The organism is Paludisphaera rhizosphaerae (assembly GCF_011065895.1).
GTDB lineage: Bacteria > Planctomycetota > Planctomycetia > Isosphaerales > Isosphaeraceae > Paludisphaera > Paludisphaera rhizosphaerae.
Genome location: NZ_JAALCR010000012.1, coordinates 115344 through 229732, shown reverse-complemented (window position 1 = coordinate 229732; position 114389 = coordinate 115344). Strand labels below are relative to the sequence as shown.

The following is a 114389-nucleotide window of genomic DNA, read 5'->3' as shown; positions in this document are numbered from 1 at the left end:
TCGCTGAGAGTTTGCCAGAGGAAGCGGAGATAGCTTACTCCGCGACGCTGCGGAGCGAACTGACCGATCGGGTCGGCCGATTCCGTAGGGGCCGACGGCGGCCGGGAGCCAGTCCCCATGCGTCTCCGGCGGGGGAAGATTGGCCCAGGTTGATGAGACGCCTGGCGACCCGATCAGATTTCGACGTTGTGGGGTACTTTCCCCTATAGAGGGGCCGAGTGCTCTTTGACATGGCGGATGACGGATGCGGAGCGCCGGACGGACGTGCGACGTGCGTGAAAGTGAGCGGACGAACCCAATCGATGTGCGGTGGTTTTCGGATGCAACGTGCTTTTCAGATTCATGTTGCGTTCGATGGGTTCGGCCGCTTCGATCGCAGAACGGAGCCAATCCAGACCGGCTCGGTGCGGGGCGATCTCGCCGCTCGTCCGGGTTGACAGCATCGGGCCGATCCCGGATCATCCCGCCGCCTCGCGCGCGGGGGAACACCGGGGAAGGAGCCCAGGGGATGAGGACGGGGATCGACGGCGATCGGCGCGGGCGTTTCTGGCTAGCGGTGGCGGGGCTTGCGCTGCTGGCGGTTGGGCCGGGGCTGGGGTGGTCTCGGCTGTCGTACCATGAGGCCTTCGTGGCGCAGGGGGGGAGCGAGATCCTCGCGTCCGGGTCGTGGTCGAACCCCACCATCGCCGGGCGGCCCTGGCTGGAAAAACCGCCCCTGCCATTCTGGGCGGCGGCGGCGATGGGAAGGCTGATGGGGGAGGTCTCGCCGATCGCAGCGCGGATCCCCTCGGCCCTGGCCGCGATCGCCCTGGCGCTGGGGGTGGCGTTCGCCGCCCGGAAACGCTTCGGCGACCGCGTCGGCCTGCTCGCCGGCGCGGTGCAGGCCACGACGGTCTGGGCCGTGATGCGGGGGAGGCTCGCCGAGGCGGACATCCTGCTCGCCGCGATGTTCGCCTGGACGATGGCCGCCTTCGACAGGGTCCGCGACGACGACGAGCCCAACTCGCGAGGCTGGCGCTGGGCCTTCTTCCTGCTGCTGGGGTTGATGTCGCTGGTCAAGGGGATCGGCTTCGGCGCGGCGATGGCGGGGGCGGCGTCAGTCGCGACCTTGCTCTGGGACGGTCGGCTCGGCGGTTGGCGACGGTTCGTCCACCCGGCGGGCTGGCTGGTCGCGACCTTGTTGACGTTCGCCTGGCCGCTGCTGATGCTCCGCCAGCACGGCGAGGGGGCGGCGTCGCTCTGGTTCATGCACGTCGCCGACCGCCTCGGCCCGCAGGTCGGCCACGGGTTCTTCGCGGGGGAGAAGCCCGGCGAGTACCTTGTCAGTCTGCTGGCCCAGGGGATGCCGTGGGTGCCGCTGGCGATCCTGGGCGGTTGGCTGTCGATCCGGCGTCGCGAGGCCGGCGACAAGCTCCTCTGGGCGTGGTCGGCCGTGCCGCTGGCGATGGTCTCGCTCCCCGGCGGCCGCAACGGGCACTACGCCATCTACGCCATAATCGCCTGGTCGACCTGGGCGGCGATAGCCCTCGACCTCCTGGGCGATCGTCTCGTCGCGATCGGACGCCCCGTCGCTCGGGTTCGTCGGCTGGCCGTGGCGACGTTCGTCCTGCTGGCGGCGGGCTTCGGCGTGGGCTTCGGCCTGATCGCCCCCAGGTTCGAGCACCGGAGCGCCGAGCCGACCTTCTACGAAGAGGTCGGCCGCCTGGTCCCCGCCGACGAACCCATCGTCCTGCTCTACGACGACTGGGACCGCGAGCCCTACCCCACCCCCTTCGGCCCGATCCCCCACGACCTGGGCGTCCGCCTCTACTACATGGGCCGGCGGGCCTCCTGGACGATCAACGAGGCCCCCCCTTCCCTGCCGCCGACCCCTTCCGTCGCGGTCCTCGCCCGCGACCGCGACCGAGCCGCCCTGGAGCAGTCCGGCGCCGTGGAGGTCCTCGCGAAGGGCCCCGAAGCACGCTGGGACCGCGCGTTCACCCTCTTCCGAGTCCGGCCGGATGGGGCCAGGCTGGCACGTCGAATCGACGAATAATATCGTAATGGCCTAACATCAAGAATTGCTGGGATTTGGCGAGAACGAATGGATTCGGACGGCGCCTCGCACGGGTGCGACCATGCCGCCGAGCCCAGCCTGTCGGCGTGTCGCGACCCATTCCCGAGGCGGCCGGACGCGCTCGACCCGCTGTGCGATCGACATGCGTACAAGGGTTCGCTGGCTTATATTTTTCGGTCATTAGGTTCGTTTCGGAAGGCTGCTTTTTTTCTTGACAATCGGCCTCCCGCTGCCGAGCATGGCTCCGCCTGTTCCCATGCAAAAATGGCCGCGGCGACTCGGCTTCGCCGAAGGCCCTCACGGCAATGCAGAGGCCGTCGGATCTGCTCCTCGCCCCTTCACGGCGGCCGGGTCGCGTTGAACGTCATCTCCGCCTGCGTTCCCCTTCCTCACCGGGATTCGCCGCGTCGTCTTCGAATCGTCGCGGTCGACAAGCGAGGGCTTCCGACCAATGATGAAGAGATGCTCGATCGTTCGTTCGTATTATGCGTGCGCAGCGGCCGTCCTGGCTGCGTGCGGACTTGCGGGTTGTGGAGGAGAGGCCGGCGACGGCCTGCCGCGCGAGGCGGTTTCCGGCGGCGTGACGGTGGATGGGAAGCCGCTCAAGTCGGGGATCGCCCTCTTCCTGCCGGTCGACCCCAACAATCCGACCCAGGGGAACTTCACGGTCATTGACGGCAAGTACAACATCGCGAAGGAACAGGGCCTGATTCCAGGCAAGTACTCAGTGAAAATATCCTCATCAGTGGGCGAGGAGAAAAAAGAGAGCGAGTCCCTGAACGGGGGGGCGCCGGGCATGCCCCCGTCGATCCCGAAGGACGCGATCCCGCCGATGTACAACTCCGACACGAAGCTGGCCGCCGAGGTGAAGGCCGGGATCCCGAACGACTTTCAGTTCGCCCTGTCGACCGCCAAGCCCACGAAGTAACCCACAGGCTCGCGCCCGGCCGAACCCGGCCCCGCGCCGATCGTCTCATGAGGTGCTCGCCGCGTCGGCGGGGCCTCCTTGATCCGCTCCACGTCGCTTCCCCCCCTCTGGTCGACGTCCCCCCGCCGTGGGTTCCGTCGACGTCTTTCGAACTCCTGAGCATCACTTATTGAGCTATTAGAGGAGCTTCATATGACGAAAATCCGACGAGGCGGTTTCACGCTGATCGAGCTGCTGGTGGTGATCGCCATCATCGCCGTCCTGATCGCCCTTTTGCTTCCGGCCGTGCAGTCCGCCCGCGAGGCCGCTCGCCGCGCCCAGTGCGTCAACAACCTGAAGCAGATCGGGCTGTCGATGCACAACTACGAGAGTACCAACGGTTGCCTCCCCTCGGGCCGGAAGAGCTGCTGTTGGGGGACCTGGCTCCTGTTCACCCTGCCGGGGGTTGAGCAGCAGGCGCTCTTCAACGCCTGGAATTTCGGCGGCGACTACGCATGGTACAACACCGCCCTCGACGCCCCGTTCCGCTACGCGGGCGTGGCCAACGTCACGGTCTCCGCGACGCGCGTCCCCGCCTACATGTGCCCGAGCGACGGCGGCGGGACGAGCCTGACTGGGATCGGCACGACCGTCAACGGCGCCCGCTTCGATGTGACCTCGCAGAACTACGTCTGCAACTTCGGCAACCTGAACTCGCAGCAGACCGCGTCCTACAACAACGTCACCTTCGGCGGCGCGCCGTTCTCGGAGCTGGACGCCAAGCTGCTGAACACCTCGCTAGGGATGTCCGGGCAGGTGGTCGTTCCCTTCAGCGCCTTCAACGACGGTCTGAGCAATACAATGCTCATTTCCGAATGCGTGGTCGGGACCAAGGGGGCCGGGCTGGGCCAGTACGCCGCCTCGTACGATCTCCGAGGCTTCTCCTGGTGGGGCAGCGCCTGCAACTACACGGCCTGGTCGGGGCCCAACTCGGCCGATCCGGACGTCACGGAGAGCGGCGGCTATTGCATCTATCCGTTCCAGCAGAACCCGCCCTGCACGGCCCCCACAACAACCGTGCCGCTGTACAACATCGCCCGCAGCCGGCACTCCGGCGGCGTGAACACACTGTTCGGCGACGGCTCGGTCCACTTCCTCAAGAACTCGATCAACCTGCTGACCTACCGCGCCCTCTCCACCACCAAGGGGGGCGAGATCATCAGCTCCGACGCTTACTGATCCGACGATACGCCCTCGTCAATGGACGTCGACCGACCGCCTCGCTCCCGCCGTTCTGAGCGACGGGAGCGAGGCGGTGCCTTTGGGTGAGAACGGGGACTCGCTCCGCAGCATCGCGGATGCGCCTGTCTCCGTTTCCTCTGGAGCGGTCTGGGCGTCCCCGGAGCATGGGGACAGGCGCCCCGCCGCCGAATTCGATCCGATGCGCCGAACCCCGCGCGTTGGGCGTCACTTCCCATTCTCCTCCGCCGGAGCCCGCTCTCGCTTGGGGCAGGTTTCGGGTCTCCTCCCTCCGGTCCAGGGCTCGTGCCTTGCGCATCGCCTCCGACTGCCCCCGGCAGCCGTGCGAGGCTTTCAACTCGATCAGGAACCCGAGCCCGGTTTGCCGTCCGTCCGGCCGTTGCTGCGCCTCAATTCTCGACTGGCCTGCGGCGGCGGGCGGATGGCCGTCCGTGGACAATGTTTGTCCACCCGTGAAGTATTGCGCCCGTGAATCGACGGCGAAAACCGCACAAAACGGCCTGGTATGTTAATTGCTATTCACGGTCGCCTGGCAATCGCCGGGCTCAGTGATGAGTGATTTCCAAACGGCGCCTCTCCGATCAATCTCATCCCGGTTGCCGCATCGATACGGGAGTTGCGATCAAGTTGCGTCTATCCGACGGTACCACGCCGAAGCGTCGCGTCGTCCTTGACGCCCGGTCGGTCCACGCCGTTCTCCTCGCCGGCCTCGTCGGCTGCGGGGGATCTGGCCAGGCGACCGTCTATCCCGTCGCGGGGACGCTTACGGTCAACGGCCAGCCGGCGGCGAACGCGATGATCGCCTTTCACCCGCTTGACCGCGCAGGCTCGCCGGCGGTTCTCTCCGTCGCGAGCACCGGTCCCGACGGAGCGTACCGACTGACGACCTACACGGCCGGCGACGGCGCCCCCGCCGGCGAGTACGCCGTCACCATCGTCTGGCCGGACGACTCAAAGCCGTGGGACGAGTGCGAGGAGGACCTTGTGACGCACGACCGATTCCAGGGCCGTTACGCCGATCCAACCAGGTCCCCCTGGCGCGTCATCGTCCGTCCCGGCGCGAACGAGGCGCCGCTCCGAGCGGCCCCTCCGGACGAGAGTCGGCCCTTGCCGTGAAGCGGGCGATGACCGACGAGCCTGATGCGCCTAATCACGACCGACCGCATTTCGCCTTCATCCCTTACCGCCGAGAGGTGCTTGCAATGACGAGGTCTCTTCGACGATCCCGGTCTGGCTTCACGCTGATCGAGTTATTGGTGGTTATCGCCATTATTGCGGTGCTCATCGCCCTGTTGCTGCCGGCCGTCCAGTCGGCGCGCGAGGCCGGCCGACGCATGCAGTGCGTCAACAACATGAAGCAGATGGGTATCGCCGTCCATTCGTTCCACGACATCCAGCAGACGCTGCCGAACATGAGCTATTGCGGCGGCGGCTGCGAGGACACCAACCCGGGCATGCAGAACATCTTCTACCGCTTCCGCCATTATCCGGTGGCCTTCGAACTGCTGCCGTACATCGAGCAGAACAACCTCTATAACTCGTTCAACATCAACCTCGTCGCCACTTCCACCGTCCCCGCAGCTGCCAACGGCCTGGCCAACGTCTCACTGGCCAGGGCTCCCTTGTCGGTCTTCCTGTGCCCTTCCATGCCGCCGCCGCTCAACCCGGTGTTCGCCGATTACGCGAGCTACGGGTGGAACCGCGGCAACTGCATCGTCCACGCTCCCGCCCAGGCGGGCGACATCAATAAACCGGGGCAGGCGTACGGGTTCACGCCCTCCGACGGGGTGTTCATCTCGAAGATGGACGCCGGCCTGGATTACAACACCGGCGTGACGCTGGCGGCCCGGCACACCGCTGACCCAACCTGGTGGCAGCCCGAGAGCTCGTACAGGATCAACTTCCAGAGCATCACCGACGGGCTGTCCAACACGATCGCTGCCGGCGAGATGCACAACATCCTCAAGGGCTATACCACGACGACGGTGAACAGCGTGTCCATCGGCACCACGGCGGTGGCGTCGGGCGGACCGATCGCCTGGGGATCCAGCGGCGGCGACTACTACAGCGAGGGCCGCACCACCGTGCCGATGAACACGCTGACCGGCCCCTATTACGCCCGGACCATCACCGACCCGGCCGCCCTGACCGACATCCTCTACAAGAGCCCGATCTATTCGTTCCGCAGCCAGCACCCCGGCGGGTGCAACTTCCTGCTCTGCGACGGCAGCGTCCGGTTCATCAAGCAGAGCGTCAACATGGCCACGTACAAGGCGCTCGGCAGCCGCAACGGCGGCGAGGTGATCAGCTCCGATGCCTACTAATCGCCTTGTTCTGGTCGTCTTCATCTCGGCGGCGGTGGTCGGATGCGCCGGGGAGGGCATCTCGGCCCCTCGGACCGTGCCGACGTCCGGCACGGTGATGTTCAAGGGCAAGCCGGTCGCAGGGGTGAAGGTGACGCTCCACCCGAAATTCAACATGACGTTCACCCCGAACGGAATGACCGGCCAGGACGGCCGGTTCGTCCTGAGCACCGCGGCACCCATGGACGGCGCTCCGCCGGGCGAATATTCGGTCACGTTCGAACTCTTGAAGACGGGAGCCGATAAGCGGGGGCTGGACACCGAGTTCGACGTCTGGAAGGGAAAGCACGCCAACCCGGACACCGGCCCCAAAGCGACCGTCGGTTCCTCGGAAACCACGCTCGAACCGTTCCTCCTCGATTGAATCGCCGGGTCGCATGGCCGCGACTCCATCCGGAAAACGACCACGGATGAACACGGATGAACGCAGATCGAGAGGAGATCCTCATGGATGTTCGCCCTCTTTCTTCTCTTCCTGGCTCCCATCCGTGTTCATCCGCGTCCATCCGTGGCCTGTCTCGGCCTTTCCTATTCAGCGGACGCCCACGTGTCGCGTCACGCTTTTCGCGACCATGGATCGGTGCCCATCGATCGAGAGGCCGTCGCCCATCGCAAGAGGTGGGCACGGCCCTCGATTCGTGGTTATCCTCAGGGAGGAGAGTCGGTCGACGGTTATAAGAGGGGACGCCGGGTCGTGGCCCATTTCTTCGAGAATCTCTTCTCTGGAATCTTCATTCTGTCTGTGGTCGCGCTCGTCCTCAAGGCGACCGAGTTCCAGGAGAACGCCAACAAGCAACGGGTCCATGAATGGGCTCGCCGGAACGGGTGCACCGTCGTCAGGATTGGGCATATCCTGCCCTGGCATCCGTTTCCGCGGCACTGGTTCTTCGACTTCGACAGATACTGCCGACGATATCGCGTGACCGTCGTCGACGCGGATGGCCGCGAGCGTCTCGCCTGGGTGCGAACGTGTTATCCCGTCGAAGCCTACTGGGACCTGAGCGAGCGGGAACCGTCCAGGGGCGAGACATCGAAGACGCCCATCGATCGGGATTTCCTGAGCTGACCAACGCTCAGAACGGCGGTCTTGAAGTCGGCCGCGCGGCCCCGTCGGCGTTGGAGCCGCCCCCAACCTCCGACGCCCCGGGGCCCGTCGAGGAGCCGACGGGCCTGCTCACCAAGCTTTTGGGCGTCGATCTCGGGGGCCTCGTCGATCGCCTTGCCGAGCCCGCCCGCCCGCCGCGAGCCCGTCGAGCCTCGGGGGCGACTCCGACCACGGAGCGGGGCGAGGAAGGACAAGCCTCCCCGAGCGATCGAAGCGCCCGGCCGCGGGGGACGACCTGGGTGATTTCGGCTCATGGATCACGGCCTGGTGCGACGGTGGTCCGACACGGCGTATCGTTCGAGCAACGTCCGCGACGGGCGGATTCTCGTCCTCCACCCCAGGCCGCCCCGGCCGTCGCGCGGTCTCGTCGGCCCGGCGGTGTTGTCCGAGGCCCGATCTGCGTTAGACTCACAGAGGGCGCGGCCGAGTTTCGACAGGCGTCGCCAGGCCTCTTCAAACAGCAAGGCGGACCGATGGGTGACGATCCGGGACCCTCGGGGAAGATCCAGGAGAGTTGGGAGTTCCGACGCGATCACTATCGTGTCTACGACGAGAACGGCTTCCTCTCGTCGTTCGCCCTGGCTCCGCCCTCGAACGCCACGCTCCTCGGAGTACTCGCCGACCTGTGCGAGCATTTCCAAGGGACGCTCGGCACGGGTTATGAGTCCAAGGACATGGTGGTCCTCCTCGGCCCCCGCATCGTCGCCGTTGTTCGAGGAGGCGTCGACGGCCGGCCCGAGGTCACGACCTTCGGCGACTGAGCCGGCATCCAAGGCCGCACGCCGGAGTCGTTTGGGTTAACGCCGGCTTTCGGCGAGCTTGCGGACGGCTCGGAGGGCTTCGAGGGTCGCCTTGCCGCTGCCGTCGTCGATCTTGCGGGCGGCGGCGATCTGGTCGTTCCAGCGTCTGAGGTCGGTGGTGTCGATCTTGCGGACGCTGGCGTCCTTGGCCCATTCCAGGCCGATGATCCGGCCCAGCTCGGTGAGTTCGCCGGCGACGGCCTGACGGGCTTCGGGGGCCTTCACGGGGCTGAGGGTCGCCTCGCCGAACCGGCTCCAGCCGGCCGACATGAAGTTCCCCTTGTAGAAGGTGTGGACCCAACTCCGGTAATCGTCCCAGGTCTGGGCTTTCTGGTTCGAGCCGTCCGACCGATAGGCGGCGAACAACTCGGCGTCGTCGGGCGCGGCGAGGGGCGAGCCTCCCGCGACGGCGTTGGTCGCGGCCAGGCTCACGGAGATCAGCGTCGCCAGGGTGGTCCAGGTGGCAGCTCGTCGCGTGGTGGTCATCGTCCTCTCCCCTCGGAGCTTGTGTCGTTCGGCGTCAGGTTGAGCATCCGTGGGTCGTTATCTCCCTAAACACCGGGAGCGGACGAAATTCAGACCTCCTTGCGAAAGAGCACCGGAAGAAGGCTAGCCGCGGACTGATCCGGCCACGCTTGCATGGTCGCGCCGTCTGCGGGCCTGCGACCATCCTACGTCAATTCGTGGCCACACAAGCCTATCATGCGACCCAGGTCGATGCACATCCGGATGTCGACTTCCGCGCGTGAAACAACATAGGGGCGATCGAATTGGCCCCCCCGCGGGCGCCTGCTCCCGCCAGGCGAGAAGAGGATGACGCCTTCGGGTGTCCCATGCGCGTCATACCTAACGGGGCTGGGCCGGCCTCCCTTTCAGAAAAATTGTAATGATCCCGCGTCCGGTCGCGTCCCCGATGGTGATAACCCTCCGAGCGAGCCGGACGTCGGCTCGGATGGGAACGAGACGAGACGACGAAGAGGGGGGATTCGCCATGTTGTGGTTCTACTGCCTGATGGCCGGCCTGGGGATGGCTCACAACGACGCGTCGGAAGCGACCGACTGGATGAAGCCCGCGAGCTTCAAGGGGAACTTCTGGGGGCCGGCCGCGACCCGGGCCCGCGAAACCGGCGAACTGCCGCCGTTGCCGACGAACCCGAAGCTGACTCAGTGGGCGGCCTGGGGCAAGACGGTCCTGAAGGACGGCGACGTGGTCTTCCGCCTCGGCGACGCCAAGGCTCTCGGCGGCGTCTTCCCGCTCAGCCGGTTCATCGCCGCGGCCACCGACAGCCGGTTCTCGCACACGGGGATCGTCGCGATTGAGAACGGGATTCCCGTGGTCTACGACGCTTCCTCCGACGGCGTCCAGCGCCAGCCGTTCGAGGTCTGGATGCTCGACTGCATCGGCTCCTTCGGCGTCAAGCGGCCCCGGGCGGAGGTTCAGAAGAGCATCCCGGCGGTCCTGGACTTCTGCCGGGCGAAGTTCGAGCAGCAGACCCCCTTCGACTTCGAGTTCAACCCGGACGACGCCGCCTTCTACTGCGTCGAGTTGACCGAGAAGGCGTTCCGCTCTCAGGGCCTGAAGCTCTCCGAGCCCGTCAAGATCGGCGACTGGGACCGCCTGGAGAAGTACCCGATGACGGCCCTCTCCACCCCGATGGTCACCAGGAGCTTCCTGGAACGGCCGATCACCATGGAACAGCCGGTCTTCGTCCCCGGCAACGACCGCCAGGGCGTCTGGTCCTCCCCCCTGCTCCAGACCATCTTCGACGGCGAGGCCGCCAAGCTCACCGAAGCCGCCCCCGCCAACGACCTGCACCTCATCGGCCACGCCCTGCTAACCTTCCGAGCCAAGGTCAACGAAGCCGCCATGAAGTTCGGCCCCTACGGCAAGACCTCCGAGAAGCCCTGACCCCAGCCCAGCCCGATCCACCCCCCGACCCCTCCCAACCCGGCCTCTTCCGACATCCCCCCGTCGGAGGAGGTCGGGTTGTTTTGTGGGCTGGTGAGATGGCTTGGCGACTTCCAGGACGCCAATGACTTCTCCCGCCAGAGTTACCCTTTGCCCGCACGTTTTCTGAACCACCTGTGTCCTCTCATGGTACGGTTGGCCAGAAAAGAACGGCTGGGGCGATTGCTGGGTGTGTCATTAGGTGGTACTATTCGGGTGTAGAGCGTGTTGTTAGAGCGTTGGGCCACATGATCCGGTTACGGGTGGGTCGATGTATACGGAAGCCCACATGGCCGCGATTCGCCAGTATCGTCTCAAGATCGATAGTATGCCGACGATTATCGAAATGCCGCATTTTAAGGTGCGGTTCAATCGATTTGGCCTTACTCTTGCCGACATTCATGTCCTGGAACTCGAAATCATCGCCGTCCCTCAGTTGGGGAAAGTCGTCCCCAAAACCAACGGCCTTCGGAAGCGTCGTTTTGTGCCTCCGGGAACTGGTCACGGCAAGAGCGGCGCTTACCGGGTCTTCTATCTCAGCATGACTGATCTTGGGTTCGTGTTTCTCTGGACGATTATCGATAAGCACGAGCAGGACAATCTCAGCGAGGCTGATCGCAACTATTTCGCCGATCAAGTGGCGAGGGTCAGGGCGGCCCTGAAGCAGGAGAAGTTCAGACGATGAACAAGTACGACGGGTTGACGCCCCTCGGGGCCGAGATGGCCGCCGACATGGACGCCTTCCTGGAGGCGCTCGAGGCCGGCGAGCCGATCGGGAGGAAGTTCACGGTGCGTACCCTGAAGCTCGAGCTTGAGCCTCGGGAATACGCGCCGGAAGATGTGAAGGCGGTGCGCCGCAAGCTCGGCGCGAGTCAACCCCTTCTCGCGAAGTTCCTCGGCGTCAGCGTCAAGACGCTCCGGGCCTGGGAACAGGGCTTGCACCCCGTCCCAGCGATTGCGGCTCGTTTTCTCGACGAAATCCAGGCCGCTCCCGAAATCTGGACGCGTCGGATCGAGGCGGCGGCCAAGTAAACCGGCTCGCGGGAGACCGCTTGAAGATCAAGAGTAACCGCTCAGTGAACGACGGAGTTGGCGATGGATCCGTTTGAGTATCTGCGCGATCCGCGGTCCGCTGGACTCCCCGATTCAGCCGAGGCCGTCGAGCCGTCGTCGCGGTTGCTGCTCCGGTACGCGGTCGTCGGTGCCATCTTGTTGATCCCGCCCTACGTCCTGCTGTTCGTCCTGGGCAGGCATCCCGATCCCGACCGCAGCGATCCCTGGGGATGGTGCGCGGGAGCCGTGTTCTCGGGAATTGCGACCGGCGTGCTCGTCGGCGCGTTCCTTGGCGCTGCGGCCAACTTTCTGAGGTTTGTGCTCCGGAGCATTCTCCACGGCGATTGATCCGTCGCCAGCACATCAGACTGTGCTTTGTAGGGGCCGCTGTGCGGGCCGATTTGGAGTGGTGGGAATTGCGATGGCGAAGGACCGCCGGGCGTACGAAATGAAGAAGGCCCGCACAGCGGACCCTACCGGACTGAAGCTTGAGCCTCGGGAATACGCGCCGGAGGATGTGAAGGCTATGCGTCGCAAGGCGAGAACCCCATGATCTGGGAAAAATGGCCTTTGCGCTGGCAGAGGGCCATATCCGCGTGCGAGTCTCTCGGCGGGAACAGCATGCGGCTGCGAATCGGTCCGCCCGTGACGCCGTGGGACGTGGAAGACGCCGAGCGTGAGTTGGGGCGGTCGATTCCGCAGGATTTCAAGGACGTCCTGCTCGGCTTTTCAGGCGATGTCGAGTTCTTCTGGTTCCTGCCGCAAGGTCGGAAGCCGCCAGCCTCTCTATCTGGGGTCTTCTCCGGAGTGTGCGAATGGGCGCTCGCGGATCTGGTGCGGATCAACCGGGAAGTTGCCTGGCTCGCCGAGAATTGCTTCACCGATTACGAGCATGAACGACGGTCATGGGCGAACAAGTTCGCGTTCCAATCCATCGCCAACGGTGATTTTCTGGCGATCGACATCACCGAATCCGGCTCCCAACCTGTAGTCTATCTCAGCCATGAACTTGGCTGGGGCCATGGCTACAGACTGGGCCCGAGTTTTGGCGAGTTCATCGAGAACTGGACGCGTCTTGGATGCCCATGCGACGATATTTTCCCCGTCTTTGTGCCTGAGCCGTCGGGCTATCTTGAACCAGGCTCCGCACGAGCCAGAGAATGGTGCGAGTGGTTTGGCCTTCCCGACCCGACCACGGTCTGACTCGTGTCCTGGAGTCGGACGGATGGATCATCACGAGTCGGTCGAGGGCTCTGGAGGTCCGACAAACGGCCTTGTCCGCGTAGCGGCTGGATGAGGAAGGGGCGGTGCTTTGAGAATTTAGCATCGGATGCGATTCCGACGCCGGTCGTCCCCCTCATCTGACCGCTGCGCGGTCTGTCTTCCCCCGCGAGGGGGGAAGACCGTTGCGGACCGATTCCACGCTCAATCGCGCACGCGTTTGGCGGTGAAGACGACGGATCGTTCGTCGCCCACCTTGAGGCCCTTGCCGGCGTCCCAGATGAGGGTTTCGCCGGGGAGGACGACCTTGGCGAAGTCGGTGGATTCCACCTTGGCGTCGGTGATTGGGAAGGGGAGAAGGTAGGCGAAGATTCGCCAGCCGTCGTACTTCTCCGCCGTGCGCTTGTTCCCCTCGCCGACGAAGTTCACCTTCACCTTGTAGGACATGCGGACGAGGTCGCCGTCTTCACGGACGTCGAGGGTTTCGGTCAGGGCGGGGTCGCGGGTCTTCTCGACGCGGGCTTCCAACGCGGGGTCGCCGTAGAGGACGAAGATGCCGTCGGTGAACTCGGTCCCCTCGCGGTCGCGGCCGGTGACGACGTTCTCGGTCAGCAGATAATTCGACCATTGGCGGAGGAGGAAGAGCGATTCCGAGAACGTCCAGCGCCCTTCCTGCTTGAGGAACCAATCGGCCATGTTCCAGTTCAGCTCGTACCAGGTGGACTGGACCGCGCCGAGGTACTGCTTCGCCCCGTTCTTCATCCAGGCCAGGGCGTACGAGTCCTGGAAGCCGTTCCGGCCCGAGTTCACGACGCCCGTCAGGCAATTGCCGACCGCCCAGTAGACCTTGGGCCGGGACGCCGAGAGCGGCAGATCCACGCCGGGGGCGGTCATCGTGAGCTGGCCCTGCTTGGCGGTCAGGAAGCCCTGGCCTCGGGGATACATGAGCATCCAGTTGTGATGCCCGCCGTGGCCGGAGCCGATGATCAGGTCGAACCGGTCGCGCGTCAGGAGGTCGTGGACGTACCGGGCGTCGTCGGCGTCGGACTTCGGGCCGCCGTCACGAGGCGAGAAGGCGCCGGTCGGCGACTTCTCGCCGAGCTGGCCCCGATCGCGGGTCCACTCGGTCACGTAGTCCCCCTCGGGCACCCAGTCCAGCCACGGGCCGAGCGTCTTGGTGAACGCCCGGCGGATGGCGATCGGCTCCGCCTGGACCATCTCCAGCGCCTGGTCCTCATCGTACCCGGTGAGGATGCCCCAGATCGCGTCGACGTACGGGTCGTCGTCGAGCTTGCGGCAGAAGGCGTTGGCCGTCAGGGCGAAGGAGGGGAAGTCCTCGGTCGGTCGGCAGACGAAGCAGACGTAGCGCGGGTGATACGCCCCGACCTCCTTGCGGACCTCCTCGGGCGACTCGCCGTAAGCGAAGGTCTTCCCCCGATGCTTCGCCTCCAGGGCCCGGACCACCTTGCCCCACGGGCCGTCCGCGACCTCCTTCTTGACCACGACCGCGTACCGCGCGCCTGGCTCATCGGCCGCCGCCGACGCAATGAGACCAACGCACGCCAACAACCCCGCGATCGACGTCCGAAGCATGGCAAAACCCTCGCGAAGGAATCGATTCGACGCCCGATCTTAGCCGCTCGCCGAGACGGATTCACGCGAGAATCGCCGCCGCGCCGCCGGGGCGGCGTGGCTGACGCACCGCGGTTTTCGGGCCAGGTCGAGCCCTCAGAACTTCTCGCCCACCATCTCCTCGCTCTTCGCCCAGAGGGCTTTCGCGCGTTCGGGGTCGAGGGCGTAAGGGCGGACGCCCTCGCTCATGGCGCTGGTGGGCATGTCGGTGAAGTCCGAGACGTGGCAGTTCTCGCAATAGCGGCCGCCGACCTCGTCGGCGTCGGCGACGAAGCCGGCCCAGACGGAGGTCGCGGCCCCCTGCGGGATGGTCTTGAACCGGAAAGGCGGCCGGCCTTCAGCAGCCAACTGAGCATTGATCTGGTTGATCCGCTCCTCAATCGCCTTGCCGTCGATGTGCCGCGCCAGTTCGGTCTGGATGCCGCCCGGATGGAGCGCAGCGGCCCGCACGCCTCGCGAGCGGCATCGGCGATCGAACTCGACGGCGAACAGGATATTGGCCGTCTTCGACCGGCCGTAGCCCGCCCAGGGCTCATACTCCGTGTGCTCGAAATTCGGGTCGTCCAGGTCCACGTCGGAGAACCGATGCCCCGCCGACGAGACGTTCACCAGTCGGCCGCCCTCGGGGATCAACCCGGCGATCCGGTTGACCAGGACGAAATGCCCCAGGTGGTTCGTGCCGAACTGCATCTCGAAGCCGTCGGCCGTCCTCGACAGGGGCGTCGCCATCACGCCGGCGTTGGCGATCACCACGTCGATCGGCCGGCCGTCGGCCATGAGGGCGTCGGCGCAGGCGCGGACGCTCGCCAGCGAGGCCAGGTCCAGCTCGATCAACTCCAGGCCCCCGCCGTTCGCCGCCTCCGCGGCCACGTGGGCGGTCGCCTGCTTCGCCTTGGCCAGGTCCCGGACCGCGCCGACCACCTGAGCCCCGTGCGCCGCCAACGAACGGGCCGTCTCCACCCCCAGCCCGGCCGAGACGCCCGTCACCAGCACCCGCTTGCCGCTCAGGTCGACGCCCGCGAGAACCTCGTCCGTGGTCGACTCGGCATGGAAAGGTCCAGACATCGTGATCTCCTGGCTGGGCCGCAATCCCCCACCCTCGGCTGACGCTCAGCCGGCGATGGTGTAAGATAAGAGGAGGCGGCCTCCGGAAATATACGGAGGATGCCTCCGGTTATCAAGGAGTCGTCCCGCCATGCCCGCCGACGGTGAACCATCCCCCTCGCGCCGACCGCGCGCCGATGCGGAGCGGAACCGCGTGCGGCTGCTTGCGGATGCGAAGGCCGTCTTCGCCGAGAAGGGGGCGGCGGCGAGCCTGGAGGAGATCGCGCGGAGGGCCGGCGTGGGGATTGGCACGCTCTACCGCCATTTCCCGACCCGCGACGCGCTGATCGCCGCCGTCTACCGGAACGAGATCGAGCAGCTCATCGCGGCGGCGGAGCGGTTGGCCGCCGAGGCGCCGCCGGTCGAGGCGCTCCGGGAGTGGATGCTGCTGTTCGTCGACTACCTCGGGACCAAGCACGGCATGTCCGAGGTTCTCAAGTCGGTCGCCGGCGGACCGTCCGAGATCTACGCCGCGTTCAGCGCCCGGATAACTGAGACCATCGGGACGCTCGTCGAGCGGGCTTCCGGCAAGACCAGCCCAGACCTTGAACCCCTCGACCTCCTGCGAGCCCTGGCGGGCGTGGCCCACGCCGGCTCCGGCCCGGACGGGAAGCGGGCCGCTCAACGTCTCGTGGACATCCTCGTCGCCGGGCTGCTCGCGCAAAACCAGGCCGAGCCCGCCCCGATCAAGCCCCCCGCCCGACGGCGCGGTCGATGACGCGGTATTTCACACCCCTCGATCGCAGGAAGGCGGCGGCCTGCTGGTGGTCGAAGGGGGCTCTCAAGGCGTGATCCGGGACCCAGTAGCCGCCGGGGAACCTCTTGAGCCGGATGAAGAAGCCGTCGGCGAACTCGACGACGCTATGCACAAACGACCAATCGATGCTGGTGTCGACCAGGCGATTGTGGCTGATGAAACGTTCGTGGGTGAACGTGAAGGTGAATTCTTCGCCGATCAGGGGGTACCTTCGGAGCGAGGCGCGGATCAGCCGAGGAACGCCGTACAGTCCCAGCCACAAGACGAACGCCGCCGACGCCGCCAGGACGGGGGCGAGCGAACCCAGGATTCGGTCGTCGGGCGTCGCCGGCCGTTTGAACGTTTCGTAGAGCCCCAACACCAGCAAGAGGTGCCAAAAGCCGAAGAACAGCAGCTCTCGGGATCGCGAACGATGCCACGGCCGGAATGCTGTCAATGACGCCCGCGAGGCCCTCGTGAATTCCTCCCGATCTATGGGGAAGGACGCCACGCCGACGACCGGGTTCGGGCCTGCCTGGGACGGAACGTCGCTCGGCTTGAGTGGCCGCCTGATCGGCGACGAGCGACGCAAGGCGCGGTCGACCACGCGATACCTGGCGATCTTCGACCTCAGGAAGGCCGAAGCGGCCGGGACGTCGAACGGCGGCTCCAGCGCGTGCTTGGGGATCCAGGTGCTCCTCCGATGCGCGGAAATCAGGATGTAGCCGTCGCGAACCTCCACGGCGCTGACGAACACGCTCCAATCGTTGCTCGCGTCCGACTTGTCGCTGTGCGAGACCAACCGCGCCGGCGTGAAGGTGTAATGCAGGTGCAGCCCGGCCGCCGGGGCGTCGCGGAAGACGTTTCGCATCCTTCGGCGGTAGCCGTAGAACCGAACGTAGACGATCCAACCGCCCAGGGCCGTCATCACAAGGCCGAAGGCCAGTATCACCAACTGGGCCAGCCGCCAGCGCTGGTCCGGGCGATCGGCCGACCAGTTGGTGATGAACAACAGCCCCATCAGGATGAGGAAATGCCCATAGGCGATCACGAACGAACGGAAGGCCCAGGTGCCCGCCACCCGATTGATCGCGATCGCCTGGGCGCGAATCGAGGCGGCGAATTCGCCCTCATCGTTCCAGAACCAGGCCGAGCCGACCGCGTCGCCCCGGGCATCGTCGTCCGTCGCAGCCTCGACCATCGTCGCTCCTCGCCGTTTGGTGAGATAGGATTGGACCGTCGCACGGGCCTCCTCGCAAGGGGCGCGTGCTGGTCGGGCTCCGTCGACTCAGGCCTGGCCGTGGAGACGCGGCGATGATGATTCCGACGACATATCGGGCGAAGTTGCCGCGAGGCCTCTCCTTCCCCATCGGGGCCGAGGCCGTCAGCCAGGCGCTCGTCGGGACGCCTCGCTTCGAGGCGCTGTCGCTGACCTTTTGGGACCAGGCCGTCTGGCCCGCCTCAAAGTTCCGCCGACTGCTTGAGGAGAGGTCGCCCTACAAGGTCATGACGGCCGAGTTCCACCCCGCCCGCAAGCCGGGCGTCAGCGCGGCGGAGTATATGATTCAGAGCGGCTGGTACGATGAAAAGTGGGAGTTGTTCGCGTACCCGGTGCTCGCCGAGTTCCGACATCCGGCCAACCGATTACTCCGGGAAACGGGCTTGCCGGCCGTGGCGTCGTGGTTGAAGTCCTCCGATCGCGCCGGCTGGACTGCGACCTGGCGACGGATCGAACTGATCTTCAACCCGGTCGATGAGTCGCTCACGCCTCAGACGAGCCATGGCGTGTGAGCCCGGCCCTCCCGTGAACGACTCATCGGCCCGGGGCCCGCCACGCCCACGTCAGGGGCGGCCTCGATTCGGGCCGCGTGACGGGGGCGAGGGCAAGGCCGACGACTCAGGAACAGCCTTCGCCGGCGCTGGCCATCATGGCGTCCATGCGCTTCTTCATCTCCTCGGGGGAGACGTCCTCGATGTGGGTGGCGACCGACCAGTGGTGGCCGAAGGGGTCCACGAGCTTGCCGTAGCGGTCGCCCCAGAACATGTCGGCGGGGGGCATGACGGCCGTCGCGCCGGCCTCGACGGCCTTGGCGTACGTGGCGTCGACGTCGGGCGTCATCAGGTGGATCACGACGCTCGCCCCGCCCGCGGCCGGCGCGATGCTGCCGTGCTCGGGAAACTCGTCGGCCAGCATCACGAGCGAATCGCCGAACTCCAACTCCGCATGGCCGATCTTCTCGACCCCGTCAGGACCCGGCCAGGGCATCCGCATCCGCTCCACGGCCCCGAACGCCTTCTTGTAGAACTCGATCGCCTCCGCGCCCCCCTTCACCACCAGGTGCGGCGTGATCGTCGGCAACCCGCACTTCTGAGCCTCGGCCATCGCTCCACCTCCCGTCAAGATCCAGGCCCTTCGCACCTGTTCGCACGAACATTAAGTGCGGCGGGCATGAGGATTCAACACAGGTATCGACTGGATGTCAACATCTGTATAGTGATTTGCCGTCGAAATGCTCGTTTTCTCCATGTTCGCATGGGTTTCCCCGGACAGATGTGTGGTGTCTCAGGTCCCTCTCCCACCGGGAGAGGGTGGCCCGAAGGGCCGGGTGAGGGTCGTCGGAGTTTGGTTCGAGCGGGGCTGACGAGGGTCTTCGCCCCTCGCGGGGGAAGACAGATCGCGAAGCGATCAGATGAGGGGGACGACCGCTGTCGCACGCGCGTCCGATCGGTCGATTTGAACGCGGAGCCGATCCCCCCTCATCCGGCCCTTCGGGCCACCTTCCCCCGCGAGGGGGGAAGGCCGTTATGGTCCTGGATTTCGTCTGGCATGCCCTCCGAACTCCCGCGACCCTCACCCGCCGCTTCGCGGCTGCCCTCTCCCGGTGGGAGAGGGGACGGAGTTGCGCGGCCCATCGGCTGTCAGCGCCCCACGGCCGTGTCTCGGCGAGCGACTTCAGGCCGGTCATCGACCAGTTCGGCCCAGGCGGCGACGGGGCGGCCGGAGGGGTCGAGGGCCAGGAGCTTGACGACGAGGGGGCCGGCGTTGGCTTCGGGGTCGAGTCGGATGGGGAGGGAGTCGAGCGAGCCGGCGGCGGGGAGGGCGTCGGCGCCGAAGGCCTCGCTGAGCTTCTCCATGTCGAGCTTCCCCGGGCGTAGGGGGGATCGGCGGGCGTCGGCGGGAGGAGTGAGCGGCTCCCACGAGAGCGCCACCAGCCGCGCAGGGGCGCCGCCGGTCTCCTTCGCCGAGGCCCGGAGGACCAGGTCGCCGTTCGACGCCCGATACGTCCGGGCGGTGAGGGTCAGGCGGGACGACCTGGGGAGCCGGGCGGCGGTGACCTGGAGTTTCGCGTCGGCGGGGCCTTCGACGCGGATCTCGACGGCCTTCGCGCGGCCGGCGTCGATCAGGGCGTAGTGGGGGCTCGTGCCGGCGGCATCCCAGGCGTCGGGCGTGCCGTCGACGGTCGTCCGCGAGGGCCTCGGCCCGGCGGGGAGCCAGGGGCCGGCGGGTCGGCTGTCGAAACCCGAATAGGCGGCGGCCTCGCCCCGGGTGAAGAGGTCGACCGACCACTCGCGGAAGAGGTCCTCGAACCGCCGGCCGGTCGCCGCTTCCAGGTTCGCCGCGCCGTGGAGGTTCGATCCGACGAGCGTCGGCAGCAAGTCAGGGCCGTAGCGGTCGGCGCACCAGCGGAGGAACAGGTACGTGCTCCCTCGGTTGCCGTGGCTGCGGAAGAGGTCGGCCGCGTAATAGTCGTCCACCAGCAGCCGGTAATGCTCCGGCCGCGAGAGGAACGCGCTCACGCGGTAGTCCACGTTCGACCGTCCGAAACCATGCAGGTCCTCGCAAAGGTGGGCGAGCCCCTCGTCGAGCCAGCCCTCCTCGACGGCCTGAGATTCCCCGGCGCGTCGGGACTTGCGCGTGAAGACGACGGCATGCGTGTATTCGTGGGCGACGACCGTGCGGAGGTGCGGCCCCGCGCGGAGGGCGGTGCTCAGGTGCATGACGTCGCAACGGTCGCCGAACGGGGGCGGGTATGAGGGGTCGAGGTCGGTGACTCGGACGTAGCCGTCGACGGCGTGTCGGCCGCCCCCCAGGCGGGTCAGCCACGACGAGAAGAGGACGGCGAACCGGCCGTCGCCGTCAACGTCGGCGGCCACGCCGATGCTCCGCGAGGCGACGGGAAGGACGCTCCTGTCGAAGGTCTCGACGACGTCGGTCAGCGTGGCGTCGTCGACGGCCGTCAGGTCCCCCTCGGCGACGTACACCGCGACGCGTTCGCCGACGGCCCGGAGCACGCCGTGGACCTTCTCATAGTTCGCCGCGACGCCGACGTCTCCCTCGCGGGCCATGATGTGGAAGTCGCGTCGGGAGGCCGGGGCGGCAGGTGGAGGAGCCGGTTCGGGATCGGGGCGAAACGGGGCCAGCGTGGGCCTTCGCTCGATCCCGGGCGCCGCGATCTCGGGGGGCTGGGCGCTTTCGGCGGAGCGAGCCGAGAGCCGCAAAGGAAACGGGCCGGCTTCTCGCGAGAGGGATGAGACGACGACGAGCAGGTCGCCGCCTTCGCCGTCGTTGGGGGCCGAGAACGAGGCGACGCCGTCGTGCACGGCGATGGGCGTGGGCCGCCCGGGCGTCCAGGCGTCGCCGCCGCTTGCGGACGCGGTCAGGCCGGCCGCCCAGAGCGCGACGGCCGAGGCTCGCAAGGTCCGACGTCCGGAATGATACGTCATCCCAACCCCTTCCCCGCCCGGACCTTGCCGACTCACGCCGACGGACCCCCGCCGACCGCGACAGGCTTTCGATCGACCGCGCTTGTTGCGCCGCTTGAATCGATTGCGACGCTCGCGCCGGTTCCTGGGCGGGCCTCCGAGACTTGAGCCTTTTCCGCCCGTCCGGGGACGAATTCCGGCGTTGGAAGAGTGTTTCGGATGTCCGGGTTAAGCTGGCTGCGGCGGTCGTCCGATACACGAGGGAGGTGGGCTTTGTCGCCTCCCCGTTTCGAGCTTCGGCGGAAGCGGAAGAAACCTCCCTTCCCCCCTGGTGGGGGAAGGTGGCCGAAGGCCGGATGAGGAGGACCTCAATCGGCCGACGGTTGGGACCCCCCTCATCCGCCCCTCCAGGGCACCTTCTCCCACCAGGGGAGAAGGGAGGCAGACGCCTCCGGCGGGGTCCGATTGCTAGTCGAACCGTACAGGAAGGGCCTCTCTCATGGTCATGGACACGCGCAAGACTCGCCGTCTCGTTCGCCTCGCGACGGCCTTCGCCGGCCTGGCCTGGGCCTGCACGCTTTCCGGCTGCGCCCGCGACCGCGCTTACACGCCGTACACGAGCGGAACTCCCACCGACCCCGGCCGCCGCGTCGCCTGGCGTCCTCCGTTCGACCGGGAAGACGTCAAGAAGATGTTCGTCGGCGGCTACGCCGGCTCCGACTACAACCGCGACACCCGCCCTACCCCCATGCGCGTCCGGCCGATGGAAGTGGAATGACCCGCGCCTTCGCGATACCATGAGCGGACGTCCTCTCGCATTAGCCTGGCAATAGGCCCCGGCGCGAGTCTCCATCATGGCTGGTCGCCGGGTCCTCATCATCGGCTCGCAGAACGAGGCCCTCGGGAGGCTGAGCTTCCTCCCGCGCGTCGCCGAACGTCTGCACGCCCTGATGACGACCGGCCCGGGAGATTGCGTCGGCGTCGAACTCAAGGACCGCCCCGCAGGGCTGTTGATCGACCCGACCGTCGACGTGATGAAAGACGCGATCAGAGCGGCGGTCCAGCAGACCGCCGCAGCCGGCGATTCACTGGTCGTGGGATACGTCGGGCACGGCGTCTTCTCCAACGGCCGGTTCTATCTGATGCCTCTCAAGTCGGTCGAGCCGAAGCCCGGCGGAGCCGTCGACATTGCGCGGTTCCTCGGCGACTGCCTGCTCGACCACACGGGCGGCCGGGGCGTGACCGTCCTCATCGACGCCTGCCACGCGGGCGAGGGCGTCAAGCAGGCGATGAAAGACTGGGCCGATGGCGTCCAGCAACAGCACGCCTTCGAGTTGTTGACCGCGACCGACGATCGCGTGACGGCCGGCGCTCCGCTCTTCCACACGCTCGTCAAAGTCCTCGAACGCGGAGCCCCCGAGTCCGAGGCCGGCGCTCGCCTCCGCTGCCGCGACGTCTACCGGCGGCTCGACACCGAGCATTACCCGGCGCGACTCGTGGAGTCCGGTGCCGATCTCAATCTCGGCCGCAACAACGCCAAAGACCCCGGCGACGTCTTCTGGAACTGGAAGGGGAGCCCCTCCAGCCCCGTGATCCTCCAGCGGACGCTCTACTTCCAGCCCACCGCCGAACTCCGCCGATTGGTCGCGGCGAGCGAGGCCGACCCGGTGGTTTACCTGAGCGGCGCGGCGGGGACCGGCAAGTCGACGCTGGCCTCAGCCCTGGTCCGCCCCGAACTGACCGAAGGGGCTGTCCCCGAGGGCTTCGTCCAGGCGATCGCTATCATCAACGCCCAGACGACCGAGGTCGACCTCGCCCGCGACCTGGAGAAGCAGCTTCAACGCACCGTTCCCGGCTTCGCGGGGGCCGTCGATGAGTTCCAGCGTTCGGGACCCCGGGAGGATCCGGATTACGTCAGCTTGAAGATCGTCGGGCCGCTCGGCTTCCTTCCTGCAGGATGGTCTGTTCGAATCGTGCTCGACGGCTTCGACCAGCTTTCCGAAATCATGAGGAAGACGGTCTCGGAAGCCCTCGCCGCGCGGCCGCCGGCGCTCCGGTTGATCGTCACGGCGCATCCGGAGACGCCGGGTTTCCCCGACGCCCGCCGCCTGGCGCTGGAGTCGACCCCGGCGGATGATCTGGAAGCGTATCTCAACTCGCGGAGGGTCCCGTCCCCGGCGCGGAAGGCGATCCTTGGGAAGTCGGCCGGCCAATGGCTGGTGACGGAGCTACTCGCCGACGCCGTGCTCGGCGACCCTGATATTGACCTAGCCCGCCTGCACGACACGATCGAAGAGGCCTACGCCAAACGCCTGTCGCAGACCACGGGCGGCTCGGCTGCGGTCTGGCGCCAGCGTTTCGGGCCCGTTCTGTCCCTCCTTGCCGTCGCCGGTCCCGGGCCATTGCTCCCCCTCCCCTTGCTCGTCCATGCTTTGGCGAGTCTGGAAGGACCCTCAGGCAAAGACGACGTTCTGACTGTGCTCGACGTTCTCGGGGGCCTCGTCGTCCGCCGTGACGCCGCCACCCCCGCAGAGCACGCGGGTCTTTTCCACGCCACCCTGGCGGAATACCTCCTCAGCCGATCCGCCGCCGACGCTGGCTTCCACATCGACATCCCCGCCGCCCACCGAGCGATGACCGCGGCCATCAACGCCCTCGCCCCCCGCACGAAGCGGCTCGTCGACGACCCGTTGCACCGCTACGCGTTTCTCCGCGAGCCGCACCACCTCTGGGAAGTCGGGGACGTCGACCAGGCGTACAACAGCCTTTTCCACCGAGAGTCCAACATCCCGCGGGAGAATCTCGGCCGGTGGGAGGAGTGGCTGGCGCGGTTCTCGGAATCTTTGAACAGCGACGACCGACGGGTTCTGATGCTGAGGGGACATATTGCCGGCTGGACGAGGCGGTGCGGGGACGCGCGGGGGGCGTTGGCATTGTTCGAGGCGTTGCTGCTGGACCAGGAGCGGGTGCTGGGCCGCGACCACCCCGACGTCCTGAGAACCCGCAATAACATCGCCTCATTGATGGGGTCGTACGGTAATGCGTGGGGGGCGTTGGCGTCGTTCGCGGCATTGCTGCCGGACCAGGAGCGGATGCTGGGCGGCGACCACCCCGACGTCCTGACGACCCGCAACAACATCGCCGCCTGGACGGGATGGTGCGGGGATGCGTGGGGGGCGTTGACGCTGTTCGCGGCGTTGCTGCCGGACCGGGAGCGGGTGCTGGGCCGCGACCACCCCGATACGCTGACCACGCGCGGCAACGTCGCCGGCTGGACGGGGTCGTGCGGGGACGCGCGGGGGGCGTTGGCATTGTTCGAGGCGTTGCTGCCGGACCAGGAGCGGGTGCTGGGCCGCGACCACCCCGATACGCTGAGGACCCGCAACAACATCGCCGCCTTGACGGGGTCGTGCAGGGACGCGCGGGGGGCGTTGGCGTTGTTCGCGGCGTTGCTGCCGGACCGGGAGCGGATGCTGGGCCGCGACCACCCCGACGTGCTGACGACCCGCAACAACATCGCCTCCTGGACCGGGAGGTGCGGGGACGCGCGGGGGGCGTTGGCGTTGTTCGCGGCGTTGCTGCCGGACCGGGAGCGGGTGCTGGGCCGCGACCACCCCGATACGCTTAACACATTGGGGTTCGTGGGGGTCTACTCAATCCTCACCGGAAGCGAAGCGGATGGATGCCGATGGCTGCGAGAAGGGCTGAACCGATCCCTCGACCGTTTCGGACCGGAGCATCAGCTAGTGCGTACGTTTCAGGATGTCATCCAGCAATACGGCTGTGGTCTGGAGTGAACGCCGTTCATCTCAGCGCTTCGGCCACGGCGCGGGCGATGATTTCGCGGCCAAGGTAGGTCTCGGAGCGGTGGGCGTTGCCGGCTTCTTGGTAATGCGAGCAGGTCAGGCGGGAGGCTGCGGGGACGTCCCGGCCGAAGAGAGGGGTCAGGTCGGGTTCGGCGGCGACGACGTCTTCGAGGTTCGCGTGGTTCAGCCAGCTCTGGACGAGAGGCGGGAACGATGGGGATGGGTCAAGACGCTCGGTGACAATTGTGCGGAGGCCCAGGGGGGAGCCGATCGTCGTCAGCAGGGGGAGCGGGGCCGGCAGGCGGTGGGCGCATTCGTAGGCGACGACGGAGCCCAACGAGTGGCCGATCAGGATGGTCGTGTCGTCGTCGACGCGGCCCAGGACGATGCCCCGGATCTGCTTGCGGAGCGCGGGTTCGGTCAGGTAGAGGGTGACCTGCCGGAGGGTCGTGATGACCGTCCGCTCGGCCAACCACAATGTCGGGCGGGCGAAGAAGGGAAACCGGGCTAGGGTGTTGATCGTCGCCCGTAGGAGGTTGCCGGCCCCTTGCACGAGTTCGGAGTTGCGAGTCATGGCGAGGGCCCGCTCGGCCTGGACGGCGGAGGGGCTCTCGGCCGGGGCCCGTTCGGCGACGCGCCCGAGCCACTCGGCGGCCAGGGCCTCGGCGGTCGCGGCCTGGGCGGGGGTTAGGTCGTCGAGGTCGGCGGGATCGCCCTGGACGTCCGGGGCGCGGAAGAGGTGGCCGTAGAAGGCGACGCGGACGTCGATCCGCGAGGGGTCGGTCGACGGCAGTTTGAGTCGGTCGGCCAGGTCTTCGCGGTCGACCAGGCGGAGACCGCCGGCCAGGGCGTCGATCCAGGAGGACCGGATCAGGTCCTCACCCTCGTTCTGGTTGTCGATCCCGTGCACCATCACGATTCGCGGCATCGTCGCTCTCCGCAGGCCGTCGTTGGTCTTCAACGGGATTATGATCACGCCTGGCATCATGACGACACGGAATTCCGCGTCGGTGTTGACGGTTCGGACGGGATCGGGGAAACATGGTTAAGCCGGGCGAGTGTTCCCGCGAGTGGTCGGGGAGTCCGGGTCGCTTAATCAGGAGGGGGCGGTCCAGACTGATCGCTCGAACGGAAGCCGTATGTCCGAAGAGACCATCCAGTACGTCGACGGCCCCATCGAGGGCGTCGAGATCCGCCGCCTCAAGATGTACAGCGACAAGCGCGGGTGGCTGATCGAGATCTTCCGCAACGACGAACTGGCCAAGGATCGCTGGCCGGTGATGACGTACATCTCGTCCACCCTGCCGGGCGTCGCTCGCGGACCCCACGAGCACGTCGACCAGACCGACGGCTTCGGCTTCGTCGGCCCTTCCGACTTCAAGCTGTATCTCTGGGACGCCCGCCCGGATAGCCCGACCTACGGCAACCGCCACGTCGAGGTCATGGGCGAATCGAACCCCGCCGCCGTCTGGATCCCCCCCGGCGTCGTCCACGCCTACCGCAACGTCGGCGAGGTCTCCGGCCTGGTCCTCAACGCCCCCAACCGCCTCTACGCCGGCGAGGGCAAGAAGGAACCCGTCGACGAGATCCGCCACGAAGAAGCCGACCCGCCGAAGTTCATTTTGGACTGAGCCGGTGGACGCCTGGTCCATCCCGGTGCTCGTCGCTCTGGTGGCGGTCCCCTTGCTCGTCGGCCTTTACAGCGGCTGGCGACAAGCCGATCGCCACCGCGAGGCGTTAGCAAACCGGCCGCCGGTCCTGGACGATGAATACCTTCGCGCCGTCGGGGCCGATGCGGTTGACGCACCGCTTTGGTTAGCCATACGGGGGGGCGTCGCCGACGGTTGCGGCCTACCTCCTGGTGCGATCCACCCAGAAGACCAGATGGGCGAACTCTGGAAATGCCTCCCGGACGGCCCCGACTTTCTCGATCTGATCTTCCGTTGGGAACTCGCCCTGCAGATCAAAATCCCTCGCGGAAAGCTAGAGCCGGTCTGGTGCCAGAGGAATGAAGAGTTCGGTACCTTCGCACGCGGCGTCGTCGGCGTGTTGCGTGGATCGTAGAACGACGTCCAGGATGGATCCGGAGGTAGCCGCCATTGAAAGCTCTGGCGAGGCGGCTATAGAGTAGTATCGCCTCTCGCCCTTCCTCCGTCGTCGGCGACGCTTTCGTCGAATCCTGCTTCGCGAGATCAAGATGCGTCACCTGCCGCGACCCATGCCTGAGAGTCCTCGATGATCTCGTTTTCCAAGCTGGGCAACTACGGGCGCCTTGGCAATCAGTTGTTCCAGTACGCCTACCTACGGACCCTGGCCCGGCGGCTGGGGACGAAATTCTACTGCCCGACCTGGGACGGCGACGCAATTTTCGAACTGAACGACGGCGACGAACGCGCGGTCGAGCCCGTGGGGATCACCGGGTTCTACGACCAGGATCCCCAGGCCGGCTACTCGCCCGAGGCGCTGGAGGTCGGCGACGGCGCCGAGATCCAGGGCTTCTTCCAGTCCGAGAAGTACTACGACGACCCGGCCGCCGTGCGGTCGTGGTACACCTTCCGCGAGCCTATCGTCGCCGAGGCGATGGACAAGTACGGCCTATTGCCGCTGGCCGACTTCACCAGCTTTTCGCTCCGGCTGGACTCCGACTACGAGAACATCCGCGAGTATCTCCCGCGCTATCCGAGGTCGTACTACGAGCGGGCCGACCGCCGGCTGGGGGGGACGTCGCCGCTCCTGATTTTCGCCGATCGCCCCGACCTGGCTCGCGAATACCTGGCCGACTATCCGACGCACGGCCGCGAGGTGGTCTTCGCCGAGGGCCTTAGCGGCCCGGCGCAGCTCTACCTGATGACCCGATGCGGGGCGAACATCCTCACCAACTCGACGTTCGCCTGGTGGGGAGGGTGGCTCAACTCCACGCCGGGCGCCCGGATCGTCGCCCCCTCGCACTGGAACCGGCCGGGGATTCCTATCCCGATCCGCGACATCCTCTGCGACTCCTGGATCAAGGTCCCGGGGACCGTCCCGGTCTGGGACCATCTGTACTTCTGGCGGATCCGCCACCCGTCGATCATCGTCACCAAGATCCAGGAAAAGCTCGGCCTGCGTCAGGCGGCCTGGAAATGAGAACGGGCCGCGGCGCCGCCCCGTAAGGTCGGCCCGCGGCCCGTTCTCGTTGGGTCTGCGTCAAATCGTCAGGGCGTGGGCTGGGCGATGGCGATGGTGCCAACCGCCAGGCGGCCGCCGGCGGCGCCGGTGGGCTGGGTCACGAAGTCGTCGGCCTTCTCGTGGACGACCACGCCGCGGCCGATGATCGAGTTCGCGCCGTGGAACGACAGGTGCGAATCCTCCAGTTCGAGGGTCGCCTTGCCGCTCTCGTCGGCGGTGATGTTCCCCAGGTCGCCGACGTGTCGCATGGCGGCGGTGACGTCGGCGTGCTTGTCTTCGGTCGGGTTGAAGTGGCCGCCGGTGGCCATGCCGTCCTCGGACCACGTGCCGAACTGGTGGACGTGGAAGCCGTGCTTGCCGGGGGTCAGGCCGGTGATCACGGCGTGGACCTTGATCTTGCCGCCGTCCTCGGTGAAGGTCACCCGACCCTCAACCTTGCTGTTCTTGGTCGGAACCAGGACGGCCACCGCCTTGGTGATTCCGGGAGCCGCCTTCTTGGTCTCGGCGTGCTGGGCGCGGGCCTGAGCCCCGATCCCGACCAGGCCGCAAAGAGCCAGCACCGCGGCGCCTCGATGAATCGTCATCGTCGTGTCTCTCCTGGATATTCGTTCGCCTTGCTTCGATCCCCGCCGAACGTCGCGCCGGCCGGGAACTCCCAAACGATCGAGGGTAGCCGTCCGGCTCGCCCCCCTCAAGGGACCACCCCGACTGTATCCTGGACGAACATGCAAACCCCGAGCCCGGCAGCCGTCTTTGCAACTCGTGTCGTCGAAGAAGGCGCCGCGGCGGCGATGGTTCTTCCTCGCGCTTCGGGGTTAGGTCGTTCGCTCCCCGACCCGGTCTCCTGAGAGCTGTTCGACAGCTCATCTTGGGCTTCGCATTGTCGACGACCCGTGTGCTCGTAGACAAAGAGGACCACTTTCGGATGAACCGGCCGACAGCCATGCCGGCGTGACTCGTCGCCGCGATTTCTCTACAATGCCGCAAGCAAGGGCCGCCTCGACCCTATCGAATCGTCGCCCTCGGTGACATGCCGATGCGTGCAGGATGAATAAATACAAGGATGTGAGGGGGAACCCATGAGTCGCATGCCGAAAGAGCGGATGGACAAAGCCCTCGAACAACGGAAGACGATTTCCGAGGAGGACCTTGCCAAGGTCAAGGCGCTTGCCGGCATGGTCAAGATGCCGCGGAGCTTCCTCTTCAAGGACCCTGACGAATACGGCATGAAAGACTGGTACGCCCTCGCCATCCCGTCGGACGACGGCACGCCGTTGGAGGCCTGGTACATCCCTGCGAAGGGCGGAGAGAGTGACAAGCTGGTCATTTTCAATCATGCCCTTCCGATGTGCCGCGCGGGATACCCTGGGCACATGGGCGAGCCCTGGAGCAACTTCATCGAGCCGGTCGAGATCGACTTCGTGATCCAGTACAAGCATCTGACCGACGCCGGCTACAACGTCCTGACCTACGACTTTCGCAATCATGGGCAAAGCGGCGCGGCGAACGGTGGGATCTGCGGAGTCGGCCAGTGGGAATGGAGGGACTGCGTCGGCGTGAAGAAGTACGTCGACAATCACCCCCGCTTGAGCAAGATGACGGTCGCTCTGTACAGCCAGTGTCTTGGCGGCGTTTCGCAGTACGCCGCCATCGCCAAGCGGCCGGAGTTGTTCGAGAACGTCACGTGCATGTGCAGCCCGCTGGTGCCCAACATGTCGTCCGTTTTCGAGAACCTGTCGGAGAAGCAAGGCATCGGCCAGTACCAGGAACTGATTGACCTCGAGATCATGAAGCTTGGTGGATTCCCCGCGGTGGACATGTCTGGTGCTCTCTGGGCGCACCATGTCTCGCTGCCCGTCCTGATGTGGCAACTCCGCGACGACGCGGTCATCAAGAACCCGCAGGACGCGCAGAGAACCTTCGACCTCCTGTCGAGCAAGGACAAGGAACTCTACTGGCTCGAGGGAACGACCAAGCGGTTCGAAGACGGCTACAACTGGTTCGGCCGAAACCCTGGCAAGGTGCTCGCCTTCCTCGAGAAGCACATGAAGTGAGCGTGGCCAACGCCCATGACGTCGAGGGCGCCGAATGGCCCCCAGGCGGCTGTGCCAGAAGGCGGCGACTTAACAGCCTCGCTCATGGAAGGGACGCCATGCGGAAGCCCCGTCTACGCATCAGCGCGATGATGATCTTCGTGGCCGTCGTCGCGTTCGACCTTTCCGTTGCACCAGCCTTCTTGGGCTTTCCTCGACTTGGTGCTGCGATCATCGGGGTCGCACTTCAGGTCGCGTGCTACCTCCTGGTTCGCGGCCGAGGCCGTACATTCTGGTTGGGCTTCCTCGTTGCCGGTTCATTGAGCCTGGCATCCTGCTTCCTGGCGTTCCCCCCGCACGGGATTAGGCTTGTCACCACCACGACGCCGTCTGGCGGGACGCTGACACGTGGCGTCTATGATTACCCAGGCTCGCTGATGTGGCAGGCGTGGGCGAGCTACGATCGACTCTGGAAACCAGTCGGACAATATCTCGCTCCTTACGCCCTCATGGCGGATCCGCCCCCGGCGATCTACTTCGGCCTCATGGCAATGGAAGCCCTGATCGAGTCTCTACCCCACTGGTTGATCGCCCTGGCCGGCGGTCTGGTTTCGTACGCTGCGACCCGCAGGTTCCGGAGAACGGATCGTTCTCCTGTCGCCGATCCGCCAACGCCGGTCGCTGAAGCTCCACGAGACGCCGCCGTCTCCAGTGAACTCGGACCCACGATGGTTTAGAGCGCCGACCGATTGGATAGCGCCCGGCGGAGGAGAACGGGCACAGGCGTTCGGCCGCCGTCGGTCCGATCGTCGTAGGGGCGCCCCTTGTGGGCGCCCAATCGCCATCGGACACCCGACTGCCGTTGGATGTCCCCGGCGATCAGGGCGCCCACGAGGGGCACCCCTACGAATCAGGGTCGCCTGATCGATCGGCGCTCGAAGCGGCAGTTCGAGGCTCAGGCGGCGAGGGGCGATCAATCGACTCGTTTCACGGCCGGCGGGTGCCAGCGGCCGTCCAGCGCCTGGGGTTTGGGGCCGTAGAGTCGCATGGTCAGGCCCAGGGGACCCGTCGGGGCCGGCAGCCAGTTCGCCGTTTTGTCGGTCCCGGGGTTCTCGTGCTGGATGAACAGGTCGAGCGAGCCGTCGGCGTTGTAGGTCAGCTTGTCGCGGTCGCCGATGGCGAACCGGTTCAGACTGTTGGCGGCCTGGAAGCCCTCGGCGTCGTACATGGTGAGCGACCAGAAGGCGTCGACCGGCGGCAAGGCGTCCTTCGGGAAGTGGAGGACGTACCTGTTCGCGCCGTCGAGCGGCCGCCCGCCGGCGTCCACGATGCAGAGGGGATAGATGGCGTCCTCCGGGAGGTTGGCCCCGAGGCCGACCATCGCGAGGATGGCCCGCTTCAGGTAGTAAGTCCCGTAGACGCCCATCGTGTCGGTGTTCATCTGCCAGCCGTCAACGACGCGGGCCAGGGTCGGAAGCTTGGCATTCATGTGGGCGAGACCGGCCGCTGGGGCCTCGTCCAAAGCCTTCCGGACGGCGGGGGCAAGCCGTTCGGGGTCGAAGCTCTCGCCGGCCTTGAGGCCGAGCCGCCGCATCCGCGCCACGATGGGCTGATCGGTGACGTGGGGCGGGTGCAGCTTCATCAACTCGGCCGCGTAACGGAAGTAGGCCGAGCCCGGCATCCCGTTCACCTGTTGCAAGGGGGGCTTCTTCGGGGCCAGCGCGGGGATCGCCTCGGCCGTGATCGGCCGGCGCGTCGGACCTTGCGAGGCGGCGGGGGTGATGGTGAAACCGTCCTGGATCTTGTGGACGGCCTCGTAGTCCTGGGGGCCGTTGGTCTGGGTTCGGCCGATGATCCAGACGTAGGGAGTCGGGGCGTCGATCCGCTCCGTCCCCTCCGGCACCTCGCCCCGCCAGCCCGGCGGGACGACGGCGAGCCGCCCGGCGCCAGTGCCGGTGGTCCGCTTCCCCGGGACGGCGAAGACGTCGGACCACATGTCGAGCATGGGGAGCAGGTAGTAGCGTCCTCCCGTGTCCGGCGTCGAGACGACCACCGGTCCCGCGGTCAGGTCGAGCCACGCGGACGAGTAGAGGGTATCGAAGTTGGGCCGTACGACCTCCCTGTAGTTCGCGTCCGGGAAGGAACGCAGGTGCGAGAAGGAGTTCATCGGACCCCGGCCCGGCGACGGGCCCGCTTCGACGTCAGTCCCCTGCCGCCGTGTGACGTCCATGGTCACGAGGGGATAGAAGTAGACGTAGGCCTCCCGGGCGATCTCCCGGGCTTCCTCCTCGCCGACCGGCTCGTCGGCGACCGCCCCGGACGGGGAAATGGACAGGGCCGTCGCCAGGATCAGGAGAGGCCGACAGGCGACCTCGATGGCTGTCGTTCGCGTGCAACTTCGCACAGACGCCTCCCTCGCTTCGAATCATGTTGCGGATCACGTCTTGGTCCGACCCCCGGATTCTATAGATCTCTCAATCCGTCAGCCAGACACTCGACGCCCGCGACTCGACGCGAAGGAGGCTGCTCTCGACCTGGGTTCCCGGACGCGGCTGTCGCCAATCCGAGGCGGCTTTCGAAATCCGACGGGAGCCGCATCCAGAAATGACCATCCGAGGCCATGATATCGATAGAGAGACCGCCCCCGACGGCGGTCTCCTCCAGGCCGGTGCACGGCCCGACGAGTGTGGAAATGCGTCGGGCGCTCTTTGACAATCCGGACGAACGAAGCCACGCCGGGTTCGGCGTCAAGAGGTTCGGACGTAATGCTTTGCGTCTGGGTGGGTTCGTGCGGACGAACCCAATCGAAGCCGTTGCTTCTGTGGCGGGCTGGGTCGAGCCCCAGAATCTGAGAATACGACGGTTCGCGCAAACGGGCTCTCGACCCGCCCTGCCGTAAACTGAGAATGAGGATTCCGATCCCCTCCCCCATGGTGGAGCGGGCGTGAGCCGAGTCGCAGAGGCTCTCCCCAGCTTCTCGGCCTCGGCATTCGGCCTTCATCCGTTCGGAGGCAAGCCGATTCACACAGGCTGTGTTGCGTCCTGGATCGGGAGGAACCGGATCTCGATCCGCTGATGGAGGGCCTTCGCGACGCGGCGAAGCATGCCCAGCGAATGTCCTTCGTAATCGGCGTCCTCGAGTCGGCTGATGACCGACGCCGTGGTGCCGACGAGCTTCGCAAGTTCGCCTTGGGTCAGGCCCGCAGCCGTCCGGAGGTCGTAGATCTGCCGCCCGATCTCGGCGTTCGCGATCTCCTCTTCCAAGGCCGCGGCCCGTTCCGGGTCGTCGCCGATGAACTTCGCGTACGCGTGCTCGAGCGCTGAGGATGCGAAACGACTTTTTCGACCCATCTCTAACCTCTCGGCTCTGGTTGGAATCGATGCTTCTCCGGATCAGCCTCGAACTTCGTTTTCCGCTCGATCGCATGATCGATCTCGGCCGGCGGAACGATCTTCTCCTTCGTCAGGCCGTGTGACACGACCGCCGCAGCCCGGCCGTGGAAGAAGTAGAGCATCCGATAGTTCACCGTCCCCAGTCGGACGCGAAGCTCGTATATTCCGTCTCGCAGCAGATCCGCCTCGGGTCGCCTCAACTCGTAGCCCAATTCCTCGAGCCGAGCGAGCTTTGCCAGGCATTTCACCAGGGCCTTGGGCGGTAGAAGAGTCAGCCAGTCGAGGAGTGGGACGCTCTCGTCATCCTCACGAAAAAAGACAACTTCGGTCCTGGGCATCCCATCTCTCCTCGATCCTCCCAAGTCTGCGGGACGAGATTATGGTATTTCGCAAAATTGCGAAATACAAGCGTAAGCTCTCTAATCTCCGAAGACCCTCAAGCGTCGCCTTGCAGCCATCCTCCTGAGGCGGGAGAGGCTGCCTGGATTGTTGCTCGAAACTGCTGTCGCCAATCCGCGGCGGCTTTCGAAATTCGACGGGAGCCGCATCCAGAAATGACCATCCGAGGCCATGATATCGATAGAGAGACCGCCCCCGACGGCGGTCTCCTCCGGGCCGGTGCACGGCCCGACGAGTGTGGAAATGCGTCGGGCGCTCTTTGACAATCCGGACGAACGAAGCCACGCCGGGTTCGGCGTCAAGAGGTTCGGGCGTAATGCTTTGCGTCTTGGTGGGTTCGTGCGGACGAACCCAATCGAAGCCGTTGACTCAGATGCCGGCGCCGTTTTCCAGGGAGAGGCCGATAGCCCGGTGGACGTCGACGGGTTGGAAGGAGCCGGTGGCGCGGTCGTAGATGTTCAGGTGGCGGGGGGTGACGTAGACCTCGTCGCCCGTCGAGAAGCCCACGCCGGCGGATCGGTTGCTGGGGAGTTCGATGTGCAGCGGATGGTCGGGGGCGATCCGCAGGTCGAGCCGGACGACGCCCCCCAGGGGGGTGATCCGTTCGATGACCGCCGGCCAGTAGGGCTTGCCGTCGCGCTGGGCGTGGACGTCCAGGTCGTGGGGGCGGACGTAGGCCTCGGCGTGTTCGTTGTTGGCGGGGGGGATCTCGACCCAGGTCTCCGGGCTCCGGCCGATGGTCCCAGCCTTCAGGGAACGCAGCGGCAGGACGTTGATCGCCCCCAGGAAGCCGGCGACGAACGGGTTGGCGGGACGCTCGTAAAGCTCCTGCGGCGGGCCGATCTGCTGGATTCGGCCGTCGGCCAGGACGACGATCTGGTCGGAGACCTCGAACGCCTCGCGCTGGTCGTGGGTGACGAACAGGCTGGTGACGTGGACCTCGTCGTGCAGCCGCCGCAGCCAGGTGCGCAGCTCGTCGCGGACCTTGGCGTCGAGGGCGCCGAAGGGCTCGTCCAGCAGCAGGACCTTGGGCCGGGGCGCGAGCGCCCGGGCCAGGGCGATCCGCTGGCGCTGGCCGCCGGAGAGCTGCGAGGGATACCGGTTCGCATAACCGCCGAGCTGGATCAGGTTCAGCAGCTCGTCGACCCGGCGGCGGACCTCGGCGCGGGGGACGCCCTGGATCTTCAGGCCGAAGCCGATGTTGTCGCGGATCGTCATGTGGCGGAAGAGGGCGTAGTGCTGGAAGACGAAGCCCACCCCACGCTGCTGGACGGGGAGGTCGGTGGCGTCCTCGCCGGTGAGCATCACGCTGCCGGTGTCGGCCGTCTCCAGGCCGGCGATCGTCCGCAGGATGGTGCTCTTGCCCGATCCCGAAGGGCCCAGCATGGCCACCAACTGACCTGCCTGGACCTCGAACGAGACGTCGTCCACCGCCTGGAACGAGCCGTACTTCTTGGAGAGCCCTCGAACCTCGATCGCCACGTCTCGCCCCTCGCTTCCCGACTTCCCCGCGACCCCGATCCGAGGCGACAGCCACGTCCCTCGATGGTACGGAACCCCCGCCTTCGGCGACAACCTCGACGGAGCCGACGACGTCCGTTCCGACTTCACATCTGAGTGAAAACCGGCGCTCACGGTTCCACCTCCTTCACCCGTTCCAGCCGTACCCGGAGGAGATCCATCCCCACCAGCAGGACGAAGGAGACCGCGGCCAGAACCAGGCTGGCCGCGTAGGCGCCCTCGGGATGGTAGCTGTCGATCCCCTCGTTGATGAGGAGCGTCGCCGTTTGCGTCCGGCCGATCACGTTGCCGGAGACCACCAGCACCGCGCCGAACTCGCCCAGGCAGCGGGCGACCGTCAGGGTCACGCCGTAGGCCACGCCCCACCGGATCGAGGGGAGTGTGACGCTCCAGAAGGTCCGCCAGCGGCTGGCCCCCAGCGTGTGGGCGGCCTGCTCATACTCCTCGCCCATCTCGCGGAGGACCGGGACCAACTCGCGGACCACGAACGGGACCGTCACGAACATGGTCGCCAGGACCATCCCGGGCATCGCGTAGACGACCTGGATCCCCTTCGACTCCAGCCAGCCCCCCACCGGAGACTCCGGCCCGTACAGGACGATCAGCATCAGCCCCGCGACGATCGGCGAGACGGCGAACGGCATGTCCACGATGCCGTCGATCAGCGTCCGGCCGAAGAACCGCTGCCGGACCAGCACCAGGGCCATCGCGATCCCGAAGACCGTGTTGATCACCGTGGCGACCAGCGTGATCCCCAGCGACATCCCGAACGACCGCCGGACCGCGGGGTCGGTCAGCGCCGTCGCCAGCGGCCCCCAGCCCTTGGAGAAGGCCTGCCGCACCAGCGCCGCGCCGGGGATCAGGATCAGGGCCGCGAACCAGAGGAGCACCGCCGCGATGAGCAGCCGCCTGCCCCACGACGAGGGCTCGTCCCTCCCCTTCAGGGGGAGCTCGGCCGCGCGGGGCATGGAGGTCCATTCGAGGTCGGCGGGGGCGTCCTCCCGCAGGTCAGGCCGCGTCATGGATCTCCCTCCCGCGCTGGAGCGCGTTGAGGACCACGAGGATCAGCAGCGACGTCGCCAGCAGGACGGCCGAGACGGCCAGGGCCCCGTGGCGGTTGCCGCTCTCGATCTCGCCGAAGACGTAGATCGGGGCCGTCTTGGTCAGCATCGGCTGATTGCCGGCGATCATCACGACGCTGCCGTACTCCCCCAACGCCCGGCTGAACGAGAGGGCCGATCCGGTCAGGATCGACGGCCACAAGGTCGGCAGCGTGATGCGGAGGAAGGTGGTCATCGGCCCGGCGCCGAGCGTCGCGGCGGCCTCTTCCTCGGTCCGGTCGAGGGCCAGCAGCACCGGCTGGACGCTCCGGATCACGAAGGGGTAGGTCACGAAGAGCAAGGCCAGGATGATCCCCGGCTGGTTGTAGACGACCCGCCAGCCCCCCTTCGCCATGATCGCGCCGACGACGCTGTCCGGGCCGTAAAGGGCCACCAGCATGACCCCCGTGACGACCGTGGGGACCGCAAAGGGGAGGTCGATCAGGGCGTTGACCAACCCTCGGCCGGGGAACTCATACCGGACGATCACCCAGGCGGTGGCCGTGCCGGTGATCGCCCCGACGATCACCATGATGAACGCCGTGGCGAACGTGAGCTTGAGCGCGTGCCAGGCGTAGGGCTCGGTCACGGCCGACCAGAAGGCCCTGGGGCCAGGCTGGAAGGCCTGGACGGTCATCGCCAGCATCGGCAGGACGACCATTACCCCCAGGTAGAGGAGGCTCGCCCCGCGCAGGACGAGGGGGGCTCGCTCGCGGCGTGGGTGAGCGTGGTGCGGGGTCTTGGTCGTGGTCGCGGCGGCGACCGTCGCGGCGGCGGCCATGCCTCAGTTCCTCCGGTTCTGCACGACCTCGGCGGCGATCGTCGTCCACAGGCCGTTCGTCGAGTAGAGTTCGTCCGAGAGCTTCTTCCAGCCGCCGAGGTCGGCGGTGGTGAAGACCTTCGCAGGTTCGAGCCGGCCGGGGACGGCGTCCTTCGCCTCGGGATTCACGGGGCGGAAGCCGTACTCGGCGAAGATCCGCTGGCCCTCGGCCGAGGTCAGGAACTCCAGGAAGGCCTGGGCGATCTCCGCGTTCCCGTGCTTCTTCACCGACGGCCCGACGAGCGCCACGGGGCTCTCGATCAGGAGCGTCGCGGGGGGGATGATGTAGGGGATCGCGTCCCCCTCCTTGGCCCGCAGCAGCAGCTCGTTCTCATAGGTCACGACCGCGTCGCCGGTCCGGAACTTGGCGAAGTTCGCCATGCTCTGCCGGCCCGAGGGGTCCATGTTCACGACGTTCGCCTGGATCTTCGCCATGAGGTCCTTCACGGCGCTGAGGTCCGGCTTGCCGGCGTCCTTCGCCGCGGCTTCCAGATACCCCGACCCGAAGATCGCGTTGACGTTCCAGCGGGCGCCGCCGGAGGTCTTGGGGTCGGGATAAAGCACTCCCACGCCGGGCTTGCCGAGGTCGGCCCAGTCGTGGATCCCCTTGGGGTTCCCCTCGCGATGGCCGATGACGACCAGGCTGTTGGTCATGATCCCCTTGTACGGGCCTTCCCGCCAATCCTTGGCCACCTTGCCCGCCTTGACCAGGATCTCCATGTCGCCGGAGTGCGAGAGTGCGGCGACGTCGGCGTCAAAGCCCGAGGCGATCGACCGGGCCTGGGCGCCCGAGGCGCTGTAGGACTCGGCGAACTCGGGCTCGCGGCCGGTCTTCTCCTTCCACTTGCGGGCGAACGCGGGGATGATCCCTTCGTGGAGGACTTCGCGGACGACCGAGTAGCCGCCGATCTTCAGCGAATCCGCCGGCGCTGCGGAGGGGCCGTCGCAGCCGGCGGCGACCGACGCGAGCATCGCTGCGGCCGCCAGGCCGAATCGAAGGCGTCGGGAAGGGGGAAGCTCCATCTCAACCTCGGGAACATGCGGAAGCGGAAACGGCCTTCGGCCGGCCCGCGCGTCGAGTGACGGGCGGGACCGGCCGGGAGGGGTCCACGGGGATGGTCGCCCGGTTCGGGCGACAGGTCAACGTCAATACTGGTCGGCCGAGATCACTTCGCCGCCGGCCCGCGTCACCAGGGCGGCGAACGTCGGCAGGGCGACCGACTCCTTCACGAACCGGACCGAGCCGTCCCCCAGCAGGACGTTGATCCCGCCGCTGTGGAACCCGAACAGAGCGCCGGTCCCCTCGGTGACGTAGTACGGGTGGGGGAACGGCTGGCCGTAGACGTCATCGCCGTTGGCCGCGTTGATCACGGTATTGCCCGGAAAGATCGAGCCGTCGGCCGTGGAGCCGTTGAGCATCACGTCGCTGGCCGGCCGGGCCCAGCCCCCCGCGTTGACCCGGTGGTCAGGCACGCTGCTGATGACCTTGCCGCCGCGGCGGTACACGAACGGCCGTCCCGCCGACTCCACGAAGACGACCGTGTTCGACAGCCCGTCGGTGGCGTCCGCCAGCTTGGTCGCCTTGTTCTTGACGATCAGCGACTCCGGCGGCGTCGAGGTCGCCGGGAACAGCCCGTAGGCGCTCAGCCGCGAGTCCAGGCCGACGATCGGCGAGTAGTCGGTGATCGCGGCGATCGTCGCCGTCCAACTCGGCGAGTAGGGCTGGACTTCCGGGATGCCGTCGAGCCGGCTCGGGTCGGCCGGGGAGGAAGGGCAGATCAGGGTGGCGACCCGCGTCTTCACGGCCGTCCAGTTCGTCGGATCGCCCCAGGTGATCCCGATGTTGACCGCGTTGTAGATCTGCGTCTGCTCCATGAAGTTGAGCATCGTCAGGATCGCCGCGACTCGCGGCGCGGTCGTCAGGCCCGAGGGACGCAGGCTGTAAGGCACGTTGCCGTTGACGTCGTGGAAGTTGTGGAAGGCGATCCCCACCTGCTTCAGGTTGTTGACGCACTGGGCCCTGCGGGCGGCCTCGCGAGCCGCCTGCACGGCGGGGAGCAGCAGCGAGATCAACACGGCGATGATGGCGATGACCACGAGCAATTCGATCAGCGTGAATCCCTTATGGGAGCGGCGGGACTCGTTCATCCTAATTACCCTCGTTTCGATCCTTGGGCGATGTGTATGGAATCAAGACGTGATGGGAGACGATGGCGTCGTCTCGACCCTATTTCTTCGTGATCGCGAACGGCTCCAGCGCGTTGTCCGAGTCGCGGACCGTGACGTGGAGCGGCGTGGTGGCGGGTTCGGCGTAGGCCTTGGGGATGACGTTCGGGCCGGCCACGAGGTCCGCTCCCTGCTTGACGGGCTTCGTCCACTGGACGGTCACGTCGTACTCGCCGGCCGGCGCTCCGTCGCCGTCGGAAGCCGTCGAGAGTGTGAACTCGCCGTCGGGCTTGACCGTCGCCCGGGGCTTCAGGACTTCTTCGCCGGGCTTGACCGCCGTCTTGGGGTGGAAGACCACGAACGCCCCCGCCGCCGGCTGGCCCTCGAAAGTCACCTTTCCCCTCACCGGGAACGCGGGGACCTTCAACCCGGTCGCGTCGTCGCTACACCCGGTCGATCCCAGCAGCACCGCCGCCAGCACCGCCGACCCGCGAAAACCCGCCCAGCCGTTCCCCGTTCGGAACCCCATCGCCCCCTCCTTGCCCCGCGAGCCCGGCCCTCACGACCCCCCGCCGACGCCCCCTGCTCCTCCGACGTGCCGCAACCAGTTTCGGTCGGCGGTCGGAGTCGTGTTGACTTATTCGGTAGGGAATATCGAGAACAGCTCGCCCGTCGCCTCGCCGTGATCGGTTTCCAGGCTGAAACCGGTTTGAAGACCAAGTCGATCGATCGACTCGACAAGGGAATCTATCGGCTCTTCGTCGGCGATGCAAGACGAATCCTATGGGGATTGTCTGGAATGCTTCTTTGGGCCGGACTCGGGTCGCGGGGTCGGATATGGCGGGGAGGTCGAAGATCGACGCCGTGATGGAATCGAGAGAGGAATGACAAGTCGTTCATTAACGTTTCTTTCGGCCTTCGCTGATTACGCACGTCGAGTCGGATACTCGGTCAAACAGGCGGAGACTGCCGCCCCTCGGGGACGGCCGACGGCGGCCGTCCGCTTCCGGATCGTTCCTTAAGCGAGCGCTGTCCATGAACTCGACGGGAAGTGAAAGTTCGATCTCGACCCGGCGGACCGCCTTGCGGGTGTGGTCCGCGGCGATCGTCGTGGGCCTCGCCGGCCTCGTTTCGGGCTGCGGCGCGGACGCCGGGGGAGGGACGCCGATGGTCAAGGACCCGGAGCCGCTCGCCCCTGAGGAAACGACCGAAGCCCTCCTGAAGTCGAAGGCGAAGACGTCCAGGGGCCGCCGACGCTGACCTTGGCGCGGCGCGGGACGGGCCGCGTCGGCCCGCCGTATGGCCCTTGGAATCGATCCACCAGCCCTGAGAACTCCATGAAGCGCAGACCCGGATTTACGCTGATCGAACTGCTCGTCGTTATCGCGATCATCGCCGTGTTGATCGCCTTGCTGCTCCCCGCCGTGCAGGCGGCGCGCGAGGCCGCCCGCCGGATCCAGTGCACCAACAACCTGAAGCAGATCGGGTTGGCGATGCACAACTACCACTCCTCGAACGAGACGTTCCCCATGGGGGCGTCGAAGAACTGCAATTCCGACCCGCCGACGGCCTGCCCCGGCTACGCCGACTGGCGAGGCTGGAGCGCCCTGGCCACCGCCCTCCCCTTCGTCGAGCAGCAGGCGCTGTACAACGCCATCAACTTCAACTTCGCCGAGGAGATCCACGACGCCGTCTCCCAGCCGATGAACTCCACGGTCGTGGCTTCGGTCGTCCGCGCGTTCATGTGCCCGAGCGACCCCTACGTGGGCACGCAGAACATCAACAGCTACCACGTCTGCTCCGGGACCACCAGCGAATGGCCGACGGGCCCGAGCAACGGCAACGGCAACCTGCAGAACGCCGACGGCAACGGCAGCACCGGCATGTTCGCCGTCTGGATCAGCTACGGCATCCGCGACGCGATGGACGGCACTTCCAACACGGTCCTCTTCTCCGAGGCCCTCGTCGGCGACAACAAGGGGAATGAGACCAACCGCGGCGTCGGGACGTCGTCGCCCGGCAGCAAGTATCGCGGCAACGGCGTCGTCACGGGGACCGTCGTCGCCAGCCAGTACGTCGACGACTTCGCCGGCCCCGCGACCGACATGGCCAACTTCCAGGCCGGCGTCGACGCCTGCCGGGCCGAGTGGTCGAACCCGGCCTCGGTCAAGATCACCAGCCACCGCGGTTATCGCTGGGCGTCGGTCTCCGAGGGCTGCCTCTTCAACATGGGCCAGTCGCCCAACGACAAGATGGGCCTCTGCCGACCCCAGGGGAACCCCAGCCAGAGCGACAACGGCGCGATTTCGCTGCCCGCCAGCAGCATGCACTCCGGCGGCGTGAACACCCTGCTCGTCGACGGCTCGGTCCGATTCATCAAGGATTCGATCTCCCGTCCCACATGGTGGGCCCTGGGCTCTCGCTCCAAGGGCGAGATCATCAGCGCCGATTCGTACTGACCCGTCGCGCCGGGGCCGGCCTCTCCCGGCCTCGGCTGGACAGGAGAGATTTATGTCCGCCGCTTTATATCGGGTTTTGCCGCTCGTTCTGATCGCCTCGGCGGCCCTCGCCCGCGGCGACGACCGCCTCCGCGAACTCCAGGAACGGGCCGTCGCGACCAGGGATCAGAGGCTCCCGCGGCCCTACCACTTCGGCTCGCAGGCGCCCAACGACGTCTTCACTAACCACGGCAGCCACACGAACCGGCTGATCCCCGTCTACACGTTCGGGAGCAAGGCTGACCTCGGCGCGGTCACGGGCGAGAACAGCCGCTACCGAACCGAGGAAGGGGTCCGCTCTCTCTTCGGCGTCCTGCCCCCGAACACCGTGAATCCCGACGCCGTCTACGCCGACCAGAGCGACCTCTACCGGGTGCAGAAGAACGCCGCCGCTCGCGGAGCCAAATACATCTTCACGGTCTGGTTCGACGGCCTCGACTGGGATACGACGCGCGCCGCGGCGATCGTCAAGGCCGGCCGCGTCGGCTACTCCGAGGGCAAGGGGACCGGCCTGGTCTTCCAGGACTACGACGCTGCCGGCACCGCTCGGTTCGGCTTCGTCGTGACGGCTCCAACGCACGACAAGACGGTCGTCGACGTCGACCGTCAAACGGTGGCCCTGGCTCCAGGGACGCTCGGCGGCGGTTATGACCCGATGATCGCCGGGCCGACCCCGTGGACGCCCGGCCCCCTTTTCGCTCAGGCGCGGGGTTACCTGAAGGGCCAATCGGCCAGCGAAACCGACCGCGATGGCGTGGCGAAGGTCGGCCGCGTCCTCCACGCCTACACCGACAGCGCCCCCAGCGCGGGCGAGTTCTCCACCGGGGTGAAGTCCTACAACACGTCGATCAACGTCGCCGAGGACGGCCGGTTCGCGCCGACGCTTTTCAACGAGTTGCAGGCGAAGGGCTGGGCCGTCGGGATCGCGAGCAGCGTGGTCTTCGACGACGCTTCACCTGCCGCGACCTACGCCCACAACGTCAGCCGGGGCGACTGCCAGGATCTCGGCCGCGAGATGCTCGGGCTCCCCTCGATCGTCCAGGAGACCGGCAAGGGGCCTCGCCTGCCGGGGCTTGATGTGGTGATTGGCTGTGGCGAAGGCCACGCGATCAACCACCGCGACGTCTCCCACCACGGGCTCAACGCCGCGAAGGGGGGCTACCTGTCGGACGACGACCTGGCCGCGATCGACGCTCGCCGCGGCGGTCCGTACGTGGTCGTCCGGTCGACGCCCGGCGTCGAGGGGCCGTCGGCCCTCCGCTCGGCCGCCGATCGCGCGGCGGGCGAGGGGAAACGTCTCTTCGGCCTGTTCGGGTCGTCCACGCAGGGGCACCTCCCCTTTCGGACGGCCGACGGCGATTTCCGCCCCGTCGCCGGAGCCTCCGGAAAGGCCGAGTCCTATTCCGCCGAGGACCTCCGCATGAACCCGACGCTGTCCGGGATGACCGAAGCCGCCCTCGCCGTCCTGGCCGCCCGCAAGACCCCCTTCGCCCTCTTCGTCGAGGCGGGGGACGTCGACTGGGCTCTGCACGACAACAACCTCGACAACGCCGTCGGCGCCGTCTTCAGCGGCGAGGAGGCCGTCCGGACCATCATCGCCTGGGTCGAAGCCCACTCGAACTGGGACGAGTCGGTCCTGATCGTCACCGCCGACCACGGCCACTACCTCGTCCTCGACGACCCCGAGGCCCTGGTCGCTGGCCCGCCGAAGCCCTGATCCCTGGGGTTCGCGGCTCCCTCGGTTTAGCATAGACTCCCGGCGGGCGTGGTGAGACGCTCCGCCGGGAGGGTTCGTCATGCATCGGCTGTCCAAGGGAAGGATCACGGGAGAGGCGGCCGGGGATCGGCCGTTGGATGCGATCTTCGCGCCTCGGACGGTGGCGGTGATCGGGGCGACGGAGAAGGCGGGGAGCCCGGGGCGGGCGGTGCTCTGGAACCTGATCAGCAACCCCTTCGGCGCGACCGTCTTCCCGATCAACCCCACGCGGCGGAACGTGCTGGGGATCAAGGCTTACAAGGACGTGGCCTCGGTGCCGGACCCGGTCGACCTGGCGGTCGTCGTGACCCCCGCGGCGACGGTCCCCGGGGTGATCTCGGAATGCGTCGAGGCCGGCGTGCGCGGGGCCGTGGTGATCTCCGCCGGTTTCCGCGAGGCCGGGCCGGAGGGCGTCCGGCTGGAGCATGAGATCCTGGAGCGGGCACGCAGGGGGCGGATGCGGGTCGTCGGGCCGAACTGCATGGGGGTGATGCGGCCCCACAGCGGCATGAACGCGACCTTCGCCCACAGTCCGGCGCGGCCGGGGAGCGTCGGCTACATCAGCCAGAGCGGCGCTCTCGACATGGCCGTGCTCGACTGGAGCCGCAAGGAGAACGTCGGCTTCAGCGCGTTCATCTCGGTCGGCTCGATGCTCGACGTCGGCTGGGGCGACCTGATCGACTACCTCGGCGACGACCCCAAGACCAAGAGCATCGTCCTCTACATGGAGTCGATCGGCGACGCCCGGGCGTTCCTGTCGGCCTCGCGCGAGGTCGCGCTGACCAAGCCGATCATCGTCCTGAAGGCCGGGCGCTCGGCCGCCGCCCGCGCCGCGGCGGCGACGCACACCGGGGCCCTCGTCGGCGGCGACTCCGTGCTGGAGGCCGCCTTCCGCCGCGTCGGCGTCCTGCGGGTCGACTCGATCGCCGACGTCTTCGACATGGCCGACGTCCTCTCCAAGCAGCCCCGTCCGCGAGGCCCCCGCCTGGCGATCGTCACCAACGCCGGCGGCCCCGGCGTGCTGGCCGTCGACTCGTTGGTGGAGCACGGCGGGACGCTCGCCGATTTCACCCCTGATTCGCTGAAGATCCTCGACGCGGCGCTGCCCGAGGGCTGGAGCCACGGCAACCCGGTGGACGTCCTGGGCGACGCCGACCCGGAGCGGTTCGGCAAGGCCGTGGAAGTCCTTGCCGCCGACGACGGCGTCGACGGTCTGCTGACGATCCTCACCCCCCAGACCGCCACCGACCCCACGGCCGTCGCCGGCCGGCTGAAGCGGCACGCCAAGGTGCTGGGCAAGCCGGTGCTGGCCTCGTGGATGGGGGGCGAATCGGTCGAGGAAGGGACCGCCGCGCTCACCGAGGCGGGCGTTCCAACGTACCCCCACCCCGACGCCGCCGCCCGCGTCTTCGCCCTGATGTGGCGGTCGAGTTATAACCTGCAAGGCCTCTATGAAACGCCGACGATGCCGCCGGGCGACCCTTCCGTCGGCTCGCCGCGCGATCGCGTGGAGGCCCTGCTGGGCGCCGTTCGTGCCGAGGGCCGGACGATCCTGACCGAGGCCGAATCCAAGACGGTGCTGGCCCTCTACGACGTGCCGACCGTCCCCACGACGGTCGTGCAGACGGCCGACGAGGCGGTCGACGCGGCGTCGAAGTTCGGCTGGCCGGTGGCCGTGAAGTTGAACTCGACGACGATCACCCACAAAAGCGACGTCGGCGGCGTCCGCCTGAACCTCTACGACACCGACGCCGTCCGGGGGGCGTTCCACTCGATCGAGCGCGCCGTCACCGCCTCGGCCGGGCCCGAGCACTTCCAGGGCGTGGGCGTCCAGCCGATGATCCAACCCGAGGCCGGCGTGGAGGTCCTGCTGGGGAGCAGCCTCGACCCCGAGTTCGGCCCCGTCCTCCTCTTCGGAGCCGGCGGCCGACACGTCGAGGTCCTGGGCGACCGGGCGCTCGGCCTGCCGCCGCTCAACACGACGCTCGCGCGCCGGATGATGGAGCAGACGCGGATCTACACGGCCCTGAAGGGGATCCGCGGCCAGGCGTCCGTGGACATGAAGGCCCTGGAGCAGTTGCTGGTGCGGTTCAGCGACCTTGTGGTGGAGCAGCCGTGGATCAAGGAGATCGACGTCAACCCGCTGTTCGCGTCGCCCGACCGCCTGATCGTCCTGGACGCCCGCATCATCGTCCACAGCCCGCTCGTTCACGCCTCGGACCTCCCCCGCGCGGCGATCCGGCCGTACCCCTCGCAGTACACGTTCCCGTGGACCTCCAAGAAGGGTGAGCGTTTGACGATCCGCCCAATCCGCCCCGAGGATGAGCCGCTCCTGGTGAAGTTCCACGCCACGCTCTCGGAACGGAGCGTCGCGCTGCGATATTTTCACGCGATGAAGTACAGCACGCGGATCGCCCACGAGCGCCTGACGCGCATCTGCTTCATCGACTACGACCGCGAGATGGCCCTGGTGGCCGAGTCGCGAGACCCCGACACCGGCGAGCGCAAGATCCGAGGGGTCAGCCGCCTCAGCAAGATTCAAGGCACCGATGAGGCCGAGTTCGCCCTGATCGTCAGCGACGACTTTCAGGGCCGCGGCCTGGGGAGCGAACTCCTGCGCCGAATCCTGCAAGTCGGCCGCGACGAGCGCGTCGCCGTCGTCCGCGGCGAGATCCTCCCCGAGAATGTGGAGATGCTCCGCGTCAGCGAGAAGGTCGGCTTCAAGACGACTCGCGACCTGGAGGAAGGAGTCGTCCGAGCGGAGATGGTGCTCTGATCGCGGGTTGGCGCCATCCGACCTGGGCGTTTGATCGAGCAATACCAGAGTCGCGCAGGCCATCGCCGTTTCGTCGGCGTCGAACAGCCTGCTCCTGGGTATTGCGAAACGATTTGGAGTGTCGTCAAAGATTCTTGTTGTGCCTGCTTGGATGCGGCTCTATTCTCGACCTCTCCCTCTTCATACGGTCGATCCCACGTTCGTGGGCGGTGGTCCTTTCGGGACCGCATCCGCGCGTTCTCTCTTTCGTGGAGCGCTGCCAGTGCCTTACCCCTCCCGCAGGTCTCGCCGCCGGGCGTTCACGCTCATCGAACTTCTGGTGGTGATTGCGATCATCGCCGTGCTGATCGCTCTGCTGCTGCCCGCCGTCCAGGCGGCGCGCGCGGCCGCCAGACGACTCCAGTGCGTGAACAACCTCAAGCAGATCGGCCTGGGCCTGCACAATTATCATTCCGCAAACGACGCCTTCCCGATGGGGGCGGGGCTTCCTGGAGGCCCGGACCGAAACGTCCTGAACGGGCCCAGCGTGCTCGTCTATCTGCTCGCCAATGTGGAGCAGCAGGCGCTCTCCAACGCATTCAACTTCAGCATCGGGGCGGTCTATGGCTCGACCCCGGACCTCTTCAGGATCAACTTGACGGTCATTAACACGTCGGTGACCCTTTATCTTTGTCCGTCGGACTCGCCGGTGACGATCGCGACGGGCAAGCCCACCAACTACGCCGCCAGTCTGGGCCCGCAGTTCCGCCACGACGGCGATCCCGGCGGCGGCGTGGGAGTGGGGATGTTCGCCGTTTTGAGGGCTTACGGCATGAACAGCGTGACCGATGGGACGAGCAACACGGTCGCGTTCAGCGAGATCCTCACCGGCGACTTCGACGTCCCCAGGGTCAACGGCGCCGAACGTTATCCCAAGCTCGCCTGGCCTTCTGGGACCTCCGTCCAGGATGGCTTCGCGGTGGGGACCGGGAACGAGCAAACGGTGCCCGGCGAGCCGGGCCAGGGCTATCTCGCCCAGTACGTCCGCCTGTGCATCGCCGCGGTGAAAGCCGGAGACATTGTCGTCAATGACACCGCCGGGTTGTACTGGGCCTCGGGGCGGACGGTTTCGGGCCCGCTCAACACGATGTTGTCGACCCCGAATTCCACGGTGCCTGATTGCGGCTCGCTTACCGGCGCCAATGGGATGTTCGCGATGCGAAGCCACCATACCGGCGGCGTCAACACCCTGCTCGCCGACGGCAGTGTGCGGTTCATCAAGGACTCCGTCAACCCGATGACGTGGTGGTCCCTGGGGAGCAAGGCCGGCGGCGAGATCGTCGCCTCCGATGGGTACTGATCGTGCTTCCCTCCAGTCCCGACGTGTTTGGAGAGCGTAAGGTCGAGGGTTGCTCCGAGGCGTTTCGCCTGGCCCCGGCGGGGTGTTGATGGTAAAACCTCGCGCCAATGGATCGGGACCCATCGGAATCCCAGGGATCGGGCGATCATGCGGCGTCACCTTCTCAGGCCCTGCCTCGGTTTCGCGATCGTCCTGGCGGTTGCAGTCCCGCTGCACGCCGCCACGGAGATCAAGCTAGAGAAGGGCTACATCGCCGGCGTGGTGGAGAAGCTGCCTCCTAGCCCGTTCGACCAGGCGGGGAAGTACAAGGGGTCGGTGCATTCGTATCGGCTGGTCGGGATCGACCCCAAGATGCGGAAGCTGCTGGCGGCGTTCACCGTCGAGGGCGAGTACAAACCGCCGGCTGCAGGGCCGATCTCCGAGCATGCCGCGCGTTCGAAGGACCACGTCGAGGGCTGGCGGAAGTTTCGGTTCGAGATCAAGGCCAGCGTCAACGCCGAGGCCGGTCTCGACGGCTCGCCGAGGTTCCGCGTGGACGTCGACGAGGTGAAGCGGACCGAGTTGGAAGGCGTCGCCGGATTGCTGGCCCGACTGCTGGGGAAGCAGTTCGACGCCATCGCCACCCAGGTCGTCGACGGCAAGGCGGAGTCGGTCAACGCCAAGATCAACGCCGAGATCATCAAACGCGCTGCGCAGTTCAAGGACTACGGCGTCCTCTGCGGCATCGACTACGCGCCCGATTTCGTCGTCCTGAAGTTCGACCTGACGCGGCTCGACCGTCAGGGGATCCTGGGGTACGTCTACGCCGAGCCTCGCCCAGGGACCGTCCCCCTGCATCGCTGGCTCAACGTCCGAACCGGCGGCCACCGCTACACGCTCTCGCCGACGATCGACGCCCCCGGCGCATTCACCTCGGAAGGCGTCGCCTGCTACGTCCCCGCGACCGGGCAACCCGTCGAACTGCTCCGCGGCCGGATCGACCACCTCTACACCACCGACGCCCCCGCCGAACACGTCCGCCCGAGGCTCTTCCAATCGGAAGGCGTCGCCTTCCACGTCCTGCCCGCCGCCGCCGACGGCGCCGTCCCCTTCTATCGCTTCAACGACTCGCGCCGCGGGCTGCACTTCTACACGACGCATCCGAATGCGGAGTTTGCGAAGTGAGCGTTGATCGCCAGCCGCTCAATAAACGACACTTACCCTTCTCGGGTTAACGGCTCTTGCCCCGACCGTGTTATACCGCTCGCCTCACTTCTCAAGGTCTCGATTCAATCGATGAGGGAAGAGATCGATTCAATGTCAGACAAGACTATCCTTGAACTCCTCGACCAGGTGCATGATCTCGACACGTTCCTCACCTTCGCCTATGCCTTCGCCGAGGAACGTCGCCGCGTGGAAGACATCGAGGCCGCGAACCCAGAGATCTACCAGTGGGGCGGTGCCGAGGGATGGACCAATAACTGCATCTCTCTGTTCATCGAAGGTGGATGCTCTCATTTTGATCCCCGACAAGACGGGACGATTATAGAAACCCCCACATGGAAAGACCTTGCGAAATTCCTTTGGTGTGGTCAGTTTATGGAATAAAGCCTCGTAAAGCGAAGCGTAGAAGCGTAGTAGGGTCCGTTGTGCGGACCGATCCGGAAGGTCGGGTTTCGCGATCTACCGCTGGGTGTACGTGCCGGGTGGAATGGGCTTTATTGCGAACAAGGTCCGCACAGCGGACCCTACGAGGCTGGAACAACCAGCCCTGTCGACTTGCTCGCTCGGTCCGGAGGCATCGATGGGCTATCACGTCGCTCGCCTGGATCGCCCCTACGATTATCGCGTGCTGATTGAGGCATGCCTCTATTCTCAGCGGAAGGACTTCGTTCACTCCGACTTCACGAACTACTACACCTCCCTCCTTGAAGCTGTCCAGCGGCACTTCGGGATTCGTCTGTCGAGCGAAGGGCTTTCCTTCAATCAAAGACAAAGAGTTCTGTGGGGCCTCTTCCAAAACACCATCGGTTCCCTGCTGCAGGTCACCAATCCTTGGGCCGGGTACCTCGAGGCGGGCCTGCTCCACAAGAAGCTGGACGAAAGCGGCGAGGTTGGCCCAATCGTGTACGAGGCCAGTCGGATGATCGTCGAGGCAAACCAGGCAAGCGAGGCAGCGCATCGCGAGATCCTTTATGCGCTGTTCCGGGCGATGTTCGGTGAATGCGATCGGATCGTCACGTCCGAGGAATTGCGCGAGGCCGGCTTCGACGATTCCAAGGAGCCCGATATCGCAGACTACTATGATTATATGTAGTCTTCAGTCGTCGGTTCGAGATGGATCGAAGCCTGGCAGGGTGGGCATCGCCCGCCGGCTTATCTTTTTGCCAGGCCAAGAGATCGGTCGGTGGGCGATGCCCACCCTATTCGACTTTGGTCTGTTCCATGTGGCGAGGACGCCTTAAGATATAATGCCTTGACGCAAGCGTTCGAGGGCGTAAGCACGCTCGTTGGCATAATCACTTGCTAGGCGTTTCCCGATGAGTCTCAAAATGGAGCCCTGGGATCGTCGCAGCAAGCCGATGCCCCTGCCTCGAGTAGAACTCCCTTTCAGTCGCTCTTTCACGGAAGCTGAGGTGCAACTGCTCAGGCGCGGCCTCATCCCTCAACGGATGGAGGATAAGTGGGTCGGCATACTCCGTTCTCATTCGCTCGACTTCTATCGGAGTTGGACTGGCTACCATGTTTATCGACTACCGATTCGCGAGCATGATGGCGGCCTCGATGTTGGTCCGCTCATCGTCAACGACGATCCAGAGCAACACCGCCGCCGAGGAGATGATTTCGACTTCGAGATGATCGATCGACTCATCGGTTGGATGCTGGCAACCGAAGTGGACGCCTAACTCCGCGCTCCAGCATTATCCCTATCCCTCGGCAATTGGTCACGGTGCCCCACCGGCCGCTTCGCGATTCGATGAGCGGAAAGCTCGGCGTCGGTTGCGCATTCGGCGATCGGCTCCCGGGGCGACGCCGATCCCTCCTCATCCGGCCGTTTCGCGGCCACCTTTCCTCGCGAGGGGGGAAGGCCATGGTGGACTCGGCTCAGGGCTTGGGCAGGGCCTCCAGGCTCGTGGGCAAGACGGCCTCGTCGCGGCGGAGCTGGTCCAGTTCCTGGCGGAACTGCTCGATGGTCGGGGCGGAGCCTGGGTCCTTGGCCAGGTCGACGATCTCCATGGGGTCGAACCGGAGGTCGTATAGCTCCTCGGACCCTTCCGGCCGGCGGATGTAGATCCGGTCTCTCGCCACGAGGGAGCGGGCCGGGCCGAAGGGGGGAGGGACCGGTTCGTCCAGGGGGAAGGCGATGATGTGCTCCAACTCGCAGAGGACGGGGGACCTCGTCGCCGGTCGATCCTGGTCGTTCGCCGCAAGCTGGGTGAGAGGATGTCCCGGGAACGGGCTGCTCGCGCCCAGGCCGGTCCACTGGGCGATCGTCGCGGGGACGTCACGGAGGCTCACCGGTTCGGCCACGACCTGCGGCCCTGACCAACGGGACGGCGGGACGACCACGAGGGGGACGTGGGCCTCCGTGCTGTAGACGCTCGCGCCGTGGACGAGCCGCCCGCGCTCGCCGATCTCCTCGCCGTGGTCGGACGTCACGACGATCAGCGTGTTCTCCAGCAGGCCCTTTCGCTCCATCTCGTCGAAGAGGAGGCCGAGCTGCTGGTCGATGTAGGCGATGCAGGTGTCGTACGCGTCGTGATAGAACTGCGTGAGCTCCTGCCCGGCCTGCTCGGGCGTGAGGCCGGAATCCCCGGGCCGGCCGGCGATCGCCTCAAAGCAAGTCCGTTCGAGCGCTTCCTGGTCGGCGGGCGACAGAGCCGCCTTGCCGAAGCGCGACTCCGGAGGGGTGTAAAATCGGTACGGCCGGTGGGCGTCGTAGTAATTGATGAAGGCGAAGAACGGCCGGTCGGCGGGACGCTGATCGAGCCAGCCGAGCATGTCGCGATTGAGCATCTCGGCCGTCTTGCGCGGCAGCGCGGCCTCGTCGGTGGGGTCCATTGGATGTCCCATCGTCTGGAGGACCCGCCGGCCCAGCCCGGAGCTGTAGAGGGTTTCCAGGAACGAGGGGGCCTGATTCTCGTAGGCGTCCTCGTAGCGGGCGAACCCGCGACCGATGCCATAGAGGCCGTTGCAGCAGTAGATGTTGCCAATGAACCCGGCCGTGGCGTATCCCTCGCGCCCCAGGACCTCGGCCAGCGTCGGGAAGCTCGCATCGAGCGGCTCGCCGGGAGCGACCGAGAGCTCATGCGGCCAGCGGCCGGTCATGAGGCTGGCGTGCGCCGGGGCGGTCCACGGGGCCGTAGTGCGGGCCTGGGTGAAGAGGACGCCTCGGCTCGCCAGGCGGTCGATGTTCGGCGTGGTCGTGCGGTCGTGCCCGTGGAGGCTCAGGCACTCGGCGCGGACGGTGTCCAGCACGAGCAGCAGCACGTTCGGCGCTCCCGGCCGCGCGGGGGCGGCGGCGGCGAGGGCTCGTTCCTCGGCCGATTCGACCCGCTCGTGGATCAGCCACGCGGACGCCGCCGTGCCCAGCGCCAGCGCCGGGAAGCTCAGCCGGATGAGCCGGCCGAACCGCTCCGCTTGGCCGTCGATCAGGGGCCCGATCCTCAACGCCAGCCCGCACGCCAGGAAGAGCGCCGCGCTCTGGTACAGCCCCTCCACTTCCAGCAGCAAGGCCAGGAAGAGCATCGCGATCGGCGCCCGCCAGGCCGTCCACCGCGCCAGCCTCGGCCACGGCCGAGTCGCCAGCGCGAGCGCCAGCCCGACGACGCCGAAGACCAGCGCGTCGGACGCGGGGATCATCCACCAGAAATGGAGGTTCGTCCGCACCCTCGCGGTGGCGACGTGCGGTCGGAGGGCGCCCTGGGCCAGCACCAACCCCAGGTTGAGCCAGCCGGCGACAAGGCCGAACCACATCATCCTCAAGAGGACCGATCCGATCGCCGATCGCCGCTCGACCCCCTCAGGGTTGGTCTGACGGCACGCCTTCTCGACCGAGGATGTCGATCCTATTTCGTTCATGGCTCGAACCGGTGGGATGAGAAGTCCCTCCGCCCGGGGCGGAACGGGGCGAGTAAAATCGCATCGCCACGCTTCGGCAAGGCCAAGTGCCGCCCTCGGCGAGCCCCGTACGCGAGAGGGACCGATTCCGCGCCGGTCCTCGATCAGCCGGAAGCTGCGAATCGTATTCGCGGGCAATTCGCCGCCGGCGCGCAACGCGAGTTTTGCCCGAAGTTTCCGGCGGCGGCGAGTCGACGGGGGTCGCCTCGAAGCCGGGAGTCGGCGGGGTATTATTAAAAATGGTTTATCGATGCGGACGTCAAGGCTTGAGCACGGCTTTCAGGCCCCTGGTCAGCACGGCTTCGGCGTTGGGGGCGACCCAGCACCAGTCGCGGAGGTTGGAGTCCTTCTCGGCGATGCGGTCGGCGGTGGGGATGTAGCCGGTGGCGGCGTCGCCGTAGCCGACGGCGATCACCGTCTTGTCGGGGCGGAGCTTCTGGGCGAGGAGCTGGTAGGCGACGTAAGTCTCCCCCGGGCAGAGGACGAGGATCGTCGGGCCGAGGTCCAGCGCGGGGAGGTCGATCGGTCGGCCGGCGGCGAGTCGCGCCCGCCAGCTCAGGCCCATCGCGGCGAGGCACTGCTTGAACGGGTGGGCGTGATCGGCGAGTTGCGCGTTCAGATCGGCTTCCGTGAATCCGACGTCGTCGCGCGGGGAGAACTTCAGGGTCTCGATGCGGAGCCCGGCGTGTTCGAAGGGCTGGGGGCGGGCGGCCTCCCAGGCGCGGGCCATGGCGTCTTCCAGACGGGCGGCCAGCTCGGGACGGCGGGCGGGGTCGCCGTCGTTGTACTTGCCCGCGACGACGTCGCCGCTGCAGCCGGAGAGATAGATCTGGGCCACGCCCGGCATCGCCTTGCGACGGGCCCGGCGGGCCATGCCGATGAAGTCGGCGGAGACCTCTCCCTTGCCGTAGTAGCTCATCGGGTGGATGGCGTAGTGGCTGAGCGCGGCGACGGGCTCGTCGTCGTCCCAGAACCCGACGGTCGTGACGAATGGGTCGATCGGGCCCTCGTCGGCCTCACGAGCCAGGGGGATCTTCGAGGCGCTCATCCGGTCGTGGACGATGGTTCCGTCGGGCTTCACATAGCGACGGCTGGCGCCCAGTTGCTCGGCCTTCGCGCGGCCGACGCCGACGTGGGTGATCCTCCGCGGCGGCCCCTTCACGGCCTTCGCGACGGCCCGCGCCACGCGCTCGACCACCAGCTCATGGAAGGCCAGGTTGCAGACCCGGCCGACGCAATCGCGGCGCTCCAGAATTCGCTCTGCTTCGAGGTCGGCGATGGGGGCGTCGTGCTGGTGGACGGCCGAGAGGAGGACGCAGCGCGGGTCGGTCCCAGCGGCTCGGGCGATGACCTCGCGCCAGCGGTCGTAGGCGTCGTTGCGGATCTCGCACCAGTCGACGGCCGCGACGACGACGGGCTTATCCAGCGTCCCGCCGCGAAGCACGATTCCCACGATCTCCAGCGGGTCGGCCACCGACTTCACCGCCGCGATGCCGCCCCCCATGCAGGGATGCCCAACAGGCGGCGTGACGTCGGCCTGGAACGAGAACAGTTCCCAGGGTTGGGCCGGCGGCCCGGCCGCGCGGGGGGCGACCCACATCGCCGCGGCCAGGGCGCCGAGGACGTCGCGGCGAGGAATGAGGCGGTCAGAGGAGGCGTGTTCTTCGTGCGTCATGATATCCAGATTGAGCGTCGAATCCCTGCGGCTCGGCCCTGCCGCACGCAGTTGAGCGCCGCGGGCCCATTCTAGCAGATCACCGGCCCGACCTCGCCTCGACGTCGGCGAATTGGTTATGGTGGGTCGTCGCGGGTTCGGGTCGGCCGGGCCCGCGCAGGGAGGTTTGAGCGTTGCGAATTCTGGTCGTCGGCGCGGGCGGGATCGGCGGGTATTACGGGGGAAGGATGCTGGAGGCGGGTCGGGACGTGACGTTCCTGGTCCGCCCTCGACGCGCGGCGAAACTCAAGGCGGACGGCCTTCCCATTCGCAGCCCCTCGGGAAGCGTCGACCTCGCCGCGCCCCCCGCGGTCACGGCCGACGAGTTGAAGGCCGGCGAGCCGTTCGACCTGGTGATCCTGACCTGTAAGGCTTACGACCTCCCCGGCGTCATGGACGACGTCGCGCCGGCGGTCGGGCCGGGGACCCTCGTCCTGCCGACGCTCAACGGGATGCGGCATCTCGACGCGCTCGACGCACGATTCGGCCCCGAGGCGATTCTCGGCGGCTTCTGCCTGATCTCCGTTCGCCTGGACGACGCCGGCCGGATCGTCCATCTCAGCGACGTTCACCGCCTCGTCTTCGGCGCTCGGCGCCCGGAACAGGCCGGGCCGGTTCAGAAGGTCTCGAAGGCGCTGGAGGGGGTGAAGTTCGAGCCCGTCCTCAGCGACGACGTGATCCTCGCCATGTGGGAGAAATGGGTCTTCCTGGCGACGCTCGCCGGCGTGACCTGCCTGACGCGCGCGACGATCGGCGACGTCGTCCAGGCCGGCGGCGCCGACCTGAGCCGGGCGATGCTCGAGGAATGTCGGGGCATCGCCGAGGCCCACGGCCAGGCCCCTCGCGAAAGCTTCCTGGAGATGTCGCGCAAGCGGCTCACCGACCCAGACTCGACCCTGACCGCGTCCATGCTCGACGACCTCGAACGCGGCGGCCCCACCGAGGCCGACCACATCCTGGCCGACCTCCTCCGTCGCGGCGAATCCCAGGGCGTCAAAGCCCCCCTGCTCCAGGCCGCGGCCGTCGCCCTGCGGGCCCAGGAGATCCGGGCCGGACGGTGAATCGCGCCCCGGGCGACCGGTTGTATGGGCTCGATGATCGAGTCGGTGATTCGTGAGTAAGGTATCAGACGGAGGGACCCTCACGGACCTTCCGTCGGGCTGAACCACGAAAAGACGGCGCGAAAATGGACTCTCCTCGCTCAACACCACCGAAGAAAGCCGCAACTGGGTGTCATGGCCACGCTTGCGTGGCCATGAACCGGCGAGGGGTGCCGCGTGACCGTGGCCGATCGCATGGCCACGCAAGCGTGGCCATGGCACCCGATTCCAGCCTTCGATCCAGAAATGGCTTCCGGCGGGGGTCGGTGGTGTTCAGCAAGGATCGCCCGAAAATGTCCAAACGAACCCACTGTTCGACGGCGATTTCGATGCTCAAGTCGAGGCCGACTGGGAACTTCCGTCGGACGGGTTTGGTTGGGGGTCGGTGCGAACAAAGCCGCCGAGGCCTTGGTTCGGATACGCATCCGGTTGTTGGTTCTCGACGCGGCGCCGATTCCACCTCATCTGGCCGCTCCGTGGTCAGCTTCTCCCGCCGCGAGGGGGGAAGGCCGTTATGGTCCGGACTTTGCAGCGGCGTTGCTCTCAAGAAAACGATCGAACGAACCCGCTGCGAAAGAGGGTTTTCTTCGCCCAAAATGGGGCATGCCAGTTGCTTCCGTCAATCGGCTTCGGTTGCGGGTCGATGGGAACGAAGCCGCCGCAGCCTGCCTGGACTGCGTTCGGATTCTTCATGATCCGGACTGCAAGCTGCGAAGCGCCTTCAGGGGGGGTACTATCGGGGGATGGTCGCGAAGGGTCGCAGGGTCGGTGGCAAGGCCGGGGAAAGGAAGACGCAATGGCGATGACGGGCGTGCTGGCGATGGTCGTGGGGATGTTGGCGGCGTCGGGGGCCGAGGAGGCTCCGGCGACGAGGCCGAACATCGTGATCGTCTATGCGGACGACATGGGGTATTCCGACCTCGCCTGCTACGGGGGCGATCTGACCAGGACGCCGAACATCGACCGCATGGCCCGCGAAGGGGTCCGGCTGACGCGGTATTACTCGGCCTCGCCGATCTGCTCGCCGTCGCGCTGCGGGCTCGTGACGGGGCAGTTCCCCGCGCGTTGGCGGATTACCAGTTACCTCCAGACCCGGGCCGGCAACCGCAACTGTGAGCAGGCCGACTTCCTCGACCCCGCCGCGCCCAGCCTTCCCCGCACTCTGAAGGCGGCCGGCTACGCCACGGCGCACGTGGGCAAGTGGCATCTGGGAGGGGGCCGCGACGTGGTCAATCCGCCGAAGTTCGCCGCCTACGGTTATGACCTGGGCCTGGGGACCTGGGAGAGCCCCGAGCCCGCCCCCGAGATCACCGCCACCGACTGGATCTGGTCCGCCCGCGACCCCGTCAAGCGCTGGGAGCGCTCGCGGTGGATGGTCGACCGGACGCTCCAGTTCATGAAGGAGCACGCCGACAAGCCCTGCTTCGTCAATCTGTGGTTCGACGACGTCCACACGCCCTGGGTTCCCACGGCCGACGACCAGATCCTCAGCGACGACGGCCACACCGGCTCGAAGCCCGCGACGCCCGAACGGCTCGCCGCCGTGCTGGACGAGGTGGACGTGCAGGTCGGCCGGCTGATGGACGCCATCCGTGCCGATAAGTCGGGGAGGCCGACGCTCGTGCTGTTCGTCTCCGACAATGGCCCGCTCCCCACCTTCGAGCGTCGGCGGTCGGGCGGCCTGCGCGGCAGCAAGATGAGTCTGTACGAAGGGGGGACGCGACTGCCGTTCATCGCCTGGGGGCCGGGGCTGGTCTCGGCCGGCGTGACGAACACGGCGAGCGTCGTATCGGCCGTCGACATGTTCCCCACCCTCTGCTCGCTGGCCGGCGCCCCCCTGCCCGACGGCTACCGCCCCGACGGCGAAGACGTGACCGCCGTTTTCCGCGGCGAGAAGCTCAAGCGCACCAAACCCCTCCTCTGGGAGTACGGCCGCAACGCGAAGTCCTTCGCCTATCCCCAGGGCGAGGACCGTTCGCCGAACGTCGCCGCCCTCGACGGCGACTGGAAGCTCCTCGTCAACGCCGACGGCACCGGCGCCGAACTCTACGACCTCTCCGTCGACCCCGAAGAACGCTACAACCGCGCCGAGGCCGAACCCGACCTGGCGCGTCGATTGTCCGAAGCCGCGCTGTCGTGGCGTCGGGCGATGCCGTGAGGGCGACGACCTTCAACGGCGGGGGATCGCGTCGCAGCCGCCTGGCCTCTTCGGGAGTGATCGGAATCGATGTCCGAAGTTGAGCAGCTCTTGCAGAAGATCGAGGACGGCATCGTCGAGCACGGCGGCGATCTCGGGGGTTGGACTCGTCTCGACGGGGACGCGTTGCAGCTTTTCGACGGCCGCATCACGCTCCGCGCCGAGCTGAGGGGGGGGCCCTCCATCGGCAGCGCGGGGATGATCCACCTCCACATTCTGGCCACGCTGCACGACTACGACGACGAGGTGCTCGACGCCTGCATCGTCGGCATGGGGGAGAACCGCGAGGCGGCGCTGGCGCAGGCGGCCGTGATCTGGATCACCTGCGTCGCCGGACCGATCCGATCGTTCCTCGACGACAGGCCGGTCTGCTCGTCCTGCAAGGCGGGCGTGAAGGGGGGCGATGCGTCGAAGGGATACTGTCCCGGCGACTACGGCCTGGCTCCCGGCTTGCGCTCATACGTCGGGCCGGCGATCTCTCGTGGCTTCACGGACGATCGAGCCACGTCGCGACTCGACGATACGAAACCCTGGTTCCGGTTCGCCGCCGAGTCCGCGGCCCCGCGTCGGGTGCATCTGGCCAAGGCGACGATCCTGGCGAAGGGGAAGGCCGGCTGGAATCGCGAGTTGGAGATCGACGGCCACGACGTCTCCCACGTCGACCCCGACTGGCCGGCCGGCGTGCGCGTTTCGGAGGTCGGCTACCTCACGCGGTTCGCCGTCTTCGCGTTCCCGGACGACTCTCCCGAGGTCGCTCGTCAGGCCGAGTTGGACCGGACCATCCGCCGCTTCGCCGAGGACTTCTCGAAGTACGAATCCGTCGACCCCCTCATGGAGGACATGGTCGCCCAGGGGTTCGATCCCGACCTCGTCCACGAGGTCGAGTCGCTCTCGACGATCGCCTTCGGCCGGCTCCTCTTCGAGCCGTACGGCTTGCAGTACTCGCCGACGATCATCCGCGCCCGCCGCGACGGCCGCATCGAGACCGACGTCCCCCTGATGGGCGTCCCCGCCTACTCCCGCGCGCGGGCCGTCGGCGCTCGGTTGCGGGAGACGATGCCCATGGAACAGTTCCGGTCGCTCTGCCTGTACAACGCCGAATCGAACGCGATCATGCAGGCGATGGAGGCCGCCGACGGAAAACCCGAGTTCAATAAGATGAAGTTGTATCCGAGCGTCGTCCCCGACCGCGGCGTCGACGAACGGACGATGGACGCCGCCATGGCCGAGTTGTCCGCTTTCATAGAGCGTGATCGAACGCGACAGAAGCGGCCCTGGTGGAAGTTCTGGAAATCATAGGCGCAAATTCGACGTGTGAATCGGTGTTACTGGTTTCCCAGGTTCCCCAGTCTCATGTAGACTGGCCCACCAGTTCTCATCCCCTCCCGCCACCACTGATGGACCACGTCGATGTCGCTGCTGCTGAGCCTCTCGCCCGTCCGCCCGCGTCGTCCGCGATCGTTCCGACCCGAACCGGCCGACGTGCCGTTGGAGGTCCGGGCGCTGCTGGCCGCGGCCGTGATCCAGTGGTCGATGGACCCCCGATTCGTCAACGACCCCTTGCACGGCAACGCGCCTGACCTGGTCAACACGTACGACTACGCCAACCCGGCGAACGGGTATGGGGTGTCGCTCGACGCCTCGCAGTCGTCCGGAATCCTGCCGACGACCACGTTCCTCTGGACGGTGACCAGTTCCAGCGGGCTCTCCCTGGTCGTCTCCGGCGAGAACCCGGACGTCGACCTTCAACAGGGAAGCTATCGGGTGAAGCTGACGGCGACCGGCTTGGCCGGGACCCGCCGGCCGGTCTCCACCGTGACCACCATCCTGGTGAAGGACGTGCTGGTGGTCTCGATCGGCGACTCGTACGCCTCGGGCGAGGGGAACCCGGTCGTCCCCGGATTCTTCGACCCCGAATGGGCCTATTCGCCCGACGCCGCGATGAACCAGGAGAACGCCGACGCCCATCGCTCGACGCTCGCCGGCCCTGCGCAGTTCGCCCTCCAACTGGAGGCGTCGAACCCGCACCAGTCGGTCACGTTCGTCTCGGTGGCGAACTCGGGGGCGACGATCCCGGAGGGCGTCCTGGGACCGATGCCGAGCATCGGCGATCCGTCGCACATCCTCCCCGCCGAGATCGACGAGTTGAAGTCGATCATCGGCACTCGCCACATCGACGTGCTGGCGATCACCGTGGGCGCCGACGACGTCGGGTTCAGCGAGCGGGTCAAGCAGCTCATCGAGAACACCTACTTCGGCTACCCGACCCTGACCGAGATCCAGCAGCAATACAACGCGGACATCCAGGCACTCCCCGGACAGTACGCGAACCTTGCAAAGGCCGTGCAGGCGCTGAACCCCGGCCAGGTGATGATCGCCCCCTACCCGGACGTGACCCGCGACCAGAACGGGAACGTCGCCGCGATCCTGGGGCCGCTGGACGTCACGCTCGTCAGCAAGGCGAACGCGGAGTTCGCCTCGTCGACAATGATCCCCCCGCTGAACGCGGCCGTCGCGGCTGCGGCGAAGACCTACAAGTGGACCTACCTGTCCCAGGTCTTCGGCGATTTCAACACCCACGGTTACCCGTCCACCAGCCCCTGGATCCGGACCCTCACCGAATCCGAGGAAATGGAAGGGACCGACCAGGGAACGTTCCACCCCAACGCGACGGGGCATCTGGATATCGCCAGGCGGATGTATCAGGCCTATCGCCCGCTCATGAGTCGATTCCCCGCGGCGAGGGGCCTGACTATGCGGGCCACCCGGGCCGCGAGAGCCTGAGGAACAGGAAATCCCGCATGAACGACGACGAGAAAACAATCCGCGGCGTGGCGGCGACGTGGATCGCCGCCACGAAACGCGGGGACCTGGAGACGGTGCTCGACCTCATGGAAGAGGACGTCGTGTTCCTGGTCCCCGGCGCTGAGCCCTTCGGCAAGACGGCCTTCGCCGAGGCCTCGCGCGAGATGACGGCCGGCGGGATGACGATCGACGGCGAGAGCGAGGTGCTGGAGGTGAAGATTCTGGGCGACTGGGCCTTCATGACGACCCGCCTTCGGATCAAGGCCTCCCGCCCAGGGGCGCCGGAGATGGTCCGCGCCGGCCACAGTCTCACCATCCTGCACAAGCGCGACGGCCGCTGGCGGTTGGCGCGCGACGCCAACCTGCTGGCGCCGGCGAAGACGTCGCACGACTGAAGTGCGGTGAGGCGTGTTTGGAGCAGAGAGTCGGCGGCCAGTCGGTGAATTCACCTGGTTTTCGCTTGACGCGAGGCGTGGAGCAGGTGAATCTTATATCGTTTGTCAATACACGTCTTTGTTTGGTTGATGCGATGAGGTTGAGAGCCGTTCGGAGCCGTTGCAGGCGATCCGTCGGTCGCCCCTGCGCATGAAGCGGCTCCGCGACCTCGGACGGGAGGACGAGCCATGTCGGCACGGGCCTTGCTTCGGCTATGGGTCATTGCCTCGGCGACGGTTGGTTTCATGGCCGTCCTATCGGCCTCGCCTCCGCCGGCCCAGGCCGATTTCTTCGTGCCGAAGAATCTCGTCAGCGACGATTCGGCGGTCAACCCGGCTGTGCTGGTCGACCCGAAGCTCAAGAACGCCTGGGGAGTCTCGGCGACCGCCACCAGTCCGTTCTGGGTGTCGGCCAATGGGTCGGGCCTCTCAACCCTCTACACCGTCAACCCGACGACGGGCGTTCCGACGAAGTCGGCGTTGGAGGTGACGATCCCCGGCGTCGGGAACGTCACGGGCCAGGTCAACACGCCGCTCGCAGGCTCATTCAACGGCGACGCCTTCCTGTTCGTCAGTCGCGACGGAACGATCTCCGGCTGGCGAGGCGCGCTGGGGACGACAGCCGAGGTCCTGCAAACCGGGTCGACGTCGAACGACTACACAGGGACGACCGCGGCCGTCGTGAACGGCCACGCGTATCTGTACTCGGCCAACTTCCATACGGGGAGCATCGACATCCTCAAGGGCGACATCGGTGCGCCCAACCTGACCGGAAAGTTCCTCGATCCGAACATCCCGGTCGGTTACGCGCCGTTCAACATTCAGAAGCTGGGCGACACCCTCTACGTCACCTATGCGCTGCAAGGCGCCGGCGGGGCCGACGTGCCGGGCGCGGGGCACGGGATCGTCTCCGCGTTCGACCTTCAGGGAAACCTGCTGGCTGAGGTGGGGGCGGGCGGGGCGTTGAACTCGCCCTGGGGATTGGCGATCGCCCCTTCCTCGCTTGGATCGTTCGCCGGCGATTTGCTTGTGGCCAATTCGGGCGATGGTCGGATCAACGTGTTCGACTCGACCTCGTTCGCCTTCCTCGGCCAGTTGCCGGGCGCCGGCGGTCAACCGCTGGTCATTGACGGGCTTCGAGGCCTGATCGTGGGCAACGGCGGCTCGGGAGGCGACTCGGCCTCGCTCTATTTCACCGCGGGGCCTGGCGGTGGGGCTCACGGCGTCTTCGGCGTGATCCAGTCGGTTCCGGAGCCGTCGTCGGTGGTGCTGATGCTGTTCGGCTCGGCCGTCGCGGCGTGGGCCGGTCGCCGGCGGCTTGGGGACTGAGACCCGCGGGCCGGCGAACTCGTGCGGCCGAGGCGTCGATCAGGGCACCGGGCTTGGCGCTCGCTTGCCCTTCATGTCGGGCTTGACGCCCCCGCCCGGGTCGAAGTCCTTCGGAGGCTCGATGTTGGACGGGAGGCCGACCTCGATGTTGCTGGCGTTGCCGCATCCGGCGAGGACCAGGGGCAAGGGGACGATCAGCACTGCGGCCAGGCCGAGCGCCGGTAGTCGACGACGTTGCATCAGGGATGGCTCCTATCGATGTCGGGGAGGGAAGAGGATCGTCCGCGCCCGACGTCGGGCGCGGACGAAGTCTGGTCAGAAGGAGTCTGCGCTGATGACCTCGCCGCCGCCGCGGGTCCCTAGAGCCCACCAGGCCTGGTTGGAGACCGAGTCCTTGATGAACTTGACGGAGCCGTCGCACATGCCGACGTTCACGCCGCCGGGGTGGTTGCTGGTCGGCGGCACCACGCCCTGCCCGCCGCCGAGGCCGGCGAAGGTCGAGGGATTGGTGTCGCAGGAGTGCATGTTGGGCGGGCCGAAGTGGAAATAGCGGTTCCAGATCGTGGCCCAGGGATGGCCGATCGTCCAGATCTGACCGCTGCGGTAAGAGGAGATCGACGTCGTGCTAGCCGGCAGCGACTTGCAAGCGTTGAGCACGTTCATCGTGCCGGTCATGTCGTTGCCGTTGATCGTCCCGGCGATTGAAAGCTGGAAGATCGAACGCTTGGCGTAGTCCTTCTGGCCCACGGTGACCGTTGGGTTGTTGGTCACGCCCATGAGCCGCTCGCTGAACATCGCGGTATTCGAGGTGCCGTCGATGATCGCCGCCAGGCCGATGCAGTTGGTCGAGGGCGCCTGGGTGGTGTTCCCCCAGTACGGGCTGATGATCACGCCGGAGAAGGTCTGCAGCGCGCCGGGCCCGCCGACGTTCCCCACGTAGTTGAGAGCGCCGTACGGCGGTTGGGGCCGACCGGTCGCATTGTCCGACGGGCAGAGGTAGCACGCCAACTGATTGTAAAGGACGGTCGTGTTGATGCTCGGCCCGCCGCCGCCGGGGTCGCGAAACCCACAGACCGTGTTGTAGGCGTTGTAGACCGGCGTTTGTTCCAGGTACGGCAGAATCATCAGCGTCCAGCCGTACGAGTAACGATCTCCGCCGTTGCCCGTGATGCCGCTCGAGGCGGCCGTCTCATTCGTCCCAGCCGGGTAGTGATCCCCCAACGGGATCCGGTCGGTCGCCGAGAGATAGTTGTGCGCCGCCAGGCATATCTGCTTCAGATTGTTGACGCATTGCGCCCGACGGGCGGCTTCACGCGCCGCCTGAACGGCGGGCAGCAACAGTGCGATCAGGACTGCGATGATCGCGATGACGACCAGCAGCTCGATCAGGGTGAAACCCTTTCGACGCGACATGAGATGAGCCCTCAGTTGACCGAAAGAGAGGAGTGCTCCGGCGGCGGGACGGGACAGTCGTCGCCGGGACGGCCGACAAATGAAAGCATAATCAGTTCTATGGGCGATGATCGACCTTCGACTTGAATGAGGCCCCATCGCCCGCGAGCGCCATTCTATGGAGTGATCTCGGCTGCTCCCACACAAAAACATCAAAACTCTTAGCGGAATCTTCGTGTACGAAATCGTTAATGGGAACGCGGAGGGCGACTGTACAACAGTTGACATGGGGCCGCGATCTTGCTTCAATCCACCCGAAATCGGGTGAGACGACGTTCGCCGAATCAAGGAGGTGGTCATGCAAGCGAAGGGACTGACGCCCATCCTGAACGTCTCGGACTTGCCGGCGAGCTTCGCCTGGTTCGAAAAGTTCGGCTGGACGAAGGGCTGGGACTGGGGCGATCCGCCGACGTTCGGGGCGGTCTGCTCCGGCGAATGCGAGATCTTCCTCTGCCGCGGAGCGCAGGGAGGCCGTGGATACGGCTCGGGTCGGCCGACGTTCACCGAGGACGGCGACGACGAGTCGGATAAGGGAGTATGGATGTCTATCTGGGTTGAGGACGTCGACGCCGTTCACGCCCGCTGCATTGCGGAGGGCCTGGAGGTGGCCTTTCCGCCGACCGATATGCCCTGGTGCGTCCGCGAGATGCACGTACGGCATCCCGACGGCCACGTCTTCCGCGTCAGTCGGGGACTGAAGACCGAGGAGTCTACGGAGTCCTCCTCATGAACGGCCGCGCGGTCTTCAAGGCGGTTGGGCCGATCGGCGACACCGACGTCGATGCGCTGCCGGTGAAGCACGTCGAGCCCGCTGTCGGCTTCTACACGCGCTGCCTCGGCTTTACGGTGGTCTCGAAGGATGCGACGACGGCCCGACTGCGGCGCGACGATGTGACGATCGGCCTGGCCGTCAACGGTCACGACCCCGAACAGGCGAGCTGCTGGTTCTCCGTCAGCGACGTCGACGCTCTCTGGCGCGAGTACGACGAGCACGGCGTCGGGCCGGGCGTAATCGACGAGCAGACCTACGACGGCAGCCCGTACCGCGTCTTCTTCGCCCGGGAGCCGTACGGCGTCTGTTTCTGCTTCACCCAGCCGCTGGACCGGGAAGGAATCGCCTGACGTGGCCCACGACGTCGACGAATTGAAGTTCCAGGCCACGCCCGAGAAGGGCGATGTCTCGGCCCTCGTGATCCGTCCCAAGGGCGCGACGCATCTCCTCGTCCTCGGCCACGGGGCAAGCACGACGATGCGGCACGCCACGTTGCAAACGATCGCTGAGCGGCTTGCGGAGGTCGGCGTGGCGACCCTGCGGTACAACTTTCCGTACTCCGAGCACGGCAAAGGGCGCGATTCCCAGGCCGTCTGCACGGCGACGATCCGCGCGGCGGTCGCGACGGCGAGGAAGCTCGCGCCCAGGCTCCCCCTGCTGGCGGGCGGTCACTCGTTCGGCGGCCGGATGACCTCGACGGCCGCCGCCGAATCGCCCCTCGAAGGCGTCCGCGGGCTGGTCTTCTTCTCGTTCCCGCTCCATCCCGCCGGCAAGCCCGGGACCGAACGCGCTGACCATCTGGACTCCGTCGACCTCCCCCTGCTCTTCCTCAGCGGCACGCGCGACGACCTGGCGGAGATGGATCTGCTGCAACCCGTCTGCGAACGCCTGAAGCCTCGCGCCACGCTTCACGTCCTGGAGGCGGCCGACCACGGCTACAAGGTTCTCAAGCGCGAGCGCAAGAGCCCGGAGGACGTCTTCGTCGAGATGGCCCGCGTCGTTCACGACTGGGCCTCGAATTTGGGATGACACGGCCCGGAGCCGTCCCGTGAGCAAATCGCCGATCAAGGTCGCCGCGGCGCAGTGTCTCATCACGGCCGACGTCCGGGCCAACGGGCGAGAAATCCGTCGGTTGATGGTGGAGGCCCGCGCGGCCGGTGCCGGGCTGATCCACTTCCCGGAGGCGGCGATGTCCGGCTGCTCGAAGGCCCAGGTCAAGGACTGGGGTCTCGTCGACTGGGAGGCGATCGCCGACGAACTGCGGGCGACGGCCGCGCTGGCCCGTGAGCTAGAGCTGTGGGTCGTGGTCGGCTCGGCCCACCGGCTTACGGCGCCGAATCGACCTCACAACAGCCTCTACGTGATCTCCGATCGGGGCGAACTCGTCACCCGGTATGACAAGCGGTTCTGCTCGCATACCGAGATCACCGGCTGGCACGCGCCCGGCCGGTCTCCCTGCGTGTTCGAGGTCGGCGGCTGGAAATTCGGTTGTGTCCTTTGCATCGAGGTCCACTTCCCGGAGCTGTTCCTGGACTACGCGGAGCGCGGAGTGGATTGCATCCTGTTCTCGGCCTACGCCGACGACCCGATGTTCGGCGTCCAGGCCCAGGGTTACGCGGCCTCGCACAGCTTCTGGATCAGCCTGTCGATCCCGACCCAGACCTCGGGCGCCTTGACCAGCCGTCTCATCGGGCCGACGGGCGAGATCCAGGCGTCGGCGGTGGCGTCGGCGTCCGGAATCGCCGTCGAAACTCTGGACGAAGACTCCCCGCGCTGGGAGGTCGCCCGCCATCGGGCCCGCCCCTGGCGCGCCCGGGCTCGTGAAGGCGGGATCTATCGCCCTCACGATGCAGTCGACGACCCGAGGAGCCAGGACCGGACTGCGTTCTGACGGCATTCGTCGTCTCCTCGCCGCCGACTTCAATTGCGACGGTCGACGAAAAATCGTTCATCGGTCACAAACCGGACGGGTCCGAACGTCCTTGGTGTCGAGAGCCGGGAAGCTGCACGGCGACGTCATTACGACAACGGAAAGCGAGGAAGCATCATGGCCCGAGTTGCGCTGGCGGTCGGAATCGTCCTGACGGCTGTGGGGATGGTCGCGGCGATGCACGATGACGAGGCCGAGTCCGTCAAAACCTTGACCGTGCGGGACATCGTGGAGAAAGTCGACGGCAAGGAGACGACGGCAACGGCGGTGGAGGTGACGATCCAGCCCGGGAAGGCGGGCGTCTCCCACCGCCATCCCGGCCCGGGGTTCGGCTACATCCTGGAGGGCGAGTACGAGTGGGGCATCGACGACCAGCCCACCAGGATCCTCAAGGCGGGCGATACGTTTTACGAGCCGGCCGGATGCCTGCATCGCGTGTCGAGGAACCCGGGCAAGGCGAAGACCCGGTTGCTGGCGTGGGTCCTGCACCCTCGTGATGTGAAGGAGATCGTCATTCCCGAGCCGAAGAAGTGACCCCCGCCTCGCAAGCGTGGGGAAGCCTCTGTGCGCCATCAGAATCGAACAACACGAACAACAAGGGGGAATGGCCGTGAAGGTCGTCGTGATCGGCGGGAGCGGGCTGATCGGCAGGAAGTTAGTGTCGATCCTGAAGAGTGAAGGCCACGAGGCCGTCTCGGCCTCGCCTTCGTCGGGCGTGAACACCCTCACCGGCGAAGGGCTTTCCGAGGTGATGGCGGACGCGGACGTGGTGGTGGACGTCTCCAACTCGCCGTCGTTCGAGGATACGGCGGTCCTGGAGTTCTTCCAGGCGTCGACCCGCAACCTGAGCGCCGCTGAAGCGGCCGCTAGAGTGGGGCGCCACGTCGCCCTTTCGGTCGTCGGCGCGGATCGCCTGCCGAGCAGCGGGTACATGCGGGCTAAAGTCGTCCAGGAAGGTCTGATCCAAACCGGCGGCGTTCCCTACACGATCGTTCGAGCCACGCAGTTCTTCGAGTTCGTGGGCGGCATCGCGCAATCGGCCGCCGAGGGGGACGTCGTCCGCCTGCCGCCGGCCCTCATGCAGCCGATCGCATCGGACGACGTGGCCGCTGCTCTGGCTCGCGTGGCGATCGCGCAGCCGATCAACCGAACGGTCGAACTGGCCGGCCCCGAGCCGATCCGGCAGGACGAATTCGTCCGGCGGTACCTGGCCGCGAACAACGACTCTCGTGAGGTTGTTGCCGACGCCAATGCCCGCTACTTTGGCGCCGTCCTGAATGATCAGAGCCTCACGCCCGGAGAGTCTCCGATGCTCGGGACGACGCGATTCGGGGACTGGCTCGCTCGGTCAAAATAATCTAAAGCCGGCGGTCTGTCAGGCGGACTTGCCTCCACCCGAGGGGGCGACTTAATACTGGTCGGAGCCGATGACCTCGCCGCCGGCCATGGTGCCGAGGGCCGCGTAGGTGGCGAGGTTGACCGTACTCTTGATGAACTTCACGGAGCCGTCGAGGAAGGCCATGTTCACGCCGCCCGCATGGTTGGAACTGGCGGCCATCATGGTTCGGAACTCGGTGGCCCCTCGACCGCAGCAGGGGGAGTCGGTGGGGAAGACGCAGGAGACATGATTGGGGGCCATGATGTGGCTGTACGGTCCGCCGCCGCCGCTCCAGCCGTCGGCCCAGTTCTGGCCGGCGGCGTCGAACTCCGCGCCGTTCTCTCGCTTGCAGAGGGCGTTCAGATTGGCGATCGTCTGCGCGACGCTGCCGACGACCGCCGGCTGGGTGAAACGGGTGTCGGTGATGGTCAGTTGGTACCAGACGCCGGTGGGGGCGTCCTGCGGCGGGGTGCTGCTCTTGGACAGGAGCGTCCCGCGGCCCTTGAGGAACTCGCTCCAGATGGCGGTGTTCGAGGTGCCGTCGATGATCGTGGCCATGCTGACGGCGCCGCCGTAGGCCGGGTTGTCGATCATGTACGCCGGGCCGTCGAATCGGCCGCCGTTGAACGACAGCGTGGTCCCGATGTTGTTGGCGTAGTTGTTGGCCGCGACGACGGTGCCGGTCGGCCGCTGGAAGTTCGGGAAGACGCCGTCCGAGGGGCACAGGAACGTGTTCACGGTCGTCTTGTAAACGGTCAGGTTGGCGTAGGTCAGGCTGTTCCAGGAAAGAGCCCAGTTGATCGAGTTGTATAACGGGACCTGCTCCAGAGAGGCCAGAATCCGGGGCTTCATCCCATAGTCGATCGTCAGGCCGTCGGCGCCGATCATCTTGTCCTCGGCGCTGGGGGGGAAGGCGCCGTTGACGTCGTGGTAGTTGTGGATCGCCAACGCAAGTTGCTTCAGGTTGTTGGTGCATTGGATCCGCCGAGCCGCCTCGCGAGCGGCCTGAACGGCGGGCAGCAACAGCGCGATCAGGACGGCGATGATCGCGATGACGACGAGCAGCTCGATCAACGTAAAAGCGCAACGACGACCGCGCATGTCTGGACTCCTGGATTTCGAGATGACGAGTGGCGGACCCCGGGCGCGGAAGGAGCCACGCCATCGGCGCAGGCCGCGCCGGAGCCGTTGGGAACTCGAGATGGGACGTGATCGACCGCAACGAGCCGGACGGAGCCGGCGAGAGAACTTGATGAAGGGACGATAACAGAGCGCCTTTCCCCCGGCGCTCCAATCTCGCGGCGTTCTGTTCTAGAATCGCGGCGTGGCTTCGGAGAACGAGCGGCGGGCGTCGTACGTCGCGACCTCGTCGGCCGTCCGCATCTGAACGACGGCGTCGTCGCGACAGCTACGCCAGAGGGCCGAGGAGAGGCGGTAGGCCAGTCTCGTGAATCGCGGGTGCGGGTACAGGCCGTTGCGAAGCGAGCCGAGGTCGGCGGTGGACGCCCAGCGGGCGAAGGTGGAAATCACCTGAGCATAGGAGTCGGCCGAGGGGTCGCACGGCTGGTTCTCGCCGTCGATCCGCAGGCTCTTGCGGCCTTCAAGATAGGAGACCTCGATTTCGAACGGGCGGCCGTCGCCGATCCCTCGAATCGTCCGGCGCTTGATCCAGGGAGCCCCGCGACGGAAGTTGGTGCAGCCGACGACTTGCGTCCCGCCGACCGTCATGCGGAAGTCGCAGCGGCCGTCCACGGGATACGCATAAATCTCGGGGTTGGGCGGGACGTAGGCTTCCGCACGACCGCCCAGACTGACCCCCTCGTTCAGGGCTTCCTCGACTGATCCCCGCGCGTGGCCGAGGATCCAGAGGGCGAAGGCCAGGCAGTGGACCGACTCCTGATACTGGATCGAGACCATTCGCCGGTAGTTCCGGGAGATGGCCGGGTCCTCGCGGTCCTTCGAGCGCTCGACGCGGATCTCGTCGATCCGCAGGTCGCGGAACCCGCGCAGGTGGTCGAGGACGCGCGCGGTGAGTCCGTCGTAAAGCTCGGGGAAGTCGTAGAGGACGACGCACGAGGAGCGGTCGACGGCCTCCACGATCGCGTCGCAGCGAGCGGGATCGTCGGGGGGGGCCATCGGCTTCTCGTCGAGGATCCAGAGCGGCTCGCGGCGGTCCAGCAGCAGGTCGAGCCGGCGATGCTCGGGCTGGACAGCAAGGTGGAAGAGGTCGGCGTCGAGGTTGTAGAAGGCCCGCTCGTCGGCGATGGACACGATGCGGCCGGGGTCGACCTCGGCGGGCGTCGGCGCGGGGTCGTATACGAAGACCTTCATGCCGCGATCGAGGGCGGCGTCGACGAACTTGCGGCCGATGTAGCCCCAGGCCCCGGCGATCGCGATCGACGCGGGGGCCCCGTTTTCGCGATGGCTCAAGACGCCCTCGTGAGCCGTTCGGCTCCACCCTGGAGGTCGAGGATTCCCGCGCCGTCGGCCGTCTCGCAGACGGCGATGGAGCCGTTGGCGGCGAGGAGCGGATGGCGGCGGGTGTATTCATGAGAGACGCGCCGGGCCACGTCGTCGACGGCCTCTGGATCGACGAGCGCGACGCAGCAGCCCCGGAAGCCGGCCCCGCTGAACCGGGCGCCGTGGACCCCCTTGCAGGCCACCAGCGTGTGGAAGAGGTCGATCAACGGCGGTCGGCCGCACTCGTAGTTGACGATCGAGCTTTCGCCCGAGGCCGTCATCAGCGCCCCGAACTGTGCGAGATCGCCGCGAGCCCAGGCGTCGACCCCCTGGCGAACGCGGTCGATTTCGCCGAAGAAGTGAGCCGCGCGGCGGGCCGGAGGGCCGGTCAGGCGGTGGGCGTGTTCGGCGTACTCGTCGGCGGAAACCTCGCCCAGCAAGGGGTTCGCGCTCGGTCGGCCGGCGGCTTCCAGCAGCGTGCGGGCGGCCGACGTGCACTCCTCGACGCGGAGGTTGTAGTCGGTCCCCGCCAGGGTGCGGCGGATGCCCGAGAACGCCAGCAGCAGGCGGTATGGCGGCGCGTCAGCCGGGGCGGGAATCCATTCGCGACGGCCCGTCCGGCAGTCGATCCGGGTCAACTGGCCGCGACGGGACAGGATGATCCCCGCCTGGTCGAGAATTCCGTTCCGCAGGCCCAGGTATTCGTTCTCGATCCGACGATCCAGCTCGATGAATTCGTCGGGGCCCAGGCTCAGGCCGTTGGCGTCCGCGAGGGCCAGCAGGTAGGCGACCCCGACCGCGGCTGAGGAGCTGACGCCCCCGCCGTGCAGCGGTCCCGACGTCGTTGCGATGATCCCTCGCTCCAGCCTCCGGTGGACTTTCAGGACGGCCGCCGCGCCTCGCGCGTAATCGCCCCAATCGCCGGAAGCCTGGGGGGGGACGTCGTCGACGGCGAAGCGAACGCGGCCGGGGAAGTCGAGGCTCTCCAGCACGACCTCGCGCGAGCCCGACGGAGAGTACGCCAGCGCCAGGCAGCGATCGAGGGCCATCGCCGTGACCTGCCCGAGTTGGTGGTCCACGTGGGCGCCGAGCGGGCAGACCCGATACGGCGACCGCACCACGCGGACCGTTCCCGTCGCCGCGCCGACCTCGCGTTGGAGCGAGTCGCGGGCGGCCTCGATGGCCCGGCCGGGAGGTTCGTGGATCCTTCGCATGGCTCCTCCGGCGGTCGGCTTACGCCGCCTCCTCGCCATTGTCGACCGGCGCCGGCGTCAGCCGGGGAGTCAACAAGTGGACCGACAAGACCGCCAGCGCGTACATCGAGCCGGCGACGACGAACATCGGCAGGTAGCTCCCCGTCCAATCCCGAACTCGACCCGACGCCGACTGCATCAGGATTCCTCCCACCGCGCCGGCCGTGCCGGCGATCCCGATCACCGAGCCGACGGCTCGGGGAGGGAAGAGGTCGGAGGCCAACGTATACATGTTAGCCGAAAACCCCTGGTGCGCCGCCGCCGCAAGGCCGATCAGCAACACGGCCGTCCACATGTCGGGCGCCAGCGGGGCCAGCGAAACGGGGGCCGCGAAGAGGGCGCAGATCGACAGGGCCAGCTTCCGGGCCGCGTTCGCCGACCATCCCCGGCCGATCAGGTGCGACGACAGCCAGCCGCCGGCGATCGATCCGACGTCGGCCATCAGGTAGATCGCCACCAGCGGCGGGCCGATCCGCTTCAGGTCGACGCCGAAGCGGTCGGCCAGGAACTTGCCCGACCAGAAGAGGTAGAACCACCAGGCCGGGTCGGTCAGGAACTTCCCGGCGGCCACCGCCCAGGTCTCGCGATGCGGCAGGAGCCGTCGCCAGGGGATCGCCGCGCCGGGCTGCTGAGGATCGCTGCGGATCCAGGCCAACTCCTTCTTCGAGACCCACGGCGAGCCTTCGGGCCGGCCGTACAGGGGAAGCCAAAGGGCCAGCCAGACCAACCCCGCCAGACCGGTCGCCAGGAACGCGGCCTCCCAGCCCCAGGTGAGCGCCAGCCAGGGGACGACCAACGGCGCAATCACGGCCCCGACGTTCGAGCCCGCGTTGAACAGCCCGGTGGCGAAGGCCCGCTCCCGACGCGGGAACCATTCGGCGGTCGCCTTGATCGCGGCGGGGAAGTTGCCGGATTCGCCCAGGCCCAGCATGAACCGGGCCGCCGCGAACCCCGTCGCCGACCTAGCCAATCCGTGCGCCGCCGCAGCGATTGACCAGGCCGCCAGGGCCACGGCGTATCCGAACTTCGTCCCCACGCGGTCGATGAACGCGCCGAACGCGAGGAAGCCGATCGCATAGGCCAGCGAGAACGAGGCGTTGATGTCGCCGTACTGCGAGTCGCTCCAGCCCAGCGACTTCTGAAGCTCCGGCGCGAGCACCCCCAGCGTGAAGCGGTCGATGTAGTTGATGGTCGTCGAGAGGAACAACAGCCCGCAGACGACCCAGCGGAAGCCCAGCTTTGGCCTCGCCCCCTCGTCGAGTTCCCACGAGGACGAAGGGGCGGATGCCTCCGATGGTGTCGCCTGGGTCGTCATCCGTCGCGCCTCGCTTCTGTTTGGAGCCGGTGCGATGCAGTCCCCGCTCCCGCCGGGAGAGGGTGGCCCGAAGGGCCGGGTGAGGGTTGTGGCGTTTCGGATTGAGCGACGCCGAAGGCGTTAGATGAGGGGGATGACCGGCGTGGCGGGCGCATTCCACCGGTCGTCCTGAACGCCCAGCCGATCCCCCCTCATCTCGAGGTCACTTCTCCGACGGCGCCGTCCAGGGCTTGGCCCCGGCTTTCTTGGCGGACTTGAACTCGTCGACGGAAAACATCTTCACATTACCGTCGAGCATCAACGCGTATCCACCCTGTCGGGGGGTATTTCGGTCGTAGGCGAGAATCGTCGCGGCGGCCTCGGGGCCTTCGGCGGGCTTGGCGCCCATGTAGATGGCGACGTCGCGTTCGCCCAGGTCGGAGAAGCCGCCGGGGACCTCGCTCTCGACCTTGCGGATTTCGTCGATCGTGTTCGGCGGTCGGGAGAGCTTCTCGGCGGCGATGCTGTACATCTTGCCGATGTTGCGAAGCCCCTGGGCCTCGATCGGCTCGACGGCCTCGCGGCCGTCGGCCCCGGAGCCGCAGCCCGGGGTCGAGACGGTCGCGACCATCAGAGCCGCCGCGACGAAAAACGGAGTACGTCGACGCATGGCGGAGCCTCCGATCTCAAAGGGCGTCGGCGCTGACGACCTCGCCCCCGGCGTAGGTGGCGATGGCCCGCCAGACCACCGGCGAGATGGAGTCCTTGACGAACCGGACCGTGCCGTCGAGAAACGAGCAGTTGACGCCGCCGGGGTGCGACGAGCTGGCCCCGATGATCGTCTGATACTTGCTGGCTCCGGCGTCGCTCCAGAAGCAGGACTTCTTGTTCGGCGTCATGATGTGGCTGTAGCCGCCGCCTCGGGCGGTGTTCTGCTGGAGCCACTCCGTCCCCCGGCGGTAGTCGGCCAGGATGGTCGCGGCCTGGCAGTCGGCGGCCAGGGCGTCGATGGTGTACGTCGGCGACGAGGCGGAGAGCGTCCCCCGGTAGATCCACGACTTGTCGGGCCCCTGCCCGGCTGATCCCGACCCCCGGACGAACTCGCTGAGGATCACCGTGCCGGAGGTGCCGTCGACGATCGAGGCCAGCGTGATCAGCTTCGATCGGGTGGAGCCCAGTTGATACGCCGGTCCGTCGAACTGGCCGCCGTTGAAGGCCGTCCAGGTCCCCATGTTGTTCGGGTAGCAGTGCGAGCCGACCGTCGCCGACATGCCGTTGAGAGTGCTCGTGCCGCTCGGCTGGTACTGGTCCGACGGGCAGATGAACGAGGCTGTCTGGAACACCCGGACCGTCCAGTTGCTGGTGTCGCCGGAGCCCATTGAGAGGTTGTAGCAGTTCATCGCGGCGACCTGCTCCATGAACGGGAGCAGCCGGGGCTTGAACGAGAAATCCGGGCCCGGAGGGTCCATGCCGCTGTTCGGCGGCAGTGAGCTGTTGACGTTCTCATAATTCATGATCGCCAGCGTCAACTGCTTGAGGTTGTTGACGCACTGCGACCGCCGGGCCGCCTCGCGGGCCGCCTGCACGGCGGGGAGCAGCAGGGCGATCAAAACGGCGATGATCGCAATCACCACCAGGAGCTCAATGAGCGTGAAACCGGTACGACGACCTCTCATGACCTGACTCCTCGGCGGAAGACGTGTTCGACCCGACCCGCACGCCTCAACGGACGCGACGGGACGACGACGCCGGGAGTCCCGGGGCGTCTGGTCGATTGGAGGATCTGGAACGCACGACCCCATGAGATTGGGGCTGAAGAGAGAAGCGACGATGGAGAACATACCTCAGGTCGGAACGGCTCGCGCTTCAATATGGCGGCAAAGCGTTCTACAATTGCGGCGTCGCCGGGAGGCGTCTGAAAATGGCTTCATTTCCGCACGTCGCCTTGATCGTCGAGACGGCCAAGCAGTACGACCGCGGCCTGCTGCGCGGGGTCGGGCGCTACATTCGCGGCCATGGGCCGTGGTCGGTCTACATCGAGGAGCGAGGGCCGACCGACGGCGTCCCCGCCTGGTTGAAGCGCTGGCGGGGCGACGGGATCATCTCGCGAAGCCGCGATGCGGCGATGGTTGAGGCCCTGATCGCCACCGGCGCGCCGGTCGTCGAGCTGCGCCGCGAGGTCGTCGCTCCGGACTTGCCGGCCGTTCACTGCGACGACGACGCGATCGCCCGGCTGGCCGCCCGCCATTTCCAGGAGCGTGGGTTCCGCCACCTGGCCTATTGCGGACGCCCCGGCGCGCGCTGGAGCGACCTTCGCCGCGACGCCTTTCGTCGCCGCCTGGAAGAGCTTGGCCTGAGCTGCCAGGTCTACGAACCGCCGAGGCGGGCCGGCGCGCCGAGCTGGGAGCGGGAGCAGGCGGACGTCTCGCGATGGCTGGCTTCGCTGCCCCAGCCTGTCGGCGTGCTGGCCTGCAACGACATCCGCGGCCTTCAGGTGCTGGACGCCTGCCGGCGGATCGACCTGGCGGTCCCGGAGCGGGTGGCCGTTCTGGGAGTGGATGACGACGTGGCCCTTTGCGAGCTGGCCGACCCGCCGCTCTCCAGCGTCGACCAGGACCTGGACCGGATCGGCTACGAGGCCGCCGCCCTGCTCGACCGCCTGATGGCCGGCGGACCTCGCGAGGCTCCGATCCTCGTGGAGCCGTTGGGGGTCGTCCCCCGGCTCTCCACGGATGTCGTCGCGATCGACGATCCGGTCGTTGCCGAGGCCCTTCGGCTCCTGCGGCTGCATGCGTGCGACGGCCATGGGCTCGACTTCGTGTTCGAGCGAGTCGGCCTCTCGCGGCGGGCCCTTGAACGCCGGTTCAAGGAGCGGCTGGGGCGCACGCTCCTGGAGGAAGCCCATGACGTGCAGCTCGACCGGCTCCGCCAACTGCTGGCCGAGACCGATTTGAAGCTGGACGTTGTGGCCCGGAAGGCGGGCTTCCACTACATCGGCTACATGTGCTCGTTCTTCAAGAAGCGGACGGGCGTGACCCCCGGCGACTACCGCCGCTCCCGCGCCGGGAGACCTCGGGCGGCGACCGATAACCCCTCGCACAACGGTCGTGGGATCGGGTAAGATGCCGTCATGGACGAGGATCAGGAAGACGGCGACGTGACCACGCTCCGCGGATTGCAGCGGACGATCCGGGAGATGTACGGCGAAAAGGACGCCGCTCGCGGGGCGGAGGCGACGTTCCTCTGGCTCGCGGAGGAGTTCGGCGAGCTGGCCACGGCGTTGCGGTCCGGCACCCATGAGGAGCTGTCGCTGGAGATGGCCGACGTGCTGGCGTGGCTAGCCACCCTGGCCAACATCCGGGGCGTCGACCTCTCCGCGGCCGTCCGTCGCAAGTACGGCGCGGGCTGTCCCGGCTGCGGCGCCTCTCCCTGCTCCTGCGATCCGGCCGAGAAGCCGTGAAGGAGACCGTTCAAGAGCCAATCCGACCTTCCGCCCCCTCTCCCGCCGGGAGAGGGCAGCCGCGCAGCGGCGGGTGAGGGTTGTGGGAGCGGGGAGAGCATATCGGTCCTGAATCAGTCGATCCGAAGCGCGGCGACCCTCAGCCGGCCCACAATCACCTTCTCCCGAAGATTGGTGAGTCAGTAAGCTGCAAGATTCAGCCTGGTAGGCTGGGGGGCTCGACCTAGCATACGGGCCTAACATCTTAAATGAAGGGCGAGATGGGGATCCAAGCCAGCTATCGTCGAATTACTCCTTCCGAATGGGAGAAGATTCAGAGCCTGACCATGAAGGATGCCACGCCTCCCGGGTACGACGTCGAAGAGGCCTATCTTGAGTTTGCTTGCTCTGACGAACTGATGTCTAGCGACCGATATCTGAGCATAGAAAAAGAGTGGCATGCCCTCCACACCTTGCTGACGGGCGATGTCGGCGACCCTTCTGAAATCAAGCCATTTCCTCCACCGCTGGGCAACGTAGTCATGGGCGGCTCCGAGACCCCGTTCAACTCAACCTACGGCTCGGTTCGCGTCCTCACGCCGAACGAAGTCCGCGAGGTAGCCGGCGCCATCAAGAAGATTACTATTGATGATCTGAAATCCCGCTTCGACCCGGTTGAATTCACCAAGGCCGGAGTCTATCCGAACCCACGGCCAGGAGGGTGGGAGAGCGATCAGTTGGAGCCTCTGCTTTTCTACTATCCCCAGTTGGTGGATTTTTTTGATGTGGCGGCAAAGGAGGGCGATGTAGTCCTGCTTTCCTTCGATTAGCGACTCCGAAAGACACTCCGAAAACTGCCAAACAGCACTCTTGCCAATTGAAGGCTCGGCAACCCATTGCCTGCTTACAGGTCCGACGACCCTCACCCGGCCCTCCGGGCCACCCTCTCCCGGCGGGAGAGGGGACTTGCGTTGGTCCTCGCTGACAACCTTGTGTTTCCATCGCAACGCCCATGATGAACCACCCCTCGCCGCAACGTCCTCGTCTCCTCCTCGCCGTCGGGCTCGCGTTGGCGATGCTCGGCGCGATCCCCGCCTCGACCTTCGCGGCGATGCCGGTGGAGGTGGAGAACATTCGGCTCGGCTTCGGCGGGTCGGACGTCTTCAAGGTCGGCGCATGGACGCTCGTCCGGGTGGACCTCAAGGGGGGCGGGTCGCCGTTCCGGGGGTTCCTGGACGTGACTGCCGGCGACGACGACGGCGTGCCGGTGGCCAGCCGACAGCCGGTGGACGTCCCCGCGGGAGAAATGCGGAGCTACGCCGCCTACGTCCGGATCGGCGGCCGTGAGAATCAGGTCTCGGCCGTCCTGTACAACGAGAACGGCAAGTGGCTCGGCTCTCGATCGAGAGATCAGGTGATGCGGTCCGAACCCACGTCGATCCCGGCGACGGACCCGTGGATCCTGGCCTCAGGGCGACCCCAGGGGCTCGACCACATCCGAGAGGTGGTCGGCTTCAAGAGGACCGATCGCACGACCTCCGAGCTCTTCATCACGCCGATCGACGCCGGCTCCGCGGACCACCTGCCGGGGCGCTGGATGGGCTACGACGGCGCGCGGGCGGTCGTGCTGGACACCGCCGACCACGCCACGATGGAAATGCTCGCCGGACCCAAGGGCCAGGCGCTCGTCGAGTGGACCAAGCGGGGAGGCCACCTGATCGTTTCCGTCGGCGCAAGCTGGCAGGCGGTCAAGGATTCGGTCCTCGGCCCCGTTCTCCCCGCCGAACTCACCGGCCGAGAGCGGGTTCAGTCGCTGGAGGCCTTTGACACCTTCGCGAACTCCACCAAGCCGATCACCCCGCCCGGAAGCCCGCCCCATATGGCGGCGAAGCTGGAGCAGGTCGAGGAGCGAGGCGGGAAGGTTCTGGCGTCGATCGCCGGTCTGCCGCTCATCGTCCGCGGCCCGGTCGGGTTCGGCCGGATCACGCTGATCGCCGTTGACTCCGAGGAGCAGGTCTTCGCCGAATGGACTGACCGCGGCCTCTTCTGGATCCAGGCCCTTGACCTGAAGCGCAACCGATTCGAGGACGAGGCGACCGACGTCACGGTCGGCGGCGCATCGCGGTTCTACGCCACGGGCGTCACCGACGTCGCCAGCCAGATGCGGGTGGCTCTGGAACAGTTCCCCAAGGTCAAGCTGGTCTCGTTCGGCCTGGTCGCCTTCCTGATCTTCCTCTACATCCTGGCCATCGGCCCCGGGGATTACTTCTTCCTGAAGAAGGTCCTCAAGCGGATGGAGCTGACCTGGATCACGTTCCCGCTGATCGTCTCGCTGGTGAGCCTGCTGGCCTACCTGGCCGCCTACCGGCTGAAGGGGACGGACCTCCTTGTGAACAAGGTCGACGCGGTCGACGTCGACCAGACGACGGGCCAGGCGCGGGGGCGGTCGTGGGCGACGCTCTTCAGCCCCCAAAACCGCGACTACGACCTCGCCTTCCTGCCGACCCCCGTCGACTCGGGCGTTGTGGAGCCTCTCGCTGAGGAGTCCACCGGCGAACCCCCCCGCCCCGCCGCGGGCTACGAGGTGCTGACCAGCTGGTTCGGCGTGCCGGAGATGCAGTTCGGCGGCATGGGAGGCGCAAACGGCCGGTTCTCGTTCGCCGGTTCGGGCTACGCCTATGAGCCGATGAACTCCTGGGAGCGGTTGGACCACGTCCGGATTCCGATCTGGAGCACCCGGACGATCGGAGCCCGCTGGTTTGGGCCGGCCCCCAAGATCCTCGACTCCGACCTGGTCCCCGTGGGTTTCGACCGTGTCGGCGGCACCGTCACGAACCTCCAGACGTACCCGTTGAGCGACGCCGTCCTCGTCTTCGACCGTCGCGTCTATCTGCTGGGCGAACTCGCCCCGGGGCAGACGCTCAACGTGGGGCTCAAGAGCGATCGCGCCCTCTCCGGCGAGCTTCGCGACCGCGCCGGCAGCTATCTGTCCGCCGCGAATCCTGGGGCCGACGTCGCCCGAGGCCGGGCGGACGTGGTCCTCGCCGCCATGTTCCATGAGGGCGAGTCGCGGCGAACCGGCCAGGAGCAGGCCCTGGGGAACTCGGTGCTGCACGACATGGATCTGACGGGCCAGTTGCTGCTGGGCCGGCCGATGCTGGTCGCCCGGATCAAGGCACCCGGCACGCAGTTGGTCGTCGGCAACGCCTCGGACAAGCCCAGGGTTGAGCAGACGACCGTCCTCCGCGTGATCCTGCCGTTGAAGAAGGCCGGCGGCTGAACATTCGCGCGACCGTGAACCCAACGAACATCTCCCTGACTCACCGATCGAATCGACCGACCCGAGGCGGACCGCCATGATCGAGACCAACGACCTGACGAAGATGTACGGCGAGATGTACGCCCTGAACCGCCTCAACCTGACGCTCAACCAGGGAGACGTCTACGGCTTCATCGGGCCCAACGGCGCCGGCAAGACGACGACCATGCGGATCCTCGCCACCCTGCTCAACCCGAGCTGGGGCGAGGCCACCGTCTGCGGCTACTCGATCTACACCGGCTCCAAGGAGATCCGCCGCGTCATCGGCTACATGCCCGACTTCTTCGGCGTGTACGATGACATGAAGGTCATCGAATACCTCGAATTCTTCGCCTCCGCCTACCGCATCAAGGGCGCGGCGCGGAAGAAGATCTGCGAGGAAGTCCTCGAGCTGGTCGACCTGACCTACAAGCGCGACGCTCTGGTGACGAGCCTCTCGCGCGGGATGACCCAGCGCCTGGGCCTCGCCCGGACGCTGCTGCACGACCCCCAGGTGCTCCTGCTCGACGAGCCTGCCTCGGGCCTCGACCCCCGCGCCCGGATCGAGATGCGGGCCCTGCTCAAGGAGCTACGGGCGATGGGCAAGACGATCCTCGTCTCCAGCCACATCCTTCCGGAACTTGCCGACATCTGCAACAAGATCGGCATCATCGAGCAAGGCTGCCTACTGGTGAACGGCGAGGTGACCGAGGTCATGAAGCGCGTCCGAACGGACGTCGTCCTGAACATCAACGTCGCCGACCGCCTCACCGAATGCGCCGACTTCCTCGAAGCCCAGCCCGAGGTCGAGACCGTCGACGAGAAGAACGGCGTCCTCATCGTTAAACTCCGCGCGGGCGTCCACCAGTACGGCTTCCTCGCCAACCGGATCATGGAAAACGGCTTCGAGCTGACCCTCTTCAAGGAAGACGAGATCAACCTCGAAACGGCGTTCATGCACTTGACCAAGGGCATCACGAGCTGAGCAAGCAAGTCCTTCGCACGATCCGAGGCACGCCTTTCCGTTCCCTCTCCCGCCGGGAGAGGGTGGCCCGAAGGGTCGGGTGAGGGTCGTCGGAGTTCGGAGGGCATGAAGGACGCGATACTCGTTCCGAATCGCGTCGACCCTCATCCGGCCTGCGGCCACCTTCTCCCGGGGGGAGAAGGATGATTTGCCGCGGCCTGCGTTTGGATTTTGAGCATCTCCCGCATGTCCGCCCCCCTCGACCGCATGGCCTACCTCCAGAAGATCCTCACGGCACGGGTGTATGACGTGGCCGTGGAGACGCCCTTGCAGCGGGCGTCGAAACTCTCGGCGAGGATCGGCAATGACGTCTGGCTGAAGCGCGAGGACGAGCAACCCGTCTTCAGCTTCAAGCTGCGCGGTGCGTACAACAAGATGGCCCTGCTCTCGCCGGAGCAGCGAGGGCGAGGGGTCGTCTGCGCGTCGGCCGGGAACCATGCGCAGGGAGTGGCGTTGAGCGCAAAGAGGCTCGGGTGCAAGGCGATGATCGTCATGCCGACCACGACGCCTTCCCTGAAGGTCGACGCCGTGCGCGCTCTCGGCGGCGAGGTCGTCCTCTCCGGTGAGAGTTACTCCGACGCCTACGCCCACGCCCGCGAGCTGGAGAAGATTCACGGTTACACGTTCGTGCATCCGTTCGACGACCCCGACGTCATCGCCGGCCAGGGGACGATCGGCATGGAGATCCTCCGCCAGCACCAGGGGCCGATCCACGCGGTGTTCGCGGCGATCGGCGGCGGCGGGCTGATCGCGGGGGTCGCGGCTTATATCAAGGCGGTCCGCCCCGAGATCAAGATCATCGGCGTGCAGACGACCGACTCCGACGCCATGATCCGTTCCGTCCGCGCCGGGGAACGCGTGCCGCTGGCCGACGTTGGGCTGTTCTCCGACGGCACGGCCGTCAAGCTCGTCGGCGAGGAGACCTTCCGCCTGGCCCGCGAGCTGGTCGACGACTATGTCGCCGTTGAGACCGACGCCGCCTGCGCCGCGATCAAGGACGTCTTTGAGGACACCCGCAGCATCCTGGAGCCGGCTGGCGCCCTGGCCGTCGCGGGGGCCAAGCAGTACGCGGCGGAGAAGAAGCTCAAGGGGGAGACCCTCGTCGCCATCGCCTGCGGCGCGAATATGAACTTCGACCGCCTCCGGTTCGTCGCCGAACGCGCGGAGGTCGGCGAGGAGCGCGAGGCCCTCTTCGCCGTCACCATCCCCGAGCGTCGCGGCAGTTTGAGGCGGCTCTGCGAATTGATCGGCGCGCGGAGCCTGACCGAGTTCAACTACCGAATCTCCGACGACCAGTCCGCCCACCTCTTCGTCGGCCTGGCCGTCGTCGGCCGCAATGAATCGGCCGAGTTGGCGAAGGGCTTCGCGGCGTCGGGCTTCCCCGTGGTCGACCTGACGGGCGACGAACTGTCCAAGGAGCACGTTCGCCACATGGTCGGCGGTCGCAGCCCTCTGGCCAGCGACGAGCGCGTCTACCGCTTCGAGTTCCCCGAACGCCCCGGCGCCCTGATGCGGTTCCTCGCGAACATGCCGCCGAACTGGAACATCAGCCTGTTCCACTACCGCAATCAGGGGGGCGACGACGCCCGGGTCCTCGTCGGCCTGCAAATCCCCGACGACGAACGCGCGGCCTTCGGCGAGTTCACCGCCGGCCTCGGCTACCCGTGCGTCGACGAGACCGAGAACCCGGTTTACCGCCTCTTCCTCCGCTGAACCGCGTCGGCTATCGCGGGTCGACGGAGGGGAGCGGAAACTGCGGCGAAGGAACGTGCTCTCTCTTCATCACGGCCTCGAAGTAAGCCGTGGCATCGGGACGGCCGGCGGCCAGGTCGTGGGATTCGGTCGGGTCGTCGTCGAGGTTGTACAACTCGGTCTTGGCCGGACCCTTGGAGAGGTTCTGACGCACGGCCTTCCAGGGACCCATCCGGACCGCCTGCTGACCGCCGTATGAGGCGAACTCCCAGTAAAGCAGGTCGTGCACCGGCTGGGGTGAGGACGAGCCGAGGAGGCTGGGGGCGAAGCTGAACCCGTCGGTCCCCACCGGCGCCGGCGCTCCGATGATCTCCATCAAGGTCGACGGCACGTCTGGGAAGTAGCCAATGAAGTCGCAGGTCGACCCAGGCTTGACCCGCCCCGGCCAGCGGACGAGGAGCGGGACGGCGATGCCGCCCTCGTACACCGAGCCCTTGAAGCCCTTCAGCCCGCCGGCCGAGTTGAAGAAGGGGCTGTCGCCGCCGCCTTCGTTCCGGGTCGGGCCGTTGTCGGAACTGAAGATCACCAGCGTGTCGTCGTCCAGACCGCACTGGCGGAGCTTTTCGAGAACCCGGCCCACCGTGCGGTCCAGGCGTGTGACCATCGCCGCCTGCGCCGCGCGAGGGGTTGGGTGAGACTTGTAGTGCGTCCCCTGGTACGGGGTTTCGGGGAACGCGCCGGCGTACTCGGCCAGCGAGTCGGCCGGGACCTGGAGCGAGGCGTGGATCAAGGTCAGCGGCAGGAAGAGGAAGAAGGGGCGACCCTTCTCGGCCTCGATGAACCGTAGCGCCTCGGCTTCGAAGAGGTCGTTGGAGTGGACCTCGCCGGTGCCGTCGTCGCGGTTGCCGGGGATCGTGATCTTCTGGCCGTCCTTCCAGAGATAGGACGGGTAGTGGAAGTGGGCGTGTCGCTGGCAGTTGTATCCGTAGAAGTGGTCGAACCCCTGCCGGAGCGGGTCTCCCTCGGAGCCGGGGAAGCCCAGACCCCACTTGCCGATCGCGGCGGTGGTGTAGCCCTGGGCCTTGAACATCTCGGCCAGCGTGACCTCGGAATCGGGGATCGGCCCCTGCCCTTCGGGCTGGACTTCAGAGTTGTCGCGGACAAAGGCGTGGCCGGTGTGCTTGCCGGTCAAGAGCGTGCACCGAGCGGGGGCGCAGACCGGCGAGCCGGCGTAGAACCGCGTGAACCGCATCCCCTCGGCGGCCATGCGGTCGACGTTCGGGGTGCGGATCTTCTGCTGGCCGTAGCAGCCCAGGTCGCCGCGTCCCAGGTCGTCGGCCAGGATGAACACGACGTTCGGTTTGCCGTCGCGAGCAAGGCCGGCGGGAGGAGCCCCCGCGGCGACGGCCAGCGCAGTTGCGGTCGTCAGCAGGCGAAGGGCCAGACGGACGCGGCTGGCGATCGGGCGATGGTCGTTCATGGCGGAATCTCGAAGTCTGACGAGGAGAGGGACGATCCTCAGCGCGTCCGTTTCGCGGGCGGGTCGGGCTGGGAGGTCAGATCGAACGTGAAGCTGTTGGGGCCGCCAGCCTTGACGTCCGCCTTCAACTCTGATTTCACGTTGTACCGACCCGGGACGACGTTGACCATGGCCTCGACCTGGCGATCAGGTGTGTCAGGGTCGACGATCTTCTTTCCTGTCGGTTTGGTTCACGTGACGGTCACGAGGTGTGGCCCAGGAGTGGGACCTTCGGAGCCGGCAATGGAGAACCGGCCCGCCTCGATCTCTCCCCCCGCGCCGGGGCCAGCGCCCTCGGTCGGAACGAAGGCGACCACGCCCCCTTCCATCGGTTTGCCGTCGAAGGAGATCGTCCCTTCGACGGCTTCGCGTGCGAATTCCTCGTCTCCGCCGCAGCCCGTGAACGCCAGCACCAGAATCGCCGCGCGCCATGCGCCTGCTCGCGACATGGTTTCCCCCTCCGTGGTTTGAATCAGTACGAGTCGGCGCTGATGACCTCGCCGCCGGCCTGGCTGCTGAGCGCTCGCCATGTGGGCAGGCTGATCGAGTTCTTGGCGAACCGCGAGGAACCGTCGCACATCAGCACGTTCACGCCTCCCGAATGTCGACTCCGCGAGGCCAGCGAGTATTGAAGCGGAAGCGGTTCGGCATTGCCGATGTAGTTGCAGGGGGCGTTCAGGGCGGTCATGCACTGGCCGATGTCGGGCGCGGTGGAGTTGGGGGCCAGCAGAGTCGAAACCTGATAGCAGCCGGCGTCGTCGTTCCAGATCCGGCCTCGGCGATCGGGCACCGTCGCGCCGCTGGGAGACGGCGGTTGAACCAGCTCCATCATGGCCAGTGTGTTGCTCGTGCCGTCGACGATCTCAGCGATCGTGGCCCCGTAGTTCAACCAGAAGGGGGACTTCATCCCCTGGTCGAAGAACGTGTTTTGACCCCAGTTATTGCCGTAGTTCCCCTTGTAGTCCTGCATCGCGCTTCCGGCCGGCCAGAAACCCTGGACCGTGTCCGAGGGGCACTGGTACGTGGAGATCACCGTCAGCCGGCTCGTGTCGTTGGCCGTGAGGTTGAACCGGACCTGATTGTTGTAGGCGTTGTAGGCCGCCCCTTGCTCGATGTACGGCATCGTCCCCACCAGCACGGGAACACGCCAGTTCTGGGGCGTTGGATAGGCTCCGGTGGTAGGCAGCCGACCCGCCGACCCCATGGGGAAGCGGTCGTTGACTGACAAGTAGTTGTGCAGCGCCAGCCCGAGTTGCTTCAGGTTGTTGATGCACTGGGCCCGACGCGCAGCTTCGCGCGCCGCCTGAACGGCCGGCAGCAGCAGCGCGATCAAGACGGCGATGATCGCGATGACGACGAGCAACTCGATCAAGGTGAACGCAGCGCGGATAGGTCCCCGTGAGGCGCGCATACGAAAGCTCCAGGCCTGGTGAAGGCTGTGGGATCGGGAGGAGTTGAAGGCGAGTCGACGGCGACCGCCCGTCCGATCGATTCTTCTAAGACTTGTTCTCTGATTGTTGCTGAGAGGTGCCGAAAATATAACTTGCGTTAATCCAGGGCGTCAACGGATTCCGGAAACTCGGGCAAGAGCGGAATCAACCCTCCTCCAGCGAGGCGAACTCCGGGGCGTACCGAACCAGGCCCGCTCCGACGGGCAGCGCGCCGGGGGTGAGCTCAACGACCTGGAAGGCGTCGCCGCCGCCGTACTCGTCGGCAAGGCCGACGCTCGGCGCGGGGCGGAATCCGAACCGGCTGTAATAGTGCGGCTCGCCCAGGACGACGACCCAGCCGAACCCCGCGTCGCGGCAGGCTGAGAGCCCAGACGCGATCAGCATCCCGCCGATCCCACGACGCTGATGCGAGCCTCGCACCGCCAGCGGCGCAAGCCCCGCGCCGATCGCCCGCGCCCCCGTCGCGACCGGGCTGAACCCAACGTGGCCCACGATCTCGCCGTCGACTTCCGCGACCAGGGAGACCGGCAGATTCCCCGCCGCGCGAAGCAACTGCACCAGTCGCGCCTCGGCGTCAGTCGGAAAGGCGTCGACGAGCACGGCGCGAACGGCCGACTCGTCGCCGGGGCGTTCGGGGCGGATGGTCGTCATACGGATTCGCTCCTCTCCGTTGGCGCTGGGGATTCGCTCGATCATGGCCTTTTCGGCCGTCTGCCGCCACATCGATCGGCCGGTGGAGGCTACCCGTGGAAGACGCGATAGCCGATACTAAACGCCCTCATCGAGCGCTTGTGAACTCAAGGCGGCTACACACATCGCCGTCGATCGCCCTCCTCATCCGGGCTTCGGCCCCCTTCCCCTGTGAAGGGTGGAGCGACGATTCGCGAAGCCTTCGATCGATGCGAAACGGATTTCGGCCTCCGCGCCGGCTGATTCTTAACTCACCACGGAGATCCATGGAATGTTGGTACGCACTCTCCTCCTGACCGGTCTGCTTGCAGCGGCCCCTGCACTGGCTGTGCCGCCGAACGTGGTGGTGATCTACGCGGACGACCTCGGCTATGGGGATATCAGTTGCAACGGGGCGAAGGCGGGGCTGACGCCGAACATCGACCGCCTGGCGAGCGAGGGGCTGCGGTTCACCGACGGGCATTGCAGCTCGGCGACGTGCACGCCGTCGCGGTACGCGATCCTTACGGGCGAGTATCCCTGGCGTCGACAGGGGACGGGCGTCCTCCCCGGCGATGCGAAGCTGATCATCGAGCCTGGCCGGACCACCCTGCCGACCGTCTTCAAGGAAGCCGGCTATCGGACGGGGGCCGTCGGCAAGTGGCACCTCGGTTTGGGGGACGAGAAGCTGGACTGGAACGGCAAGATCGCGCCCGGGCCGCTGGAGATCGGCTTTGACGAGTGCTTCATCATGGCCGCCACCGGCGACCGCGTCCCCTGCGTCTACGTGAAGAACCACGAGGTCGTCGGCCGCGACCCGGCCGACCCGATCGAGGTCCGTTACGACGCCCCCATTCCCGGGGAGCCCACCGGCAAGGCCAACCCGGAGATGCTCCGGCTCCATCCCAGCCACGGCCACGACATGGCCATCGTCGACGGCGTCAGCCGGATCGGCTACATGAAGGGAGGCGAGAAGGCCCGATGGAAGGATGAGGACATGGCCGACACGTTCACCTCGCAGGCCGTCGAGTTCATCAAGAAGAACAAGGATAAACCGTTCTTCCTCTATTTCGCGACCCATGACATTCACGTCCCCCGCCTGCCGAACAACCGCTTCCTGGGCAAGTCGGGGATGGGGACTCGCGGTGACGCCATCGTCGAGTTCGACTGGTCTGTCGGCGAGGTCGTCAAGGCGATCGACGACGCCGGCTTGAAGGAGAACACCCTGATCGTCTTCTCCAGCGACAACGGCCCCGTGGTCGACGACGGCTACAAGGACGAGGCCGTGGCGAAGCTGGGCTCGCACAAGCCGGCCGGCCCGTACCGCGGCGGCAAGTACAGCAAGTTCGAGGGCGGAACCCGCGTGCCGTTCGTCGTCCGCTGGCCGGGGAAGGTCAAGCCGGGCGAGTCGGCCGCCCTCGTCTGCCAGATCGACTTCACCGCCAGCTTCGCCGCGCTGGTGGGCCGCCAGAGCCCGATCCCCACGGCGAAGGATTCGCAGAACGTCCTTCAGGCTCTGCTGGGCGCGGACCCGAAGGGCCGCGAGACCCTGATCGAGCAGGCAGCCGGCCTGGCCGTGCGCCGGGGCAAGTGGAAGTTCATCCCCGCATCGGGAGGACGTAAGGTCGCGGCCTTCACGAATTCCGAACTGGGCAACGACCCCGAACCCCAACTCTACGACCTCGAAGCCGACCCCGGCGAGACCCGCAACGTCGCCGCCGATCACCCCGAGATCCTCGATCGGCTTCGCAAGGACCTGGCCGAGGCGAAAGAGACCCAGTGATCGTGTCGAACCGATGAAATTCCGGCGAGCATTTCGCCGGTTCCAACCTAGTCCACTTGACGGTGGACTAGGTTTTAGTCATCGTAAAATCTTCACAAACCACATACGTCGAAACCGCTGCGCGTTGATCACTCGATTGATCGAAGCGCGTTCAGCCTTGCGCCGACGGGACACCGGCTGCGTGTAGGGAGCTGGTGGCGTCTGCGCATTCTTGGCTGCCACGGACGAATACGTGGCGGCCCCACTACCGAACAGGAAGACGATCCTCGGGTCGCCAAATATAGGAACGCGATCGATGGTTTTCATCAAATTAGGATCACGTCTTGCTTTCGTCGTCGCGATTGCGGCGACCTTCGGCTGCAGCGGGGGCGACGGGCTGCCGCGTCAGGCGGTCTCGGGCAAGGTGACGCTCGACGGCCAGCCGTTGGATTCGGCGACGATTTCGTTCCAGCCGATGGCGGGCAGCGGCGAGGTGACCTCGGCCGCGGCGACGGTCTCGGCCGGGTCGTTCTCGATCTCGGCGGCCGATGGACTGGTTCCAGGCAAGTACCGCGTTTCCGTCTCCGCGAAGCGTGAGGTCGCGGCCAAGTCGGGTGCGAAGAAGAAACAGATCGACAACGTCACCGGCGAGCTCGTCGATCCGCCCGCCGACGCGGCGGTCACTCAGGAGACGATCCCCGCCCGGTTCAACGCCCAGACCGAGCTGACGACGGAAGTCACCGCCGCCGGCCCCAATGATTTCACCTTTGCCGTCACCTCCAAGTGATGGTCGCCTTCTATTCTCACTATCGGAGCCTCTCCATGAGATCACGCAAACAGAGTGCGTTCACGCTGATTGAGCTGCTCGTCGTCATCGCGATCATCGCCGTCTTGATCGCGCTACTGTTGCCCGCCGTTCAGGCCGCTCGCGAGGCCGCTCGGCGAATCCAGTGCACCAACAACCTGAAGCAGATCGGTCTTTCCGTCCACAACTACGTCGGCACGACCGGCTCGTTCCCGACGGGGACCTCCGACTGCTGCAACGGGACCTGGCAGGCGTTCATCTTGCCGTTTATGGAGCAGGTCGCACTCTCGAATTCGTACAACTTCAACTCTCCCCGATACGTCGACCCGACGAACACGACGGTCACGTCCAGCTTCATCAACGCCTTCCTCTGCCCGAGCAACGGTCTTCAGCAGCGGCCGATCAGCAGCGCCCTGGGAGCGGCCAACACCGGCAAGATCTCGGCTCACAATTACGTGGCCAATTTCGGATCGACCGACCTCGACCAGCAGAACAACATTCAGGACGCGGTCTTCAACGGCGCCCCCTACGGCTGGATTCGCGCCTACAGCAACGCCAACCATCAGGCCTCGCCGAACAAGGGGCAGACCGTCACCATCGCCACGGTCACTGACGGCACGTCGAACACGCTGTTGAACTCGGAGATCATCATCGTCCCGCAGAACTCGGAGTTGCGCGGCATGACCTGGTGGGCCGATTCGACCGGCTTCACCGCTCTGCTGGCGCCGAATTCGGCTCTCCAGGACGTGATGTACTCCGTCAACGCCTGCGCCGTGACCACCGGCAAGCCGACCCCCTGCGCCAACGCCACGGCCGGCCCGCTCTATCTTGCGGCTCGCAGCCTCCACGCCGGCGGTGTGAACGCCACGATGTGCGACGGCTCGGTGCGGTTCTTCAAGAACACCGTCAGCCTGCCGATCTGGCGAGCCCTCGCCAGCACCAAGGGCGGCGAGATCATCAGCGCCGACGCGTATTGATTCGCATCGACCGATTCGCGACGATCGATTCATGACCGCTCACGCCCCGGACGGCCCCATCGCGGCGGCCGTCTGGGGCGTTGCTTTTCCTCCAACGTCGAGAATCCAGGAGCCATGGCCTTGATTCGTCGCATCCTCTCCGTGCTGGCTCTGTCGCTCTTCCCCGCGTTCGCCGCGGCGGAGGAGCCTCTCAGGCTGGCGACCTTCAACATCCATCACGCCGAAGGGACCGACGGCAAGCTCGACCTGAAGCGCGTGGCCGATCTTGTCCGGGGGGCGGACATCGTCGCCTTCCAGGAGGTCGACGTCCGCTTTCGCGACCGCAGCGGCAAGGTCGATCAGGCCGCGGCGCTCGGCGACCTCTTGAGGGCGAACGTCGCGTTCGGCGGCAACCTCATTGACGCCGACGGCGGCCAGTACGGCGTGGCGCTCGTGAGCCGGTTCCCGATCGTCGCCCACCAGAACCATCGCCTGCCGCGCTCGGCGGGTCGCGAAAAGGCTGAGCCCCGCGGGCTGCTGGAATGCCGGCTCGACGTCAACGGCCGTCCGCTCCGGGTGTTCGTCACTCACCTGGCTCACGATTCTGCCGCCGACAAAGCCCTTCAGGTGGCCCGCGTCCGCGAGGTCCTGGCCGCGTGCCCCGACCCCTGGATCATGATGGGGGACTTCAACTTTCGCCCCGACTCGGACGACTACAAGGCGCTGACCGCAGCCCCGGCCGGGGGCGAACGGATCGTCGACGGTTGGCCGATCGCCGGCAAGGGTGAGGGCCACTCGATCGGTCTGCACGGCTCGCGGCCGGGGCGGATCGACTACGTCTTCGTTTCGGGCTCGCTCGCGGCGGGGATCGTCGCCGGCTCGGGGCGGGTCGACGTCGAGACGGTGGCCTCGGATCATCAGCCGGTCTACATCCAACTGACCGTCCCAGCCGCGACGGCCGCCAAGGCTGCGAACGTGGCCCCGACCGGCGATCCCACGGTCGTTCTGAAGACGCCTGGCCTGGTCGGCTTCTGGACGTTTGGCGAAGAGGCCGGCATGCCCCGAGTCTCGACGGGGACGAAGGAGCCGCATCCGCTGACGGAGGTCGGCGGGCCGATCCCTCGCGTCGCGGGGGGGCCGTATTCGGGCCGCGCGGCCGAACTCGACGGCAAGCACTACTTCCGTATCCCCTACGCCGAGACGGGCGACCTGAACATCGCCGGATCGAATGCTCAGGTCTCCATGTTCGCCGTGGTCCGCGTTGAGAACCTGAAGCAGAGCCGAACGATCGCCGGCATGTGGACCGAGGGCAAAGGCGCGAACGACGACTCGGGGACTCGCCAGTACGCCATGCTCATGAACATGCCCACCTACGGCGGACCTCGACGGCTTGTGCCGCACGTCTCCAGCGAGGGGGGCGTCACCCGCCGCGCCGACGGTTCCGCCTTCCCCTGGTGCGCCGACTACGCCGTCACCCCCCGCGAGGTCCCCGAAAGCCGTTGGTGCAGCCTGGCGTTCACCTACGACGGTCAGTGGCTGAAGGCGTACATCGACGGCCGGCTCGAGCCGATGGGCCTCGACCCGGCGCGGGACCGTCGCAACGACCGCTACTTCACGGCCGAAGGGCCGGACGGCCGCGACCGGGGAATGAACCCGTACTATCACGGCCGAGGGATCTTCCGGTACGACCCCTCGCGCCATGCCGCAACGAAGCCGGGGGGCGGCTCGGACTTCACTGTCGGAGCGCGGCACGCCGTCGGCACGATGCTCGGCGAGGCGACCATCGGCCGGTTCGGCGGTCTCGCCGTCTTCAACAGGGCTCTCTCGGACGACGAGATTCGCGCCCTCCATGATTCGGCCCGCGTCGAGGCGATCGAGCCGCGCTGAGATCCTCACACGACTCGGCGGATTTCGGCATAGGCGCGGCATTGTGACAATGGCTCGGAAATCGGTCGAAGAGCGCTGGTCTGCGCGACTGCGCAAGGCTTTTGAGCGTGTTTGGACCTGGGACTTATATTGAATTGGAAGACGGCTATGGATAGCCTAAGTTGGGAATAGCGTGGTTCTTGTCGATTGGGTTGTGCGGCGGAACGTCCGCGCGTCGTCCCAATCTTGCAGGGCCGCATTCATCGGAGCCGTTTATGAGCCGCCGCAAGAGCAAGCCCGCCCCCGAGTCCGAACTGGTCGAATCTGAAGAGGCGAGCTCGATCAAGCCGATCTCCGGTGCGCAGGCCGTGCGCAATGCCCTGGCCAAAGGGTTGACCGATATCGACGACATCGACGGATTCGTCCGCACGCAATACGGCAAGGAAATCCCTCGCCAGCAGATTTCCGCTTATAAGTCGCAGGCCAACAAGAAGGCGGGCGAGGCTCCCGTGCGGCGGGGCCGTCGGCCCAAGGCGGCCGTGGAAGGGTATCTCGCCCCGCCGCCCGCCGCCAAGGGAGACGGCGACCTGATCGACGCCCTGCGGGCGCTCAAGCCGCTGGTCGCCAAGGTCGGCGCGGACAAGGTCAAGGAACTGGCCGACCTGCTCTCCTGAGCAAGCTGAACCGCCTCGTCGCCGACCCCGATCCCCGGCCTCTTCAGCGCCGGGCGACCTGGTCGGTGGCCGTGGCGTAGGCGTCGAGGATGCCGGACCGGCCGGGGTGGATGGCCTCCAGCCCCAGTCGGGACTGAAGGCTATATGAGAGCCGGCTCCCCGCCCCGTGGAGAATCACCAGCCGCTGTTCGTCGGGGAGCGTCAGCAGCTCATCGACGTCCGAGAGGTCGATCTGGGGAAGCTCCGGCAGGGCCGTTCTCAGGATGAACCGGAGCCGGCCGCCGGGGTACGGGGCGTCGAGCGATCCGGGCTCGACGTCGGCGGCGAACTTCGTATTCGGCGGACTGACCACCGCGATGTGGCTGAACGGCCGCTCGCGGTTGCGCCTCAGGATCATCGTTCGGAGCATCAGCAGGTCGCTGGTCTCGACGTGGCGGAAGACCATTTCGCGGACCCCCAGGCCGACCGTGGCCGCCAGGGTGGCCAGCAGGAACGTCGCCAGCACCTGGCGCTGGCGGTCGTCGCGAGAGCTTGCCCACTTCTCGATCGCCCGGCCGAGGAAGATCGTCAGGACCAGCAGGTCGAGCGTCAGGTGGAGGCTCAGGGTGGTCCCCGGACTGGCTCCTCCCGAGAGCAATTCGTCGAACGCGCCGCGGAGGTCTCGGCTGGACCACCAGGCCAGTCCCAGGGCCGCCGCCGGCGCCAGGCCGATCAGCGCCCGGACCGACACTCGCCGGTTCACCAGGTCGGCCACCGTCGAGGCCGCCAGCAGGTTCAACGGGATCAGCAGGAAGATCTCCAGCGCCTGGCGGGGGCCGGTCGTCCAGAGCGAGAGCGCCAGCGCGGCGGTTCCCGCCCAGATGACCCAGAGCGATCCTCCCACCGTTTCGCGGCTGTCGGTCTCCGTCGCCAGCGCCGTGCGGATCGCTCGGCCGGCTCCGTAGAACGCCAGCGGCGCCGCCGCCGGGGCCAGCGACAGGATCCACGTCGCCAGGTTGTACGACTCGATCCAGCCCGAGGCCGGCAGCGTCAGCGGGGCGAACAGGCTCCAGCCGTGGGTCATGAACATGCGGGCGTGCCAGGGGGCGGCCACCACCGTCGCCACGCCGATCGCCAGCGCGGAGTCGATCGCCCCGCCGTCGCGAAGCCAGCACGTCCAACTCGCCCTGGCGCTCGGTCGGTAGTTCGGATCGGCCGAGGCGCTGACTCGCAGATAGATCTGATGCAGGGCGATCACCACCACGACGATCAGCCCGAAGGCCTCGACGGCCAGCAGCGAGCACCCCAGCGCCAGGCCCCCCACGGCCGACCAGAGCATCGACCGCAGTCTCGGATCGGCCGACTCGACGGCCAGCCTGGTTCTTACGGCGTAGGCGTGCAGGGCCGCCAGCGCGCCGGCCGCGGCGATCAGGTGGGGCGTCATCTCCTGCTCGCGCAGCAGGAGGCTGGGGCTGAAGGCCATCAGCAGGGCCGCGGTGAATCCCATTCCCCCGCCGCGCCAGAGCCGACCCTGAAGGTAGATGAGGATCACGATCCCCGCGCCGGCGGCGTAGCTGGGCAGGATGCAGGCGATGGGGTCGTAGTCGCCGCTGAGGGACATCCCGGCGGCGGCCAGCCAGGGGTAGAGCGGCGGCTGGAAGGCCACGCTGCGATACCCCGCCGACTCCCGTTCCGGCTTGATCGCGTCGCAGGCTCCCGTCTGGTCGACGACCATGCCGTCGATCGCCACGGCCAGGGCGCGAAGCCCCCAAAGCGGGCCTGGAGACGACAGGTCCCACGAGCGCATGGCCGCCAGTCCAGGAAGGACCGCCGCCAGCACGACCAGCGGGAAGAACATCGCTGATCGCGGGGCTGGCCGAAGCAGAGGTCGCGGCGACTGCGGGACGGCCGGCTTGAGCCGGGTCCTCAGAGTCGTCGACGGTCGTTTCGCTGGTCGCAGTACGCGCGCTCCCATCGTCTCATCCGTCCGGACCGTGATGTCGCCCGACCCATCGCCCTGGGCATGAGCCCCGGACGTGGTTCCCGTCGAAGTGGAGGTGGATTTCGATGGACCATACCATATCCGCAAAGATTGGGGGATAGGCCTTCGGTCCCTGCCAAGGTGCACGGAATCACCCCCTCAAACCCACTGACGACGCCTGCATCGCCACGACGACACCATCCCTCCTTATCGGCGCCGTCCCGAAATCCCGGCCACGGTTTTCGTCCTTCGCCGCTGGACAGCCTCCGATGCGCAGTCCGTTGCGCGGGACTCGGAGAACCTTTCTCGCCTGCCAGGCTTCCTCCGTCGGTTGGCTTCGGTTGCGAGCGAAGCCAATCGGGTTATGGACGTAATTGGTTGTGCAGAATGATGTTGTGCGTTGTTTTGGTGGGTTCGATCGGCAAGAAACAGCATGTCGTTGGTTGTCTCCATTCCACCGGTCGGCTCTCGATCCAGCCGGCGGAATGGGGGCGTCCTCTTTGGGAAGGCGTCAAGGAACCGTATTGCCAAGGAACCAGCCCGATTTCCCGTGCTTCTATCTTGAGAATGGCCTCTAGATGCGGGGGCTTAACAAGAATTTCTCGAGAATTGCGACGTCGCGGCGAACGGCATCGCGTTTGCCTAGGCTTTGATGTAACGGCGTCGTGAGAGGCCCTTCGCGATCCAGGTGGTTGCGACGAGACCTTCCGCCGAGGACCTCGAAAGTAACGATCCACGCGAAAGGGTCATGATCATGTTGCGCTGGGCGATCGCCTTCTTCGTGCTCGCGCTGATCGCGGGCTTCCTGGGCTTCGGCGGACTCGAGGGACAGTTGGCGGAGATCGCCAAGATCCTCGTGTTCGTCTTCCTCGTCCTGTTCGTGGTCTCGCTGATCTTCGGCCGTTCCGGTCCACCAGCCGTCTGACCGCCGACGATCACTCAATCCTGGTTCCCAGCGGTTCGTCTCGATTGCCATGAGGCGACCGCCATCGCCGACTCCCGAAAGGATGGCCACACCGCCGCCTTTCGGGAGTCGGCGACGTTTGTTGATGGACCTCACGGCTGTGCGGCGTAAAGGACGATGTTGACCGCGATCTTCAGGGCGCTCTCATAAGAGTAGCCCTGGCAGTCGATCGCCGTATGGCGCTCCAGGGCGCAGCCCAGGTCGTACTTGGAGTAGATCACCGCCCAGCGGCCCTCGACCTGGATGCCTTCGAGATGGGGGAAGGCGAGGCCGCCGCCGGCGCCGGCGTTGAAGCGGGACTGCGATAGGTCGAAGCCGAGCTTCGCCGAATAGATCGGGTCCTCGGGCGGGATCGGCACGAGCGGTCGGCCGGGCAGGACTCGCTTCATCAGCTCTCGAAACGAGGCGTCGAACGCCACGCCCCCGCAGGCGGCGTCGGCGAAGATCAGGCCTGCGCCGGGGTCGACATGGCGTCGGAGCGCCTCGACCTGGGCGTCGTTCAGTGTGGTCGCCCCTCGACCGTGGAAGTAGACCAGCGGGTAATACAGCAGCTTTGGATCGTCGGCCTGGGCTTCGAAGGGTCGGAGGTCGACCTGGAAGTTGAGCGGCGGCTTGCTCAGGGCGTCGGCCAGGTTGATCAGGGCTTTCGGGGCGATGTTCCAGTCGCCGGGGTGCTTGAGCTTGGCGAACCGCAGGACCCCTCGCGCGGGGATGTCGACCTTCTCGTCGATCCTCGGTGTCTCGCGGACGGCCAGCTTGTCGGGAGGGGGCTCGCGGCCGGTGGCGTAGTCGATGATGTTCCGCCCCACCAGCCGCGCCTTCTTGACGGCCGGGTCGTTCGGCGAGGCGTCCATCAGGTTCCAGCAGCAGGACAGGTCGACGGGGGCGTAGATCACCGCCGTCCGACACCCTCGTTCGATCCCCCAGAGCGGATGCACTCCCGGCGTCAATCGCTGGTTCGCCCGCCAGACGGCGTGATCGTCGGAGAGCCGGAGGAGCGGGGTATCGGGGAACAGCTCCTTCATGAGAACGCGGAAGGCGGCGTCGAATTCGGGGTTGTCGCAACAGGCTTCGGCGAGGAGGAAGCCCCCCTCCTCCACGTACTTGCGGAGGTTTTCCCTGGCCTGAGGGCTCAAGGCCGGGGCCTTATGGCCGTTGAGGAAGGCGATCGGGGCCTGAGCCAGCTCGACGGGGGCGGCGGTTTCCAGGTCGATCGTTTGCCAGTTGAGGAAGTGGCCCCAGTCGGCGGAGGTCGCGGCGACCAGGCGGCGGACGTCGTGCGGGTCGTTGTTCCAGTCGTCGCCGGGCCCGTGGCGGAGCTTGTGCACGAGGACCGGCGCTCGGCCCGTCCCCAGGAACAGCAGGGCGAAGCTCGTCGCCAGCATGGGCTGCTCCTCCATCGCCTCGCCGTGCCAGGCTCCCAGGATCTTGTCCTGGGCTGTGACGAGTTCCTCGGCCCCCTCGCGGTACCAGTCGTGCGAGCCGATGTATCGCACCCCCGCGAGTCGAGCGGTGCGCTCCAGGCCGTAGAGGTAGTAGTAGCGCCAGACCCCGGGGATGCGGGCGTTGACGTTCCCCTGGACGGTGAAGTTGCGGGCCAGCCAGGTCAGGCCGCGCTCGACGGCGTAGTCGGTCCGCGTCCGGCCGCAGTCCTTGATGCGACCGTCGAGCAGTTGCTCCCCCTCGTCGGTGCACCAGAACTCGGCCATGATCAGGCCCGAGATCCCCGCGGTGGTCATGCTGGACGTGCTCTTCAACTCCGGGTTGTGCGGGTGGTAGACCCAGCCGCCGTCGGCCCGCTGGCCCTTCCGCAAGGCCTTTCGGGCCCGCCGCCAGACCTCCTGGTCGACGGGGAACCCGGCCCGAGCCGCCGCGTCGAGGCCCAGCAGCGCGTACTGGGTGCTGGAGTCGTCGGTAGGCCGACGCTCGGTCTTCCGGTTCGAGGTGTGCGACCAGAGCCCCGGCCAGCCGCCGAAGACCTCTTCGCCCTCCCGGACCTGCGCCGCCTCCGCCCAGGCGACGTTCGCCGCGATCTTCGCCGCCAGCCGCCTGGGGTCGACCTCGCAGAAGACCATCGTCTGCAGGCCCACGGCGTAGTTGCCGTCGATCTCGTCGGCCGAGTACTGCTCCAGGTTCGCCACGGCGCGGCGGATCGTGGGCGAATCGACGGGCTCTCCGGCCGCGATCAGGGCATGCGTGATCAGGGCCGTCGTTCCGGCGGAGTGCTGGTGCTGGTTCCTGATCCGTTCCCAGGAGCCGTCGGCCTTTTGCTGGGATTTGAGATAGGCGATCCCTCGGCGGATGGCCTCCTCCACCTGCCTGGCCGTGACCTCCCCCCGCGCCGGGATCCCCTGCCCCGCCAGCACCACCGCCGCCAGCGCTGCGGCGCCGAGTAGGACGATGCGACTTCTCCGGCGGGAGGCCCCCCGTTCAGCAAACCTTGCTTCTTCCTTCATGGAATCATCTCCCAAGCAGCTCGGAAGCGCTCGGCGCCCTCGCCCGGCGATCCTGGCCCGCGTCCCTCCTGTCGGCCTTCATCTTACCGGACCTCCCACGACTGTACGAGGGTGTGCCGGCTCGCCTGGCGATTGGCTCCGTTTGCGACCGGAGCCAATCGTTTGTTTGATGCAAGGCTTTGATATAAATATGTTTAAGGTGTCGGCGGGTTGGCTTCGTTCGACTTCCTTGCGCGGGGCCGTCCTGAAATTCGGCGCGTGATTCGCAAGGCCCTGGGATCGCCGTTCCGTTGGGCGAGGGGGAATGGAGGACTCCTGGCCAGGTCGGAGAAATCCCCCAATCGCTCTCCGGCGTCCTTCACTTCGTCGCCGCTCAGGGGTATTGTTCGCCGCCCGCTCGAACGTCACGCGCGTCGCTTATCCATTCACCCTTTCGGCCTGGGAGCCCCTCGATGACCTCTCCTCAACGAGCCCGCCCTGGATTCACGCTGATCGAACTGCTGGTCGTGATCGCCATCATCGCTGTGTTGATCGCCTTGCTCTTGCCTGCCGTGCAGGCGGCTCGCGAGGCCGCCCGGCGCGTCCAGTGCACCAACAACATGAAGCAGATCGGCCTGGGCTTGCATAACTACCATAGCGCCAACGACAGCTTCCCCCCCGGCTCGCTCAACTCGCGGCAGACCAATCTGGCGCTCCAGGGCAACGGCGACTTCAGCCCCCACGTGCGGATGCTCGCGGCGATGGAGCAGCAGCCGATGTACAACACGGCCAACTTCAACATCTGCGCCTTCAACGACAACGTGAACAACGGCGACGCGATGAATTCCACCGCGACGACGTCGCGGCTCTCCGTCTTCCTCTGTCCCTCGGCTCCCCCGCCGAGCTACCTGGTGGCCGGCGGCAATTACAACACGACGACGATGGCGGTGAACGCCCCGGGCAACAGCTATTTCGCATCCCTCGGCGCGAGCATCGACTATCGGTTCGGCCAGGTCGGCGGGCCTCCCAACGGCATGTTCGGCCACAACGGTCCGGCCATCGGCGTCCAGTCCGTCACCGACGGCACCAGCAACACGATCGCCTTCGGCGAGTGGAAGCTGGGGACCGGGAACCTGGCCCAGATCTCGCCCCAGGACACGATCTTCATCGGCACCTTCCCGACCGGCATGTCGGCCACGGCGGCAGGCTCGGAGTACGTCTATCCCAGCAATTACCCCGTTCTTTCCACGTGGCTCGACACCTGCTCCGCCAGCAAGGCGACCAAGCGCGTCCGACACACGCCGATGCTTGGCATGACCTGGGGATGGGCCCTGACGACCTACACGTTCGGCAACCTGCTTCAGCCGCCGAACCCGTCGCGGCCGAACTGCTCGACCAACGGGACGGACAGCGTCGCGGCCCCCGGCGTCTTCGGCCTCAGCAGCTTCCACCCCGGCGGAGCTATGGTGCTGATGACCGACGGCTCCGTCCGATTCCTCAAGGACAGCACCAACATCAACGTCATCCTCGCTCTGGCCACCCGCGCCGGCGGCGAGGTCATCTCGTCCGACGCCTACTGACAGGCCTCGCGGTTGGCTTCGCTTACGACCGAAGCCAACTGCTTTGCCGATCGCAACCCCCGGCCCTGACGCGATTTGGATCGCCCCGCGCCGTGGGTTCGTTCGCGCGCTTTTCGCGACGACCGAGGACGATTCTCCCCAAGACCGAATTGCCAACGAGCCATCGAGAACGCGAGTCCCTCCGCCTATAAGGTGTCGCCAAATGACGATTGCCGTTACGAAATCCGCGAGAAAATACAGCGTGGGTGCCATGGCCACGCGTGCGTGGCCATGTGATCGGTGAGGCTCGTTCAGCTACCCCACGCCGGCTCATGGCCACGCAAGCGTGGCCATGGCACCCTAAGGCACTTGGAGAGGGAACAAGGTCGGGGCTGGGGTTGTTAGGCTCTTGCGGAGGTCAGGCTCGCGGTCGCCACGGACAATGACCACGGAACTCGATCCAGACAATTCAATCGCCCCCCCCACGCGGGCATGCTAGGCTCGATGGCATCCAGATTCGAGTCTCATTCGACGCTGTGGCCTCGAGGCAGCCGCCATGTCAGTACCCACCGCCCGACGCCGCGGCCCGACGCTCCTGTTGCTCCTGACGCTCGCCCTCTCCCCGCGTCCTTCGGCCGCTCAGCAGCAAGTTCAGCCCGGCCCCAATGACGCCTGGGTCGGCAAGCGCGTGATTACCCAGAGAGAGACGGCTCTCACCGGCGACGACAACGCGGTGGACGACGCCGACCGTACCCGGAACCTCGCCCGGGGCGACGAGCCGTCCTCGTACCGTGTCTACAAGGTGACGCGAGCCGACGGCGATCGGGTTTGGATCGTCGAGGAGAACGGTTCGGCTCGCGGCTGGGTCGAGCCCGAGTCCCTCGTCCCCGTCGAGCAGGCCGTCGATTTCTACTCCGACCTCATCCGCGCCAACCCGAACTCCGCTGCGAACTACATCTCTCGGGGCAACGCCTGGCTCGACCGCAAGGAGTATGACAAGGCGATCGCCGACCACGGCGAGGCCATTCGCATCGACCCGAACCACGCCCCCGCGTACGTCGATCGCGGCAACGCCTGGCTCGACAAGGGGGACCTCGGCCGGGCCATTACCGACTACGACGAGGCCATCCGAATCGACCCGGCCGGCGCAGTCGCCTATCAGAACCGCGGCCGCGCCCGATACGCCGAGAAGGATTACGGCAAGGCCGTCGCCGACTTCAACGAGGCCGTCCGGCTCGAGCCCGCTTACGCAGCCGCCTTCCACAATCGAGGCCTCGTCCGGTACGCCGAGAAGGAATACGACAAGGCGATCGCCGACTTCGGCGAGGCCGTCCGCCTCGCCCCGGGATTCGCCCTCGCCTACCGCAAGCGCGGCAACTCCTGGTATTCCAAGGAGGATTACGCCAAGGCCACGGCCGACTACGACGAGGCCATTCGCCTCGATCCAGGCAACGCCGCTGCGTACATCGATCGCGGCGACGCCTGGTATGCCAGGAAGGACTACGAGAAGGCGATCGCCGACTACAACGAAGCGATCCGTCTCGACCCGGAGAACGCCTACGCCTACTGCCTGCGCGGCTACACCTGGCACGCCAGGAAGGAGTACAGCAAGGCGAGCATCGACTATGGCGAGGCGATCCGCCTCGCCCCGGAATACGCCTCCGCCTACGACGGCCGCGGCCGCGCGTGGTACGCCATGGAAGAGTACGACAAGGCCATGGCCGACTACAACGAGGCCATCCGCCTCAACCCGTCCTACGTCACCGCGTACCTCGATCGCGGCAATCTCTGGTGCAGGAGATACTTCATCGCCTCCACCGATGAAGCCGACGCCGAGCGCATCGCACAGGAGTGCGAGAGGGTCATCGCCGACTACACCAAGGTCATCCAACTCGACCCGACCTACGCCGTCGCCTACCGCAACCGCGGCAACGTCTGGCTCAACGAAAAGAAGTACGCCAAGGCCGTCGACGACTTCAACGAGGTCATCCGACTCGCGCCGACCGACGCCCTCGCCTACCGCGGGCGCGGCGACGCCTGGTTCGCCACCCAGCAGTACGACGACGCCATCGCCGACTACAACCAGGTCGTGCGACTCGACCCGACCGACGCCCTCGCCTACCGCAGCCGGGGCGTCGCCTGGTCTGGTAAGGAGGAATACGACAAGGCCATCGCCGACTTTACCGAGGTCATCCGACTCGATCCGGGAGACACCCGAGGCTACTGCATTCGCGGCTACACCTGGTACCTCAAGAAGGATTACGAAAAGGCCGTCGCCGATTTCAGCGAGGCCATCCGAATCTACCCCTGGTGGTCCGCCTCCTTCAGGGGGCGCGGCGAGGTCTGGTACGCCATGAAGGCTTATGACAAGGCGATCGCCGACGACAACGAGGCCATCCGGCTCGATCCGACCTATGCCGCCGCGTACATCGACCGCGGCTCCGCGTGGTTTGCCAAACGGGAGTACGAGAAGGCGATCGCCGACGCCAACGAGGCCATCCGGCTCGACCCGAAGAACCCGCGAGGCTACGACATCCGAGGTGCCGCCGAGCAGTTCCAGAAGCAATACGACAAGGCCATCGCCGACCACGACGACGCGATCCGACTCGATCCGGCGAACGTCGACGCGTACATCGCCCGAGGCAACGCGTGGACGTGTCGGGGAGATTACGCCAAGGCGCTGGCGGACTGCAATTCGGCCATCTCCAAGGACGACTGGAAGAGCGAGCAATCCGTCTACGCGACGATCATCGGCGTTCTCGCGGCGCGTCGAGAGGGGAAGAACGACGTCGCCCGGGAGATGCTCGACGCGGCCGACAAGAAGGCGGACAAGACCTCGCTCCCTTACCCGGTCGTGAAATACCTGCGCGGGGAGATCGACGCAAAGGCCCTGACGGCCCTGGCCACCGACGTCGAAAAAGAGACGGTCGTCCGCTGCTACCTGGGCCTGGATCAGGCCGCCAGGGGCGAGATCGCCTCGGCCCGCGAAAACCTCCTCTGGGTCAAGGATCGAGGGGCGACGACCTTCCTGAATGTCCCCCTCGCGATCGCTGAACTGGACCGGATCGACGCGGCGAAGCCGGCTGCACAATGAGACGTGAAGCGGCATCGCTCGTTGAGGCTGCGTAGAGGCTCATGTAAAATAATGCCGACGCGAATTGCGCCATTTGAACGGAGCCTGGTGGGTTGTCTCGATGTGCTTCATGACGGCCCTAGGCGAATGCCATGAAACAGCCGCGGGTCCAGTTCACCGTCCGCCGCCTGATGATCGCCGTGGCGATCCTGGGCTTCGTGCTGGCGGTGATAATCATGGTCAAGCGGTCACGCGAGTTCCGCGAACTCGCCCTGGAAAACGCCGACGCCGAGCAGTTGAGCCAATCCTACGCAGACGAAGCGCGCGGGGAGGACGGCGACCCTCAGCGGGTGGCGAGGGGCGAGCAAATGGCCGCCTACCACCGGGCTCTCAAGGCCAAATACGAGCGAGCCGCCCTCTACCCGTGGCTGCCGGTGGAGCCCGACCCACCCGATCCAGAGCCGCCGAAGTGAGGAATCCGCCAAGTCGCGGAGCCTCTTCGTAGATTGCCGGAAGTCGACATCACTGGCAGGTTACACCTTCTAGGTTGATGACGCGGCCTCCTCGCGCCGGACGATGGTCACCGGGCTGATAACGGAGAAGGACTGGCGAACTGCCCCGCAGTCGTCGTGGCACAATTCTCCGACGCCTCGTCATCAGAAAGATGCTAGAACTCTTCGGAGAGAACGCGAGACGCGGCGGCGCTGCCTCGTCTGGGGTCCATCGGGGAACGCATTCATGAGCGGACGAGAGATCACGGCCGATCGCCGGGCGTGGCTGGCGGGGGAACTATCGGCCTGGGAGGGGCTGGGGCTGGTTGACGGCAATCAGGCCAAGCGGATTCTCGGGCTGTACGAGGGGGGGACGGCCGAGGCGGAGTCGGCGCGGCGGAACGATCGGGCGAGTGCGGCGGTGATGGGGCTGGGCGGGCTGTTGATCGGCCTGGCCATGTTCACGGCCGTCGCGTTCAACTGGAGCGAGCTGCACGCCTGGACCCGCATGGCCTTGATCTTCGTCGTCCTGGGGGCGACCTACTGGGGAGCCTGGACCCTCCGCCGTCGCGGGTTCGTGACGGGCTCGAACGTCGTCTGCTTCCTCGGCTGCCTCTTCTATGGGGCGGCGATCTGGCTGATCGCGCAGACGTTCAACCTCAACGTCGAGGGGGTGGACGGCTTCTGGTGGTGGGGCGTAGGGGTCTTGCCGTTCGCGCTGATCGTTGGGTCGTGGCCGCTGCATGCGCTGGTCGCGGCCACACTGGCCTACTACGCGGGGATGACGATCTTCGGCCCGCTGGCGACCGACTTCCGATCGTGGCGGTCGTTCGTCGAGCCCGCCTGGAGCGTCCCCGCGCTGACGGCGGTCGGCATGGCATGGGCTTACAGGCATCGATCGCGGGCCGTGCTGGCGTTGTACGTCGCGACGGCCACGGTCTGGCTGCTGGGCGCTCCGCTCATCGGCAAGCTCGACGCCGCGCCGATCTTCTGGGCCGGCCTGGTCGGTTCGCTGCTGCTCCTGGTCGCCGAGTGCCACTCCCCCGCGTGGGGGCTGGGGATTCCCTACCGGTTCTTCGGCGTCGTTCTGGTGGGCGGGCTGCTCTTGCCGCTGAGCACCTACGCGGCGAATCGGGCGATGGCCGGAGAACTCGGGACGACGGCCACCGCGACGGCCATCGAATCGGCCGTGGCGGTCGTGCTGGCGGCGATTCTCTTCTTCATCGCGGCCGACCGCGACGGCCGACGCAGCGGTTCGCTGGCGAGCGGCGTGCTGGCCTCGCCGGGGCGCTGGTTCCCGCTGGCGATGATCGGGCTGTTCGCCGGCATGGGCTTGTGGAACGCCGCCGGCGGCGAGCCGTTGCTGACGACGATCGCGGCGAACGTCGCAATGGCCGGGCTGGCGATCTGGCTGACGATCGTCGGCGCCCGCGAGGACCGCGGTCGACCCTTCGCCGCGGGCGTCGCCTACTTCCTACTCTGGTCCGTCTCCCGCTACATCGACCTGTTCAGCGGCTTCGGCGGCATGCCCGGCGCGGCCCTGATGTTCCTGGCCTGCGGTGCCGCGCTCGTCGCGGCGGCCGTGATCTGGCGACGGTTGAAGGAGGCTCATCACGGAACCTCCTCGCTCAACCCCACGACATGATGTCCGACCTGGGTGTGGGGCGGTTGCACGACCGTCGCCGATCACATGCCCACGCGAGCTTGGGCATGGCACCCAGCTTCAATTTTCGATCATGTGAAATTGACGTTTGATAGTATTGCGGGAGGAATTCCTCGCCATGTCGTCCACGCCTGACGTCCCGCCTCTGGCCGATCCCGATTTCGCGCCGACGCGGGGCTTCCCGGTTCGCGAATCGGCCCTGCTGATCGCCGCCGCCGTCTTTCAGCTTTTGATCCTGGCCGGGATGATCGCCGCCGCGACGACGGCACGCCACGGGGCGGATCGGATGCTGGTCCAGGTGATCCCGCTGGACCCTCGCGACATGTTCCGCGGAGAGTACGTCATCCTCTCGTACGGCTTCAGCCGCGTGCCGGCCGGGGGCGTCGAGGGCCTTCCCGGCCCGTACACCACCGACAATCAGTCCGAATGGCACGGCCGCGCCGTCTTCGTGCCGCTGACGCCCATCGAAGGCCGCGAGGACCGGTACACCTCCGGCCTCCCAAGCGTCACCCGCCCGCCGAGGGGCGTCTCGTTCCTCCAGGGAACTCTCGAAACGCCTTCGGAGATCGACTACGGCATCGAGACCTTCTACGTCCAGGAAGGGGGCGGCCCGCCTTACGAAGCAGCCGCCCGCGAGCGCAAGCTCTGGGCCGAATTGGCCGTCAACCGCCATGGCCACGCGAGCGTGACCGGCCTGGTCATCGACCAGCAGCCGACGCCGGCGGAGCCCTCGCAACCGCAGCCGTGAGCCTCGCTCCGACGTTTATGGGTTGGAGCGGCTGCGGAGGGAGTCATCATTCGGCCGGAAGTGTTCTAGGTTGATCCTCGGAGCGAAAGGATAAGCGCCCCGAAGGATCACCCTCCCGATGCCTAACAGCCGAATCAGCAACCGTCGCCGCGTCAACCCCCGCCGCACTGGCCGTCCGAATCTGGACGCCCTGGAGCCGCGCATCTGCCTGTCGTCCATGCGCGGGAGCGGGTCGACGTCGGGCGGCGTGGACGCCCTGGCGCTCGGCGACGTCAACGGCGACCAGGTGGCGGACTTCGCCGTCGTGAAGCGTGTGGGGAAGTCGAGCGAGGTCGTCATCTACAGCGGCTGGGGCCGCGATGCGGATACGTCCACCGGCTCCGCGCCCAACGTCCTGGCGACGATCCAGAACCCGCTGTATCAGGGGGGCGGCTCGTCGGGGAACAACCCGCTGTACAACGGGTCGTTGCGGATCGCGCTGGCGGACCTGGACGGCGACGGCGTTTCCGACCTGGTCGTGGCTTCGGCGAAGGCGGGGACCGTCACGGCCTGGAAGTTCCAGGTGCAGGGATCGTCGCCGGTGAACGCGAAGGTGACACCCATCCTCATGGCCTCGCCGACGACGCTGCCGGGCTTCAAGCCGGGCGTCGGCGTGAGCATCGCCACGGGCGACCTGGACGGCGACGGCGTCGATGAGCTGGTCGCCGCGCCCTCGGGCGCCGGGCGGGGCTCGCGGTCGATCGTCGAGTTCGGGCTGGCGTCCGGGGGGGCGTGGGTCCAGAAGAAGACTCTCTCTGCGCCGCCGATCTCGACGCGGTCGGGCGTCGCGGTGGCCGTGGGGGACGTCACGGGCGACGGCAAGGCCGACGTCGCCGCCGCCTCGCAGGCCGACGGCAAGGTCTCCGTCTACGACCCGACGGTCGATCAGTGGACCTGGACCGTCCACCCGCTCAAGGTCCGTTCCGGAACGGCGCGGATCACGGTCGTCTCGTCCGAGAACGCCCCCGGGGCGATCGTGGAGACCGGACGCGAGAGGAACAGTAACACGTCCAAGGGGTCGATCGTCGTCTGGGGCGACCCGCACGAGAAGAAGTTCACGCCGGCCGTCTCCCCCGGCGGCGGAGACCTCGTGCCGATGGGCGCGGGCTTCGTCTACCAGCGGAGCACGCTGACGGGGCTCGACGGCACCTTCCCCTACAGCGAAGGCCCGGTCACGCCCACCATCTTCTTCGCCTCGACGGCCGCGTCGGACAAGCTCGTCATTCAGGGCTTCGGCGCGGACATGCTCCCCAGCAAGGCCGATACGAAGGTCGAACCGCTGACCGATTCGGACAAGGCCGCGTTCCACCCGCTCCAGGGTAAGAAGGACGCCGCCACCGGGGCCGGCGGCGCAGCGGCCGAGGTGGGCCTCGTCGCCTATCCGTCGATCAAGTACACGTCGCCCTATTCCATCGACCTCTCGTCCGCACCGGCGGGCTTCGACAAGGGGCTCTGGGACCGCACCGTCAGCGCCCCCTCGGGCGACGGCTGGGGGCCGGACGTGAATCCTAACAAGGCCCCGGACGTCCCCAAGGACTCCTCCAACGACTGGCTCCGCGAGCGCGTGATCGCCGCGTACATGAGCGCGATCGGCGTCGACTACCAGCACCACCACGATCCGACCTGGCTCCCCGACCAGGGCTCGCGGTGGAACGCCCAGACGACGGCCCCCTATCAGAGCCAGGGGGTCGACTGCACCAACTTCACCGCCTGGGCCTACGCCGACGCCCTGGGCGTGACCATCCCCGCCGCCACCGACGCCCAGGGCGCCGTGAGCGCCTCGGACCTCGACGGCGTGACGATCCCCGCCTCGCTGGCCGACCGCGTCTCGGTCCAGACGATCGAGCACTGGTCGAGCTACGAGGACCTGGTCTCGCAGCTCGAGCCCGGCGACATCCTGATCATCAACGGCGACGGCGAGAAGCCGACCCACGCGATCACCTGGCTGGGAGACTACGGCAAGGATTCCAACGGCGTCGACCAACACCTCATCATCGACTCCACGGGGATCACCCCGAACCACATCGACTCCAACAACCGCGTCATCCCCGAAGGCGTCCAGATCCGTCCCTTCGGCGCGCCGGGGTCGGCGAACGACTGGTACTACAATCATGTGGGCCACGTGCTGCGGCTCATCAATGCGGACTCAACCGCCATCCAGCCCATCGCCGGCAGCGCCCTGCCCACGGTCTCGGCCGACGCCGACCTGAAGCCGCTCAAGGCCGACGACGTCGCGACCGCCCTGATCGTCGTCCGTCCCCGACCCGACTCGGCGAGCCTCCCCTCCCTCGAGTCGCTGGCCGAGGCCCCGCTCGACCAGAGGACCTACCTCACCCGCGAGCAGTTCGCCGCCCGCTACGGGGCCGACCCGACCGACGTCGCCGCCGTCACGAGGTGGGCCCAGGGCCAGGGCCTCAAGGTCGACTCGACGGACGTCGGCACGCGAATGATCACGATCTCCGGCAAGGCCTCCGACCTGGAGGACGCCTTCGGCACGATCCTCTACAAGAGCGACGGCGACGTCAACGGCCCCTGGGTTTACAAGGGGGAGATCGGCGTCCCCGCCGCGCTCCACGGCGTCATCCAGGGCGTCTTCAGCATCGACCCGAGCGGCTCGGGCTCGGGGGGCTCCGGCGTCGAGTCCAACGACCAGCCAGCCGACGACGAGTCGAAGAGTGAGGGCTACACGCCCGCGCAGCTGGCCGAGCGCTACAAGTTCCCCGATGCCACCGGCCTGGGCCAGACGATCGGGATCATCGAGAGCGACGGCCTGCTCGACGCCTCGGCGCGGAAGGACTTCAAGGAGTATTTCGACCACCTGGGCCTCGCCACGCCGACGATCGAGGTCGTCGGTCAGGGGAAGGCCGCGACCGACGACGAGATGTACCTGGACGTGGAGACGATCGGCGCACTGGCGAACGACGCGACGCTCGTCGTGTACTTCGGCGTCGGCGGCTCCGGCGACTTCTTCCAGTCGATCCAGAAAGCCATCCACGACCCGACCCGAAACCTCGACGTCCTCTCGATCAGCACCTCGATCGCCGAGCCGTACCTGTCGTCGATGTACCTGGACGTCGCCTCGGAGGCCTTCCTGGAGGCGGCCGTGATGGGGGTCTCGGTCTTCACCTCGGCCGGCGACTGGGGCTCGTCGCGGGGCATCGCCGACGGCCTGGCGCACCAGGAGTTCCCCTCGAGCAGCCCGTGGGTCACGTCGGTCGGCGGGACCTCCCTGGCGCGCGGGGCAGACATCGACGAGGAGGTCGTCTGGAATAACTTCACGATCGAGAACGGCTACCTGATCGGCAAGAAGGACGCCACCGGAGGCGGAGTCAGCCAGCACTTCGACATGCCCGACTACCAGAAAGGCGTCAATCAGGGCCTGGACCCGACCTCGGTCGACCCGGGACACTCCACCGGCCGCGGCGGCCCGGACGTCGCCTCGATCGCCGACCCCAAGACGGGCATCCTGATCCGGGCCCGCGGCAAGTTCCTGCACGACGGCGGAACCAGCGCCGGGGCCCCGGCATGGGCCGCGCTCGCCGCCCGGATCAACCAACTCCTGGGCAAGAACGTGGGCTTTTACAACACACTGTTGTACGGGCCGCTCGTCGGAACGGGCTCCACCCACGACGTGACCGAGGGGGACAACACCTCCAGCCACATCGACCTGGAAGGGAATCAGATTCCCACCTACCTGGGCTACAGCGCCCACGAAGGTTGGGACATGACCACCGGCTGGGGCAGCCCCATCGGCAAGAGGCTGCTGGCGGAGCTTCAGGCCCTGAGCCAGAAGAAGAACTGATCCGCCCTTCGATCGACGGCCCTTTTCAGGAGGGCCAGTTGACCGCCCGCAAAACGACCAGGCCGATGTCCTCGCGGGCGAACTCCGCGCCGATGTAGCAGGGGGAGGCCAGGTTCAGCTTGGCGAGCCGGCCTCGCTCCACGACGGCGTTGGCCACATTCTGAAGGAGGACGGCGATCTTGCCGGTGGGGTCGGCACCGCCCGGGTTCTTGCGGTCGAGGAAAAAGGGCTCCCAGTCCGGGAAGTGGATTCGGGCGAATTCCGAGTGGGCGAATTCGGCCGTGGATGGGGACTGAGGGCGGATCGGCGAGCGGTTGAGGTGGTAGGCCGCATTCCGCCAGCCGTATTCGGTGCTCAGGGCCATCGTCCGACGGCGGACCACCAGCGCCTCGTGCCGCTTCGCCCGCCGCAGCGCGTTCTCCGGCGTGTCGAACGCGATGACGACGTCGCCGAAGCACTCGCCGACCGCGAAAGCCAGGAACGCGCAACTGTCCTCGGGACGCTCACGGGCGAACCGGTCGATCGCGGTCTCGCAGGCCTGCACCAGACGGGCCGAAGCAGACGGCCAATCGGGCTCGGGGGGTATCGCTGGGTCCATCACGGATGAATGCGCCGTCGTCGGATCGTTCATGGGATCAGGCCGTCCGCGCGGTCGGCGAGAGAGCCCGACGCGTCGCCTTCTCTATTTTAGCCGGTCGAGTGGATTGGGGCGAGCGAGGAACAAGGATGGACTCAAGACGTCAGGTCGTCCGAGGCGATTGGAGCCTGGCCTGAGCCGCGAACCCGAAGAACGCGAACCTCGTCGCCGATGATGAGGAAGAGGGCTCGATAATTTCGGCCTGCACGAGTGCGGAATAGAGCCTGCCGAATCTCTTCACCCACATCCTCCGCCTCGAGAGCGAGTGGGGCGATGAACGGGTTGACCTCAAGCCTGCTCATCGTCTTATCGAATTCATCGAGCAGCCGAGCGGCTCCGCCCGGCGATCGCTCGGCGATATAGGCAAGGATCTCGTCGAGATCCTCCCATGCTTTCGCGAGAATACGGACTTGATAGGTCATGACGATGCGGGTAGGCCGTGCTTCGTACGCAACTCGGCGACGGCCTGCTTCCACGGCGTTCCAACGTCGCCTGCCCGCATGTCGTCGAGCGCCTCGCGGATCGCTTGAACGGTCTCGGCCCGGTCGCCCCTGGTGTTCTCGACCTCCCACAGGACGAGGGCTTCTTGAAGAGTCGGCTCAACGCCTTCGCCGGAAAGCCGAGCGTCGGCGAAGTCACGGAAGGCGCGTAGGTCGTTAATTCGATCGACGGGCATGATAGGCGGCTCCTCGTCAGGCTCCCGCGATCATTATACCGTACAGGCTTCGCTCAGTCGTCCGCGCCCACTGTGGCGAAGGCGGGGGAAGCGAGCGGTGATTCGAAGCGTGACAGGTGGACCGAGGCGTCGTCCGACTCGGCGGCGGCGACGAGGTTCAACTCGGTCTCGAACCGGAAGGCCCGGCGACGGTCCTCGCATTCGATCAGGAAGATCGTCGGCTGACGCTTTTCCATGATCTTGTGGATCACGATCCCCTGCGAGGCGCGTCCGGTGGTGGTCTGAAAGGCCACGAGATCGCCCAAGGCGAAAGGCCGCTTCATGGTTTCACCCTCCCTGGTAAAACGACGTCGGCAGAATCCATCGGCGGCATCCTAACGTCTTCTCCCGATTCGTCAGCGCCGATCTGGAAAAATCCTCAAGTCGGAACGAATGAGGGCCGAAGACGCCCCTCGGAAGGCTATGATGGACGCCGGACGGATCTCCCTCCTGCACTCCTTCCACTGTACAAACTGATTTGCGGAGCATGCCCATGTCGAGTCGTCGAGGATTCCTGGGAACGGTGATGGCGGGGGCGGCGCTGGCCGGCGGCGCGAGTGCGGCCGTGGGCGCTGCGGGCAAAGGGCGGATCATCGGTGCGAACGACCGGATTCGGTTCGGCCTGATCGGCGCCGGGTCACGCGGCAAGGAGATCCTCAAGCCGGCCGTCGACAGCCCGAACGTCGAGTGCGTCGCCCTGGCCGACGTCTACTCCGGCCGCTTCCCCGACGCCCAGAAGATCGCCCCGGGGGCGAAAACCTACCAGGACTACCGCAAGCTGCTGGAAGACCCGTCGATCGACGCCGTTCTGATCGCCACGCCGCAGCACTTGCACGCGCGACATTTCGTTGATGCGATCGCCGCCGGCAAGGACGTCTATCAAGAAAAGACGATGGCGTTCGACGCCGACCACGCCCGCCGGATGCGCAACGCTTTGGACGGCTCCGGGCGGGTCGTGCAGGTGGGGCTCCAGTGGAACTCCAGCGGCGGCGTGCAGAAAGTTCGCGAGCACGTGAAGTCGGGCGAGTTGGGGACGATCTCCATGCTGGAGACCCACCACTTCCGCCAGACCCCCTACGGCGGCTGGACGCGGGAGATCCCCACGGGCTTCGACCGTTCCCAGGTCGACTGGGAGGCCTTCCAGGGCGACGCCAAGCGCGTTCCCTTCGACGCCGACCGCTACTTCAACTGGCGGTTCTACTGGGATTACTCCGGCGGCAACGTGTTCGAGAACATGGTGCACATCGCCGCCTTCTGGTTCGCCTCGCTGGATCTGTCGATCCCGCAGAGCGTGACCTCGCTGGGCGGCAACTATCAGTCGCCGAAGATGAGCCCGCCGGACGCCTTCACGGTGACGATGAAGCATCCGGAGAATCTGCTCTTCTCCTTCACGTCGATGTTCAACAACGGCTTCTACGGCGAAGGCCGTAACACGCTCTTCGGCAGCAAGGGGACCCTCGTCCACACCCTGGCCGACAACATGACCGTCGTCCCCGCCAAGGGGAAGCTCGACGAGACGGCCCTCGCCGGCAAGGTCCACAACCCGACCGACGTCCACATGCGGAATTTCTTCGACTGCGTCCGCACCCGCAGCGAGCCGACGTCCCCGTTCGAGCTGGGCTTCCGCACCGCCGTCGCCTGCCGGATGGCCGTCGAAGCCTACCGCCGCGGCACGACGGTCCACTGGGACCCGGCGACCGAAACCATCATCTGAGCGTGACGCGAGGAACTGGGCGGCCCAACTCGACCGCGGGCCGCCCAGGACTCGAAACCTCGGATCAGGCCTCCGCGGCGGCCTCCTCCGCCTCGTCCTCGCGGCGGGCGCGGGCGAGGCGTTGGGTTTCCATGGCGTGGACGAGCTGGTCCTGCGCCTCGGCGACGTAGGCGGCCCAGTCGGTGGAGAAGTCCTGACGGAAGGCTTCGATGTAGCCGGGCTCATACTGGCGGGAGAGCCACTTGAGCTGGTGGAAGACCTTGTGGGCGAGGGTCTGGATCTCCTCGGCGTTTTCGGACTCGCGATCGGGCCCGGCCTGGTGGTAGCGGAACCGACCGATCCAGACCTTCAACCGGGCGTACTGCTCCAGTTTCGCCAGGTGGGGGTAAGCGTTCAGGCCGGCCTCGACCTCGTGGGCCAGAAGCTGGAGCTGGCCGCCGGGGAAATGGCTCTCGGCGTCCCAGAGGAGGCGGTCCTCGGCGGCGAACGCCTCCACCAATTCGGGCTGGAGCCGCTCCAGTTCGCGGCGAAGCTGCCGATAGGCGTCGACGGCCGTGCGAAGCTCGCGGCGGCACTCCTCCAGCTCGCGGGTCGCCGCCTCTAGCTCGGTCCTCGCCTCCTTGCGGATGCGCTCGATCTCGGCCTGTGAGGTGGCGATGAGTTGCTCGGCGTCGGCGTCGGAGGACAGCGACGACTTGAACTGGGCCAGCTTGCGGACCAAATCCTTCAACAACTGCTCGTCGGAGTCGGCCTGCTCCAACGCCCGACTCGAGGCCGGTCGGGCGTTTCGCATTCGCTCCAACGCCTGACGCGACCGCGCCTCGGCCTCGCGAAAGTGCTCGGCCGCCTGCCGGGTCTCCGCCTCGATCTTCCGGGCGCGGGTCTTCGCTTCAGCCTGACGGACTAACTCGGCCAATTGTGCAAGCGATGGAGTCATTTTCCGATCTCTTCCACGATTTTCTTAGTCGAAACCGACCGGCGAACGTCCCGTCGCAGCGTTCGGCCTTCGCGACTTCTCATAGATAGCGGAATCGTCGGCACCTCGCATGAGGGCATGGGGCGGGTGGGGCCTGAACCCCGGGGGACGTCGTGCTAGGACGTCGTCCGCCCCTCCATCATACACGCGAGGCTCTCCAAGTTGAACCGAGGTGATCGCGAGCCGGCGGAGGTTGCGGAAATCGCCCGCGATGGCGTACCCTGGCGGGCTGGACGAGGTCGGCGAGCAGCGGGGGCGATGAACGGATGACGACGGAGCGGATCGCGGTCCCCTGGGGCGAGGATGGATCCCTGAGCCTGGAGCTGCCGCCCGACTGGCGCATCGGCCGTGAGGCCGTCTTCGAGCCCGATCTCCGAGCGGCGATCAGCGACTATTCCGTCGCCTTGTCCGAGGCGCTAGACGCCCCGCTCGATGGGCCGAGGCTGGAGGATCGGGTCGGACCGGGGTCGAAGGTGGCGATCGTCGTGGACGATCCGTCGCGCTGGACGCCCGTCCGCGAGGCCCTTCCGATCGTCCTGGCTCGCCTCCACGGGGCCGGGGTGAAGGCTGAGGACGTGTCGATCAGCGTGGGCGTCGGCCGGCACCACGCCGTCGACGATCAGGCCATGCGCCGGCGGCTGGGCGACGGCCCGGCCGAGACTTACGCCTGCCACAGCCCGCCGGTCGACGACCTGTCCGCCTATGAAGACCTGGGGACGACCGCGCGAGGGATCCCCGTTCGGGTCTTCAGGCCGGTGGCGCAGGCGGATCTGCGGGTCCTGATCGGGTCGGTCCTGCCGCACCTGCAGGCGGGCTTCGGCGGCGGGTACAAGCTGATTTTTCCAGGGACGAGCCACCGGGAGACCCTCGGCGCGCTCCATCGCCAAGGAATCGGCCGCGATTCCGACGCCGGCCGGCTGCTGGGGAGCCCTTCGACCGAGAACCCCATGCGCCAGGCCGTGAACGAGGCCGCGCAGTTGCTGGGGCCCTGCTTCTCGATCAGCCACCTGATCGGAGCGCCGGGGATGATCTTCCGAGCCTGCGCGGGACGGCCCGAATCGGTGCAGGACGCCCTAGCAGCGGAGGCCCGCGAACGGTTCCAGGCCCCCCATGCACCGCCGGCCGACGTGGTCGTCGTGGGCAACAACCCCTGGCCGGGCGACCCGATGCAGAGCTTCAAGGCGCTCTTGCACCACCGCGCCGCGAGCGTCCCCGGCGGGGTGACGGTCGGCCTCTTCTGGACCGACCCGGCGGAGATCGATCGCTCGATGCCGAGGACCGCGATGCGGCTGATCGCCGGTTCGGGAGCCCCCGGCGGCTGGGCGATCCGTCGTCTGGTCCCGGCGATCGAACGGGTGCTCATGGCCCGCGAGTCCTCGGCCGCGTTCATGCTCCGCTGGGCCCGCGAACTAGTCGTCGACCGCACGGTCATGGTCTACGCCCCGCCGCTGTACGAGCGGATCGGCGGCCGACTGGGACCCGTCCGGATCTTCGCCGATCAGGACGCCCTCTGGCGGGCCGTGCATCGCGCCCTGCCGAAGTCCCGCCGCGACGCTCCGAGCGTCCGAATTTTCCC

Annotated in this window: 102 protein-coding genes (1 of these 102 only partly in view); 62 read left to right on the top strand and 40 right to left on the bottom strand. The window is 66.8% G+C overall.

Going from position 1 to position 114389, the window contains the following annotated elements; translation table 11 throughout:
• The first annotated feature begins 508 nt into the window (after positions 1-508).
• From G5C50_RS17515 to G5C50_RS17490, 6 genes are all read left to right on the top strand, one after another.
• Complete coding sequence (locus G5C50_RS17515) at positions 509-2035, top strand: ArnT family glycosyltransferase (RefSeq protein WP_165071442.1); 1527 nt, start codon at positions 509-511, stop codon at positions 2033-2035.
• A gap of 472 nt (positions 2036-2507) precedes the next feature.
• A complete protein-coding gene (locus G5C50_RS17510; protein WP_240907129.1) occupies positions 2508-2984 on the top strand; it encodes a hypothetical protein in 477 nt (158 codons plus the stop codon).
• 192 nt (positions 2985-3176) lie between these two features.
• The gene (locus G5C50_RS17505; protein WP_165071440.1) at positions 3177-4202 is read left to right on the top strand and encodes a DUF1559 domain-containing protein; all 1026 of its coding nucleotides are present in this window, start codon (positions 3177-3179) and stop codon (positions 4200-4202) included.
• A gap of 648 nt (positions 4203-4850) precedes the next feature.
• Positions 4851-5339 carry a transthyretin-like family protein gene (locus tag G5C50_RS17500; RefSeq protein ID WP_165071438.1) on the top strand — a complete coding sequence of 163 codons (489 nt, stop codon included), beginning with the start codon at positions 4851-4853 and terminating at the stop codon, positions 5337-5339.
• Positions 5340-5425: 86 nt separating this feature from the next.
• Positions 5426-6547, top strand: coding sequence for a DUF1559 domain-containing protein (locus G5C50_RS17495; RefSeq protein WP_165071437.1), 1122 nt, complete (start codon positions 5426-5428; stop codon positions 6545-6547).
• The gene (locus tag G5C50_RS17490; RefSeq protein ID WP_165071435.1) at positions 6537-6950 is read left to right on the top strand and encodes a peptidase associated/transthyretin-like domain-containing protein; all 414 of its coding nucleotides are present in this window, start codon (positions 6537-6539) and stop codon (positions 6948-6950) included. Before G5C50_RS17495 ends, G5C50_RS17490 begins: the two co-directional genes overlap by 11 nt.
• Before the next feature lie 168 nt (positions 6951-7118).
• Here the strand turns inward: G5C50_RS17490 and G5C50_RS17485 are convergent, their stop codons facing one another.
• Complete coding sequence (locus tag G5C50_RS17485; protein WP_165071433.1) at positions 7119-7391, bottom strand: hypothetical protein; 273 nt, start codon at positions 7389-7391, stop codon at positions 7119-7121.
• Between the two features lie 773 nt (positions 7392-8164).
• On the opposite strand from G5C50_RS17485, the gene G5C50_RS17480 reads away from it, so the two are divergent.
• Positions 8165-8452: a hypothetical protein gene (locus tag G5C50_RS17480; RefSeq protein ID WP_165071432.1), complete on the top strand. Its 288-nt coding sequence runs from the start codon at positions 8165-8167 to the stop codon at positions 8450-8452.
• 36 nt (positions 8453-8488) lie between these two features.
• On the opposite strand, the gene G5C50_RS17475 is transcribed toward G5C50_RS17480, so the two are convergent.
• Positions 8489-8977, bottom strand: a complete 489-nt coding sequence (locus tag G5C50_RS17475) for a hypothetical protein (RefSeq protein WP_165071430.1) — start codon at positions 8975-8977, stop codon at positions 8489-8491.
• A 466-nt stretch (positions 8978-9443) separates the two neighbouring features.
• Between G5C50_RS17475 and G5C50_RS17470 the strand changes: the two genes are divergently transcribed.
• The 5 genes from G5C50_RS17470 (at position 9444) to G5C50_RS17450 (ending at position 12695) form a co-directional block, all read left to right on the top strand.
• The gene (locus G5C50_RS17470; protein WP_165071428.1) at positions 9444-10400 is read left to right on the top strand and encodes a YiiX/YebB-like N1pC/P60 family cysteine hydrolase; all 957 of its coding nucleotides are present in this window, start codon (positions 9444-9446) and stop codon (positions 10398-10400) included.
• 328 nt (positions 10401-10728) lie between these two features.
• Positions 10729-11124, top strand: coding sequence for a hypothetical protein (locus G5C50_RS17465; protein ID WP_165071426.1), 396 nt, complete (start codon positions 10729-10731; stop codon positions 11122-11124).
• Positions 11121-11471: a helix-turn-helix domain-containing protein gene (locus G5C50_RS17460; protein ID WP_165071425.1), complete on the top strand. Its 351-nt coding sequence runs from the start codon at positions 11121-11123 to the stop codon at positions 11469-11471. The genes G5C50_RS17465 and G5C50_RS17460 overlap by 4 nt, the downstream gene beginning before the upstream one ends.
• Positions 11472-11534: 63 nt before the next feature.
• The gene (locus tag G5C50_RS17455; protein WP_165071423.1) at positions 11535-11840 is read left to right on the top strand and encodes a hypothetical protein; all 306 of its coding nucleotides are present in this window, start codon (positions 11535-11537) and stop codon (positions 11838-11840) included.
• 201 nt (positions 11841-12041) lie between these two features.
• Complete coding sequence (locus G5C50_RS17450) at positions 12042-12695, top strand: SMI1/KNR4 family protein (protein WP_165071421.1); 654 nt, start codon at positions 12042-12044, stop codon at positions 12693-12695.
• A gap of 222 nt (positions 12696-12917) precedes the next feature.
• Here the strand turns inward: G5C50_RS17450 and G5C50_RS17445 are convergent, their stop codons facing one another.
• Entirely contained in the window at positions 12918-14306 is a 1389-nt protein-coding gene (locus G5C50_RS17445) for a hypothetical protein (RefSeq protein WP_165071419.1), read from the bottom strand.
• A 135-nt stretch (positions 14307-14441) separates the two neighbouring features.
• Positions 14442-15410 (bottom strand): SDR family NAD(P)-dependent oxidoreductase, encoded by a 969-nt coding sequence (locus tag G5C50_RS17440; protein WP_165071417.1) that lies wholly within the window; start codon positions 15408-15410, stop codon positions 14442-14444.
• A gap of 130 nt (positions 15411-15540) precedes the next feature.
• On the opposite strand from G5C50_RS17440, the gene G5C50_RS17435 reads away from it, so the two are divergent.
• Entirely contained in the window at positions 15541-16167 is a 627-nt protein-coding gene (locus tag G5C50_RS17435; RefSeq protein WP_165071415.1) for a TetR/AcrR family transcriptional regulator, read from the top strand.
• Here G5C50_RS17435 and G5C50_RS17430 read toward each other — a convergent pair.
• Positions 16136-17386 carry a YcxB family protein gene (locus G5C50_RS17430; protein ID WP_165071414.1) on the bottom strand — a complete coding sequence of 417 codons (1251 nt, stop codon included), beginning with the start codon at positions 17384-17386 and terminating at the stop codon, positions 16136-16138. The genes G5C50_RS17435 and G5C50_RS17430 overlap by 32 nt on opposite strands.
• Before the next feature lie 113 nt (positions 17387-17499).
• On the opposite strand from G5C50_RS17430, the gene G5C50_RS17425 reads away from it, so the two are divergent.
• The gene (locus tag G5C50_RS17425; RefSeq protein ID WP_165071412.1) at positions 17500-17976 is read left to right on the top strand and encodes a hypothetical protein; all 477 of its coding nucleotides are present in this window, start codon (positions 17500-17502) and stop codon (positions 17974-17976) included.
• A gap of 106 nt (positions 17977-18082) precedes the next feature.
• Here G5C50_RS17425 and G5C50_RS17420 read toward each other — a convergent pair whose 3' ends face one another.
• Both G5C50_RS17420 and G5C50_RS17415 read right to left on the bottom strand, forming a co-directional pair.
• A complete protein-coding gene (locus G5C50_RS17420; RefSeq protein ID WP_165071411.1) occupies positions 18083-18568 on the bottom strand; it encodes a VOC family protein in 486 nt (161 codons plus the stop codon).
• A gap of 536 nt (positions 18569-19104) precedes the next feature.
• Positions 19105-20910 carry a hypothetical protein gene (locus G5C50_RS17415; protein WP_165071409.1) on the bottom strand — a complete coding sequence of 602 codons (1806 nt, stop codon included), beginning with the start codon at positions 20908-20910 and terminating at the stop codon, positions 19105-19107.
• A gap of 478 nt (positions 20911-21388) precedes the next feature.
• Between G5C50_RS17415 and G5C50_RS17410 the strand changes: the two genes are divergently transcribed.
• Positions 21389-21667: a hypothetical protein gene (locus tag G5C50_RS17410; RefSeq protein WP_165071408.1), complete on the top strand. Its 279-nt coding sequence runs from the start codon at positions 21389-21391 to the stop codon at positions 21665-21667.
• A 76-nt stretch (positions 21668-21743) separates the two neighbouring features.
• On the top strand, positions 21744-24686 hold the full coding sequence (locus tag G5C50_RS17405) for a tetratricopeptide repeat protein (protein WP_165071406.1): 2943 nt from the start codon (positions 21744-21746) through the stop codon (positions 24684-24686).
• Positions 24687-24693: 7 nt separating this feature from the next.
• Here the strand turns inward: G5C50_RS17405 and G5C50_RS17400 are convergent, their stop codons facing one another.
• Positions 24694-25623, bottom strand: coding sequence for an alpha/beta hydrolase family protein (locus G5C50_RS17400; RefSeq protein WP_165071405.1), 930 nt, complete (start codon positions 25621-25623; stop codon positions 24694-24696).
• A 211-nt stretch (positions 25624-25834) separates the two neighbouring features.
• Here G5C50_RS17400 and G5C50_RS17395 point away from each other — a divergent pair, with 211 nt between their 5' ends.
• From G5C50_RS17395 to G5C50_RS17385, 3 genes are all read left to right on the top strand, one after another.
• The gene (locus tag G5C50_RS17395) at positions 25835-26326 is read left to right on the top strand and encodes a dTDP-4-dehydrorhamnose 3,5-epimerase family protein (RefSeq protein WP_165071403.1); all 492 of its coding nucleotides are present in this window, start codon (positions 25835-25837) and stop codon (positions 26324-26326) included.
• A gap of 4 nt (positions 26327-26330) precedes the next feature.
• A complete protein-coding gene (locus tag G5C50_RS17390; RefSeq protein ID WP_165071401.1) occupies positions 26331-26759 on the top strand; it encodes a hypothetical protein in 429 nt (142 codons plus the stop codon).
• 171 nt (positions 26760-26930) lie between these two features.
• Complete coding sequence (locus G5C50_RS17385; RefSeq protein WP_165071400.1) at positions 26931-27821, top strand: alpha-1,2-fucosyltransferase; 891 nt, start codon at positions 26931-26933, stop codon at positions 27819-27821.
• A 68-nt stretch (positions 27822-27889) separates the two neighbouring features.
• Here the strand turns inward: G5C50_RS17385 and G5C50_RS17380 are convergent, their stop codons facing one another.
• Positions 27890-28447, bottom strand: coding sequence for a superoxide dismutase family protein (locus G5C50_RS17380; protein WP_165071398.1), 558 nt, complete (start codon positions 28445-28447; stop codon positions 27890-27892).
• A gap of 495 nt (positions 28448-28942) precedes the next feature.
• Here G5C50_RS17380 and G5C50_RS17375 point away from each other — a divergent pair, with 495 nt between their 5' ends.
• Both G5C50_RS17375 and G5C50_RS17370 read left to right on the top strand, forming a co-directional pair.
• On the top strand, positions 28943-29917 hold the full coding sequence (locus G5C50_RS17375) for an alpha/beta hydrolase family protein (RefSeq protein WP_165071397.1): 975 nt from the start codon (positions 28943-28945) through the stop codon (positions 29915-29917).
• A gap of 98 nt (positions 29918-30015) precedes the next feature.
• Positions 30016-30633: a hypothetical protein gene (locus G5C50_RS17370; RefSeq protein ID WP_165071395.1), complete on the top strand. Its 618-nt coding sequence runs from the start codon at positions 30016-30018 to the stop codon at positions 30631-30633.
• A gap of 236 nt (positions 30634-30869) precedes the next feature.
• Here the strand turns inward: G5C50_RS17370 and G5C50_RS17365 are convergent, their stop codons facing one another.
• The 9 genes from G5C50_RS17365 to G5C50_RS17325 all read right to left on the bottom strand — a co-directional run bounded on the left by G5C50_RS17365 (position 30870) and on the right by G5C50_RS17325 (position 39824).
• Positions 30870-32300 (bottom strand): DUF1254 domain-containing protein, encoded by a 1431-nt coding sequence (locus G5C50_RS17365; protein ID WP_206107750.1) that lies wholly within the window; start codon positions 32298-32300, stop codon positions 30870-30872.
• Positions 32301-32917: 617 nt separating this feature from the next.
• Positions 32918-33247 carry a helix-turn-helix domain-containing protein gene (locus G5C50_RS17360; RefSeq protein ID WP_165071394.1) on the bottom strand — a complete coding sequence of 110 codons (330 nt, stop codon included), beginning with the start codon at positions 33245-33247 and terminating at the stop codon, positions 32918-32920.
• Positions 33248-33249: 2 nt separating this feature from the next.
• On the bottom strand, positions 33250-33627 hold the full coding sequence (locus G5C50_RS17355) for a type II toxin-antitoxin system RelE/ParE family toxin (RefSeq protein WP_165071392.1): 378 nt from the start codon (positions 33625-33627) through the stop codon (positions 33250-33252).
• 430 nt (positions 33628-34057) lie between these two features.
• A complete protein-coding gene (locus tag G5C50_RS17350) occupies positions 34058-35170 on the bottom strand; it encodes a sulfate/molybdate ABC transporter ATP-binding protein (RefSeq protein ID WP_165071469.1) in 1113 nt (370 codons plus the stop codon).
• A 149-nt stretch (positions 35171-35319) separates the two neighbouring features.
• Positions 35320-36231 carry a sulfate ABC transporter permease gene (locus G5C50_RS17345; RefSeq protein ID WP_240907127.1) on the bottom strand — a complete coding sequence of 304 codons (912 nt, stop codon included), beginning with the start codon at positions 36229-36231 and terminating at the stop codon, positions 35320-35322.
• The gene (cysT, locus tag G5C50_RS17340; protein ID WP_165071391.1) at positions 36218-37090 is read right to left on the bottom strand and encodes a sulfate ABC transporter permease subunit CysT; all 873 of its coding nucleotides are present in this window, start codon (positions 37088-37090) and stop codon (positions 36218-36220) included. The genes G5C50_RS17345 and cysT overlap by 14 nt, the downstream gene beginning before the upstream one ends.
• A gap of 3 nt (positions 37091-37093) precedes the next feature.
• Positions 37094-38152 carry a sulfate ABC transporter substrate-binding protein gene (locus tag G5C50_RS17335; protein ID WP_165071390.1) on the bottom strand — a complete coding sequence of 353 codons (1059 nt, stop codon included), beginning with the start codon at positions 38150-38152 and terminating at the stop codon, positions 37094-37096.
• A 123-nt stretch (positions 38153-38275) separates the two neighbouring features.
• Positions 38276-39277: a DUF1559 family PulG-like putative transporter gene (locus tag G5C50_RS17330; RefSeq protein WP_165071388.1), complete on the bottom strand. Its 1002-nt coding sequence runs from the start codon at positions 39275-39277 to the stop codon at positions 38276-38278.
• A 79-nt stretch (positions 39278-39356) separates the two neighbouring features.
• Positions 39357-39824 carry a hypothetical protein gene (locus G5C50_RS17325; protein ID WP_165071387.1) on the bottom strand — a complete coding sequence of 156 codons (468 nt, stop codon included), beginning with the start codon at positions 39822-39824 and terminating at the stop codon, positions 39357-39359.
• A 506-nt stretch (positions 39825-40330) separates the two neighbouring features.
• Here G5C50_RS17325 and G5C50_RS17320 point away from each other — a divergent pair.
• The 9 genes from G5C50_RS17320 to G5C50_RS17280 all read left to right on the top strand — a co-directional run bounded on the left by G5C50_RS17320 (position 40331) and on the right by G5C50_RS17280 (position 50549).
• Positions 40331-40555 carry a hypothetical protein gene (locus G5C50_RS17320; protein ID WP_165071385.1) on the top strand — a complete coding sequence of 75 codons (225 nt, stop codon included), beginning with the start codon at positions 40331-40333 and terminating at the stop codon, positions 40553-40555.
• A gap of 77 nt (positions 40556-40632) precedes the next feature.
• Positions 40633-41754, top strand: coding sequence for a DUF1559 domain-containing protein (locus G5C50_RS17315; protein ID WP_165071384.1), 1122 nt, complete (start codon positions 40633-40635; stop codon positions 41752-41754).
• 52 nt (positions 41755-41806) lie between these two features.
• Positions 41807-43510, top strand: a complete 1704-nt coding sequence (locus G5C50_RS17310) for an alkaline phosphatase (protein WP_165071383.1) — start codon at positions 41807-41809, stop codon at positions 43508-43510.
• A gap of 79 nt (positions 43511-43589) precedes the next feature.
• Positions 43590-46325: a bifunctional acetate--CoA ligase family protein/GNAT family N-acetyltransferase gene (locus G5C50_RS17305; RefSeq protein WP_165071381.1), complete on the top strand. Its 2736-nt coding sequence runs from the start codon at positions 43590-43592 to the stop codon at positions 46323-46325.
• 262 nt (positions 46326-46587) lie between these two features.
• Positions 46588-47664 (top strand): DUF1559 domain-containing protein, encoded by a 1077-nt coding sequence (locus G5C50_RS17300; protein WP_240907126.1) that lies wholly within the window; start codon positions 46588-46590, stop codon positions 47662-47664.
• 147 nt (positions 47665-47811) lie between these two features.
• Positions 47812-48828 (top strand): hypothetical protein, encoded by a 1017-nt coding sequence (locus tag G5C50_RS17295; protein WP_165071380.1) that lies wholly within the window; start codon positions 47812-47814, stop codon positions 48826-48828.
• A 132-nt stretch (positions 48829-48960) separates the two neighbouring features.
• On the top strand, positions 48961-49251 hold the full coding sequence (locus G5C50_RS17290) for a hypothetical protein (protein WP_206107749.1): 291 nt from the start codon (positions 48961-48963) through the stop codon (positions 49249-49251).
• Between the two features lie 196 nt (positions 49252-49447).
• The gene (locus G5C50_RS17285; RefSeq protein ID WP_165071378.1) at positions 49448-49960 is read left to right on the top strand and encodes a hypothetical protein; all 513 of its coding nucleotides are present in this window, start codon (positions 49448-49450) and stop codon (positions 49958-49960) included.
• A 319-nt stretch (positions 49961-50279) separates the two neighbouring features.
• A complete protein-coding gene (locus G5C50_RS17280; RefSeq protein WP_165071376.1) occupies positions 50280-50549 on the top strand; it encodes a hypothetical protein in 270 nt (89 codons plus the stop codon).
• A gap of 199 nt (positions 50550-50748) precedes the next feature.
• Here the strand turns inward: G5C50_RS17280 and G5C50_RS17275 are convergent, their stop codons facing one another.
• Positions 50749-52623, bottom strand: coding sequence for a sulfatase (locus tag G5C50_RS17275; protein WP_240907131.1), 1875 nt, complete (start codon positions 52621-52623; stop codon positions 50749-50751).
• Positions 52624-53023: 400 nt separating this feature from the next.
• Positions 53024-54439, bottom strand: a complete 1416-nt coding sequence (locus G5C50_RS17270) for a hypothetical protein (RefSeq protein WP_165071372.1) — start codon at positions 54437-54439, stop codon at positions 53024-53026.
• Positions 54440-54612: 173 nt separating this feature from the next.
• On the opposite strand from G5C50_RS17270, the gene G5C50_RS17265 reads away from it, so the two are divergent.
• From G5C50_RS17265 to G5C50_RS17240, 6 genes are all read left to right on the top strand, one after another.
• Positions 54613-55539 (top strand): ketopantoate reductase family protein, encoded by a 927-nt coding sequence (locus G5C50_RS17265; protein WP_165071370.1) that lies wholly within the window; start codon positions 54613-54615, stop codon positions 55537-55539.
• 835 nt (positions 55540-56374) lie between these two features.
• A complete protein-coding gene (locus G5C50_RS17260) occupies positions 56375-57736 on the top strand; it encodes a sulfatase family protein (protein ID WP_165071368.1) in 1362 nt (453 codons plus the stop codon).
• A 69-nt stretch (positions 57737-57805) separates the two neighbouring features.
• A complete protein-coding gene (locus G5C50_RS17255) occupies positions 57806-59074 on the top strand; it encodes a hypothetical protein (protein ID WP_165071366.1) in 1269 nt (422 codons plus the stop codon).
• Between the two features lie 111 nt (positions 59075-59185).
• Entirely contained in the window at positions 59186-60559 is a 1374-nt protein-coding gene (locus G5C50_RS17250) for an SGNH/GDSL hydrolase family protein (RefSeq protein ID WP_165071365.1), read from the top strand.
• Between the two features lie 17 nt (positions 60560-60576).
• Positions 60577-60975: a YybH family protein gene (locus G5C50_RS17245; RefSeq protein ID WP_165071363.1), complete on the top strand. Its 399-nt coding sequence runs from the start codon at positions 60577-60579 to the stop codon at positions 60973-60975.
• A gap of 228 nt (positions 60976-61203) precedes the next feature.
• A complete protein-coding gene (locus tag G5C50_RS17240) occupies positions 61204-62343 on the top strand; it encodes a TIGR03118 family protein (RefSeq protein WP_165071361.1) in 1140 nt (379 codons plus the stop codon).
• 39 nt (positions 62344-62382) lie between these two features.
• Here G5C50_RS17240 and G5C50_RS17235 read toward each other — a convergent pair whose 3' ends face one another.
• Together G5C50_RS17235 and G5C50_RS17230 are read right to left on the bottom strand one after the other, a co-directional pair.
• On the bottom strand, positions 62383-62583 hold the full coding sequence (locus G5C50_RS17235; protein WP_165071359.1) for a hypothetical protein: 201 nt from the start codon (positions 62581-62583) through the stop codon (positions 62383-62385).
• Positions 62584-62658: 75 nt separating this feature from the next.
• Positions 62659-63756 (bottom strand): DUF1559 family PulG-like putative transporter, encoded by a 1098-nt coding sequence (locus tag G5C50_RS17230; RefSeq protein WP_165071358.1) that lies wholly within the window; start codon positions 63754-63756, stop codon positions 62659-62661.
• Between the two features lie 337 nt (positions 63757-64093).
• Between G5C50_RS17230 and G5C50_RS17225 the strand changes: the two genes are divergently transcribed.
• The 6 genes from G5C50_RS17225 (at position 64094) to G5C50_RS17200 (ending at position 67854) form a co-directional block, all read left to right on the top strand.
• Positions 64094-64525, top strand: a complete 432-nt coding sequence (locus G5C50_RS17225; protein ID WP_165071356.1) for a bleomycin resistance family protein — start codon at positions 64094-64096, stop codon at positions 64523-64525.
• Positions 64522-64917: a VOC family protein gene (locus tag G5C50_RS17220; RefSeq protein WP_165071354.1), complete on the top strand. Its 396-nt coding sequence runs from the start codon at positions 64522-64524 to the stop codon at positions 64915-64917. The genes G5C50_RS17225 and G5C50_RS17220 overlap by 4 nt, the downstream gene beginning before the upstream one ends.
• A gap of 1 nt (position 64918) precedes the next feature.
• A complete protein-coding gene (locus G5C50_RS17215; protein ID WP_240907125.1) occupies positions 64919-65596 on the top strand; it encodes an alpha/beta hydrolase family protein in 678 nt (225 codons plus the stop codon).
• A 19-nt stretch (positions 65597-65615) separates the two neighbouring features.
• A complete protein-coding gene (locus G5C50_RS17210; RefSeq protein WP_165071352.1) occupies positions 65616-66458 on the top strand; it encodes a carbon-nitrogen hydrolase family protein in 843 nt (280 codons plus the stop codon).
• A gap of 156 nt (positions 66459-66614) precedes the next feature.
• The gene (locus tag G5C50_RS17205; RefSeq protein ID WP_165071351.1) at positions 66615-67031 is read left to right on the top strand and encodes a cupin domain-containing protein; all 417 of its coding nucleotides are present in this window, start codon (positions 66615-66617) and stop codon (positions 67029-67031) included.
• Between the two features lie 76 nt (positions 67032-67107).
• Positions 67108-67854 carry an SDR family oxidoreductase gene (locus G5C50_RS17200; protein ID WP_165071463.1) on the top strand — a complete coding sequence of 249 codons (747 nt, stop codon included), beginning with the start codon at positions 67108-67110 and terminating at the stop codon, positions 67852-67854.
• Positions 67855-67905: 51 nt separating this feature from the next.
• On the opposite strand, the gene G5C50_RS17195 is transcribed toward G5C50_RS17200, so the two are convergent.
• The 6 genes from G5C50_RS17195 to G5C50_RS17170 form a co-directional block, all read right to left on the bottom strand.
• Entirely contained in the window at positions 67906-68976 is a 1071-nt protein-coding gene (locus tag G5C50_RS17195) for a DUF1559 family PulG-like putative transporter (protein WP_165071349.1), read from the bottom strand.
• Positions 68977-69186: 210 nt separating this feature from the next.
• On the bottom strand, positions 69187-70305 hold the full coding sequence (locus G5C50_RS17190; protein WP_165071347.1) for a Gfo/Idh/MocA family oxidoreductase: 1119 nt from the start codon (positions 70303-70305) through the stop codon (positions 69187-69189).
• Positions 70302-71549 carry a GHMP family kinase ATP-binding protein gene (locus tag G5C50_RS17185; RefSeq protein ID WP_165071345.1) on the bottom strand — a complete coding sequence of 416 codons (1248 nt, stop codon included), beginning with the start codon at positions 71547-71549 and terminating at the stop codon, positions 70302-70304. The genes G5C50_RS17190 and G5C50_RS17185 overlap by 4 nt, the downstream gene beginning before the upstream one ends.
• 19 nt (positions 71550-71568) lie before the next feature.
• On the bottom strand, positions 71569-72903 hold the full coding sequence (locus tag G5C50_RS17180; RefSeq protein ID WP_165071344.1) for an MFS transporter: 1335 nt from the start codon (positions 72901-72903) through the stop codon (positions 71569-71571).
• Between the two features lie 202 nt (positions 72904-73105).
• Entirely contained in the window at positions 73106-73552 is a 447-nt protein-coding gene (locus G5C50_RS17175) for a hypothetical protein (RefSeq protein ID WP_165071342.1), read from the bottom strand.
• Between the two features lie 16 nt (positions 73553-73568).
• A complete protein-coding gene (locus G5C50_RS17170; RefSeq protein ID WP_165071340.1) occupies positions 73569-74558 on the bottom strand; it encodes a DUF1559 family PulG-like putative transporter in 990 nt (329 codons plus the stop codon).
• A 245-nt stretch (positions 74559-74803) separates the two neighbouring features.
• On the opposite strand from G5C50_RS17170, the gene G5C50_RS17165 reads away from it, so the two are divergent.
• The 6 genes from G5C50_RS17165 to ilvA all read left to right on the top strand — a co-directional run bounded on the left by G5C50_RS17165 (position 74804) and on the right by ilvA (position 82356).
• On the top strand, positions 74804-76003 hold the full coding sequence (locus tag G5C50_RS17165; protein ID WP_165071338.1) for a XylR family transcriptional regulator: 1200 nt from the start codon (positions 74804-74806) through the stop codon (positions 76001-76003).
• Between the two features lie 9 nt (positions 76004-76012).
• Complete coding sequence (locus G5C50_RS17160) at positions 76013-76342, top strand: MazG nucleotide pyrophosphohydrolase domain-containing protein (protein WP_165071337.1); 330 nt, start codon at positions 76013-76015, stop codon at positions 76340-76342.
• Positions 76343-76602: 260 nt separating this feature from the next.
• Entirely contained in the window at positions 76603-77151 is a 549-nt protein-coding gene (locus G5C50_RS17155) for a YfbM family protein (RefSeq protein ID WP_165071335.1), read from the top strand.
• 185 nt (positions 77152-77336) lie between these two features.
• A complete protein-coding gene (locus tag G5C50_RS17150; protein WP_165071462.1) occupies positions 77337-79601 on the top strand; it encodes a hypothetical protein in 2265 nt (754 codons plus the stop codon).
• Between the two features lie 76 nt (positions 79602-79677).
• A complete protein-coding gene (locus G5C50_RS17145) occupies positions 79678-80604 on the top strand; it encodes an ABC transporter ATP-binding protein (protein WP_165071334.1) in 927 nt (308 codons plus the stop codon).
• A 225-nt stretch (positions 80605-80829) separates the two neighbouring features.
• Positions 80830-82356 carry a threonine ammonia-lyase, biosynthetic gene (ilvA, locus tag G5C50_RS17140; RefSeq protein ID WP_165071332.1) on the top strand — a complete coding sequence of 509 codons (1527 nt, stop codon included), beginning with the start codon at positions 80830-80832 and terminating at the stop codon, positions 82354-82356.
• 10 nt (positions 82357-82366) lie between these two features.
• Here the strand turns inward: ilvA and G5C50_RS17135 are convergent, their stop codons facing one another.
• The 5 genes from G5C50_RS17135 to G5C50_RS17120 all read right to left on the bottom strand — a co-directional run bounded on the left by G5C50_RS17135 (position 82367) and on the right by G5C50_RS17120 (position 85956).
• On the bottom strand, positions 82367-83815 hold the full coding sequence (locus G5C50_RS17135; protein ID WP_165071330.1) for an arylsulfatase: 1449 nt from the start codon (positions 83813-83815) through the stop codon (positions 82367-82369).
• Between the two features lie 38 nt (positions 83816-83853).
• The gene (locus G5C50_RS32955; RefSeq protein ID WP_255487502.1) at positions 83854-83985 is read right to left on the bottom strand and encodes a hypothetical protein; all 132 of its coding nucleotides are present in this window, start codon (positions 83983-83985) and stop codon (positions 83854-83856) included.
• A 60-nt stretch (positions 83986-84045) separates the two neighbouring features.
• A complete protein-coding gene (locus G5C50_RS17130; RefSeq protein WP_165071329.1) occupies positions 84046-84303 on the bottom strand; it encodes a hypothetical protein in 258 nt (85 codons plus the stop codon).
• Positions 84304-84326: 23 nt separating this feature from the next.
• Positions 84327-85265, bottom strand: coding sequence for a DUF1559 family PulG-like putative transporter (locus G5C50_RS17125; RefSeq protein ID WP_165071328.1), 939 nt, complete (start codon positions 85263-85265; stop codon positions 84327-84329).
• Positions 85266-85449: 184 nt separating this feature from the next.
• Positions 85450-85956: a GNAT family N-acetyltransferase gene (locus tag G5C50_RS17120; protein WP_165071326.1), complete on the bottom strand. Its 507-nt coding sequence runs from the start codon at positions 85954-85956 to the stop codon at positions 85450-85452.
• A gap of 310 nt (positions 85957-86266) precedes the next feature.
• Between G5C50_RS17120 and G5C50_RS17115 the strand changes: the two genes are divergently transcribed.
• The 5 genes from G5C50_RS17115 (at position 86267) to G5C50_RS17095 (ending at position 92037) form a co-directional block, all read left to right on the top strand.
• Positions 86267-87757: a sulfatase family protein gene (locus tag G5C50_RS17115; RefSeq protein ID WP_165071325.1), complete on the top strand. Its 1491-nt coding sequence runs from the start codon at positions 86267-86269 to the stop codon at positions 87755-87757.
• 295 nt (positions 87758-88052) lie between these two features.
• Positions 88053-88523, top strand: a complete 471-nt coding sequence (locus G5C50_RS17110; protein ID WP_165071323.1) for a carboxypeptidase regulatory-like domain-containing protein — start codon at positions 88053-88055, stop codon at positions 88521-88523.
• 35 nt (positions 88524-88558) lie between these two features.
• A complete protein-coding gene (locus tag G5C50_RS17105; RefSeq protein ID WP_165071322.1) occupies positions 88559-89518 on the top strand; it encodes a DUF1559 domain-containing protein in 960 nt (319 codons plus the stop codon).
• 120 nt (positions 89519-89638) lie between these two features.
• Positions 89639-91384 carry an endonuclease/exonuclease/phosphatase family protein gene (locus tag G5C50_RS17100; RefSeq protein ID WP_165071320.1) on the top strand — a complete coding sequence of 582 codons (1746 nt, stop codon included), beginning with the start codon at positions 89639-89641 and terminating at the stop codon, positions 91382-91384.
• Between the two features lie 254 nt (positions 91385-91638).
• Positions 91639-92037 (top strand): hypothetical protein, encoded by a 399-nt coding sequence (locus tag G5C50_RS17095; protein WP_165071319.1) that lies wholly within the window; start codon positions 91639-91641, stop codon positions 92035-92037.
• 43 nt (positions 92038-92080) lie between these two features.
• Here G5C50_RS17095 and G5C50_RS17090 read toward each other — a convergent pair whose 3' ends face one another.
• Entirely contained in the window at positions 92081-93874 is a 1794-nt protein-coding gene (locus G5C50_RS17090; protein ID WP_165071317.1) for a glycosyltransferase family 39 protein, read from the bottom strand.
• A gap of 877 nt (positions 93875-94751) precedes the next feature.
• Between G5C50_RS17090 and G5C50_RS17085 the strand changes: the two genes are divergently transcribed.
• A complete protein-coding gene (locus G5C50_RS17085) occupies positions 94752-94922 on the top strand; it encodes a DUF1328 family protein (RefSeq protein WP_165071461.1) in 171 nt (56 codons plus the stop codon).
• 131 nt (positions 94923-95053) lie between these two features.
• On the opposite strand, the gene G5C50_RS17080 is transcribed toward G5C50_RS17085, so the two are convergent.
• Complete coding sequence (locus tag G5C50_RS17080; protein ID WP_165071316.1) at positions 95054-97417, bottom strand: DUF4159 domain-containing protein; 2364 nt, start codon at positions 97415-97417, stop codon at positions 95054-95056.
• A 452-nt stretch (positions 97418-97869) separates the two neighbouring features.
• Here G5C50_RS17080 and G5C50_RS17075 point away from each other — a divergent pair, with 452 nt between their 5' ends.
• From G5C50_RS17075 to G5C50_RS17050, 6 genes are all read left to right on the top strand, one after another.
• Complete coding sequence (locus G5C50_RS17075) at positions 97870-98976, top strand: DUF1559 family PulG-like putative transporter (protein WP_165071314.1); 1107 nt, start codon at positions 97870-97872, stop codon at positions 98974-98976.
• Positions 98977-99511: 535 nt separating this feature from the next.
• Positions 99512-102049: a tetratricopeptide repeat protein gene (locus G5C50_RS17070; RefSeq protein ID WP_165071313.1), complete on the top strand. Its 2538-nt coding sequence runs from the start codon at positions 99512-99514 to the stop codon at positions 102047-102049.
• A gap of 131 nt (positions 102050-102180) precedes the next feature.
• Complete coding sequence (locus G5C50_RS17065; protein WP_165071312.1) at positions 102181-102501, top strand: hypothetical protein; 321 nt, start codon at positions 102181-102183, stop codon at positions 102499-102501.
• 265 nt (positions 102502-102766) lie between these two features.
• Entirely contained in the window at positions 102767-104164 is a 1398-nt protein-coding gene (locus G5C50_RS17060) for a DUF2157 domain-containing protein (RefSeq protein WP_165071310.1), read from the top strand.
• A gap of 136 nt (positions 104165-104300) precedes the next feature.
• Positions 104301-104930: a GDYXXLXY domain-containing protein gene (locus G5C50_RS17055; RefSeq protein ID WP_165071309.1), complete on the top strand. Its 630-nt coding sequence runs from the start codon at positions 104301-104303 to the stop codon at positions 104928-104930.
• 118 nt (positions 104931-105048) lie between these two features.
• Complete coding sequence (locus G5C50_RS17050; protein WP_165071307.1) at positions 105049-108771, top strand: protease pro-enzyme activation domain-containing protein; 3723 nt, start codon at positions 105049-105051, stop codon at positions 108769-108771.
• A gap of 25 nt (positions 108772-108796) precedes the next feature.
• Here G5C50_RS17050 and G5C50_RS17045 read toward each other — a convergent pair whose 3' ends face one another.
• The 4 genes from G5C50_RS17045 to G5C50_RS17030 all read right to left on the bottom strand — a co-directional run bounded on the left by G5C50_RS17045 (position 108797) and on the right by G5C50_RS17030 (position 110407).
• Positions 108797-109402: a hypothetical protein gene (locus tag G5C50_RS17045; protein WP_165071306.1), complete on the bottom strand. Its 606-nt coding sequence runs from the start codon at positions 109400-109402 to the stop codon at positions 108797-108799.
• A 101-nt stretch (positions 109403-109503) separates the two neighbouring features.
• Positions 109504-109830: a type II toxin-antitoxin system RelE/ParE family toxin gene (locus G5C50_RS17040; protein WP_165071305.1), complete on the bottom strand. Its 327-nt coding sequence runs from the start codon at positions 109828-109830 to the stop codon at positions 109504-109506.
• On the bottom strand, positions 109827-110084 hold the full coding sequence (locus G5C50_RS17035) for a hypothetical protein (protein WP_165071303.1): 258 nt from the start codon (positions 110082-110084) through the stop codon (positions 109827-109829). The genes G5C50_RS17040 and G5C50_RS17035 overlap by 4 nt, the downstream gene beginning before the upstream one ends.
• 53 nt (positions 110085-110137) lie before the next feature.
• Positions 110138-110407: a hypothetical protein gene (locus G5C50_RS17030; RefSeq protein WP_165071302.1), complete on the bottom strand. Its 270-nt coding sequence runs from the start codon at positions 110405-110407 to the stop codon at positions 110138-110140.
• Between the two features lie 209 nt (positions 110408-110616).
• Here G5C50_RS17030 and G5C50_RS17025 point away from each other — a divergent pair, with 209 nt between their 5' ends.
• Entirely contained in the window at positions 110617-111837 is a 1221-nt protein-coding gene (locus G5C50_RS17025; RefSeq protein WP_165071300.1) for a Gfo/Idh/MocA family protein, read from the top strand.
• A gap of 64 nt (positions 111838-111901) precedes the next feature.
• Here the strand turns inward: G5C50_RS17025 and G5C50_RS17020 are convergent, their stop codons facing one another.
• A complete protein-coding gene (locus tag G5C50_RS17020; protein WP_165071298.1) occupies positions 111902-112774 on the bottom strand; it encodes a hypothetical protein in 873 nt (290 codons plus the stop codon).
• A gap of 305 nt (positions 112775-113079) precedes the next feature.
• On the opposite strand from G5C50_RS17020, the gene G5C50_RS17015 reads away from it, so the two are divergent.
• Positions 113080-114389: the 5' portion of a lactate racemase domain-containing protein gene (locus G5C50_RS17015; protein ID WP_165071296.1), read on the top strand. It continues 52 nt past the right edge of the window; the window shows 1310 of its 1362 coding nt (coding positions 1-1310); it begins with the start codon at positions 113080-113082; the stop codon falls past the right edge of the window.

Excerpts from the sequence above, each read along its gene's own strand:
- G5C50_RS17515 (WP_165071442.1), top strand. The coding sequence starts at position 509 with ATGAGGACGGGGATCGACGGCGATCGGCGCGGGCGTTTCTGGCTAGCG.
- G5C50_RS17510 (WP_240907129.1), top strand. The coding sequence starts at position 2,508 with ATGATGAAGAGATGCTCGATCGTTCGTTCGTATTATGCGTGCGCAGCG.
- G5C50_RS17505 (WP_165071440.1), top strand. The coding sequence starts at position 3,177 with ATGACGAAAATCCGACGAGGCGGTTTCACGCTGATCGAGCTGCTGGTG.
- G5C50_RS17495 (WP_165071437.1), top strand. The coding sequence starts at position 5,426 with ATGACGAGGTCTCTTCGACGATCCCGGTCTGGCTTCACGCTGATCGAG.
- G5C50_RS17490 (WP_165071435.1), top strand. The coding sequence starts at position 6,537 with ATGCCTACTAATCGCCTTGTTCTGGTCGTCTTCATCTCGGCGGCGGTG.
- G5C50_RS17485 (WP_165071433.1), bottom strand. The coding sequence starts at position 7,391 with ATGGACCCGTTGCTTGTTGGCGTTCTCCTGGAACTCGGTCGCCTTGAG.
- G5C50_RS17480 (WP_165071432.1), top strand. The coding sequence starts at position 8,165 with ATGGGTGACGATCCGGGACCCTCGGGGAAGATCCAGGAGAGTTGGGAG.
- G5C50_RS17475 (WP_165071430.1), bottom strand. The coding sequence starts at position 8,977 with ATGACCACCACGCGACGAGCTGCCACCTGGACCACCCTGGCGACGCTG.
- G5C50_RS17470 (WP_165071428.1), top strand. The coding sequence starts at position 9,444 with ATGGGAACGAGACGAGACGACGAAGAGGGGGGATTCGCCATGTTGTGG.
- G5C50_RS17465 (WP_165071426.1), top strand. The coding sequence starts at position 10,729 with ATGGCCGCGATTCGCCAGTATCGTCTCAAGATCGATAGTATGCCGACG.
- G5C50_RS17460 (WP_165071425.1), top strand. The coding sequence starts at position 11,121 with ATGAACAAGTACGACGGGTTGACGCCCCTCGGGGCCGAGATGGCCGCC.
- G5C50_RS17455 (WP_165071423.1), top strand. The coding sequence starts at position 11,535 with ATGGATCCGTTTGAGTATCTGCGCGATCCGCGGTCCGCTGGACTCCCC.
- G5C50_RS17450 (WP_165071421.1), top strand. The coding sequence starts at position 12,042 with ATGATCTGGGAAAAATGGCCTTTGCGCTGGCAGAGGGCCATATCCGCG.
- G5C50_RS17445 (WP_165071419.1), bottom strand. The coding sequence starts at position 14,306 with ATGCTTCGGACGTCGATCGCGGGGTTGTTGGCGTGCGTTGGTCTCATT.
- G5C50_RS17440 (WP_165071417.1), bottom strand. The coding sequence starts at position 15,410 with ATGTCTGGACCTTTCCATGCCGAGTCGACCACGGACGAGGTTCTCGCG.
- G5C50_RS17435 (WP_165071415.1), top strand. The coding sequence starts at position 15,541 with ATGCCCGCCGACGGTGAACCATCCCCCTCGCGCCGACCGCGCGCCGAT.
- G5C50_RS17430 (WP_165071414.1), bottom strand. The coding sequence starts at position 17,386 with ATGGTCGAGGCTGCGACGGACGACGATGCCCGGGGCGACGCGGTCGGC.
- G5C50_RS17425 (WP_165071412.1), top strand. The coding sequence starts at position 17,500 with ATGATGATTCCGACGACATATCGGGCGAAGTTGCCGCGAGGCCTCTCC.
- G5C50_RS17420 (WP_165071411.1), bottom strand. The coding sequence starts at position 18,568 with ATGGCCGAGGCTCAGAAGTGCGGGTTGCCGACGATCACGCCGCACCTG.
- G5C50_RS17415 (WP_165071409.1), bottom strand. The coding sequence starts at position 20,910 with ATGACGTATCATTCCGGACGTCGGACCTTGCGAGCCTCGGCCGTCGCG.
- G5C50_RS17410 (WP_165071408.1), top strand. The coding sequence starts at position 21,389 with ATGGTCATGGACACGCGCAAGACTCGCCGTCTCGTTCGCCTCGCGACG.
- G5C50_RS17405 (WP_165071406.1), top strand. The coding sequence starts at position 21,744 with ATGGCTGGTCGCCGGGTCCTCATCATCGGCTCGCAGAACGAGGCCCTC.
- G5C50_RS17400 (WP_165071405.1), bottom strand. The coding sequence starts at position 25,623 with ATGCCGCGAATCGTGATGGTGCACGGGATCGACAACCAGAACGAGGGT.
- G5C50_RS17395 (WP_165071403.1), top strand. The coding sequence starts at position 25,835 with ATGTCCGAAGAGACCATCCAGTACGTCGACGGCCCCATCGAGGGCGTC.
- G5C50_RS17385 (WP_165071400.1), top strand. The coding sequence starts at position 26,931 with ATGATCTCGTTTTCCAAGCTGGGCAACTACGGGCGCCTTGGCAATCAG.
- G5C50_RS17380 (WP_165071398.1), bottom strand. The coding sequence starts at position 28,447 with ATGACGATTCATCGAGGCGCCGCGGTGCTGGCTCTTTGCGGCCTGGTC.
- G5C50_RS17375 (WP_165071397.1), top strand. The coding sequence starts at position 28,943 with ATGAGTCGCATGCCGAAAGAGCGGATGGACAAAGCCCTCGAACAACGG.
- G5C50_RS17370 (WP_165071395.1), top strand. The coding sequence starts at position 30,016 with ATGCGGAAGCCCCGTCTACGCATCAGCGCGATGATGATCTTCGTGGCC.
- G5C50_RS17360 (WP_165071394.1), bottom strand. The coding sequence starts at position 33,247 with ATGGGTCGAAAAAGTCGTTTCGCATCCTCAGCGCTCGAGCACGCGTAC.
- G5C50_RS17355 (WP_165071392.1), bottom strand. The coding sequence starts at position 33,627 with ATGCCCAGGACCGAAGTTGTCTTTTTTCGTGAGGATGACGAGAGCGTC.
- G5C50_RS17345 (WP_240907127.1), bottom strand. The coding sequence starts at position 36,231 with ATGACGCGGCCTGACCTGCGGGAGGACGCCCCCGCCGACCTCGAATGG.
- cysT (WP_165071391.1), bottom strand. The coding sequence starts at position 37,090 with ATGGCCGCCGCCGCGACGGTCGCCGCCGCGACCACGACCAAGACCCCG.
- G5C50_RS17335 (WP_165071390.1), bottom strand. The coding sequence starts at position 38,152 with ATGGAGCTTCCCCCTTCCCGACGCCTTCGATTCGGCCTGGCGGCCGCA.
- G5C50_RS17330 (WP_165071388.1), bottom strand. The coding sequence starts at position 39,277 with ATGAACGAGTCCCGCCGCTCCCATAAGGGATTCACGCTGATCGAATTG.
- G5C50_RS17325 (WP_165071387.1), bottom strand. The coding sequence starts at position 39,824 with ATGGGGTTCCGAACGGGGAACGGCTGGGCGGGTTTTCGCGGGTCGGCG.
- G5C50_RS17320 (WP_165071385.1), top strand. The coding sequence starts at position 40,331 with ATGAACTCGACGGGAAGTGAAAGTTCGATCTCGACCCGGCGGACCGCC.
- G5C50_RS17315 (WP_165071384.1), top strand. The coding sequence starts at position 40,633 with ATGAAGCGCAGACCCGGATTTACGCTGATCGAACTGCTCGTCGTTATC.
- G5C50_RS17310 (WP_165071383.1), top strand. The coding sequence starts at position 41,807 with ATGTCCGCCGCTTTATATCGGGTTTTGCCGCTCGTTCTGATCGCCTCG.
- G5C50_RS17305 (WP_165071381.1), top strand. The coding sequence starts at position 43,590 with ATGCATCGGCTGTCCAAGGGAAGGATCACGGGAGAGGCGGCCGGGGAT.
- G5C50_RS17295 (WP_165071380.1), top strand. The coding sequence starts at position 47,812 with ATGCGGCGTCACCTTCTCAGGCCCTGCCTCGGTTTCGCGATCGTCCTG.
- G5C50_RS17290 (WP_206107749.1), top strand. The coding sequence starts at position 48,961 with ATGTCAGACAAGACTATCCTTGAACTCCTCGACCAGGTGCATGATCTC.
- G5C50_RS17285 (WP_165071378.1), top strand. The coding sequence starts at position 49,448 with ATGGGCTATCACGTCGCTCGCCTGGATCGCCCCTACGATTATCGCGTG.
- G5C50_RS17275 (WP_240907131.1), bottom strand. The coding sequence starts at position 52,623 with ATGATGTGGTTCGGCCTTGTCGCCGGCTGGCTCAACCTGGGGTTGGTG.
- G5C50_RS17270 (WP_165071372.1), bottom strand. The coding sequence starts at position 54,439 with ATGACGCACGAAGAACACGCCTCCTCTGACCGCCTCATTCCTCGCCGC.
- G5C50_RS17260 (WP_165071368.1), top strand. The coding sequence starts at position 56,375 with ATGGCGATGACGGGCGTGCTGGCGATGGTCGTGGGGATGTTGGCGGCG.
- G5C50_RS17255 (WP_165071366.1), top strand. The coding sequence starts at position 57,806 with ATGTCCGAAGTTGAGCAGCTCTTGCAGAAGATCGAGGACGGCATCGTC.
- G5C50_RS17250 (WP_165071365.1), top strand. The coding sequence starts at position 59,186 with ATGTCGCTGCTGCTGAGCCTCTCGCCCGTCCGCCCGCGTCGTCCGCGA.
- G5C50_RS17245 (WP_165071363.1), top strand. The coding sequence starts at position 60,577 with ATGAACGACGACGAGAAAACAATCCGCGGCGTGGCGGCGACGTGGATC.
- G5C50_RS17240 (WP_165071361.1), top strand. The coding sequence starts at position 61,204 with ATGTCGGCACGGGCCTTGCTTCGGCTATGGGTCATTGCCTCGGCGACG.
- G5C50_RS17235 (WP_165071359.1), bottom strand. The coding sequence starts at position 62,583 with ATGCAACGTCGTCGACTACCGGCGCTCGGCCTGGCCGCAGTGCTGATC.
- G5C50_RS17230 (WP_165071358.1), bottom strand. The coding sequence starts at position 63,756 with ATGTCGCGTCGAAAGGGTTTCACCCTGATCGAGCTGCTGGTCGTCATC.
- G5C50_RS17225 (WP_165071356.1), top strand. The coding sequence starts at position 64,094 with ATGCAAGCGAAGGGACTGACGCCCATCCTGAACGTCTCGGACTTGCCG.
- G5C50_RS17220 (WP_165071354.1), top strand. The coding sequence starts at position 64,522 with ATGAACGGCCGCGCGGTCTTCAAGGCGGTTGGGCCGATCGGCGACACC.
- G5C50_RS17205 (WP_165071351.1), top strand. The coding sequence starts at position 66,615 with ATGGCCCGAGTTGCGCTGGCGGTCGGAATCGTCCTGACGGCTGTGGGG.
- G5C50_RS17195 (WP_165071349.1), bottom strand. The coding sequence starts at position 68,976 with ATGCGCGGTCGTCGTTGCGCTTTTACGTTGATCGAGCTGCTCGTCGTC.
- G5C50_RS17185 (WP_165071345.1), bottom strand. The coding sequence starts at position 71,549 with ATGCGAAGGATCCACGAACCTCCCGGCCGGGCCATCGAGGCCGCCCGC.
- G5C50_RS17180 (WP_165071344.1), bottom strand. The coding sequence starts at position 72,903 with ATGACGACCCAGGCGACACCATCGGAGGCATCCGCCCCTTCGTCCTCG.
- G5C50_RS17175 (WP_165071342.1), bottom strand. The coding sequence starts at position 73,552 with ATGCGTCGACGTACTCCGTTTTTCGTCGCGGCGGCTCTGATGGTCGCG.
- G5C50_RS17170 (WP_165071340.1), bottom strand. The coding sequence starts at position 74,558 with ATGAGAGGTCGTCGTACCGGTTTCACGCTCATTGAGCTCCTGGTGGTG.
- G5C50_RS17165 (WP_165071338.1), top strand. The coding sequence starts at position 74,804 with ATGGCTTCATTTCCGCACGTCGCCTTGATCGTCGAGACGGCCAAGCAG.
- G5C50_RS17160 (WP_165071337.1), top strand. The coding sequence starts at position 76,013 with ATGGACGAGGATCAGGAAGACGGCGACGTGACCACGCTCCGCGGATTG.
- G5C50_RS17155 (WP_165071335.1), top strand. The coding sequence starts at position 76,603 with ATGGGGATCCAAGCCAGCTATCGTCGAATTACTCCTTCCGAATGGGAG.
- G5C50_RS17150 (WP_165071462.1), top strand. The coding sequence starts at position 77,337 with ATGAACCACCCCTCGCCGCAACGTCCTCGTCTCCTCCTCGCCGTCGGG.
- G5C50_RS17145 (WP_165071334.1), top strand. The coding sequence starts at position 79,678 with ATGATCGAGACCAACGACCTGACGAAGATGTACGGCGAGATGTACGCC.
- ilvA (WP_165071332.1), top strand. The coding sequence starts at position 80,830 with ATGTCCGCCCCCCTCGACCGCATGGCCTACCTCCAGAAGATCCTCACG.
- G5C50_RS17135 (WP_165071330.1), bottom strand. The coding sequence starts at position 83,815 with ATGAACGACCATCGCCCGATCGCCAGCCGCGTCCGTCTGGCCCTTCGC.
- G5C50_RS32955 (WP_255487502.1), bottom strand. The coding sequence starts at position 83,985 with ATGGTCAACGTCGTCCCGGGTCGGTACAACGTGAAATCAGAGTTGAAG.
- G5C50_RS17130 (WP_165071329.1), bottom strand. The coding sequence starts at position 84,303 with ATGTCGCGAGCAGGCGCATGGCGCGCGGCGATTCTGGTGCTGGCGTTC.
- G5C50_RS17125 (WP_165071328.1), bottom strand. The coding sequence starts at position 85,265 with ATGCGCGCCTCACGGGGACCTATCCGCGCTGCGTTCACCTTGATCGAG.
- G5C50_RS17120 (WP_165071326.1), bottom strand. The coding sequence starts at position 85,956 with ATGACGACCATCCGCCCCGAACGCCCCGGCGACGAGTCGGCCGTTCGC.
- G5C50_RS17115 (WP_165071325.1), top strand. The coding sequence starts at position 86,267 with ATGTTGGTACGCACTCTCCTCCTGACCGGTCTGCTTGCAGCGGCCCCT.
- G5C50_RS17110 (WP_165071323.1), top strand. The coding sequence starts at position 88,053 with ATGGTTTTCATCAAATTAGGATCACGTCTTGCTTTCGTCGTCGCGATT.
- G5C50_RS17105 (WP_165071322.1), top strand. The coding sequence starts at position 88,559 with ATGAGATCACGCAAACAGAGTGCGTTCACGCTGATTGAGCTGCTCGTC.
- G5C50_RS17095 (WP_165071319.1), top strand. The coding sequence starts at position 91,639 with ATGAGCCGCCGCAAGAGCAAGCCCGCCCCCGAGTCCGAACTGGTCGAA.
- G5C50_RS17090 (WP_165071317.1), bottom strand. The coding sequence starts at position 93,874 with ATGTTCTTCCCGCTGGTCGTGCTGGCGGCGGTCCTTCCTGGACTGGCG.
- G5C50_RS17085 (WP_165071461.1), top strand. The coding sequence starts at position 94,752 with ATGTTGCGCTGGGCGATCGCCTTCTTCGTGCTCGCGCTGATCGCGGGC.
- G5C50_RS17080 (WP_165071316.1), bottom strand. The coding sequence starts at position 97,417 with ATGAAGGAAGAAGCAAGGTTTGCTGAACGGGGGGCCTCCCGCCGGAGA.
- G5C50_RS17075 (WP_165071314.1), top strand. The coding sequence starts at position 97,870 with ATGACCTCTCCTCAACGAGCCCGCCCTGGATTCACGCTGATCGAACTG.
- G5C50_RS17070 (WP_165071313.1), top strand. The coding sequence starts at position 99,512 with ATGTCAGTACCCACCGCCCGACGCCGCGGCCCGACGCTCCTGTTGCTC.
- G5C50_RS17065 (WP_165071312.1), top strand. The coding sequence starts at position 102,181 with ATGAAACAGCCGCGGGTCCAGTTCACCGTCCGCCGCCTGATGATCGCC.
- G5C50_RS17060 (WP_165071310.1), top strand. The coding sequence starts at position 102,767 with ATGAGCGGACGAGAGATCACGGCCGATCGCCGGGCGTGGCTGGCGGGG.
- G5C50_RS17055 (WP_165071309.1), top strand. The coding sequence starts at position 104,301 with ATGTCGTCCACGCCTGACGTCCCGCCTCTGGCCGATCCCGATTTCGCG.
- G5C50_RS17050 (WP_165071307.1), top strand. The coding sequence starts at position 105,049 with ATGCCTAACAGCCGAATCAGCAACCGTCGCCGCGTCAACCCCCGCCGC.
- G5C50_RS17045 (WP_165071306.1), bottom strand. The coding sequence starts at position 109,402 with ATGAACGATCCGACGACGGCGCATTCATCCGTGATGGACCCAGCGATA.
- G5C50_RS17040 (WP_165071305.1), bottom strand. The coding sequence starts at position 109,830 with ATGACCTATCAAGTCCGTATTCTCGCGAAAGCATGGGAGGATCTCGAC.
- G5C50_RS17035 (WP_165071303.1), bottom strand. The coding sequence starts at position 110,084 with ATGCCCGTCGATCGAATTAACGACCTACGCGCCTTCCGTGACTTCGCC.
- G5C50_RS17030 (WP_165071302.1), bottom strand. The coding sequence starts at position 110,407 with ATGAAGCGGCCTTTCGCCTTGGGCGATCTCGTGGCCTTTCAGACCACC.
- G5C50_RS17025 (WP_165071300.1), top strand. The coding sequence starts at position 110,617 with ATGTCGAGTCGTCGAGGATTCCTGGGAACGGTGATGGCGGGGGCGGCG.
- G5C50_RS17020 (WP_165071298.1), bottom strand. The coding sequence starts at position 112,774 with ATGACTCCATCGCTTGCACAATTGGCCGAGTTAGTCCGTCAGGCTGAA.